Genomic DNA, 112,074 nt, shown 5'->3' with positions numbered 1-112,074 from the left:
ATGGCGTTGGTCCGCTGCGTCAGCGTGGTGCGCCAGCGGTCCAGGCTGTCCGCCTTCATCACCGCGCCGGGTTGGGTGAACGCAATGTCGGCCTGGACGTTGGCTTGGAAGCTGCCGTTGTGGTCGGCCACGACCAGGGTGTGCCCGCCCAGGCCGGGGCCGTCGCCGGCGCTGTGTTCGTAGTAGTAGAACAGGCCTTCCTCGCTCATCAGGCGCAGGGCGAAGGCGAGGTCGCTTTCCTGGTATTGGGTGGTCAGGCTGCGGCGCGGGTAGATGTCGCGCTCGGCGATGTCGAAGCGCCACGCCGGCATCAGCCGGCCCTGGCCCAAGTAGGAGGCGAAGACGGCGTCGAGGATGTCGCACACCGTCATGTCCTGGAAGATGCGGCTGTCCTGGTTCAACGCCAGGAAGGCGGTCCACGGTTCGATGGTCAGCGCGTAGCGCGCGAAGCCGCCGTTCGCCTCGGTCATTTCCACGGCCGTGATGTGGCCGTGGAACGGGCGCCGGGCGCCGGCGGCGCCGGTGAGCAGGTCGACGCGGGCGGGCTGGCCGATCAGCGACTTCAGGGGGATGCGGGCGTCGCTGGACAGCGCCGCGATCTTGAGCGAGTAGCCCTGGCTCAGGCCCTCCTCGCCGCGCAGACATTCGAGCAGCAGCTTGTCGGGGCCGAGCGGTGTCGTCAGTCGCAGCAGGCGGGTGCTTTGCGTGAAGCCGCCAAGCAAGGCTTGCAGGCTGGACGCCTGGGTCTGTGAATTGGACGACAGTGACATTTGGCAATACTCCCGTGGTGCGACGCGGCACTCTCTAATGCAAATTAATTAATATTTTGTGCAGTCGCATTACACCCCAGAAGGGAAACGGACACAAGAGTGATTCAATTGAAATGACAAGTAATTGCGTTGGAGAATTCTTTGCCGGACCATCGCGCAGATGTTCGGAGGGGCGGGGGCGGGGCGGTGTCGCGCCAGCGTGCGTGCCGGGGACGATGACAGTAAACCAGAGGAAAATAGCCAGGGTCAGGCCCTTCGCGCCAAGGCGACAAGGTCTGACCCCGGTACTTCGGGGAGGTGCGGTGTTGCGGAATTAACGCGGCAGGACGGACGAACCCATCAGGAATTCGTCGACCGCGCGGGCGCATTGGCGGCCTTCGCGGATGGCCCAGACGACCAGCGATTGGCCGCGGCGCATGTCGCCGGCGGCGAACACGTTCGGCGCCGAGGTTTTGTAGCAGCCTTCGCCGTCGGTCGTCGCCTTGGCGTTGCCGCGGGCGTCTTTTTCAACGCCGAAGGCGTCCAGCACTTGCTGCACCGGCGAGACGAAGCCCATCGCCAGCAAGACCAGGTCGGCCTTCATTTCGAATTCCGAGTTCGGCACTTCGACCATCTTGCCGTCTTTCCACTCGACGCGGCAGGCGACCAGCTTGTCGACCTTGCCGCCCTTGCCTTCGAAGCGCTTGGTGGCCACCGCCCAGTCGCGCTCGCAACCTTCTTCGTGCGACGACGAGGTGCGCAGCTTGGTCGGCCAGTACGGCCACACCATCGGCTTGTTTTCCTTTTCTGGCGGTTGCGGCATCAGTTCGAACTGGGCCACCGACGCGGCGCCGTGGCGGTTCGACGTGCCGACGCAGTCGGAACCGGTGTCGCCGCCGCCGATGACGACGACGTGCTTGCCGACGGCCTTGATCTGGTCCTTGACCTTGTCGCCGGCGTTGACCTTGTTCTGGTGCGGCAGGAAGTCCATCGCGAAATGGACGCCCTTCAGCTCGCGGCCCGGCACCGGCAGGTCGCGCGGCTGCTCGGCGCCGCCGGCGATGATGACGGCGTCGAAGTCTTTTTCCAGGTCTTCAGGGAAAATCGTTTCCTTGGCCCAGTTGTTGACGTTGGCCGGGAAGTCCTTGCCGACCAGTACGCTGGTGCGGAAGGTGACGCCTTCGGCTTCCATCTGCTTGACGCGCAGGTCGATGTGCGATTTTTCCATCTTGAAGTCGGGGATGCCGTAGCGCAGCAGGCCGCCGACGCGGTCGCTTTTCTCGAACACGGTGACGGCGTGGCCGGCGCGCGCCAGTTGCTGCGCCGCCGCCATACCGGCCGGGCCGGAGCCGACGATGGCGATTTTCTTGCCGGTGCTAAAGCCCGCCGGCTGCGGCGTAACCCAGCCGTGTTCCCAGCCCATGTCGATGATCTTGTGCTCGATCGACTTGATGCCGACCGGGTCTTCGTTGATGCCCAGCGTGCAGGCCGACTCGCACGGCGCAGGACAGATGCGGCCGGTGAATTCGGGGAAGTTGTTGGTCGAGTGCAGCACGTCGAGCGCTTCGCGGTAGTTGCCGCGGTACACCAGGTCGTTCCAGTCCGGGATGATGTTGTTGACCGGGCAACCGGTGGTGCAGAACGGGATGCCGCAGTCCATGCAGCGCGCGCCCTGTTTGGTCGCTTGCTCGTTGGACAGGTGCAGCACGAATTCCTGGTAGTTCTTGAGGCGCGTGACAGGCGGCAGATAGCCCTCTTCCTGACGCTTGAATTCCATAAAGCCGGTGATTTTTCCCACGATAAATCCTTTAGTATTTTTTTGCTGGCGGGGACGGGCCTGGCCCGCCCCCCGTATCGATGTGTGCGGCGCCCCTTAGGCGGCGATCGGCTGCACTTCCATCGCTGCGTTTTCGGCCATTTCAATCAGCGCGCGCTTGTATTCGCTCGGGAAGACCTTGACGAACTTGCTGCGCGCCTGGCCCCAGTCGTCCAGCAGGAAACGGGCGCGGGTGCTGCCGGTGTGCTTGAAGTGACGCTCGATCAGGCGCTTGAGGATCACTTCGTCGGCTTCCGGCTCGCCGTCGCGGTGCTGGCTGTGCCACGAGGCGCGGTCCAGTTGCTGTTCGCCGCTGCTCAGCACCGGTTCCAGCGCCACCATCGAGGTGTTGCAACGCTTCGAGAAGTCGCCCAGCGGGTCGTAGACGTAGGCGATGCCGCCCGACATGCCGGCCGCGAAGTTGCGTCCGGTCGCCCCCAGCACCACGACGGTGCCGCCGGTCATGTATTCGCAACCATGGTCGCCCAGGCCCTCGACCACCGTGGTGGCGCCCGAATTGCGCACCGCGAAACGTTCGCCGGCCACGCCGTTGAAGAAGGCTTCGCCGGCGATGGCGCCGTACAATACCGTGTTGCCGATGATAATGTTGTCCACGGCCCAGCCGCGGAACTCGGTGTTCGGCCGCACGATGATGCGCCCGCCCGACAAGCCCTTGCCGACGTAGTCGTTGCCTTCGCCGACCAGGTCGAGCGTGATGCCGTGCGCCAGGAAGGCGGCGGCCGACTGGCCCGCCGTGCCTTGCAGCTGGATGTGGATGGTGTCGTCCGGCAATCCGGCGTGGCCGTAGCGTTTCGCCACTTCGCCCGACAGCATCGTGCCGACGGTGCGGTTGACGTTGCGCACCGGCGAGATGAACGAGACGCGCTCGCCTTTTTCCAGCGCCGCCCGCGCTTGCGCGATCAGCTTGTGGTCGAGCGCCTTTTCCAGCGCGTGGTCTTGGTTCTCGACGTGGCGGGTGGCTTGCTCGCCGCTCACTTCCGGCTTGTGGAAGATGGCCGAGAAGTCCAGGCCGCGCGCCTTCCAGTGCGTGATCGCCTTCGACTTGTCGAGCAGGTCGACCCGGCCGATCAGTTCGTCGTAGGTACGGATACCCAGTTGCGCCATCAACTGGCGGGCCTCTTCGGCAACGAAGAAGAAGTAGTTGACGACGTATTCGGGCTTGCCGGAGAACTTGGCGCGCAGAACCGGGTCTTGCGTGGCGACGCCGACCGGGCAGGTGTTCAGATGGCATTTGCGCATCATGATGCAACCCTCGACCACTAGCGGCGCGGTCGCGAAACCGATCTCGTCGGCGCCCAGCAGGGCGGCGATGACGACGTCGCGGCCGGTTTTCATCTGGCCGTCGGCCTGCACGCGGATGCGGCTGCGCAAGCCGTTCAACACCAGCGTCTGTTGCGTTTCAGCCAGGCCGAGTTCCCACGGCGTACCGGCGTGCTTGACCGACGACAGCGGCGAGGCGCCGGTGCCGCCGTCGTGGCCGGCGACGACCACGTGGTCGGCCTTGGCCTTGGTGACGCCGGCGGCGACGGTGCCGATACCCACTTCCGACACCAGCTTGACCGAGATCGAGGCGCGCGGGTTGGCGTTCTTCAAGTCATGGATCAGCTGCGCCAGATCTTCGATCGAGTAGATGTCGTGGTGCGGCGGCGGCGAAATCAGGCCGACGCCCGGCACCGAGAAGCGCAGGCTGGCGATGTATTCGGACACTTTATGGCCCGGCAACTGGCCGCCTTCGCCCGGCTTGGCGCCCTGCGCCATCTTGATCTGGATTTGGTCGGCCGAGTTCAGGTAGGCCGCGGTCACGCCGAAACGGCCGGACGCCACCTGCTTGATGCGCGAACGCAGCGAATCGCCCGCCTGCAGCGGAATGTCGACCATGATCTGCTCGTTGCCGACCACCGACGCCATGGTTTCGCCCTGCTTGATCGGGATGCCCTTCAATTCCATCACGTAACGGTTGGGATCTTCGCCGCCCTCGCCGGTGTTCGACTTGCCGCCGATGCGGTTCATCGCCACGGCCAGCGTCGCGTGCGCCTCGGTGCTGATCGAGCCGAGCGACATGGCGCCGGTGGCGAAACGCTTGACGATTTCCTTCGCCGGTTCGACTTCGTCGAGCGGGATCGCCTTCGACGGGTCGAGCTTGAACTCGAACAGGCCGCGCAGCGTCAGGTGGCGACGGCTCTGGTCGTTGATGATTTGCGCATACTCCTTATAGCTGGAGAAATTGTTGCTGCGGGTCGAATGCTGCAATTTGGCGATCGCGTCCGGGGTCCACATGTGTTCTTCGCCGCGCACGCGGAAGGCGTATTCGCCGCCGGCGTCGAGGTTGTTCACCAGCAAAGGATCGTCGCCGAAGGCCAGCGCGTGCAGGCGCAACGCCTCTTCCGCCACTTCAAACACGCCGATGCCCTCGACGTTCGAGGCGGTGCCCTTGAAATACTTGTCGATCAGCGACTTGTTCAAGCCGATCGCTTCGAAGATTTGCGCGCCGCAATACGACATATAGGTCGAGATGCCCATTTTCGACATGACCTTCATCAGGCCCTTGCCGATTGCCTTCGTGTAGTTGTAGACGGCGGTTTCGCCGGACAACTCGCCCGGCAGGCCGGCGGCCATTTCCATCAGCGTTTCCATCGCCAGGTACGGATGCACGGCTTCGGCGCCGTAACCTGCCAGCAACGCGAAGTGGTGCGTTTCGCGCGCCGAACCGGTTTCCACCACCAAACCGGTGGAGGCGCGCAAGCCCTTGCTGACCAGGTGCTGATGCACCGTCGATGTCGCCAAAAGGGCGGGGATAGCGACCTTATCGGCGCAGATGCTGCGGTCCGAGACGATCAGGATGTTGTGGCCGGACTTGACGGCGTCGACCGCCTCGGCGCACAGCGAGGCCAGGCAGGCTTCGACGCCTTCCTTACCCCATGCCAGCGGATAGCAGATGTTCAGCTCATATGACTTGAACTTGCCGCCGGTATGCAGGCTGATGTTGCGCAGCCGCGCCATGTCGTCAAAACCCAGCACCGGCTGCGATACTTCCAGGCGCATCGGCGGATTGACGTTGTTGGTGTCGAGCAAGTTCGGCTTCGGACCGATGAAGGACACCAGCGACATCACCATCGCTTCGCGGATCGGGTCGATCGGCGGGTTGGTCACCTGCGCGAACAATTGCTTGAAGTAGTTGTAGAGCGGCTTGAGTTTGTTCGACATCACCGCCAGCGGCGAGTCGTTGCCCATCGAACCGGTCGCCTCTTCGCCGGCGACGGCCATGGGCGCCATCAAGAATTTCAAGTCTTCCTGGGTGTAGCCGAACGCCTGCTGGCGGTCGAGCAACGACGGCAGCGCTTTTTCGCCGGGCGCGGTGGCGTACTTGACGCGGTTGTGCGCCAGTTGGCTTTCGCTGAGCTTGATTTCGTTGAGCTTGATGCGTACCGAGTTGATCCAGGCCTTGTATGGCTTGGCGTTCGAATACATGTCCTTCAACTCTTTATCGTCAATGATGCGGCCCGCCTCCAGGTCGATCAGGAACATCTTGCCCGGTTGCAGACGCCATTTCTGGATGATCTTCGATTCCGGGATCGGCAGCACGCCCGATTCCGACGCCATCACCACCAGGTCGTCGTCGGTGACGATGTAGCGCGCGGGGCGCAGGCCGTTGCGGTCCAGCGTGCCGCCGATGTGGCGGCCGTCGGTGAAAGCCATCGCGGCCGGGCCGTCCCACGGCTCCATCATCGCCGCGTGGTATTCATAGAAGGCGCGGCGGTTGTCGTCCATCGTCGTGTGGTTTTCCCAGGCTTCCGGGATCATCATCATCATCGCCTGGGCAATCGGGTAGCCGGCCATCAACAGCAGTTCCAGCGCGTTGTCGAAGCAAGCCGTGTCGGACTGGCCCTCATAGATCAGCGGGAACAGCTTTTGCAGGTCGTCGCCCAGCACGGCCGACTTCATCACGCCTTCGCGCGCGCGCATCCAGTTGAAGTTGCCCTTGACGGTGTTGATCTCGCCGTTGTGGGCGATCAGGCGGTACGGGTGGGCCAGCGGCCATTCCGGGAAGGTGTTGGTCGAGAAACGTTGATGCACCAGCGCCAGCGCCGAGATGCAACGGGCGTCCTGCAAGTCCTTGTAGTACACGCCAACCTGGTCGGCCAGCAGCAGGCCCTTGTAAACAATGGTGCGCGCCGACATCGACGGCACGAAGAATTCTTTGCCATGCAGCAGTTTCAACGCCTGGATCGCGTGGCCCGACGATTTGCGGATCACATACAGTTTGCGCTCGAGCGCGTCGGTGACCATGATGTCCGGGCCGCGGCCGATGAAGATCTGGCGGATCACCGGCTCTTTGGCGCGCACGGTCGGCGACATCGGCATGTCGTAGTCGACCGGCACGTTGCGCCAGCCCAGCACAACCTGGCCTTCGATGCGCACGGCGCGCTCGATTTCCTGCTCGCAGGCGATGCGCGAAGCGTTTTCCTTCGGCAGGAACACCATGCCGACGCCATATTCACCCGGCGGCGGCAGCTCCACGCCTTGCGCGGCCATCTCGTCGCGGTAGTACTGGTCCGGAATCTGGATCAGGATGCCGGCGCCGTCGCCCATCAGCGCGTCCGCGCCGACCGCACCCCGGTGATCCAGGTTCTTCAAGATCAACAGACCCTGTTCAACGATGGAATGGGTTTTGTTGCCCTTGATATGGGCGACGAAACCGACGCCGCAGGCATCGTGTTCGTTGGAAGGATCGTATAAACCTTGAGCAATCATGAGTTTCTCCAGCACTTTTTGATATTGAAAATCTAGAGTAGTGCAATGCAGCAGAAAACTCAACTGGAATAATTAGGGTCGGAGTCGCATTAATTTTTCTGGCGTCGCTCAAAAAATTTAATGGGGACAGGGTCATAAAAATTTCAAAAAAAAACCGGAGTGGTCGACAATCCGGGTTTCTGGCACCGCGTGGAAATCAGTCGACGCTGGACTTCTCGACGACTTTGAATGGCCGGCCGCGTTTCGCCGGCAGCACCTGGCGCTTCAATTTACGCTCCAGCGCCTTCTTAAACTGCTCCGTCCCCAGCGGCCAGCCCCTCAAAACGGCTTTTTCGACGGTTTCGACCTCGTCGGCGGCCAGCGCCTGCTCCGTCAGCGCCAGGTAGGCGGCCTCGCGGTCGAACGGCGTGTTGCCCAGCGCCCAATACAAAGGGTGGTCGGTGATGATCGGATCGGGCCGTACACCGGCGTGGTGGGCATAGCTGGACCAGGCGTAATCGAGCGGGCGCGGCGCCAGGGCGGCGCTGACCGGGGCGAATTCCAGGTAACGGCTGCAAGTGAGGAAGAAGTTTTCCGGATCGATCACCGAGGTTTTGTAGCGTCCCTGCCACAGGGCGCCGCTGCGTTCGTATTTTTGGTTGAAGTAGGGCACGTAATAGCGGCCCAGCCACTGCATCATCTGGCCGAGGCCGCCCTCGTCGCTGGGCGAGACCAGCAAATGCAGCTGGTCGGGCATCAAAACGTAGGCGTGGACCGCGACTTTGAAGGTTTTGGCGGCCGTGCGCAGCCAGCCCAGAAAGGCCAGGTGGTCGGCGCTGTCGATGAAGATGGGCTGGCCGTTGTTGCCGCGCTGGATGACGTAATGCGGCTGGGACGGCAGGATAAGGCGGGGAAGACGGGCCATGTGCGGGAAAAATGAGCGGGAGATACCGCGATTTTACGCAAGAACCGCACTCCGTCCCCCAATTTATTTGCGATTCCGGAAAAACGGCGCGACTCCGCCCCCATTTAGCCGGAAGACGCCAAACCGGGGACAGACCACGATTTCCGCGAAACGTTTCGCGGAAATCGTGGTCTGTCCCCGAAGTCGCTACGACAGGTTGAAGCTGGTGGACAGGCTGTAGCCTTCGCCATAGGCGCTGCGCAGCGGCAAGTCTTGGCCGAGTCCGCTGCGCGCCTTCTTGCGCAGCCGGTACACCAGCATGTCGACGCGGCGGCCGGCGTCCGGGTCGTCGCCACCCATGCCGGCGACGATGACGTCGCGCGGCACCGGACGGGTGTTAATTGTCAGCAGGTGCAGAAAGTTGAACTCTTTTTCCGTCAGCGCAATGACCGAGCCCATCAGCTCAAGCTGGCGCGCGCTCACTTTCAGCGTCCATTTGCCCGGCACCGGCAACGGGTCCTGCGGCCCGACGCGGCGGTCCAGCGCCTCGATGTGGGCGGCCAGTTCGGGGAATTTGATCGGCTTGGTCAAATAGTGGTCGGCGCCCAGGCGCAGACCGAGGATGCGGCTGTCGAACGCCACCCTCCCGGTCAGCACCAGCACGCCGATCTGCGGATAGAGTTGGCGCATGCGCGGGATGACGTTGAAGCCGTCCTCGTCCGGCAGGCCGAGGTCGAGCACAACCACGCCAACATTTCCTTGGCTCAAAGCCGCCCACATGTCGCCAGCCGAGCTGGTGATATGTACTTCGTGTTCGAGCTCCAATAAAAACTCTGCCATATCTTCGGCATAGTCGAGATTGTCTTCGACGATCAATATTTTCGTCATTGCTGCGCCATTCTTCGGTTAGTGAGCAAACCGCCTCAACTCTGGTGAATCCCAGCCTCGGTTTGCGTCCAGGAATTATCACTGTTGCAATCGTGAGACGCAAGGTTTTTCCCGGTATCCGCCGGGATGGGCAGCCAAATGCGGAAAACGGCACCCCCTTCCGCGCGATTTTGCGCCGTAAGGTTGCCGCCGTGCACGTCAAGCATCGCCCGCGCCATGTACAGCCCCAAACCGGAACCCTTGTGCGCAGCGGCGTTTCTTCCGCGAAAACCCTTGTCGAACAGGCGACCCAGCTCGTCTTCAGGCACGCCGGGGCCGCGGTCGAGCACGCACAATTCGATGCCGCCTTCGGGCGCCGGCTGGCCGCTCAGTTCGATGGGGCTGCCGGCCGGCGTGTAGGCGCAGGCATTGTCGAGCAAAATTTGCAGGCACAGGCGCATGCCGTCGGGATCGCAGCGCAGATAGCCGGGCAGGCCGCTGGCGCGCAACGTCACCGGGTGCCGCGGCGAGTTGAACTGGGCGGCGGCGTCCTCCAGCAGCGCTTGCGGCGCGATGCCGTCGGCCTGGCGCTGGCGGCCGATGCTGGCCATGCGCTCCGGCGTCAGGTACTCGTCGATCAGCGCGAGCAGGCGGTCGACCGCGGTCTGGATCTTGCGGTAGCGCTTGCGGGTGGCGTCGTCGGCCGTGGCGCCCGTCGTTTCCAGGCGCTGGATGGCGCCGTCGATGGTCGCCAGCGGGGTGCGGAATTCATGCGACAGCATCGAGGCGAAACGTTTCTGCGCCTGTTCCTGGGCGCGCGCGGCACTGACGTCGCGCAGCACGCCGACCAGGGCGACGGCGCGCCCGCGCGCGTCGGCCACCAGGGTGGAGTGCAGTTCGACGGGCACGGCGTGGCCGTCCTGGTGCGTCAGCTCGACGCTGCGCAGCGAGGGCGGGGCGGCGGCGTCGCCGGCGGCGAAGCGTTGGATGCGTTCGGGCAGGTCGAGCGCCAATTGCGCCGCCAGCGTTTCCAGCCCGGCCTGGTCGTGGCCGAGCAGGCGCTGCGCCGCCGGACTAATATAGATCAGTTTGGCGCTGGCGCAGTCGATGATCCAGCCGGCGTCGACGCTGTGCTCGGCCAACTGGCGGAAGCGGGCCTCGCCGGCGCGCGCGCGCAGCAGCGCGGCGCGCAGCTGGAACAGGCGCCAAAGCAGCAGCGCCACGGCGCCGGCCAACAGAATCAGGTAGGGCATGTTTCGCTTTCGTTGCCGTTAAGTTAGCCAGGTTTGTAGTTGGCCTAAGCGAGACGCGTTGCTCCAGGCCACCGTTGTCGGCTTACGCCCGATGGGCTAACCCGACCTACGACGCGCCGCCGGGTCCGGCACCGCTAATCGGCCAGCGGGGCGAAGATCTGCTGCAGGTCTTCTTGCGTCAGCGCCATCTTCTGCGCTTCGCCCTCGGCCAGGATCGATTGCGCGAGTTCCGATTTTTTCTGTTGCAACAGCTGGATTTTTTCTTCCAGCGTGCCCTTGGCGATCAGCTTGTAGACGAACACCGGCTTGTCCTGGCCGATGCGCCAGGCGCGGTCGGTGGCCTGGTTCTCGGCCGCCGGGTTCCACCACGGGTCGTAATGGATCACGGTGTCGGCCGCGGTCAGGTTCAGGCCGACGCCGCCGGCCTTCAGGCTGATCAGGAATATCGGCACGGCGCCCTGCTGGAACGCCGCCACCTGGGCCGAACGGTCCTTGGTGTCGCCGGTCAGCAGCGCGTACGGGATGTCGCGCGCCTCCAATTCCTCCTCGATCAAGGCAAGCATACTGGTAAATTGCGAGAACACCAGGATCTTGCGGTTTTCGTCGAGCAAATCCTCGATCATCTGCATCAGGTCGATCAGCTTGGCCGAGCCGGCCGCCTGCTTTTTCGACGGCAAGGATTTCACCAGCCGCGGGTCGCAGCACACCTGGCGCAGCTTTAGCAGCGCCTCCAAAATCACGATCTGGCTGCGCGCCACGCCTTTCTTGTCGATTTCCTCGCGCACCTTCTGGTCCATCGCCAGGCGCACCGTTTCGTACAGGTCGCGCTGCGGCCCGGTCAACTCGACCTTGCGCACCATTTCCGTTTTCGGCGGCAACTCCTTGGCGACGTTGTCCTTGGTCCGGCGCAGCAGGAAGGGCTTGATGCGGCGGTTCAGCAACTGCCGCCGCAGCGGGTCGTCCTGGCGCTCGATCGGGTGGCGGAACTGGCTGTTGAAGCTTTTCTCGTCGCCCAGCAGGCCCGGCAGCAGGAAGTGGAATTGCGACCACAGCTCGCCCAGGTGGTTTTCCAGCGGCGTGCCGGACAGGCACAAGCGGTGCCGCGCCCGCAGCAGCCCGGCGCTTTGGGCCGCCTTCGAGCGGGTGTTCTTGATGTAGTGCGATTCGTCCAGGATGACCAGGTGGAAGTCGTGCTCGCGCAGCTTTTCCTCGTCGCGCGGCAACAGCGCGTAGGTCGTCAAGACCAGGTCGCAGCCGTCGATCTGGTCGAACTGCTGCAGGCGGTCCTTGCCCTGCAACAGCAACACGCGCAGGTCGGGCGCGAAGCGGGCAGCCTCGTCCTGCCAGTTGCCCATCAGGCTGGTCGGGGCGATCACCAGCGCCGGGCTGGTCAACCTTCCGGCCTCTTTTTCAATCAGGATGTGCGCCAGGGTTTGCACCGTCTTGCCCAGGCCCATGTCGTCGGCCAGGATGCCGGCCAGGTCGTAATTCCTCAGGAATTGCATCCAGGCCAGGCCGTCGGCCTGGTAGTCGCGCAGCGTGGCGCGCAGGCCGGCCGGCGCCGCCACTTTCTGCACCGAGCCGAACTGGCTGAGCTTGCGGCCCATCTCGCGCAGCTGCGCGCCGCCGCTCCAGCGCAGCTCCAGGCCGCGCGCCAGCTCGTCCAGGCGCGCCGCGTCCAGCGTCGACATGCGCACCGAGGTTTTGATCTTGTCGCTGAAATACAGCTCGCCCAGCGTGTTCAGGATGGGCTTGACGCGCGCCCACGGCAGCGCCACGCGGGTGCCGTCGGGCAAGGTGGCGAGCATCTGGTCGGCGTCGCCGTGCGCCTCCAGCGCCTTCGGGTTGAAATCGTTGGGCGCGCCGCGGATCAGTTGCACCAGCACCGGCAGCAGCGGCACGCGCTGGTGGTTGACGACGATGCCCAGCTCCAGCTCGAACCAGGCGTTGCCGCTGTCGGCCGGCTCGGCGATGTCGGCGTACCAGTCCTCGACGACGCTGACGTCGTAGCGGTACTTGGCGGTTTTTTCGACGATCCAGCCCTGCTGCTGCAAGGCGGCGATGCCGCCGTCGGCAAAGCGCAGCCATTCGGACTGGCCGGCCAGCAACAGCGCGCCCTTCAGCCCGCTCAGCGGCATCGCCGCCGGCCTGCCGAAGCCGCGCGCGCTCAAGGTCTCCAGCGCGGCCGCCTCCTGCGCGCTGTTGCGCTGGATGATTTCGGTGACGTTGCCGACCTGCCGCACCACGCGCTGCGACGGGTCGAACGAGACGCGCTCGCCGTCGTAGTCGTAGGACAGCACGGCGAAGTCGTGCCAGCGCGGCGCGCTGGCGTCGGCCAGTTGCGCGCTGTCGAGCACCAGCACCGGCCGCGCCGGCACGTCTTCGCGCAGGCGCTGCGGCAGCGGCTGCGGCAGCGGCATCAGGTGCTGCAAGCCGTGCGCCAGCAACAGTTGCGACACGCGCACCTTGTCGTTGCCGTTCAATAATGGGGCCTGCGCCACCAGCGCCTGCAATTCCGGCAGCGCGATGTCGGCGCCGCCCTGGTTCAGCGCCAGCACGCCGCACGACAGGTTGTCGATGTACCACGGCGGGTCGGTCGGCAGCATGTAGTCGATCTGGTCGGCGCCGTGGTGCTTGGCGCCCTCGGCCGCCTCGACTTGCCAGCCCAGGCGCATGTGCTTGCCCTCTTCGCGCCAGATTAGCGTGGCCTGGCGCAGCGGGCCGCCCTGCAGCGGATACACCAGGCCGTTGCCGACGTCGGCCCACGAATTGGACCAAAGCAATTTACCCTGCTCGGCCAGCATCTGCAGCAGCGCCGCGCCGATCTTGCCCTTCGGCTCGGTGGCGCTGCCGGTCTGCGAGGTTTGGCCGGTGCGCATGGCAACAAAAAAACGCACCAGGTCCTCGTCGGCCGGCAACAGGAAGCTCGGCGGCGCCGACAGCAGCGAAAACACTTCGCTGACCGGGGTCGCCGCGGCGACGTCGCCGTTCGGCCGCAGCCGCGCCTTGTACAGGCACAAGGCCACGTGGCGCCCGCCGCTGGTGGGCGCGAGCACGTAGATCAGGCGGTACTGGGCCAGTTTCGGGTCCGGCTCGACGGCGCTCAGGCTCGCTTTCGGGTGCGCGGCGGCGTCCACCCGCTGCAGCCAGGTGGCAACGGCATACGGCAGTTGCGGTGCCGGGGTGCCGGGCGTGGCGCGGGGTTCACTGATCTCGTCGCGGGTTAAATCCATGGTACGCATGTGTGTAAAAGTCTAAGCAGAATCGTTAACAGGCAATATTATCCGCGATACGCGCGCTCGTGGTTTATTCAATATCATCTCGCACCCCCATCTTGGCCCGGGCGGGGGCCGACGCACAGTCCATTTGCGCTGTCAAGACTGGCACAATCGCGCCGATTGCGTATCATTCAACGCTTGACCGCTTTGGAACTCGCCATGCTGCCCTCTATCGAACAACGTCTCGCCCTCGAACTCGTCGCCAAACCGGCGCAGGTCGCCGCCGCCATCGCCCTGCTCGACGAAGGCGCCACCGTGCCCTTCATCGCGCGCTACCGCAAGGAGGCCACCGGCGGCCTGGACGACATCCAGCTGCGCCTGCTCGAAGAGCGCCTGCGCTACCTGCGCGAGCTGGAGGAGCGCCGCGCCGCCATCGTCGCCTCGATCACCGAGCAAAACAAGATGACGCCGGAGTTGCTCGACGCCGTCATGCACGCCGAGGACAAGACCCGGCTGGAAGACTTGTACCTGCCGTACAAGCAAAAGCGCCGCACCAAGGCGCAGATCGCCATCGAGGCGGGCCTGGCGCCGCTGGCCGAGCTGCTGCTGGGCGACCCGCGGCACAACCCGGAACTGGAGGCGGCCAAGTACCTGCGCGAAGCGTTTACCACGGGCGACGGCAACAACGCCGGCGTCGCCGACACCAAGGCGGCGCTGGACGGCGCGCGCCAAATCCTGATGGAGCGCTTCGCCGAGGACGCCACCTTGTTGCAGGCGCTGCGCGAATACGTGCAAGAGCATGGCATAGTTGAGTCCAAAGTGGTGGAAGGCAAGCAGGACGAGGGCGAAAAATTCGCCGATTACTTCGATTATTCCGAAACCATCTCGACGGTGCCGTCGCACCGCGCGCTGGCCCTGCTGCGCGGACGGCGCGAGCAGATCCTCGACGTCACGCTGCGGCTCGACACCGAGGCCGAGAAACCCAAGTGGGACGCGCCGCACAACCCGTGCGAGGGCCGTATCGCCGCCCGCTTCGGCATCAAGAACCAGGGCCGCCCGGCCGACAAGTGGCTGGCCGACACGGCGCGCTGGACCTGGCGCGTGAAAAGCTTCATGCAGCTGGAAACCGAACTGATGGGCGCGCTGCGCGAACGCGCCGAACTCGACGCCATCAACGTCTTCGCGCTGAACCTGAAGGCGTTGCTGTTGGCCGCGCCGGCCGGCCAGCGCGCCACCATGGGCCTGGACCCGGGCCTGCGCACCGGCGTCAAGGTGGCCGTGGTCGACGCCACCGGCAAGGTGATGGACACGGCGGTGATCTACCCGCACCAGCCGAAAAACGACTGGGACGGGTCGCTGCACACGCTCGGCCGCCTGGCCGCCAAGCACAACGTGTCGCTCATTTCGATCGGCAACGGCACCGCCTCGCGCGAAACCGACAAGCTGGCGCAGGACCTGATCAAGCAGTTCCCGGAACAGAAAATGACCAAGATCGTCGTTTCCGAGGCGGGCGCGTCGGTGTACTCGGCGTCCGAATTCGCCTCGCGCGAGCTGCCCGACATGGACGTGTCGCTGCGCGGCGCCGTGTCGATCGCGCGCCGGCTGCAGGACCCGCTGGCCGAGCTGGTCAAGATCGACCCGAAATCGATCGGCGTCGGCCAGTACCAGCACGACGTCGGCCAGACCCAGTTGGCGCGCTCGCTCGACGCCGTCGTCGAGGACTGCGTCAACGCGGTCGGCGTCGACGTCAACACCGCCTCGGCGCCGCTGCTGGCGCGCGTCTCCGGCCTGTCCTCGAGCGTGGCGCAAAGCATCGTCAACTACCGCGACATGAAGGGCGCGTTCGCCTCGCGCGCGGCGCTCAAAGCGGTGCCGCGCCTGGGCGAGAAGACTTTCGAGCAGGCCGCCGGCTTCCTGCGCGTGATGGGCGGCGAGAACCCGCTGGACGCCTCGGCGGTCCACCCGGAATCGTATCCGCTGGTTGAAAAGATCCTGGCCGACATTAAAAAAGATATCAAGGCCGTCATCGGCGAGGCCGCGCTGCTAAAGACCCTGAACCCGGCCAAGTACGCCGACGAGAAATTCGGCGTGCCGACCATTACCGACATCCTGAAGGAACTGGAAAAGCCGGGGCGCGACCCGCGTCCCGAGTTCACCACCGCCACCTTCAAGGAAGGCGTCGAGGCAATCCGCGACCTGCGCCCGGACATGATCTTGGAAGGGGTCGTCACCAACGTCGCCGCCTTTGGCGCATTTGTCGACATCGGCGTGCATCAGGACGGATTGGTGCACATCTCGGCGCTGTCGAACACCTTCGTCAAGGACCCGCACACGGTGGTCAAAGCCGGCCAGGTGGTGCGCGTGAAGGTGCTGGAGGTGGACGAAAAGCGCAAACGCATCGCCCTGACCATGCGCCTGACCGATAGCGCGCCGCAGCCCGGCGCCAAGCCGGAACAGCGCGGCGACCGCAACGACCGCAAACACCTGGCCCAGCACCAGCAGCAAAGCGCCAAGGTGCCTGCGGAAGGCGGCAGCATGGCGGCGGCGTTCGCCAAGCTGCGCGGCTAAGGCGGGCGGGTCGGTGGCGCGGCCTTCTGCCCGGGCAAAGCGTTGTAGACGGCCCACGCTTCAACACCGGCGCCTCAAGGAAAGTCACAGACAAGGAGCCGGGGCCAGCCCCCCAGGGTCTGACCCCGGGGTGACGCCTTTGGTGTAAACGTCGTCCGGGCGCGCCTAATCCCAACCTTCAACGACTTTTTCTTATAAAATGTCGGCATCTTATTTATTTTCACCACACGAGGCAGCCATGAGCGACGTACAAACCTGGATCAAAGAAACCGTGACGGGCACGCCCGTCGTGCTGTTCATGAAGGGCACCGCCCAGTTCCCGCAATGCGGCTTTTCCGGCCGCGCGATCCAAATCCTGAAAGCCTGCGGCGTTGAAAACATCGCCACCGTGAACGTGCTGGACGATCCCGCAGTTCGCCAGGGCATCAAGGAATACTCGAACTGGCCAACCATCCCGCAGTTGTATATCCGCGGCGAGTTCATCGGCGGTTCCGACATCATGAACGAAATGTTCGAATCGGGCGAACTGAAGACCCTGATCGATGCCTGATAAGCCCAGGCGGCTGATCATCGCCATCACCGGCGCCACCGGCGCCGTGTATGGCGTGCGGCTGCTGCAACACCTCGGCGCCATCCCCGGCGTCGAGACGCATCTGATCCTCTCCGACGCCGCCGTGCTGACGCTGCACCAGGAAACTGGCTTGCAGCGCAAGCAAGTCGAAGCGCTGGCCCATGTCGTGCACAAGCTGCGCGACGTCGGCGCCTCGATCGCTAGCGGCTCGTTCCAATCCGACGGCATGGTCGTCGCCCCCTGCTCGATGAAAACCCTGGCCTCGGTGGCGCACGGCTTTTCCGACAACCTGATCGCGCGCGCCGCCGACGTGGTGCTCAAAGAGCGCCGCCGCTTGGTGCTGATGGTGCGCGAAACGCCGTTCAACCTGGCGCACCTGCGCAATATGACGGCCGTGAGCGAAATGGGCGGCGTTATTTTCCCGCCCCTGCCGAGCTTCTACCACTTGCCCAAAAGCATAGAGGAAATGGTCGACCACACGGTGGCGCGCGTTATTGATTTGTTTGGTATCGAGCACGGCCTGGCGCCGCGCTGGGCCGGTATGAAGGCCGTGGAATAAAACCAAGGGCAGAGGCTGGGGTCAGACCCCAAGGGTCCGACCCGGCGTTCTACGCTGGAGGTTAAAAAAGGCGAGCGACACTTTCACTGCGGGCAATTCAGTCCGCCTGTTTGATTGTCACGACCCACTTACCGCAGCTACCCGTTGCGCGTCAGCGCTTCTCGAATTGCACGCCGCTGGCATGCTTCAAATCCCTGGCCTCTTCCACCATGCGGCGGTAGGCGATGCGCTTGCGCATCACCTCCGCATGCTGGGCGGCGGTCATCGGGGGCACGGTCATCAAGTCTTTTAGCTGCGCGGTATTGCTGTAATTACTTTTCATAAGACGGCTCAAATGCTCGGCTCCGTAGTAAATGGCAAGGCTGGCGCCCCGGCTAAAACTCATGTGATTATGAGCCACTATTTGATTTCGCGTCATCCCTCTTGTGATTTTCATCATAACGACCGCAAAAAAGGCCGGCCGACCAAGCCATTGTGCATCAGATTCATGTCGTAGGCATGACATTTCGCAAAGTCCCCGCCAAGCCCACATGTGATCTCCGCAGGCCGCCTCCTACGGCCCCGGCTGTTCGAAAAACACGCCGTTTTTGTTACTTTTGGTAGTTCACACGCACCAGCATGCGAATAAATTCACGCGCTATTTGACGATGATGCTCGTCTAATCTTTGCAAATCAGCAATTAATTTTACGTCCGCCGACTCAAAGCGCGACAAGGCGCTCGAGGATTCGCCGCTCGGCGCAGTGCTTTCCGGGCCGCCGAAACGCAGCCATTCGGCCGGCACGCCCAGCCAGTGAGCGATCATGCGCAGCTTTTCCTGGGTCGGAATAGCCTCGCCAACCAGCCATTTACGGGCTGCGTGCACGGTTATCGGGCGTCCGTCGAAGCGGATGTTGAATTCCCGGGCCAATCTGGTCGGGCTATCCGGGGAGTAATGTGCGTTTTTGAGCGCCTGCTGGAGGCGCTGGCTAAAACTTTCGCGTTCGTTTGAAGAATTCATAGTTGCACTATTTCATGTTGCAACATGAAAGTCAGTCTCTTGAAGAGGCAATTTGATTGTGACATTGCAATATTTTTAAATTAACAATTACGCCCGCCGCGGGCGCTTTTTCGACAGATATCAAACCGAATAAAATACTGTGTATGTTGAATTTTATGAGCGATACGTCGAACGACTTCTCTTCATTGTGTCTTGGTATATTAAAAATTAGAGGATTAGCTCTATATTGTTCGGAAACGCATAACGTCATCCAAACCGGTTTCGGTGCGCACACGCCCATCCTCTCTCAACATGATGCTCGCGCAATTGCCCGACGCGGGCGCGCAAACCGCGGCGTGTTCGGGCGAATGGCCGACGCCTCCGATGACGCGCCAGTTATGGTCACGAATTACGACCAACAGTTCATCCTGCGTCCGAGTGTAGGCCGGCGGCAGCGCCGGCACAAGCGATGGATGGGGATTTTTTCGACCACGCGTCTGCCGGCGCCGCCGCAGCCGTCTTTCAGCAGCCGTACATTGATGTGGTCCAGCGCGCACCTCGCCGAAGGGATACGCCAATTGGGCTGCGAGTGGGTTCATCTGGATCTTTCAGGTTCACTTTTCGGACAGGCGCGCTACAATGCGATTGACGTTGACGTAAACGGAAGCTGATGTAAAGCGCTTTCTGACCATGCGACCTTGTCCGCCGAAGAACTCTAACAGCAAGCCCAAGAAGATGCCGACCTATACCATCACCGAACTGGCGCGTGAATTTGATATCACCGCGCGCGCGATCCGCTTTTATGAAGACCAGGGGCTGCTCAGCCCGACGCGCGAGGGCGCCGGAGGCCGCAATCGCGTCTACACCCCGCGCGACCGGACCCGCCTGAAGCTGACGCTGCGCGGCAAGCGCCTGGGACTGGCCTTGTCCGAGATTAAAAGCCTGGTTGACATGTACGAGTCGCCCAAGGACACCAGCGCCCAAATGAACCGCTTCCTCGGCGTGCTGGCGCAACACCGCGAAACGCTGGAACAGCAACGCGAGGATATCGAGATGGCGCTGGCGGAAATCACCGCCCACGAGGAGGAATGCAAGCGCTTGCTGGCCGGCGTGGCGGCGGGCGAGCAGACCGCGGCGGCTACTGCGCAGTAGTAATAAGCCGGCGCGACTAAAACCGGAAGCGTCATTCCGGGGCCGGACCCCGAGGGTCTACCGCCCCGCCGCGGCTTTTACTTTACGTTTACGTTAACGTCACATCAGCGTATCATTTACTCTTCTTTCCGCTAACTGTCTATTCGACGAGGACGACATGCTCCATCTCCCAGGCTTAACTTTTGACCATGGCGAAGACATCGCCGCGCTGCGCGAAGCGATTCAACAATTTGCCGCCGCCGAAATCGCGCCGCGCGCCGGCGAAATCGATCGCAGCGACCAGTTCCCGATGGATCTGTGGCGCAAGATGGGCGACCTGGGCGTGCTCGGCATTACCGTCGACGAGCAGTACGGCGGCAGCGGCATGGGCTACCTGGCGCATATCGTGGCAATGGAAGAGATTTCGCGGGCCTCGGCCTCGGTCGGCCTGTCCTACGGCGCGCACTCGAACCTGTGCGTCAACCAGATCAAGCGCAACGGCACCGACGAGCAAAAAGCCAAGTACCTGCCGAAACTGGTGACGGGCGAGCACATCGGCGCGCTGGCGATGTCCGAGCCGAACGCCGGCTCCGACGTGGTCAGCATGAAGCTGCGCGCCGACTGGAAGGGCGACCGCTGGGTGCTGAACGGCACCAAGATGTGGATCACCAACGGCCCCGACGCCGACGTGCTGGTGGTGTACGCGAAAAACGACTTGGAAGCCGGCCCGAAGGGCATGACGGCCTTTCTGATCGAAAAACATTTCAAGGGCTTCTCGATCGCGCAAAAGCTCGACAAGCTGGGCATGCGCGGCTCCCACACCGGCGAGCTGGTGTTCCAGGATTGCGAAGTGCCGGCCGAAAACGTGCTGGGCGGCCTGGGCAAGGGCGTCAACGTGCTGATGTCCGGCCTCGACTTCGAGCGCACCGTGCTGTCCGGCGGCCCGCTCGGCATCATGCAAGCCTGTATGGACCTGGTGGTGCCCTACGTGCACGAGCGCAAGCAGTTCGGCCAGCCGATCGGCGAATTCCAGTTGATGCAGGGTAAGCTCGCCGACATGTATTCGACCATGATGGCTTGCAAGGCCTACGTCTACGCGGTCGGCCAGGCGTGCGACCGCGCCAAGACGCCCGAAGCGGTGCGCCAGTTGCGCAAGGACGCCGCCGGCGCCATTCTGTATAGCGCTGAAAAGGCCACATGGATGGCCGGCGAGGCGATCCAGGCGCTGGGCGGCAACGGTTATATCAACGAGTACCCGGCCGGCCGGCTGTGGCGCGACGCCAAGCTGTATGAAATCGGCGCCGGCACCAGCGAAATCCGCCGCATGCTGATCGGCCGCGAGCTGTTCGCCGAAACCAAGTAAATTACCCACGTGCGCGCCGATTAGCTACCCTGATGAAAACTGGTTTTTATTGGCTGACCTAATCTACGATCGAGACGGACGATGACTCAAATTGCGTTCCCAAAACTGCTTTCCTCCCAGATCGCATTCGATATCGCGCGCACGATCCGTGACGGCTTCGACAAGCATTACCGCCTGTTTCGCCGCACCAGCCGCGACGCCAAGCGCCATTTCGAGCAGGGCGCATGGGCCGTGGCCCAGCAGGCGGCCCGCGAACGCATCGGCTTTTACGATAAGCGCGTGCAGGAATGCGTGCAGATGCTCGAAGATGAGTACGACGAGGAAGAGTTGACCGACGAAGTGTGGCGCGAGTTGAAGCTGCACTACATCGGCATGTTGTCCGACCATAAGCAGCCGGAGCTGGCGGAAACCTTCTTCAACTCGGTCTGCTGCAACATCCTGCACCGCACCTATTTCCACAACGACTTCATTTTCGTGCGCCCGGTGGTGTCGACCGAGTACATCGAGACCGAGGAGCTGTCGCCGACCTACCGCGTGTACTACCCGGGCAAGGACGGCTTGCGCTTTACGCTCAAGCGCATCGTCACCAACTTCCAGCTGGACTGCCAGTTTGCCAACCTGGAGCGCGACGCCGAGCTGGTCGAAACGCGCCTGAGGCAAATCTTCGGCGCCGACCGGATCGAGCCGAACCACCAGATCCAGGTGCTGTCGAGCTTGTTTTTCCGCAACAAGGGCGCGTATATCGTCGGCAAGGGCATCAATGGCAACCGCGAATACCCGTTCATCGTGCCTATCCTGCACAACCGCCACGGCGAACTGATCCTCGACACGGTGTTGTTCGACCAGGAACAGATCACGATCCTGTTCTCGTTTACGCGCGCCTATTTCCTGGTCGACATGGAAGTGCCGTCGGCCTACGTGCAGTTTCTGCGCAGCCTGCTGCCGCGCAAGCCGCGCAGCGAGATTTACACCATCCTCGGCCTGCAAAAGCAGGGCAAGACGCTGTTTTACCGCGACTACCTGCAACACCTGAAGCATTCGTCCGACCATTTCGAGATCGCCCCCGGCATCCGCGGCCTGGTCATGCTGGTGTTCGCGCTGCCGTCCTTCCCCTACGTGTTCAAGGTCATCAAGGACTTCTTCCCGGCGCCGAAGGAAACCACGCGCGCCCAGATCAAGGAAAAATACCTGCTGGTCAAGCACCACGACCGCGTCGGGCGCATGGCCGACACGCTGGAATACTCGAATGTGGCATTTCCGCGCGCGCGTTTTTCCGACGCCCTGCTGGCCGAGCTGAAACATTTCGCCCCTTCGCTGGTCGAGGAGGAGCGCGACCAGATCATCATCAAGCACCTGTATATCGAGCGGCGCATGGTGCCGCTCAACATGTGGCTGAGCAACGCCGACAAGGAGGGCGACGATGCGATGGTCGAGCACGCCCTGCTGGAGTACGGCAAGGCGATCAAGGAGTTGGTCGCGGCGAACATTTTCCCCGGCGACATGCTGTACAAGAACTTCGGCGTGACCCGCCACAAGCGCGTCGTGTTTTACGATTACGACGAGATCGAATACATCACCGACTGCAATTTCCGCGTGATTCCGGAGGCCCGCAACGAGGAGGAGGAAATGTCGGCCGAGCCCTGGTATGCGGTCGGCAAGCACGACGTGTTTCCCGAGCAGTTCGGGCGCTTTTTGCTGGGCAACCCGCGCATCCGCAAGTATTTTATGAAGCACCACGCCGACCTGCTGACCCAGGCCTTCTGGCAGGGACGCAAACAGCGCATCCTGGACGGCATCATCGAAGACGTCTTCCCGTATCCGCAAGAAATCCGTTTTTGCAATCAATCCACCCTCACCATCCCGGCGGTGTCAGAACCGCTTTATTCGGAGACTCACCATCATGAATGATCCTATCGTTATCGTCGGTGCGGCACGCACCCCAATGGGCGCCTTCCAGGGCGACTTCGCCGGCGTCACCGCCAGCGACCTGGGCGCCGTTGCCATCAAGGCCGCGGTGGAGCGCGCCGGCGTCGCGCCGGACGCGGTTGAACACGTTTTCTTCGGCAACTGCCTGATGGCGGGCCAGGGCCAGGCGCCGGCGCGCCAGGCGGCGATCAAGGCCGGCTTGCCGACCTCGGCCGGCGCCGTCACGCTGTCGAAGATGTGCGGCTCGGCCATGCAGGCGGCCATGTTCGCGCATGACGCCTTGCTCGCCGGCAGCGCCGACGTGATCGTCGCCGGCGGCATGGAATCGATGACCAACGCGCCGTATCTGGTGCCGAAGGCGCGCGGCGGCTTGCGCATCGGCCACGGCATGCTGTACGACCACATGATGATGGACGGCCTGGAAGACGCCTACGCCCGCGACGAGAAGGGCAACGCCCGCTCGATGGGCACCTTCGCCGAGGAGTGCGCGACCCAGTACAAGTTCACCCGCGAGTCGCAGGACGCATTCGCCATCGCCTCGGTGCAGCGCGCCCAGGCGGCGGCCAAGGACGGCAGCTTCGATTGGGAAATCGCGCCGGTGACCGTGTCCGGCCGCGGCGGCGACACCGTCATCGACAAGGACGAAGGCCCGCTGAAGGCGCGCCTGGAGAAAATCCCGACGCTGAAGGCGGCCTTTAAGAAGGACGGCACCATCACGGCGGCCTCGTCGTCGTCGATCAACGACGGCGCCGCGGCGCTGGTGCTGATGCGCGAATCGACCGCCAAGAAACTCGGCTGCACCGTGCTGGCGCGCATCCACGGCCACGCCACCCACGCCCAGGCGCCGAACCTGTTTACCACCGCGCCGGTCGGCGCGATCCAAAAGCTGTTCGCCAAGACCGGCTGGACCAGCGGCAGCGTCGACCTGTTCGAAGTCAACGAAGCCTTCGCGGCCGTGCCGATGGCGGCGATGCACGACCTCGACGTCCCGCACAGCAAGATCAACATCCACGGCGGCGCCTGCGCGCTGGGCCACCCGATCGGCGCGTCGGGCGCGCGCATCATCGTCACGCTGATCGGCGCGTTGAGGAAAACCGGCGGCAAGCGCGGCGTCGCCGCGCTGTGCATCGGCGGCGGCGAAGCGACCGCCATGGCGATCGAACTGGTATAAATTTTGCCAGCAACGCAACAAGTAGACCCGCGGTACTAAACCGGGGTCGGGCCTTCCCGCCTCGGCGCGCGGGGTCCGACCGCGGCTGTCGCCCTTGGTTTTAAGGTTCGCGACACCCCCCCATTTCCCGAGACACCATGATACTGACCGAAGAACACGACATGATCCGCGACGCGCTGCGCACCTTTTCACGCGAGCGCCTGGCGCCGAACGCGGCGCGCTGGGACAAGGAGCACTATTTTCCGAAAGAAGAGCTGAAGGAACTGGCCGCGCTGGGCGCCTTCGGCGTGGCCGTGCCGGAAGAACTCGGCGGCGCCGGCCTCGACTACGTGTCGCTGGCCCTGGTGCTGGAGGAAATCGCCGCCGGCGACGGCGGCACCTCGACCATCATCTCGGTCAACAACTGCCCGGTGTGCAGCATCGCCATGATGTACGCCAACGACGCGCAAAAAGAACAGTGGCTGCGCCCGCTGGCCCAGGGCGCGATGCTGGGCGCCTTCTGCCTGACCGAACCGCACACCGGCAGCGACGCCTCGGCGCTGCGCACCACCGCCGTGCGCGACGGCAATGAATACGTCATCAACGGCGTCAAGCAATTCATCACCAGCGGCAAGTACGCCGACGTCGCCATCGTCCTGGCCGTCACCGACAAGGCCGCCGGCAAGAAGGGCATCAGCGCCTTCTGGGTGCCGACCTCGGCGCCCGGCTACATCGTCGCCGGGCTGGAGCAGAAGATGGGCCAGCACTCGTCGGACACGGCGCAGATCCTGTTCGAGAACTGCCGCATCCCGGCCGAGAACCTGATCGGCGCAGAAGGGCAGGGCTACAAGATCGCGCTGTCCGGGCTGGAGGGCGGCCGCATCGGCATCGCCTCGCAGGCGGTCGGCATGGCGCGCGCGGCGTACGAGGCGGCGCTGAACTATGCGCGCGAGCGCGAAAGCTTCGGCAAGGCCATCTTCGAGCACCAGGCGGTGCAGTTCCGCCTGGCCGACATGGCGACGCAGATCGAAGCGGCGCGCCAGCTGATCCGCCACGCGGCGTCGATGAAAGACGCCGGCCTGCCATGCCTGAAGGAGGCGGCGATGGCCAAGTTGTTCGCCTCGGAAATGGCCGAGCGGGTGTGCTCGGACGCGATCCAGGTGCACGGCGGTTACGGCTACGTCAGCGATTTCCCGGTCGAGCGCATCTACCGCGACGTGCGCGTGTGCCAGATCTACGAGGGCACCAGCGACATCCAGAAGATCCTGATCGCCCGCGCGCTGTAGGCGCCACACCGGGGACAGGCGGGGACGCCGAGTCCACGATTTCCGGGAAATCTTTCTTGGAAATCGTGGTCCGTCCCCACACGAAAACGCGGACGAAAAAAAAGCCCGCCGAAGCGAGCCTTGTTCCAATGTATTACCAATGCTTTAATCGTGTCCCAGGCGCCCATGCTATCTGCGTGGTGCCCTGACGTGTAAATCGACCATCGTATTCGGAATTACAAATCCAAGCCGTTACAACCATCTACAACCCCAACATTACACATGCTGGTTCGCGGCGTAGGCCTCGGATACCGGGATCGTTTGCAAGCAAACCTCACCGATGAACAAAGTATAGCACAGCAATTTTTGCGGCGCAACAAACAATCTGCACTTATCTCACCGCCGTGTTCAACGCGTGCGGTTCCTTGGCCTGCTCGTCGCGGCCGACCCGCTCGTACTCGGCAATGACTTGCGCGCCGAACAGCAGCAGCGTGGCGCCGATTTCCAGGCTGAACATCACGACGATGGCCGTCGTCATCGAGCCGTACACCACGTTCACCTGCGACAAGGTGGAGAAATACCAGACCAGCACATGGCGCGCCACCTCCCACAGCAGGGCGGCGGTGACGCCGCCGATCAGCGCGTGCCAGACCGACAGCCGGCCGACGGGCATCACCAGGTAAATCGAACTGAGCACCAGAATTTCGCCGCCCAGGCCGAGCAGATACAGCAGCACGCCGGAAACGCCGGTCAGCGACCAGCTGTGGCCGAGAAACTGCAGACTTTCCTCGCCCATCACCTGCAGCGAGCCGGCCACCAGCGTCACCAGCAGGATGCCGACGCCCAGCGAGAGGATGTAACAATACGGCAGAATCGCCGACACCATGAAGTGGCGCCGCCGGATCGCCACGCGGTGCACGAAAATGACGCTCATCGCGTTTTCCAGCACGGTGAAGGCAAGCGAGCTGAAGAATAGCATCGACCCCAGCAACACCCAGCTGATGACGTCGCGGTGCGCCAGGAAATGCGCGACTTCGGCAACGATCGACGTCGACTGGCCCGGCACCAACCACTCCAGGTAGCGCCCGACGGTGTGCAGCAGTTCGTCCTGGTCGATCACGTGCGACAACGCGACCACGACCAGCATCAGCAGCGGCACGATCGACAGCAGGGAGTAATAGGCGACGGCGCCGGCCAGCAGCAGACCCTGGTTGGCGCGGAATCCCTTCACGGTTTGCACGGCGAACGCCAGAGGATGGTTGAGCACGTAAGCGCTGGCCCGGCGGTTGATCATTAACATGGCGCGTCCAATTGATTGCAGGGCTGATTTGCCACCGAAACCATTCTACAGGCCATTATTCGCAGACGCCCGCACGCGCGCGCCGCAGGGCAAGGCAGGCAGGCAAGCAAGCAAGCATTGTTCACTTGCCGGCCCTGGCCCGCAGCGCCGGGTCCACGTCCAGATAGCGCCAGGCGGTGAATTCGACCGGATGGCGCTTGTAATTTTTCAACCACGGCTGGCGCAGGTCGGCCGATACCGGGTGCGTTAGCACGACCCAGGGCGCGTAGGCGTGGATCAGTTGCGCCATGTCGCGGTACAGCGCGCGCCGGCGCGGCGAGTCGGGGAGTAGGCGCGCCTCCCGGTACAGCTTGTCATAGGCGGGCAACTTGAAGCGGGCGTAGTTGGCGCGGCCGCTGTTGGGGCCGTAAAGCAGTTGAAAAAAATTGTCGCCGTCGGGAAAATCGGCGACCCAGTTGGTCTCGTACATCTGCACATGGCCCAGGCGCGAGGCCTTGATGATTTCGCCCTTTTTGTCGCTTTTGAAGGCCACCTTCAGGCCGATCGCCGCCAGGTTGCGGCGCCACATCTCGTCGCGCAGGCGTCCGGCCGAGGCCGGCTCGGTATGCATCACCAGCGTCAGCGGCCTGCCGTCGGGCCGGGTGCGGAAACCGTCCGCCTGGAGCCGGTAACCGAAGCGTTCCAGCAGCGCGCGCGCCAGCGCCGGATCGTAAGTGGTCGGGCCGCGGTAGGTCGGGTCGTAACCCAGCACGTTCGGCGGCAGCGGCGACTGGGCCGCCATGGCCAGACCTTTTTTCAGCAGCGCGATGTCTTCGACGCCGTTGTAACTGAGGGCAATGGCGCGCCGCAGCGCCACCTTGTCCTTGGCGTAACCGCCGATCAGCGGATCGTCCATGTTCATCCACATGTAATAGGTCTGCAACACCGGGAAGCGCGACAGCGCGATGCCCCTGGCCGCCAGTTCCGGCTTCAGGGCGTCGCCCGCCAGCACCATGTCGGTGAGCGACTCCGGCACCTGCTCCAGGTAGTCGAACTGGCCCGACAAAAAGCCCAGCACGCGCGACTGGAATTCCTCGACGATGCGCACTTCGACCCGGTCCACCAGCGGCAGGCGCTTGCCTTCGAGCGCGCCGGCCAGCGCGCGGTCTTCCGGCGCCACGTCCGGCCCGGCGTGGAAGACGGTGTCGCGGAAGGTCGGATTGGCCAGCAGCACGATCTTGTCGCTGCGGCGCCATTCGCCAACCACGAAGGGGCCGCTGCCGACCGGGTGGTTGCCGGCTTGGCCGGGATAGGCCTCGATGACCTCGCGCGCGACCGCGCCGGTGGCCGGCATCGCCAGGTAGAACAGGAAATTCGGGTCCGGCGCCGTCAGGCGGATGCGCAAGGTGTAGCGGTCGAGCGCGCGCAGGCCGTCGACCACGCCGTCGTAGCTGAATTTGCCGGCCTTGAGGGCGGCGTCGCCGACGATCTTGTCCTCGAACAGGAACAGCCACGGCGACTTCAACACCGGGTCGTACAGCCGCTTCAGGCTGTATACATAGTCCTGCGCCGTGAGCTCGCGGCGGGCGCCCTTGAAGGCCGGGTCCGGCGTGAAGTAGCTGCCCGGCTTGACGCGCAGCACATAGGTGGTGCCGCCGTCCGCCACCTCGGGCATCGCCTGCAAGGTGTTTTCCCGCAGCTTCAGCGGCCGCGCCAGATAGTCGTAGCGCAGCATCGGGTCGAACAGGTTTTCCAGCAGGTTCAGGCTGGAAAGGTCGGACGCGACCGCCGGGTCGAGCCCGCTCTCGGCGCCGCTCAGGAACATGTGCAGGGTCTTCGCCGGCACGGCGGCCGGGGCGGCCTGGGCCGGGCCGCCGCAGGGTAGCAGGCAGGACAGCAACACCGCGCCGGCGGCGACGGCGGTTTGACAAAAACGAAGCATGAATCATCCCAGGTTGTGCGGGCGGGCGCAGGCCGGTTGCGGCCGGCCGTGCCGATTGTTCCTATTATGAACGACGCCGCGCCAACTGGATTTCCAGTGCCAAAATAAAGGCCGCGCTAACCGGAACCGGCGTCAGCCGGGCCGGCGCATCAGCAGCAGGCGCACGGCCAGCGCCAGGTAGACCGACGCCATCACCCAATTGGCGCGGCGCTGGAACAGCGGGCGCTCCAGCAGCAGCTTGCCGACCCGGCCGCACAGCAGCGCCAGCGCGCCGTCAAAAGCAAAGCCCATGGCGGCGATGATGGCGCCGTAAACCAGGAACTGCAGGGGCAACGGCGCCAGTTGGGGCGCGACGAACTGGGTCACGAACACCGCGACGAAGGCGACCACCTTCGGGTTCAGCAGATTGGTGACGAAGCCGCGGCGAAGGCTGAACCACGCCGACGGCGCGGCGCGGCGCTCGGCCAGCGCCAGGCTGGGCGCGCGCAAGCGCTGGTAGCAAAGGTAGGCCAGATAGGCCGCGCCGGCGCAGCGGAACAGGTCGAACAGCAGCGGATGGGCGCGCAGCACGGCGGCCACGCCCAGGCCGGCCAGCAGCGCGTGCAGCAGCGTCGCGCCGGCGATGCCGGCGGCGCCGCACACGGCCGAGGCGCGCCCCTCGGTCAACCCGGTGCTAATGGTCAGCACGGTATTCGGCCCCAGCGTCAAGAACAGTAGCGCGGTGGCGGCGAGAAAAGCCGGCAGGCTTGCGAAATCGATCATAATGTTGTCTTTTTGTCGGCAAGAGCACCATCGTGGGCGCGAATGTGTTATTTTGAAAGTTGAATTTTCTGATTAACACTATTAGGTTTGCTGATGCGCGAAATTAGCCTGGACCAATTACGGACCCTGGTAGCGGTGGCCGACCTCGGCCGTTTTTCCGCCGCCGCCCGCGCGCTGCACCTGGCGCAGCCGACCGTCAGCCTGCACATCAGCGAACTCGAGTGCCGTCTGGGCACGCCGCTGCTGATCCGCGGCGGCGCGCGCGTGACGCCCACCGCCGCCGGCAACGTGCTGCTGGAACGGGCCCGCCGCCTGCTGCGCGACGCCGCCGACGCCACCGACTGCGTGCGCCGCCAGGCCGAGGGCCGCGCCGGCCGCGTGCGCGTCGGCGCGCCCACCGGGGTGCTGGTGCACCTGCTGCCGGCCGTGCTGGCGGCGATGGCGCGCGACTACCCCGGCGTCGACGTCGACATCGCCATCGTCGGCTCGGCCGAGGCGATGCGGCGGATCGCCGACGGCAGCCTGGACCTGGGCTTCGTCGCCATGCCGCAGCGCCCGCTCGAAGAGGTCCAAGTGACGCACTGGCGCACCGACCCGATGATGGCCTTCGTACCGGCGGCCTGGTCTGCGCCCAAGCAGGTCACGCCGCAATGGCTGGCCGGGCGGCCGCTGATCTTCAACGACCCGTCCACCCATATGTACCGGCAAACCATGGAATGGTTCGCCGCCGGCGCCTGCGCGCCGCGCGCGCGCATGGAGCTGAACTACACCGAGGCGATGAAGAGCCTGGTCGCCGCCGGCTACGGCGCCGCCGTGCTGCCGCTGGAAGACCCCTCGCTGGACCACCCCGGCATGCACGTGCTGCCGCTCAAGCCCCGGCTCAAGCGCGACATCGGCCTGGCGCACCGGCCCCCGGCGGACATCGACGGCGCCACGCAGAACCTGCTGAAAACGCTGGCGCGCTTCCGCGTCGCGACGCGCGCCCGCGCCTGAGCGGCGCCCCCGGGCGCGCGCTAGTGGGCCGCGCCGGCCAGACTGGCCCTATACTTCCACCTGCAACATTGCGCATTGCCGCGTCTTTTTCCATTGAGGTCACTATGTCACGCCGCGCCGCCCTTGCCACCTTCACGCTGCTGGCCTGCAGCGCCGCCGTCCACGCCGAACTGCCCGAACCGGTGGCGCGGCTGCTGCGCGCGGCCAACATCCCCGACGAGGCGGTCGGCGCGGTCGTCCTGCGCGGCAACGCCAGCGTGCTGGCGCACGGCGCCGAGCGCAGCATGCAGCCGGCCTCGACGATGAAACTGGTCACCACCGTGGTCGGGCTGGAGCAACTCGGGCCGATCTTCCGCGGCCGCACCGAGCTGCGCACCGGCGCCGAGCTGGTCGACGGCGTGCTGCAGGGCGACCTGGTGCTGCGCGGCGGCGCCGACGCCGACTTCGACGCCGACGCCTTCGAGCACATGCTGCAAAAACTGCGCAACCAGGGCATCAAAAAAATCAGGGGCGACCTGCTGCTGGACCGGCAACTGTTCCGCCCGGCGCGGGCCGACCTGGCCACGCCGCAGTTCGACAAGACGCCGGAGTTCCGTTACAACGTCGTGCCGGACGCCTTGCTGCTCAACACCAACCTGCTGCACATCGACCTCAGCGCCACCGACAAGCAACTGAAATTGCTGATGATGCCGCCGCTGGAGGGCGTCAGCGTCAGCGCCGACATGAAGCTGGTCGACGCCAGTTGCGCCAAATGGGAGGACGGCTGGCGTACGCCGACCTACCTGCGCGGCGACGACGGCACGCTCAAGGTGGTGCTGCGCGGCACCTTCCCACGCAACTGCGCGACCTCGACCAGCGTCAGCGTGCTCGACCGCCAAGACTACGCCGACCGCCTGTTCCGCGCCACCTGGCGCCGCCTGGGCGGCAGCTTCGGCGGCGCCGTGCGCGAGGCCGCCACGCCGCTTGAGACGCGCCTGCTGACCGACCACGTGTCGCGCGCGCTGCCCGAGGTGCTGCGCGACATCAACAAAAACTCCGACAACACCCAGGCGCGCCTGCTCTACCTCAGCCTGGGCAGCCTGGAAACCGACGCCTACTTCGGCAGCCGGCCGCTGGCGGCGGCGCCGGCCCCGGGCGAAGATACCGCGACGCGGGCACGCCAAGCGGTGCGCGCATGGTTCCAGCGCCACAACATCGACGAGCGCGACCTGGTGATTGAAAATGGTTCCGGCCTGTCGCGTACCGAGCGCATCCGTCCATCCCAACTGGCGGCGCTGCTGCAGGTTGCCGGCCACAGCGCGTGGGCGCCGGAATTCCTGTCCAGCCTGCCGATCGTCGCGCTCGACGGCACCATGCGCCGGCGCCTGCGCAACAGTCCGGCGGCGGCGCGGGCGCGCATCAAAACCGGCGGCCTCGACAACGTGGTGGCGATCGCCGGCTACGTCCCCGACGCCAACAACGAGCAATGCGTGGTGGTCGCCTTCATCAACCACGAACTGGTCGGCAACGGCGCCGGCCGCGCCGCGCTCGACGCGCTGATCGACTGGGTCGCGTCGTCCGCCGCGCCAAGCGCCAACTGAACCGCAAACCATAGGTCGGGTTAGCGCAGCGTAAGCCAACGTCGCGCCGCCGGCGGCCCGACGTTCCAAATGAAGCGTTTAGGGGCGCCCACAGAATTCGGAAAAAATAGTACGTTAAGGAACTCCGGCCGCAACTGGCCACGGTCAATCGGCTTGCGCTGGCCAACGAGCTGCCCGACGCGATCATCACCGACACCGGTCTAAAAATCACGCCACAGGACACGGTGGAGCCGGAGTCGGCCCAGGTGCTGATCGACCAGGCCGGTAGTCTGCTGCCGCGCATCAAGATAACCGAACCGCTGATGGATGTGGACGAATGGACCGGGTTCACCCGCCACTTCGTGCACCTCAAAAGCGGTGCGCAGGTTCAGGACAAGACCTTGCTACTGTCGGCGATCCTGGCTGACGCGATCAACCTCGGTTTGACCAAGATGGCGGAGTCGTGCCCCGGCGCGAGCTACTCCAAGCTGTCGTGGCTGCAAGCCTGGCATATTCGGGATGAAACTTTTTCGGTCGCTCTGGCCGATCTGGTCAACGCCCAGACCGGCCATGCATTCGCCGGGAACTGGGGTTACGGCAGCACCTCGTCGTCGGATGGGCAGCGCTTCCGCGCCGGCGGCCGGGCTGAGAGCACCGGCCACGTCAATCCGAAGTACGGCGCCGAACCGGGAAAGGTGATCTACACGCACATCGCTGACAACTACGCCCCGTTCAGCACCAAGATGGTCAACGTCGGCGTGCGGGACTCGACCTATATACTTGATGGATTGCTGTATCACGAGTCGGGCCTGCGCATCGAGGAGCACTACACGGACACGGCCGGCTTCACGGACCACGTGTTCGCGCTGATGCACATGCTGGGATTTCGCTTCGCGCCACGCATCCGGGATCTGGGCGACACCAAGCTGTACATTCCCGGAGCAGTCGGAGAATACCCGAGATTGAAGGCCATGATCGACGGCACCCTGAACATCAAGCATGTGCGTGCCCATTGGGACGACATCCTAAGCCTGGCCTCGTCGATCAAGCACGGCACCGTGACGGCGTCGCTCATGCTACGCGAGCTCGGCAGCTATCCGCGCCAGAACGGCTTGGCGGTCGCGCTGCGCGAGCTGGGGCGCATCGAACGGTCGCTGTTCATCCTGGACTGGCTGCAAAGCGTTGAGCTGCGCCGACGCGTGCATGCGGGTTTGAACAAGGGCGAGGCGCGTAGCGCCTTGGCCAGAGCGGTATTCATCCGCCGGCTTGGCGAGATCCGGGACCGGAGCTGCGAGCAGCAGCGCTACCGCGCCATCGGACTGAAACTAGTGACGGCCGCGCAGGACAAGCACGTCACGTTCGGGATCGCGGCTGGTGCTTTCCGCAGTGGCGCATGCTACGATAGAGAACATGATGAGAACCCTATGACAGAACTGGACCGAGCTTTAACGTTTCATGTAGAAGGCCCACTAACCGACGCGCATACGCTGCCGGCGAGTGTGCTCGTCCAAATTCTAGAAAATGCTCAGCGCGCATTTGAACTTATCGGACTGCAGGTCGAAGGCAAGGCCGTGAAGGCGAGGGCCAGGCTTGCAAAGTCCAGTGCCGAAAAATTTCAGCTCATATGCCAGTTGCCCGTGCATGGGTGCTACGCGATGCCGGTTGTCGTCGGCGGTGCGTCCAATGATCTTTTCGCGCCTGAGCAAGCTGCCGCCGCAACGCAAATCTTCAAAGATTTGATGGTCGGCATTCAGAGCCGTGACCGCGAGGAAATGGCGAATATTCTCCCTGACGGTGGCATCAGAAAACGCGTGTTAGAGAGCATTAAAGGCATGCTGCCTCAGTTTGGGTCTGGATGGCGACTTGATTTGCACGACTCGACTGGCGTAAGCGTTGCCAGCGTAGGCGATTGGAGTGCGTCTTTCATTGATGAGCTTACAGTTCCGGCGGAGGAGTTGGCGGCTGCACAAACTGTGACAGGCGAGCTACGAAACATCGATTTCGCAGCGCGTAAGCTGACCATTCTCTATCCTGTAACACGTCGTGAGATGGATTGCTTTTACCCCGAGGAATTGGAAGATCTCTTGTTCAAGAATCGTCGCGATTTGCTCCAGGTGACTGGCATGATGATCCTTGACGATAGCGGAGTTCCCAAAGCTATTGATGACGTGACGGATATCCGGGAGGTAGACTTGTCGCCTTTTTCATTCAGCCGCCTGTCGCGTGACACGCTTGTGCTGACCGCAAAGCGGCCGCTGAAGTTTGTTCCTATGCTCGACGAGAGTAGCCAGTACATCTGCTTGCGCGACGACAGCCTTGGGATTGAAGTGTTTGCAGAGACGCGACAAAAAGTCGCCGTAGAACTGGATGAACAGATCGCAATGCTCTGGTCGGAATATGCACTCGCGGACGATGATTCCTTGGATGAAATTGCGCAAGGGCTGAAGCAGCGACTCTTGTTAACCTTCGACGGAGTGACACATGCCGCGTAAACGGGTTGATGTGGAAAAAGGTCTGCTGAACAAGGGTTTTCGTGGCCGCGAAGGCGATCACCACTACTACAATTACTTCAACACCCAGGGCAAGAAAACGGCAGTATTCACCAAGACTAGCCATAGCCACACTGAGATTTCGACAGGGCTGCTATCGCTCATGGCGAAGCAATGCAAGGTCCCAAAGCAAACCTTTGAACAGCTGGTCGACTGTCCCTTGTCACAACTTCAGTACGAAGGTCTTTTGATGGAAGGCGGGCATGTGAGCCCACTTTCTCCATGATCTAAGCCACCGACAACGACCCTTCACGACCCGCGCTACTTATTGTTTCGTTTCACAGTAGGCTGGACGGCTGGCGGCAGAACTACTGTCCCGGTCGCCGTGGGGCGGAAGCCCAGGCACTTTCCGCACTCATCCTCCGGCATGTACTGCTTGCAAAGGTTCAACAGGGTTGGATATCCCATCTGTCCCAGATAGGCGCGATAGACATCACAATGTTCGTCGCCAGTCTTGGGCGCGCTGGCGCTCGCTCGGCTGTCAGGCGCGGAGCAATCCGATTTCACAGAACGGTATTTCCGGTCAAGCGTACTCAATTCGCTGTTCAAATCTCCGTCGGTGGAGCGCAGCCTGCCCGCCTTCCCATCACAACGGTCACCGTCTGAATCGTAGCCTGAGCTCAACGAGTCCTTACATGATTTCCAAGCCCTGTGCTGGTCCTTTGCTTCGTCGGCCTTGTCGTTAGCGTCGCGCAAGACGCGCTTCATCCCGTCCAGACTGTCGGCGCAGCTTTCGCGGTCGGCCGCGCCGGATACCAGTGGAAAAATCAACACTAGAATTATAGGAAGTATTTTCACAAGTGCCTTCGTTGATGAAACACCAATCTTATACGGTGTAAGGCGCATCCTAGCAAGCGCAATCCGAGTCCCCCGAAATGATGGGGGAAAATCACGATGAGTGGAGCCGGAAGGCATATACTTTTCCTTCGGTTAGGTGCCATGGCTGGCAGTGGCCGCAACGCGACGGCTGTACAGGATAAAACCACCGTTCAGTAAGTCCCTCATGTCGCCAACGGTCAGCATCGACACATACAGACAACGCGGGTTGTCTCCGCAGCTGCAAACATTCACCTTGTATGTAGGCATCATTTTTCCTTTATGGGGGTTGTAAGCCGGAACCCCAGAAAATTCCGTCACCCAGCTCCAGCCCGGCCAAGAGCGCATCCAGGTCGATCATCTTGCCGCCCCTCTGGAAGGTGTAGTGAGCGTTGAGCAGGATGTGCCGCCAGGCTGCTGGCGATATCTGGGTGATCAGCGTCACGGCCTTGGTGTTGCTGCTTGCTTCGTAATTCGTTGTTGGCGGAGGCAGAGCCGAAACGTTGAAGAGGGAAGATTCCGGCCGCTTCGGACTGGCGGAAATCCTTAGCGTACTATTTTTTTTCGAATTCTGTGGGCACCCCGTTTACAGCTCCGCGACCTCACAACACGCGGGTATACGTTTGTCGCACCAGGGCGCGGTCGCCGCAGTCGAAATGCCACCACTCGCTGTTGATGCCGAGCCAGCCGGCCTGGAACATGGCCTCGCGCAGCAGCCGGCGGTTGGCGACGTGGGCGCCGCTAATGTCGCCGCGCGCCAGCAACGCGCCCTCCAGCGCCGGGTGGGAGCGCTCGCTCAAGTCGTCGAAGCCGGTGCCCATGTCGAGTTCCACGCCGTCGGCGCCGACGATGGTCACGTCCAGCGCCATGCCGAAGGAGTGGATCGAACCGCGCGCCGGTTCGGCGATATAGCCGAGCAAGTCGGTGCCTTGCAGCGCGTCCCATAATTGCTGCTGGACCCGCTGCGGCCGCAAGGCGTCCAGCACCAGCAGGCGGTGCCGCGGCAGCCGCGCGGCCAACCAGGCCACCGACCGTTCCAGCGCGGCGGCGGCGTCGCGGTGCAACCAGGCGCAGTCGAGCGGGGCGTACAGGTTGCGCCCGACGAAGTTGCCGGGTGTGGCGTAGCGCAGGTCGACCAGGATGCCGTCGACGTCGCTCAAGTGGCGAAATTGTGCGCTGTCCGGCACCGCTTCGCTCGCTAATGTAAGGGATGGCATGGGAATCCCCCCGCTTGCGGCGCAGCGCCGCGATGCGCCTACTTTACCGCAACCGGCGCCACCGCGCTCGCCGGCGCCGCCGGCGTGGTCAGCACGTCGAGCAGGGCGGCCGTTTCGGCGTCGGGTATGCCGGCGAACAAGGACGGCCGGTATTTCATCTGGAAGGCAACGATCACGTTGCGGGTCTCCTCGTCCAGTTCGCCCGTGCGCGGCACCGCGTAACCATGCTGGGCCAGCCGGGCCTGGAACCAGGCCGTGTCCGGCAACAGTTGCTCGTAAAGCGAGCGCTGGGTGGCGACCCGGCCGGCGTCCGGCCAGACGATCAGGCCGGCGGCGGCCAGCTGGTGCCAGGGGAACATCGGCCCCGGGTCTTGCTTGCGCTGCGGCGCGATTTCATTGTGGCCGAGGATATTTTCCGGCGGAATATTGTGGCGGGCGACGATTTGCTTGAGCAGCGGAATCAGTTGCTCCATCTGCGCCTGCGCGAACGGATACCAGATCCGGCCGTCCGGGCCGTCCGTGAAGCCCGGGTTGACGATCTCGATGCCGATCGAGCTGGTATTGAGCAGGGTGTAGTTTTTCCAGTTGCTGACGCCGGCGTGGTTGGCCTGGCGCGACTCGTCGACCAGGGTGTAGAACAGCGGCTTCGGCGAGTCGGTGAGCAGGTAGTGGCTGCTGACCGCTTGCTCCGTCAGGATCTTGATCGAGCGCGGCAGGTCGCTCACCGTATAGTGCAGGATAATAAACTTGACGCGGCTGCTCTGGCTGCGCGCCGTGTAGGTATGGTCGAAGTGCGGCGGCGGAATCGGCGCGAGCGGCGCCTCGGTGGTGGCGCAGCCGCCCAGCAGGGCAAGGAGCAAACTCAGGAGGATGGGTTTCATTGGTTGGACTTTACAATTTTGTGTGAATGAGTTCCGGCCCTAATGCCGTTCAGTGAGCGCGGTTTTCGTAGATACTATGAATGAAGGCGGGTCGGCAAAAGACGCAAATTAATCCTAAAGTGAAGGTTCGAAGAATCAACTTAGGAGAAAATCATGCAACCGACCCGCGCCAACGATTTTACGCCTGAAGTCGAAGTTTTTGCGGTGGCATTAGAGTTGTCGAGCAAGAGCTGGAAAATTGCCTTGCACGACGGAAAGAGAGAGAAGCCGGCGATTCAGACGGTTTCCGGCGAGACAGCGGCGGGGCGCCTCAACGAAACGGTGCAGGAGATTGAGAAGTTCAAGGCAAAGTGGGGCCTGGCCGCAGAGGTACGCACCGTCGTGCTGTACGAGGCTGGTCAGGATGGCTTCTGGATTGAACGCGCCCTCTCGAAGCTGGGCTACGAGGTGGTGATCTGCGACCCTGCCAGCATTCCCGTCGAGCGGCACAAACGGCGGGCCAAGACCGACCGGCTCGACGCGATCAAGCTGGTGCTGACATTGCGGGGCTGGTTGCGTGGCGAGTACGACCGGATGCACGTGATCCGTGTTCCGACGGTGGAGGCCGAGGCGCAGCGGCACGTGGTACGGGACCGCGGCGAGTTGCAAAAGGAAACGCAGCAGCACCGCGACCGGATCCGCAAGCTGCTGCGCACCGTCGGCTGCTGGGATGGCGTCGGCGGCGATGTGGGGGCGCGGCTGAACAAGCGGGAATTGTGTTGCTACGACGGCGATCCGCTGTCGGCGCAGCTGCAGCAGCGGCTGGAACAGGAGTGCAAACGTTTGGAGTTGGCGCAGCAACAACTGGCCGCGCTGGAAAAAGGGATGGCGGAGCAATTGCCGCCGGAGGTGCGCCAGCGCATTGCCGACCTGGAACGGTTGAAGGCGGTGGGGCCGGTGGGCGCGACGAGGTTGGTGCTGGAGCTGTTCTGGCGCAAATTCGAGAACCGCAGGCAGGTGGGCGCCTGCGTCGGTTTGGTGCCGCAGCCCTACGACAGCGGCGAGAGCCGGGTTGACCAGGGCATCAGCAAGCAGGGCAACCGGCGCGTGCGCGCGCTGTTGATCGAGATGTCTTGGTTCTGGCTGCGCTACCAACCCGACAGCGTGATGACGAAATGGTTCGCCCGGCGCACGCAGGGAGGCCAGAACAAGCGCGGCAAGCGCATCGCCATCGTCGCGGTGGCGCGCAAGCTGGTGGTCGCCCTGTGGCGCTACCTGGAGCATGGGATCGTCCCCGAAGGGGCGCAGTTGAAACGAGCGGCATAAGGGAGTAAGGCGGCACGTTCAGTACCAGCAGTTGGCATTACGTTGAACTACGCAGCAGCAAGGAGTAGGCAGGCCCGTAACCCGACCTGGTTGCCCATGGCAACCGACCCTAGTAGATGGGGCTTGCACGCATCAAGGTCACTAAGCGCAACGCGCATGCAGAATTAGGCTGGGGTAGCAAAACCAGCGGATAGAAGGTGGTGGGACGTGAAGTCTCACGCAATGATGACCGAGAGCTTCGAACTGGGCTGTACGAACGACGAAAGCAAAGCGCTGGCAATGAACGAAGGCCAAAACGAAACAGGTCGGCATGGCGCCAAGCCGCAATATGCGTCATGGCGCCATGGACCAGCATATTTCGGTATCGGCGGCGTCAAGGGTTCGCTTCGCCGGGCTTCGCCCGCCCTTGACCCCGCCGATACCGAAACAAGGGATAGGATAAATTTGCGAAAAACCAGTTGACTTGGAATTCATCATAGAAGGTCGGGTTAGCCGGCACGGCGTAACCCGACACGCGCCGCTGCGGACCATGTCGGATTACGCTTTGCTCATCCGACCTACGGCATGCGCCCCGGGCCTTGGCCTTCTTGCGCCGCCAAGCGCGCCGCGGCCCAGTGCGGCCGCACCACCCGTTGCTCCAGCGCGACCGTCTCCGGCAGCGCGGCGCGCATCGCCGCCGCAATCGCCGGGTGCAGCCCGGCCGCGCGCCCGGCCAGCACCACCGGGCGGGCGCCGTAGCGCGCCGTCAGCGCCAGCGCCAGCCGCGCCAGTTCCCGGCCGGCCTGCTGCAGGATCGCATACGCGGCCGGGTCGGTGTCGGCGGCCGCGGCGACCGCCAGCGCCAGCTTGCCAATCGCGCCGCGCTCCTGGGCGTAGATAAAGTTGCGCGACAAGGCCCAGTCGCTGCCGCCGATCTGCGCGAACAAGGCCTTGGCCAGCGCGCAATCCTGCCAACTGCCCGGGCATTCGTCCTCCCGGCGCCAGACCTGGCGCATGGCCTCGCGGGCGATCCAAAAGCCGCCGCCGCCATCGTCGAGCGTGACGCCGCGGCCGCCGGCCCGGTGCAGCGCGCCGTCGCCGTCGATCCAGGCGGCAATCGAACCGGTGCCAGCGTACACCAGATAACCCTGGCCCGGCTGGAAGCTGTCCAGATAGGCGATTTCAATATCGTTGCACAGCGTGACCGCCTGCGGGGCGATCGATAGCAACTCGGCCAGCCAGCCGGCCGGCAGCGCGGCGTCGCCGCCGAAGCCGGTCAGGCCGGCGCGCACCCGGCCGGGCCGGCCGGCCGCCAGCACCTCGGCGCACAAGCCGGCGAAGGCCGCGCGCAGCGACCGGCGGCCGCCTTCGCTGGCCAGCTGCAAGGCCGACAAGCCCGGCCATTGGCCTTCGGCGACGATGCGCCCGGACGCCGCCGCCAGCGCCCAGCGGGTTTGCGTGCCGCCGGCGTCGATGCCCAGGCCAAGCCCAGCCGGCGAATCGGCCTGCGTTGTCGTCACCGGCGCCCCTTACAGCTTGCCCGTGGCGGGCAGCACCGACACGCGCGGGCTTTCGTTGCCCAGGCGGTCGACCGCGCTCACCACCACCACGCTGGCCGGGCCGGCGGCGGCGTCGTCGGCCAGCACCCACTCGGCGCGCGCGCCCGGCACCACCGCGAAGCGCCATTCGGCGCCATAGCGCGACCAGAGCGCGTACTGCGCGACGGCCTTGCCGGAGCCGGCCGCCAATTTCAGGTGGTAGGCGCCGCCGTCGCGGCGCGCCACCACGGCGGGCGCGGCCGGTGCGTCGGCGCCCAGCCACGGCGTGCTCGGCACCAGCGCCGCGCTTTGATAGGCGTTCGCCTTCAACTGCTCGCTAATGCCCTTGCGGTTGTCCATCAGCGGCGCGATGCTGAAATGCACTTGCCCGCTCGCGCCGGGCCGCGTGCGCGTCACCGCGATCTGCTTGACGATTTCCTCCGGCGTGTAGGACTTGGCGGTATTGTCGATGCGGCTGGTGTACAACCCCGGCCAAACGTGGCGGCGGTGCGGATTTTGCGCCAGCCAATAGTCGAGCAGCACGTCGAACGCCTGCGCCTGCTGCGCCACCGGCCAGTACAGCTGCGGCGACAGGTAGTCGAGCCAGCCCTTGGCCAGCCACAACTCGGCGTCCGCGTACAGTTTGTCGTACTGGCTGAAACCGACGATGCCGGGCGGGCGCCGGTCGGGCCGGCCGATGCCGAACGGGCTGATGCCGAAACGCACCCAGCTTTTCTCGCGGTGGATGCCGGTGTACAGGGCCTCGATCAACTGGTTGACGTTCTCGCGGCGCCAGGAAGCGCGCTCCAGCTTGCCGCCGGCCAGCAAATAGCGCTGCCACGACGGCTGGTCGGGAAACTCCAGCTCGGTGCGCGCGGGGGCGGGCGCGCCTTCCAGCGCGGCCGTCTCGGCGCCGACGCCGGCGCCGGGCGCGTCGATCGGATACGGATAAAAATAATCGTCGATATGCACGCCGTCGATATCGTAGCGGCGCACCACGTCAAGCACCACGTCCTGGGTGCGCTGCGACGAGGCCGCCTCGCCCGGGTCCATCCACAGGAAGCGGCCGTATTGCTTGACCGCCTCCGGGTTGGTGCTGGCGAAGTGCTCGCGCGTCAACGGCGTCTTGGCCGTCGCGTGGCGCGCGCGGTAGGGGTTGAACCAGGCGTGCAACTCCAGCCCGCGCGCATGGGCCTGCTCGACCCAGTACTTCAGCGGATCGTACAGCGGCAGCGGCGCCCGGCCTTGCTGCCCGGTCAAAAATTCCGACCACGGCTCCAGCTTCGACGGGTAAATCGCGTCGGCGCTGGGGCGCACCTGCAGCACGATGGCGTTCAGGTTCAACCCCTTGGCGCGGTCGAGGATGGCGCGCGCCTCGCTCTGCTGTTTCTCCACCGACAAGTTGCTGCGGCTGGGCCAGTCGATATTGGCCACCGTCGACACCCAGGCGGCGCGGAATTCGCGCGGCGCCGGCGGCGGCGTGTCGCCCTTCGCCTGCGGCGACACCGGCACGGCGCCCGGCGTCAGGGGCACTTTGGTGGCGCAACTGCACAGCAGCGCCAGCAGCGTCAGCGCCGTCGCCGCGCGCAGCCGTTTGTTGATATTAACAAGCAAGGGAAGTCCTCGAATTCATTAGTTGCAGGCATTCTACTGTGCAGCGCGAAGATCCGGCGGCACGCTACTTCTTGCCGAAATGCGGGTCGATGCTGACCTTGGCGGCCATCACAAAGGCTGGAATGGTGGCGATGCACACGTAGATGAAAAAATGCTGGTAGCCCAGTTGCTGCTGGATCCAGCCGCTGACCATGCCCGGCAACATCATGCCAAGCGCCATGAAGCCGGTGCAAATGGCATAGTGGGCGGTCTTGTGGGGGCCGTCGGCCACCATGATCATGTACAACATGTAGGAGGCGAAGCCGAAACCGTAGCCGAACTGCTCGGCGGCGATACCGAAGGCGATCAGGTAGATATTGCTTGGCAGCGCGGTGGCCAGATAAACGAAGACCAGGTCGGGCACATGCACCGCCAGCACCATCGGCCACAGGCAGCGCTTCAGGCCGAAGCGCGAAATCGTATAACCGCCGAGCAAGCCGCCCAGCGTCAGCGCGATAATGCCGATGGTGCCGTAGACCAGGCCGACCTGCTCGGTGCTCAAGCCCAGTCCGCCCTTGTCGGCCGGGTCGAGCAGGAAGGGCACGGCCAGCTTGAGCAACTGCGCCTCGCCCAGGCGGAACAGCAGCAGGAAGCCGAGGATGACGGCGATGCCGTCGCGCTTGAAAAACGCGCGGAAGGTGGCGACGAACTCTTGCAGCAACTCGCCGCTGCGCGCCGCCGGCACGTCGGCGGCCGGCTTGGGCAGCATGACATGGTGGAACAGCGCCAGGCCGACGAACAGCCCGGCCAGCAGGAAGAACACCACCGACCAGGCCAGGCGCACGTCGCCGGTGGACTTGGCCAGGCTGCCGGCCAGATACACCAGGCCGCCCTGGCCGGCGATCATCGCCAGCCGGTAAAAGGTGCTGCGCACGCCGACGAAGGCGGCCTGCTGGTGCTCCTCCAGGCCAAGCATGTAGAAACCGTCGGCGGCGATGTCGTGGGTGGCGGAACTGAAGGCCATCAACCACAGTACGGCCAGGCTGATCTGGAAGTAATTGGGTAGCGGCAGCGTCAGCGCGACCAGCGCCAGCGACGCGCCGATCAGCAGTTGCAGCGCAACGATCCACAGGCGCTTGGTGCGGAACAGCTCGACGAAGGGCGACCACAGCGGCTTAATCACCCACGGCAGGTACAACCAACTGGTGTAGAGCGCGATATCGGTGTTGGAGACGCCGGTGTTCTTGTACATGACCACCGACAACAACATCACCACGACGTAGGGCAGGGCCTGGCCGAAATACAGCGTGGGAATCCAGGTCCACGGGCTATTCTGTTGCGCTTGTTTCATACATCCTTCGCGATGACGCCCGGCCGAAGAATGTCACGGGGCCAGCGCCGCCCTCACGCTGCCGCCCGCCCCGGACAACAATTGCTGCGCCCGGTCTGTCGTAACTTGTTTGGACAAGGCCACGATGGCGACCTTGACGTGAAAATGGCACTGCGCCAGCGCGGCCCGCGCGGCCGCCGCGTCGGCGCCGGTGGCGTGCATGGTCAGCGCAACGGCGCGCTGGACCAGCTTGGCGTTGGTCGGCTTCAAGTCTACCATCAAGTTTCCATAGACTTTGTTCAAACGCACCATCAGCGCGCTGGAAATCGTGTTCAGGGCGATTTTTTGCGCGGTGCCGGCCTTCAGGCGGGTGCTGCCGGAGATCACCTCGGCGCCGGTGTCGAGCGTGACGCCGACGTCGGCGCCCAGCGCCAGCGGCGCGCCGGGATTGTTGGCGATGCCCACGCTCAGGCAGCCGAGCGCGCGGGCGGCGTCGAGCGCGCCCAGCACGAACGGCGTCGAGCCGGACGCGGCCAGCAGCAACACCACGTCGTGCGGGCCGGCGCCGAGCGCGCGCAACTGCGCCTCGCCCTGGGCGCGGTCGTCCTCGGCGCCCTCGACCGCCTCGAACATCGCCTGCTTGCCGCCGGCCAGCAGGCCGAGCGCGCGCTCGCGCGGCCAGGAAAAGGTGGGGTGGAGTTCGACGCTGTCGAGCACGCCGAGGCGGCCGGAGGTGCCGGCGCCGACATAGATCAGGCGCCCGCCGGCGGCAATGCGCGGCAGCGCGGCGGCGACCGCGGCGGCGATGGCCGGGGCGGCGCGGCGCACCGCCTCGACCGCCTCGAACTGGTCGTCGACCAGCGCGGCGACGAGCTGCGCCACTGGATACAAATCCAGCTCGGCGTGTTCAAGACTGGGCGTTTCGGTTTTCAGCACGGCCGTCCACCTCGTTGGAAATAGTCAAAACCACCTGCCGGGTGTTACGGCGCGCGGCGCATTTCGGCGACGAAGTCGTAATGGTCGCTGCGGCAGTACGAATGCGTCAGTTCGACCGCCTCGCCGCTGCCCAGGTAGGCGACGCGGGTGATGAAGAGCACGGCCTGCCCCTCCGGCACGCCCAGTTGCTCGGCCAGCTTGGCCGAGGAGTTCATCGCGCGGATGTGCTGCAGCGCCCGCACCGGCGCCTTGTTGATGCTGCTCAAGTATTCGTACAGCGAGGCGCCGACCGCCTGCGGGTCCGCCACCACGCTGTAGGGCAACACGCTGACCTCGTAGGCCATGACGACGTCGTCGGCCAGGCGCAGCCGCTCCAGCCGCGCCACCTTGGTGTTGGTCGACAGCCCCAGGCTGAGTTGCTCGTCGGCGCTGGCGATGACGACTTCGCGTTTCAGCCAGCGCGAGCCGGGCCGGTAGCCGCGCTGCTGCAATTGCTCCGAAAAGCTCGACAGGTTCGACAGCGGTTGTTCGATGCGCGGCGCGATGTAGTTGCCCGAGCCGCGGCGGCGCACCACCAAGCCCTGGTCGACCAACTGGTCGATGGCCTTGCGCGCGGTCACGCGGGAAACGTCCAGCAATTCGGACAGCAGCCGTTCGGACGGCAGGGCCTGGTCGACCTGGTAGCGGCCGCTTTTGACGTCGTCGCTTAATTTCCGTGCAATTTGCATGTACAAAGGCGAATTGTCGTTTAAATCGACCTTGAGTTCAAAGCTGGTCTGGTTCATACACTTCTCCTTGTCCGCTAGTGTAATAGCGATGCAGAAATCGCGTAGCCCCCATCAGCGGGAAATGATCCACATCATACCTAACCGTAAGTCATCTGCGGCAAAAAACCCACAGTCGTTTGTCGAATTCGACATGCCGGGCGCCGCCCGGCGCCGCCTTTATGGCGGATAATTGCGCACGGCCACTCCCGCAACCACCACGCACACCATGAAACCACCCGCCACCTGCCCCTGCGGCGGCCCCTCCTACGCGGCCTGCTGCGGCCGTTACGTCGACGGCGCCGCCATCGCGCCGACGGCCGAGGCGCTGATGCGCTCGCGCTATACCGCCTACACCCTGCGCAACGAAGCCTACCTGCGCGCCACCTGGCACGCCAGCACCCGCCCGGCCGACGCCATCGTCAGCGACGATGAAACATTGCGCTGGCTGGGACTTGAGGTAAAATCCGCTTTACGTTTACGTCAACGTAAAGCAGAATCCGGTACCGATACAAATAGTGACAGCGTCGAATTCGTGGCCCGGTACAAAACCGGCGGCCGCGCCCACCGCCTGCACGAGGTCAGCCGCTTCCTGCGCGAACCCTCGGACGGCGGCATGCGCTGGTTCTATCTCGACGGCAGTTTCCCGGACTAGAGTAGTGAGAGACCAGAAAAAAGGACAAGCAATGCCGCACATCGAAAGCAAACTCAATCCGCGCAGCGACGACTTCAAAGCCAACGCGGCGGCCATGCAGGCCATCGTCGACGACCTGCGCGACAAGGTCGCCAAGATCGCCGAGGGCGGCGGCGCCGCCGCCAGCGCCAAGCACGTCGCGCGCGGCAAGCTGCTGCCGCGCGAGCGGGTGCAGATGCTGCTCGACCCCGGCACGCCCTTCCTCGAATTCTCGCAAATGGCCGCCTACGGCATGTACCGCGACGGCAACGGCGCCGACGCCGCGCCGGCGGCCGGCATCATCACCGGCATCGGCCGCATCGAAGGCCAGGAATGCGTGATCGTCTGCAACGACGCCACCGTCAAGGGCGGCACCTATTATCCGATGACGGTCAAGAAACACCTGCGCGCCCAGGAAATCGCCGACCAGAACCAGCTGCCCTGCGTCTACCTGGTCGACTCCGGCGGCGCCAACCTGCCGAACCAGGACGAGGTCTTCCCCGACCGCGACCATTTCGGCCGCATCTTCTTCAACCAGGCCAACCTGTCGGCCAAGGGCATCCCGCAAATCGCCGTGGTGATGGGTTCCTGCACCGCCGGCGGCGCCTACGTGCCGGCGATGAGCGACGAATCGATCATCGTCAAGGAGCAGGGCACGATTTTCCTCGGCGGCCCGCCGCTGGTCAAGGCGGCCACCGGCGAAGTCGTCACCGCCGAGGACCTGGGCGGCGGCGACGTCCACACCCGCCTGTCCGGCGTCGTCGACCACCTGGCGCAGAACGACCTGCACGCGCTGTCGCTGGCGCGCAGCATCGTCGCCAACCTGAACCGCGTCAAGCCGCAACAGGGCGCGCTGCGCCAAGCCAGCGAGCCGAACTACCCGTCGCGGGAGCTGTACGGCGTGATCCCGGTCGACACCCGCAAGCCCTTCGACGTGCGCGAGGTCATCGCCCGCATCGTCGACGCCAGCGACTTCGACGAATTCAAGGCGCGCTACGGCACCACGCTGATCTGCGGCTTCGCCCACATCTACGGCGTCAAGGTCGGCATCATCGCCAACAACGGCATCCTGTTCTCCGAGTCGGCGCTGAAGGGCACCCACTTCATCGAACTGTGCTGCCAGCGCAAGATCCCGCTGGTGTTCCTGCAAAACATCACCGGCTTCATGGTCGGGCGCAAATACGAAAACGAGGGCATCGCCCGCAACGGCGCCAAGATGGTCACCGCGGTGGCCACCGCCGCCGTGCCGAAGTTCACCGTCATCATCGGCGGCAGCTTCGGCGCCGGCAACTACGGCATGTGCGGGCGCGCCTTCTCGCCGCGCTTCCTGTGGATGTGGCCGAACGCGCGCATCTCGGTGATGGGCGGCGACCAGGCCGCGTCGGTGCTGGCCACGGTCAAGCGCGACGGCATCGAAGGCAAGGGCGGCGCCTGGTCGGCCGACGAGGAGGCCGCCTTCAAGCAGCCGATCAAGGAACAGTACGAGCAGCAGGGCCATCCCTACTACGCCACCGCGCGGCTGTGGGACGACGGCGTCATCGACCCGGCCGACACCCGCATGGTGCTGGGGCTGGGCCTGTCGGCCGCGCTCAACGCCGAGATCCCGGACACCAAGTTCGGCGTGTTCCGCATGTAAAGGATTGTCGCTCATCCGCCCTACGGAAGTTTAATTTAGCGGCATTTGGGCCAGACCCCGGAATGACGCCCCTGGTTTTAAATAGGACACCACCGCATGCAATTCCACACCCTCAAGCTGAGCATCGAAGACAAGGTCGCCACCGTCACGCTGGACCGGCCCGACGTGCGCAACGCCTTCAACGAACAGAGCATCGCCGAACTGACGCTGGCCTTCGACGGCCTGGGCCGCAACGACAGCGTGCGCGCCATCGTGCTGGCGGCCAACGGCCCGGCCTTTTGCGCCGGCGCCGACCTGAACTGGATGAAGAAGATGGCCGGCTACAGCCACGCCGAGAACCACGCCGACGCGCTGCAACTGGCGCGGATGCTGCGCACCATCTACCTGTGCCCGCAGCCGGTGGTGGCCAAGGTGCAGGGCGATTGCTACGCCGGCGGCATGGGCCTGGTGGCCGCTTGCGACATCGTCATCACGGCCGAAGAATCCAACTTTTGCCTAAGCGAAGTAAAATTGGGGTTGATACCGGCGACGATCTCGCCTTATGTCATCAAGGCGATGGGCGAAAACGCCGCGCGCCGCTACTTCCTGACCGCCGAGCGCTTTTCCGCGCGCGAGGCGCAGCGCATCGGCTTCGCACACGAAGTGGTGCCGACCGACATGCTCGACGCCAAGACGGCGGAGCTCGTCAAGGCGCTGGTCAGCAACAGCCCGAACGCGGTGCGGCAAGCCAAGGCGCTGGTACGCGACGTCGCCGGCAAGCCGGTCACGCAGGAGCTGCTGGCCGACACCGCCGAACGGATCGCGCACATCCGCGCCTCGGAGCAGGGCCGCGAAGGCGTGCAGTCCTTCCTCGAAAAGCGCAAGCCGAATTGGCTGAATTAGTTTGGAGCAGTTTTGGAATTAGATAAGCAATCAACCTGGGTCGAACGCAGCCTGCGCAGCGTCTGGCATCCGTGCACCCAAATGCAGCATCATGCGCAGGGCGACAAGCACGTGCCGCTGATCCCGGTCAGCCACGGCCGCGGCGCCTGGCTGTACGACCACGACGGCCGGCGCTACCTCGACGCGATCAGCTCGTGGTGGGTCAACCTGTTCGGCCACGCCAACCCGCGCATCAACGCGGCGCTGAAGGACCAGCTCGACCGGCTCGAACACGCGATGCTGGCCGGCTTCACCCACGAACCGGTGGTCCAGCTGTCGGAACGATTGTCCGACCTGACCGACAATGTTTTGGGGCACAGCTTCTACGCCTCCGACGGCGCCTCCGCCGTTGAAATCGCGCTGAAAATGAGCTTCCACGCCTGGCGCAACAGCGGCCAGGCCGACAAGCAGGAATTCGTCTGCCTGAAGGGCGGCTACCACGGCGAAACCATCGGCGCGCTGGCCGTCACCGACGTCGCCCTGTTCAAGGACGCCTACGGCCCGCTGCTGCGCGCCTCGCACGTGGCCGCCTCGCCGGACGCGCGCCAGGCCGCCGAGGGCGAAACCGCGCAGGACGTGGCGCGCCGCGCCGCGCAAGACGTCGAGCGCCTGTTCGTCGAGCGCGGCCGCCACATCGCCGCCATCATCGTCGAACCGCTGGTGCAGTGCGCCACCGGCATGGCGATGCACGACCCGCTGTACCTGACGCTGGTGCGCGAACTGTGCGACCGCCACCAGGTCCACCTGATCCTCGATGAAATCGCCGTCGGCTGCGGCCGCACCGGCACCTTCTTCGCCTGCGAGCAGGCCGGCGTCTGGCCCGACTTCCTGTGCCTGTCGAAGGGCATCAGCGGCGGCTACCTGCCGCTGTCGCTGGTGATGACGCGCGAAGAGATCTACCAGGCCTTCTACAGCAGCGACGTGCGCCGCGGCTTCCTGCACTCGCACTCCTACACCGGCAACCCGCTGGCCTGCCGCGCCGCGCTGGCGACGCTGGACATCTTCCGCGAGGACGACGTGCTGGCCGCCAACCGCGTGCGCGCCGACCGCCTGAGCGCCGCGCTGGCGCCGCTGCAACAGCACGCGCGCGTGCGCCACTTCCGCCAGCGCGGCATGATCTGGGCCTTCGACGCCGTCGACGCCGCGCCGGACTTTTCGCGCCGCTTCTTCGCCAGCGCGGTCGAGCACGAACTGCTGCTGCGCCCGATCGGCGCTACCGTCTACCTGATGCCGCCATACATCCTCGACGACGCCGAAATCGACGGCCTGGCGGCGCGCACCCTGGCCGTCTTCGAGCAAGTGATTGGGGCCTGACATGGAACTGATCGCCAAGCTGCAACAACAACTGCGCGGGCTCGACGAACGCGGCCTGATCCGCCGCCGCCGCGTCGTCGACACCCCGTGCGGCCCGCGCGTGACGGTTGACGGACGCGAACTGCTGGCCTTCTGCAGCAACGACTACCTCGGCCTGGCGGCGCACCCGCGCCTGGTCGCCGCGCTGCAAGAGGGCGCCCGGCGCTACGGCGTCGGCAGCGGCGCCTCGCACCTGATTAGCGGCCACAGCCGCGCCCACGCCGCGCTGGAGGAGCGCCTGGCCGAATTCGTCGGCGCCAACCTGGAATCACCGCGCGCGCTGTACTTGTGCACCGGCTACATGGCCAACCTGGCGGTGCTGACGGGCCTGAGCGGCGTCGACAAAAGCGCCGAAATCTTCTCCGAGTCGCTCAACCACGCCTCGCTGATCGACGGCGCGCGCCTGTCGCGCGTGGCCGTCAAAGTCTACCCGCACGCCGACCTGGCGGCGCTGGCCGCGCTGCTGGAGGCGAGCGCCTCCGCCACCAAGATCGTCGTCACCGACAGCGTCTTCAGCATGGACGGCAACCTGGCGCCGCTGCCGGCCCTGCTGGCCCTGTGCGAACGCCACGGCGCCTGGCTGGTCGTCGACGACGCGCACGGCTTCGGCACGCTGGGCGCCAACGGCCGCGGCGCGCTGGAACACTTCGACCTGCGCTCGCCCTACCTGGTCTACATGGGCACCCTGAGCAAGGCCGCCGGCGTCGGCGGCGCCTTCGTCGCGGCCCACGAGGCGGTGATCGACACGCTGATCCAGAAGGCCCGCCCCTACATCTACACCACGGCGGCGGCGCCGGCGCTGGCGCACGCGCTGCTGACCGGCATCGACCTGATCGCCGGCGACGAAGGCCGGCAGCGACGCGCCCAATTGCAGGCGCTGATCGCGCAAATCGGCGACGGCCTGCGCCTGAAACGCTGGACCCGGCTGGCCTCGCCGACGGCGATCCAGCCGCTGCTGATCGGCGCCAACGACGAAACCATGCGCGCCGGCGCCGCGCTGTACCAACAGGGTTTGTGGGTCGGCACGATCCGCCCGCCGACCGTACCGCCGGGCACCGCGCGCCTGCGCGTGACCCTCTCGGCCGGCCACACGCGCCAGGACGTGGCGCGCCTGGTCGGCGCCATCAACGAATTGGAAGGGAGCTGATATGAGCCTCAACGATCCCGTTCTCGCCATTGAGATCGAACCTGCGCCGGCGCCGGCGGCGGCGGCGGCGGGTATTCCGCACCGCTTCGCCTGCTTCGTCACCGGCACCGACACCGAAATCGGCAAGACGCTGACGTCGGCGGCGATGCTGCACGCGCTGGTGCAAACCGGCGTGCGCGCCTGCGGCATGAAGCCGGTGGCGGCCGGCGCCGAACTGCGCGACGGCGCCTGGCACAACGACGACGCCGACCGCCTGACCGAGGCCGGCAACGTCGGCATGCTGGCGACGCTGACCACGCCCTACCTGCTGCGGGAAGCGGCGGCGCCGCACATCGCCGCCGAACTCGAAGGCGTCAGCATCGAATCGGTGCCGATCCTGGCCGCCTACACCGAAATCGCCGCCGCCTGCGACGCCGTGGTGGTCGAGGGCGTCGGCGGCTTCCGCGTGCCGCTGTCGGCCGGCTTCGACACCGCCGACCTGGCGCAGCAGCTGGGCCTGCCGGTGGTGCTGGTGGTCGGCCTGCGCCTGGGTTGCATCAGCCACGCGCTGCTGACGGTCGAGGCGGTCGTCGCGCGCGGCCTGGTGCTGGCCGGCTGGGTCGCCAACGAACTGCAAGACGATATGAACTTCGCCGACGAGAACATCGAGGCGCTGGTCGAACGCATTCCGGCGCCGCTGCTGGGCCGGGTGCCGCGCCTGGCGCAGCCGACGGCCGCGGCCGCCGCCGAGTACCTGAATTTTTCATGCCTGCCGAACTGGCCGGGCAGCCACACCCCTACATTTGAACGTTGAAGGAAAAACCATGTCACAAACCCAGGCGCAAGCCACCAAATCCGTCGAACTGCACCGCCCGGTCGCCGCCATCACCCTGCCGGAGGCGGCCACCTGGCCGCTGGACGACGTGCTGGCGCTGTTCGACCTGCCGTTCAACGACCTGATGTTCCAGGCCCAGCAAAGCCACCGCCTGAACTTCCCGGACGGCGACGTCGAACTGGCCACGCTGCTGTCGATCAAAACCGGCGGCTGCGAGGAAGACTGCAGCTACTGCCCGCAGGCGGCGCGCTACGACACCGGCGTCGAAGCCAAGAAAATCCTCGACATCGACACCGTGCTCGACGCCGCGCGCCAGGCCCGCGCCAACGGCGCCACCCGCTTCTGCATGGGCGCGGCGTGGCGCAGCCCGAAGGAGCGCGACATGGAGAAGGTCGAACAGATGGTGCGTGAAGTCAAGGCCCTGGGCCTGGAAACCTGCGCCACCCTGGGCATGCTGGAAGAGGGCCAGGCCGACCGCCTGAAAAACGCCGGCCTGGACTACTACAACCACAACCTCGACACCGCGCCCGAGTTCTACGACAACGTCATCTCCACGCGCGAATACCAGGACCGCCTGGACACGCTGGGCCGGGTGCGCAGCGCCGGCCTGAAAGTGTGCTGCGGCGGCATCGTCGGCATGGGCGAAACGCGGCTGCAGCGCGCCGGCCTGATCGCCCAGCTGGCCAACCTGAACCCGTACCCGGAATCGGTGCCGGTCAACCACCTGGTGCAGGTCGAGGGCACGCCCCTGTACGGCATCGACGCGCTCGACCCGTTCGAATTCGTGCGCACCATCGCGGTGGCGCGCATCACCATGCCGAAGGCGCGCGTGCGCCTGTCGGCCGGGCGCCGCCAGATGGGCGAAGCGGTGCAATCGATGTGCTTCCTGGCCGGCGCCAACTCGATCTTCTACGGCGACAAGCTGCTCACCACCGACAACCCGGAAGCCGAAGACGACCGCGCGCTGCTCAACAAACTGGGCTTGAAAACCCGCGCCGCGACGCTCGATTCGGCGCCCAAGGAAAGCTGCGCCTGCTGATATCGGCGACGCATCGCGACGGCACTGGCGGCGCCTCGTAGGTCGGGTTAGCCCACCGGGCGTAACCCGACACGCGCCGCCAGCGCAATAGTATTACCGCAGCACCGTTCGCATACTAAAAAAATCCCTGCCGCCAGCTTGAGAAAGAGACCATGTTCACAAAAATCCTGATCGCCAACCGTGGCGAGATTGCATGCCGGGTGGCCGCTACCGCGCGCCGCATGGGCATGAAAACCGTCGCCGTGTACTCGGAGGCGGACGCCAACGCAAAACATGTCGCGGCGTGCGATGAGGCAGTTCTGATCGGACCGGCAGCGGCCAAGGAAAGCTATCTGCGCGGCGACAAGATCATCGCCGTCGCGCTGGCCACCGGCGCCCAGGCGATCCACCCCGGCTACGGCTTCCTGTCCGAGAACGCCGACTTCGCCGACGCCTGCGCCAAGGCCGGCCTGGTGTTCATCGGACCGCCGGCCTCGGCGATGCGCGCGATGGGCTCGAAATCGGCCGCCAAGTCGCTGATGGAAAAAGCCAAGGTGCCGCTGGTGCCGGGCTACCACGGCGAGGTCCAGGACGCCGACTTCCTGCACGCCCAGGCCGACAAAATCGGCTACCCGGTGCTGCTGAAGGCTTCCGCCGGCGGCGGCGGCAAGGGCATGCGCGTCATCGAGAACTCGGCCGATTTCAAGGCCGCGCTGGCGTCCTGCAAGCGCGAGGCCATCAGTTCCTTCGGCGACGACAAGGTGCTGGCCGAGAAATACCTGTCGCGCCCGCGGCACATTGAAATCCAGGTGTTCGCCGACATGCTGGGCAACTGCATCTACCTGTTCGAACGCGACTGCTCGGTGCAGCGGCGCCACCAGAAGGTGCTGGAAGAGGCGCCGGCGCCGAACATGCCGGCCGAGCGCCGCGCCGCCATGGGCGAGGCCGCCGTCGCCGCCGCCAAGGCGGTCGGCTACGTCGGCGCCGGCACCGTCGAATTTATCGCCAACCAGGACGGCTCGTTCTACTTCATGGAGATGAACACGCGCCTACAGGTCGAGCACCCGGTCACCGAAATGATCACCGGCACCGACCTGGTCGAATGGCAGTTGCGCGTCGCCTTCGGCGAAGCGCTGCCGAAGCGGCAGCACGAACTGGCCATCCACGGCCACGCGATCGAGGCGCGCATCTACGCCGAAAATCCGGAGAAAGGCTTCCTGCCGTCGATCGGCACGCTGCGCCACATGCACACGCCGGACGCCGTGGCGTTCGCGCTGGGCGGGGTACAAGGCAGCGGCGTGCCCGCCGCCGTGCGCATCGACTCCGGCGTGCGCCAGGGCGACGCCATTTCGCCGTTCTACGACCCGATGATCGCCAAGCTGATCGTCTGGGGCGCCGACCGCCGCGAGGCGCTGGCGCGCATGTCGCAGGCGCTGGCCGAATACCAGATCGTCGGCCTGGCCAGCAACATCGCCTTCCTCAAGCGCCTGGTCGAGGGCGCGGCGTTTTCCAACGCCGACCTCGACACCGGCCTGATCGAGCGCAACCAGGAGCAACTGTTCCCGGCGCCGCGGCCGGCGCCGCCGGGCGCGCTGGCGCTGGCGGCGGTGGCGCTGATCGTCGCCGAGAAGGAACAGGCGGAGGCGCAGTCGGCCAACCATCCGTCCGACCCGTGGGGCAACGCGCTGGGCTGGCGCCTGAACAGCGCCTTCCAGCGCCGGCTGTCGTTCACCGACGAGTACGCGCAGGCGACCGAGGCCAAGGCCTACCTGGGCGAGGTCGAATACCACAACGACGGCTGGCTGCTGAACCGCCAGCCGCTGACGCTGATGACGCGCGACGGCCTATACCTGAGCGTCAAACTGGGCGACAACGCGGTGCACGGCACGGTGCGCCGCGACGGCGAGCTGTTCCACGTGTTCACCGGCGGCGAGCACTACGCGCTGCACTACAACGACCCGATGGCGCACGCCGGCGAGGCCGAGGCAGAAGGCGGCCGCCTGACCGCGCCGATGCCCGGCAAGGTGGTGGCGGTGCTGGTTGGCGCCGGCCAGGAAGTCAAGAAGGGCGATCCCCTGGTCATCATGGAGGCGATGAAGATGGAACACACCATCGCCGCGCCGCACGACGGCCTGGTCGAGGAAATCCTCTACACGGTCGGCGACCAGGTTGCCGACGGCGCCCCGCTGCTGGCATTCAAAGCCGTTTAACGGGAGGCCAGGCTATGCATATTCTGATACACCGGGCCGACGGCGACACCGATCCATGGGTCGCCGACTTCGCCGAACTGCTGCCCGAGGCCGAGGTGGTGGTGTGGCGCGAGGGCGAGAAGGCGCGCCCCTGCGACTACGCGCTGGTGTGGTCGCCGCCGCAGGCGATCCTGCGCGAGCTGAGCGAAGTGAAGGCGATCTTCAACGCCGGCGCCGGCGTCGACGCCATCCTCAAGTTCGGCGAGGCGCTGCCGGCGCACGTGCCGGTGGTGCGCCTGGACGACGCCGGCATGGGCGTGCAGATGGCCGAATACGTGACGCACGCGGTGCTGCGCTACTTCCGCCGCTTCGACGAATACGAGGCGCAGGCCCGCGCCGGCCAGTGGCGCCCGCTGCCGACCCACCGCAAGGAGGACTTTTCCGTCGGCGTGCTCGGCGCGGGCGTGCTGGGCGGGCGCGTGCTGGAGGCGCTGGCGCCGTTCGGCTTCCCGCTGCGCGGCTGGAGCCGCACGCGGAAGCAGCTGGCCGGGGTCGAATGCTTCAGCGGCGCCGACGGCCTCGACGCCTTCCTGCGCGGCACCCGCGTGCTGGTGTGCATGCTGCCGCTGACGCCCGACACCCACAACCTGCTCGACCGCGCCAAGTTGTCGTCGCTGCTGCCGTCGGCCTACCTGATCAACGTCGCCCGCGGCGCCCACGTGGCCGAACCGGACCTGCTGACGCTGATCAAATCGGGCCGCATCGCCGGCGCCACGCTGGACGTGTTGCGCAACGAGCCGCTGCCGATGCAGCACCCGTTCTGGCAGGAGCCGCGCATCACGCTGACGCCGCACATCTCGGCGCTGACCGTGCGGCGCGACAGCGTCGCGCAAATCGCCGAAAAAATCCGCCGCCTCGAAGCCGGCCTGCCGGTCGCCGGCCTCGTCAACCGCCAACAAGGATACTGATATGTACGCCCAAGCCAGCCTGCCGCACCATGTGAAAATCGTCGAAGTGGGGCCGCGCGACGGCCTGCAAAACGAGAAGGACACCATCGCCGCCGCCGTCAAGGTCGAGTTGATCGACCGGCTCAGCCGGGCCGGCTTCGCCAACATCGAGGCGGCCTCGTTCGTGTCGCCGAAATGGGTGCCGCAAATGGCCACCAGCAGCGAGGTGATGGCCGCCATCGCGCGCCGCCCCGGCGTGGTCTACTCGGCGCTGACGCCCAACATGCAGGGCTTCGACGCCGCGCTGGCGGCCGGCGCCGGCGAAGTCGTCATCTTCGGCTCGGCCTCGGAGGCGTTCTCGCAAAAGAACATCAACTGCTCGATCGTCGAATCGATCGCCCGCTTCGAGGGCGTGGCCAAGGCGGCCAAGGAACACGGGGTGCGCCTGCGCGGCTCCATCAGCTGCGCCTTCGGCTGCCCCTACCAGGGCGAGGTGCCGCTGGACGCGGTGGCCGACGTGGTCGGGCGCATGCGCGACCTGGGCTGCGACGAGATCGACATCGCCGACACCATCGGCGTGGCGACGCCGCGCCAGACCCAGGCGGTGATGCTGCGCGCGGCGCGGGAATTCGACGTCAAGCGCCTGTCCGGCCACTTCCACGACACCTACGGCCAGGCGCTGGCGAACATCTACGCCAGCCTGGAAGTGGGTATCGCCATCTACCATTCGTCGGTGTCGGGCCTGGGCGGCTGCCCGTACGCCAAGGGGGCCACCGGCAACGTCGCCACCGAGGACGTGCTGTACCTGATGCGGGGGCTGGGCATCGACACCGGCATCGACCTCGACCTGGTGGTCGACGCCGGCCAGTTCATCTCGGCGCATCTGGGCCGCAAAGGCGCCAGCCGCGCCGGCAACGCCATCGCCGCCAAGCGCGCCGGCTAGTCAATCAAAGCGCCGGCAACGCTGAAAAAAACCAAAGGCGCCGAGCCGGGGTCGGACCTCCATGCCGTTCACTTAACGCGATTTTCGTCGGGTTAGCCGGAACGGCGTAACGCGACAACGTTGGCACACAGCAGCGCGTCTCGCTTCGGCCAACATCGTCGGATTACGCTACGCTAATCCGACCTACGACACGCCAACTTAACGCTGTTCTTTTTAAGCCGCGACAAACTCGCGCAAAAAAGCGATGAAGCGCTGCACTTTCGCCGGCACGTGCGGGGTGTGCGGATACACCGCGAACACGCCCTGCTCGGGCAGCGCGTAATTGGCCAGCACCTGCTCCAGACGGCCGGCGGCGACGTCGTCGGCCACCAGCCAGTGCGGCAGCAGCGTCACGCCGCAATGGCTTAGCGCGAAGCCGAGCATGGCGGCGGCGTTGTCGGCGACGATGCGCCCCTTGGCGTGCTGCGTCACCCATTCCCGTCCGTCCGGCCCGGTCCACGTCAAGCCGCCCTCGAAGCGCGCGTGGACGATGGCGTCGAGCCGGCCCAGCTGGTCCGGCGTGCGCGGCAGCGGCTGGCGCGCCAGGTAGGCCGGCGTCGCCACCGCGATGGTCCGATAGCGCGTCACCAGCGCGGCGCGGTAGCTGGAGTCGCCCAGGCGGCCCAGCCGCACCGCCACGTCGAACTGCTGGGCGATCAGGTCGGCCGGCTGCGGCGAGGCCGAAAAATCGACCTGCAAGGCGCTGTGCCCGGCGGCGAAGGCGGCCAGCGCCGGTACCACGAAGCGCGCGCCGTATTCCGCCGTCGACGTCACGCGCAAGGTGCCGCTCAGCGTCTGGTGGCTGCTGCGGGCGGCGTCGATGGCCGCCTCGGCCTGGCGCAACACCCGCACGCAGTCGGCGTAGAAGCGCTCGCCCGCCTCGGTCAGCGCCAGGCGCCGCGTGGTGCGGGCGATCAGCGACACGCCCAGTTCCGCCTCCAACTGCTTCAGGTGAAAGCTCAGCATTGCCTTGCTGGTGCCCAGGCGCTCGGCGGCCTTGGTGAAAGACGCCGTCTCGACGATGCCGATGAACGATTGCAGCCGGTTCAGGTTAACCATACAAAGGCCTCGCACTGTCAAATTTGATCGAACAGTGTATTACGATTGCCGCTATTTTTCTTTATAAAGCGGCCTTCTATAATCGGTCCATCGGAAACAGCGGAACCCGGAGAACGCCATGACCCGTCCCATCATCAACCTCGACGAACTGGAGCTGCAAGCGCTGCCGGCGGCCTACGCCGCCAGCGGCGCGGCGGCGCAACGTTACGCGCCGCGCATCGCCATGGTCGGCGCGCAGCTGGGCGCGCGCCAACTCGGCTACAACGTCATCAGCCTGGCGCCGGGCATGCGCGCCTTCCCCTTCCACAACCACCGCGTCAACGAGAAGATGTTCTTCGTGATTGCCGGCAGCGGGGAGCTGCGCATCGGCGAGCGCCGCTACCCGCTGCGCGCCGGCGACATCGTCGCCTGCCCGGCCGGCGGCGCCGAGACCGCGCACCAGCTCATCAACACCAGCGACGCCGAACTGCGCTACATGGCCGTGAGCACGCAGATGGCGCCGGAAATCGCCGAGTTCCCTGACTCTGGAAAATACAGCGTGATGGACGGGCAGGGCCGACGCATCATCGGCAAGCAGGGCGTCTCGCTCGACTACTGGGACGGCGAGTAAAAGCCAGCCGCGGACGGCTTGGCGTGCATCCGCTGGTATGGGGTTTACCCGCTGAGCTACCGTCCTCTCAAAAAGATGATGGATGAGCGCGGCGTATCGGTGGATCATTCGTCGATCAACCGGTGGGTAGCGCGCTTCCTGGCGTTCATCGAAAAGATGGCCCGCAGACACAAGCGTCAGGTCGGAGACGGGCGGGAAATCAGTCGCTCAGCAGCCAGCGCTGCCCAACGTAGTCGATCACCACGCAGCGACCCGCCAATGGGCGCAATCCAAGGACGCCGATCAGTGGCTCGGACAGTTGAAATTTGCGCACCTGGCAGTATGAAACCAAGGCCTGGCGCAGGTTTTTCCCGGCAACAGTCATGTGCCCGGCAACCACCGCCTCGTAGCAGGCGGACGATTCGACATCCTTGGCGTTGGTCGCATTGAATGCCCGGACTCGGTCGTTGACTTTGAGCGGCAATCCGCCCGACAGGGCTTCCCACTGCGTCGCGTTGAGTGCGGCCAGACCAAACCTGGCGGCCCCCGTGTCGAGCAACATTTGACCACGCAATCCATTATCAAGAACGACATCGACTAGCGGGTGCCCCCCCTCCGTGCCGGAACGCAAGTAGCGCATTGGCTGGGCGGCGGGATCTTTCCCCAAGTTTGACCCAGCCGCGAACGCGAACCGGTCGCCGCCGAGGTCCACCGTCAGGGTGCCATGGTCGAAGAAGGCGTTCCCTACAGTCGCAAGCACCCCGGCGCACGCCTGGCCCTGTAGTGGCCCCAAATTTGCCGCGTCGGCCTCAATCTCGCGCTCGACATCGCCCACCCGCAGTGTCACGCGGACCGGACGGGGCGGGGCCCCGGCGGGCCTCTGGCTGTGCCACAGGATGCTTATGCTGGCCCCGGTATCGAGCTGGACATGGCAGTTCCTTCCATTGACTGTCGCGCGCAGCAACAGCGCAACGCGCTCGCTGCCAAAGCCCAGCTCGTCACTGACGCCAACGTCGAAATCGTGCCACGCCGGTTCGATGGCTTGTGCGGAAGCGTTGGCCAATACCAGCATGGCCAGCAGTAAGAGAGCGTGCATCGACAGGGAGCTCGCATGGAAATTAGTCGAAACATGTTTGCTGCGAAGAATTATTATTATAGTTTATTATTTAATTTCGCCAGCGTCGACCGCGTGACTCCCTTCGCCTCGTTGACGACGACCCAGCTCGCCGCGTGATTGCAATGCGCGGACGGCTGCCAAGGTGTTCTTGCCGGCGCCGAACTCATGCGGATGATTCGCAAAGGTCGCTGTGCGATCGACGCCGCCGCCATGTCGTTCGCCGAGCAATTCTACGCATCGACGCGGCAGAACCGGGCAGGGCGGGCGTCGCGCCTGGCGATGTCGACGGCGAATAAAAAAAAGACCCAAAAGCCAGAAGCTGTTGAGTCTTTCTTTTTACTTCCAATTCTGGTCGGAGTACAAGGATTCGAACCTTGGACCCCCTGGTCCCAAACCAGGTGCGCTACCGGGCTGCGCTACACTCCGAAGACCAAGATAATACAGGCCATATCGAATTCGGTCAAGGGCTCCGCCCCAAGAATTGTTGGCGCAAAGCGGTTGCCGTTCATTGCGCGCGCGCCCGCGCCGCCAACCGCCGGCGCCGCCGGCTATTCCCCGGCGTCGGCCTTCATTTGCAGGGCGCGGTCGTACAGCGCGTTCTTCTTGCGCCCGGTGATTTGCGCGGCCAGCCCGGCCGCCTGCTTGACGCTGCATTCGGCCAGCAGGATCGCCAGGATGCGCTCGGCCTCGGCCTCTTCGGCGTCCTGCGCCTCGGTCGCGCCCTCCAGCAAGACCACGTATTCGCCTTTTTCGCGGTGCGGGTCGGCGCCGATCCAGGCCACGGCGTCGGCCAGCGGGCAGCGGTGGATTTCCTCGAACATCTTGGTCAGCTCGCGCGCGAACACCACCTGGCGGGTTGGCTCGAAGGCCGCCGCCAACGCGCCGGCGCACTCCAGGATGCGGTGCGGCGCCTCGTAGAACACCATCGTCGCGCTGACCGTGCGCAGGCTGTGCAGCACGTTTTCGCGCTGCTTGGCCTTGGCCGGCAGGAAGCCGACAAAGTAAAACTGGTCGTTCAGCAGGCCGCTGGCCGAAATCGCCGTGATGGCCGCCGAGGCGCCCGGCAGCGGCAGCACGCGCAGGCCGGCCGCGCGCACCGCGTCGACGATGCGCGCGCCCGGGTCGGAGACGGCCGGCGTGCCGGCGTCGGACACCAGCGCGATGCGCTCGCCCGCCAGCAGGCGCGCGATCAGCACTTCGGCCACTTCGCGCTCGTTGTGCTGGTGCGCCGCGATCAGCGGCTTGTTCAGGCCGAAGCGGGTCATCAGGTGCGCGGTGTTGCGGGTATCCTCGCAGGCGACCGCGTTGACCAGGCTTAAAACGTGCAGCGCGCGCAGGCTAATATCGGTGACATTGCCGATCGGGGTCGCCACTACGTACAATGTTGAGATAGGATAGGCTTGGAGTGCCGCCTCGGCAATGACGGGCAGGCTGGCGATGGAACTGGATTCTTGTACGGTCATGGGGGCTTGGATGCTTGCTAATAGTGTGAAGGTACTGCTGCTCAGTACGGCAATCGGAATGATAAGCGCGTGCAGCACGCCGTGCGACGCGCCCGGCCGATTGTGCGCGCCAATCTCGTCAATTACAAGCGCGCCGGCGCCCGCGCCGCCGGCTTCGGCGCCGCGGCCGGAACCGCAGCCGGCACCCGAGCCGGCGCCCGAGACCTTCAGCGTCGACAGCCCGGACCCGGGCGCCGCGCCCGACGCGCCGGCCACGCCGGCCTCGCCGGCGCCGGCCGCCGCCGCCCCGGGCGCGGCGCGCGGCGGCGCGCCGATCCGTATCGCGCTGTTGCTGCCACTGCGTTCGGAAACGCTGGGCCAGGCCGCCGAATCGCTGCGCGCCGGCTTCATGGCCGCCTACGAGCGCGACCGCGACGGCTTCGTCGTCAGCGTCATCGGCACCGGCGAGGCGCCCCAGGACGTGCTGGCCAGTTACGCCCAGGCCCAGGAGCAGCAGGACATCCTGGTCGGCCCGCTGGCGCGCTCGGCCGTCACGGCGGTGGCCGCCAGCGCGCTGGTGCGCAAGCCGACCATCGCGCTGAACTATCCGGAAGGGCGCGGCAGCGCCGGCGGCGCGACGCTGCCGCCGGCGATGCTGGCGATGGGCCTGTCGATCGAAGACGAGGCGCGCCAGGCCGCCGCCTGGGCCGCCAACGAGCAAGCGGCCGGCGCCGCGCTGATCCTGTCGGCCGGCGCGCCGTGGCAGAAGCGCATCGCCAGCGCCTTCGCCGCCCAGTGGCAACGCCAGGGGCGCAGCGCCGAGAGCGTCGACATGACGGCGCTCAACGGCTACCTCAGCGACTCCGAACTGGTGCAGCTGCGCGCGCGCGTGCAGGCCGCCCCGCCCGGGCTGCTGTTCGTGGCGATGGACGCCGACCAGGCGCGCCAGCTGCGCGTGGCGCTCGGCGCCGAGCTGCCGATGTACGGGACCTCTTCGCTGAACCCCGGCGCCGGCCGCGGCGAGCCGGGGCCGCAGATGGACGGCGTGCGCCTGCTCGACCTGCCCTGGCAGGTGCAGCGCGACCATCCGGCGGTGATGGTCTATCCGCAGCCGCTGGCCGTCGACGGGCGCCGCCCGAGCGCCGACATGGAGCGCCTGTACGCGCTCGGCATCGACGCCTTCCGGGTGGCGCGCGAAATCGCGCTGCAGCCGGCGGCGCGCTTCAAGCTCGACGGCGTCACCGGCAAGCTGACGGTCAGCTTCGGCCAGGGTCCGGCCAGCTTCGAGCGGGTCGAGCAGGCCGCCATGTACCAGCACGGCGTGCTGGCGCCGCTGCCGGCGCCGCTCCGCTAAGCGCCGGCGGCCATGCCGAACGGGCGCCCGACCGACAAGCAGCGCCAGGGCCGGCTCGGCGAGGACGCCGCGCTGGCGCACCTGCTGGCGCGCGGCCTGGTCCTGGTGCAGCGCAATTTCCGCTGCAAGGGCGGCGAAATCGACTTGATCATGCGCGAGCGCGGCGACCTGGTGTTCGTCGAGGTGCGCCAGCGCGCCGGCACCAGCCACGGCGGCGCCGCCGCCAGCGTCACGCCGGCCAAGCGCAAACGCCTGGTCCTGGCGGCCCAAGTCTACCTGCTGGGCCTGAAAACCCTGCCGCCGTGCCGCTTCGACGTGGTGGCCATCGACGCCGGCGCGCTGTCCTGGCTGCGCAACGCCATCGACACCTGACAGCGCCGAAGTGTAAGCATATTTAACCGTGCTTGCACGCCTCGGCGCGCGCCTGCACTATAATCGGCAGCTATGAATAATCAACGCATAATCTCGCACTTCCACGAAAGTGCCGAACTCAAAATCCAGTCCGCCACGGTATTGGCGCAACCGATCATGGCGGCGGTCGAACTGATGTTCGCCGCCCTCTCGAACGGCAATAAGATTCTGGCCTGCGGCAACGGCGGTTCCGCCGCCGACTGCCAGCACTTCGCCGCCGAGCTGGTGGGACGCTTCGAACGCGAACGCTTTCCGCTGCCGGCGCTGTCGCTGGCGACCGACACCTCGATCCTGACCGCCGTCGGCAACGACTACAGCTACCGCGAGATCTTCTCGAAGCAGGTGCAGGCCTTCGGCCAGGCCGGCGACATCCTGCTGGCCATTTCGACGTCGGGCAACTCGGCCAACGTGATGGCGGCGATCGAGGCGGCGTTGGAACGCGAAATGCGGGTGGTCGCAATGACCGGCAAGGGCGGCGGCGCCATCGGCAAGATGCTCACCGACGCCGACGTGCATATCTGCGTGCCGGCCGAACGCACCGCGCGCATCCAGGAAGTCCATTTAACCACCATTCACTGCATCTGCGACGGCATCGACGTCGCGTTGTTCGGAGGAGACGAGAATGATTAACAAGGACGCCGGCCCTGGCTGGTCGCGCATGCAACGCCCATTGGCGGCCGCACTGTTGTGCGGCGCGATGCTCACCACCCTGTCGGGCTGCGTCGAAATGATCATTGGCGGCGCCGTCATGAGCACCGTCGCCGCGTCGGACCGGCGCACCCTGGGCGCGCAGACCGAGGACAAGGCCATCGCCGTCAAGGGCGAAGTGCGCATCCCGAAAATCGTCGGCGAGGACGGCCACGTCAACATCGCCAGCTTCAACCGCCGCGTCCTGCTGACCGGCGAAGTGCCCAGCGAGGCGAGCAAGGCCGCCGTCGAGCGCGAAGTGCGCGCCATCGACGGTGTGCGCAACATCGCCAACGAGCTCCAGGTCGGTCCGGCCTCGACCTATACCTCGCGCTCCAGCGACACGCTGATCACCACCAAGGTCAAGGCCAGCCTGGTCGACATGAAAACCATCTCGGCCAACTCCTTTAAGATCGTCACGGAGCGCGGCACGGTCTACATGATGGGCCGCGTGACCCAGCGCGAAGGCGGCATCGGCGGCGACATCGCCCGCGGCGTGAGCGGCGTGCAGCAAGTGGTCAAGATGTTCGACTACATCACCGAAGACGAGCTGCGGCAGATGCGGCCCGACTCGGCCAGCGCGGAGAAGTAAGACCAGGGCGCCACCCGGAGACCGGCCGCGGCCCTAAGGCGGGCTTAGGCCGGCCGGGCTATCATTTCCATACTGGCCGCCCATCGGCTGCATACTTCGCCTGAAAACTCTATGTCCACCACCACCACCGCCTCCAAGTCCTGGCTCAAGCCGGCCATCGCCGTCGTCGCGCTCGCCGCAGCGGGCGTCGCCGCCTACGTCTCGCTGAACACCCGCGCCAGCGCGCCGGACGTGACCTTCATCGGCATCAAAGGCGAAAAAATCACGCCGCAAAGCCTGCAGGGCAAGGTGGTGATGGTGAATTTCTGGGCCACCTCGTGCACCACCTGCGTGGCCGAGATGCCGAAAATGGTTCAGACTTACAATAAATATAAGTCGCAGGGCCTGGAATTCGTCGCCGTCGCGATGAAATACGACCCGGCCAACTACGTCGTCAACTACGCCGAAACGCGCCAGTTGCCGTTCAAGGTCGCCATCGACGTCAGCGGCGACGCCGCCAAAGCGTACGGCGACGTCGCGCTGACGCCGACCACCTTCGTCATCGACAAGCACGGCAAGATCATCAAGCGCTACGTCGGCGAGCCCGATTTCGCCGCCTTGCACAAGCTGCTGGAAGAGGCGCTGCAAGGCTGATAGCGCCGGCGCCCCCTTAAATCCACAAGCGTAACCTTGGGGCCGCTAAGTTATGATTCCGTAGGTCGGCGACAATCCTCAACTGAACGGCATGAGAGCCTGACCCCGGCATTTAAAACCCCGCCTGCAACGACAAATACACACCGCGCTGGCGGGTCGGGTTGAACACCGTGATGTCGCCCAGAGCGGCGTACGCGGCCGTCACCGATACATGCTTGTTCGGGAAGTAGGCGACAAACGCGTCGTAATACGCCTTCTCCTCGTCCACGCCCAGGTTGTGCGGCTTGCGGCGGTACTCGACGCCGGCGGCCAGCTTGCGGTTGACCAGGTAGGCCGCCGACACCTCGACCATCGCCCGGTAGTTGTCGCCCTTGTCGCCGCCGAAGCCGAGAATGCCCATCTGGTTGGCCTTGGTCGCGCGCACGGTGCCGTTCAACAGCAAGCTCTGCTCGAACAGGATCTTGGTCGCCGCGACGTAATAGTCGACGCCGCGGTCGTCCTTCGCCCCCAATTGTTTAACATTGCTCACACCCAGCGCGCCCAGGCCGCCGACGCCTTTGTTACGTTTGTACATCAAACCCGCGGCGATCTGCGGCAACAGGCGGTCCTGGTCGTAAACCGCGTCGCCGGCCAGCTTGACCTTGACGCCGATGATGTCTTGCTCGATGCGCAAGGCGTCCAGCGGCGCCAGGCTGCCCCGGAACTGCTGCCGCGCCAGCGACAGCTCGACCCGGTCGGCCACGCCGGCCGCCACGCCATAGGTGTCGAGCGCGTAGTCCTGGGTGCGCACGCCGGTGTAGTGGGCGTTCGCGCCATAGCCGTCGCGGCTGCCGTAGCCGGTGATCAGCGCCCACGGGGTCAGGCCGCCGCCGCCGGCGCCCTCGAGCTGGGTAACGCCGCCGGTGGCGAGGAATTTTCCCATGTCGGGCCGTAATTGCGCCTGCGCGGCGCCGCCCGCGCACAACAACGCGCCCGCCAGCAGCGCCCGGCCGATTCCCGTCAAACGATGTGCTTGCCGCATAGTGTCCTTTGCCAAATAGTCGATCGTCATGCCAAAGAGCTTGACTGAAACGGCAAAATCTTTCCAGTAGCAATTGCAATATTTGCGCGATTACCCACACATGCGTGTTGCCGCCCGCGCCGAAGTTGGTATACGATCAAGTTTCGCGTCCACACCACGAAGGCCAGCAGTGTCCTCCACCGTCCCCCAGCTCGACCCGCAACAATTAAAAACCTGGTTGCTCGCCGTGGCGCAGCGCGACGGCGCCGCCTTCCGCTTGCTCTACGACGCAACATCGACGAAACTGTTTGGCTTCGCGCTGCGTATATTGAATAAGCAAGAGCTTGCTGAAGAAGCCTTGCAAGAGGGCTTCGTCGCCGTCTGGAACAACGCCGCCAGCTACCAAAGCCATCTGGCGGCGCCGATGACCTGGATGGCGACGATCGTGCGCAACAAGGCCTTCGATCTGCTGCGCCGTAGCGACGACACCGTTGAAATCGATGCCGACCAATTTGATAGCGAAGTCATGAACGCCCTACAAGATCCCCAAGCGACGCCCATCGAGGCCTTGCAAATCAGTGGCGACGCCAAGGCGCTGGCACATTGCATGTCGGCGCTGGAGGGCCTGCACCGGCAGGTGATCGCGCTGGCATATTTCCACGATTTGTCGCATAGTGAAGTGGCGCAACAAATGTCCCTGCCAATCGGCACCGTCAAGACCTGGATCCGCCGCGGCCTGGAGCGCCTGCGCACCTGCCTGGCGAAACGGGAGACCAGATGAATATCCGCGGCAACGAGCCATTGCGGCAAAAACTGGCGGCCGAGTACGTGCTGGGCACGCTCAAGGGCGGCGCGCGCCGTCGTTTCGAAGGCTGGATGCGCCAGGACGCCGACCTGCGCAACCTCACCGTCGAGTGGCAGCAGCGCATCGCCCCCATGGCCGAGTTCGCCACGCCGGTGGCGCCGCCGCGCCAGGTCTGGCGCGCCATTGAACAACGCCTGGGCTTGCGCGCCGCGCCGGCCTGGCAGTTCTGGCGCAGCGAGTCGCTGAGGTTCTGGCGCTCGTTGGGAGTGGCCTCGAGCGCCGTCGCGGCGCTGCTGGTGGTGGCGCTGGTGACGACGACGCTGAACGCGCCCGAGATCAACTACATTGCCACGCTGAACGACGAGCAAGCCCGCACCGCGCTGGTGCTCACCGCCGACAGCCGCCACGGCGCGCTGGACGTGCGCATGCTGGGCGGCGCCGCCGTGGCCGACGACAAGGCGCTGCAATTGTGGGCGGTGCCGAAGAGCGGCAATCCGCGTTCGCTGGGCTTGCTGGCGGCCAAGGGCGGCGTCAGGCTGGCGCTGTCCGAGCGCGCCATCGGCGCCGACGTCGCGCTGCTGGCGGTCAGCCTGGAGCCAAGGGGCGGCTCGCCGGACCCGAACGGACCGAGCGGACCGATCCTGTACAAGGGCAATTGGGTGCGGTTGTAGCCTGGCCGGCGGCTTGCTTGCAACCGCAGGCAAAGCCCCCGCCATGCGCATCGTGCGTCAGCGCGGCGCCGCCGCGCCTGATATTTTTTTGATAGCGTATACCGAGCTTCTTCATATACTCCTCCAAAGGCATGAGTCCCACCGCGGCACGTTTACGGTCGACATTGGCTTCGTCTTCGATGGGTACGGGTTGGCCATCCCGCACCTGAGTCCCGTAAATTTGCGGCTGGCCAGCACCGACACGCACTCGGTCCTCCAACATGGCCAACTCGCTTGCCGGGGCGTCGTTCTTGCTCACCGCGTCGCGGAAGAGGGGCAAATATTTCTGCTGAGTTTCCAGATCAGCGTGCTGCAAGACCAAAAACGCACTCTGGCTTCCTTTGATACCGGCGAATCTGGCGCCTGGCCAGCCATATTGCCCGACAATTTCCGCCAGACGACGCAGGTTGGCTAAATCGAGTTGGGTTTGCAGCGCCCATGAAGCGGCGTCCAAAGACTGCGTGCCACGGTAACGTTGGTCGGTTTCGTCCATGGCCTCCAGATCCGCGACGGCCTTGAGCTTTCCGGCGTCAAGCACCTCCTTGCTCAGGACCAGTTCATCCCCGATGAAATCCAGACCCGCAGCGCTGCCACCGGCCGGCGTGAAATGGATCAGCGCGTTGCCGCGGAGCCGTAACACTCCAGTCTTCTCGTTGTCGTCAACCTGGTTGGCGTGAATGGTATACACGCCCTTCATTCCGATTGGAAACTGAACGCGGGAGATCTCTTTTCCAGAAGAAATTACCACAATGCTGGTCCGGGTCTGCGACGCCTCTTCCGCCCAAGACGGACCCGCGGGCAGGCAAAGGAGCAGGCTCAGCGTCCAACCAGGTTTGTTCATGTTTGTTGCCATTTCAGCGCCGCCTACTTCGTGACGATGGCGCGCTGCATCGGCGCCAGTTTGGCGATCAGCTTGTTTTGCACGCTGTTGGGCACGCCGTGGCGCTCCATCGCCAGTTGCAAGTCCTCGGTGACGGCGTTGAATTGGGCGTTGGTGATCTTTAAATCAACGTGCGACGACTCCATGTCGCGGTCCTTGTACTTGCCGGTGTACTTACACGGGCCGCCGCTGAATTCGCAAAACTGCTCGGCCAGGCGCCCGGCCAGCTGCTCCATGTCGAAATCGACAAAGCTTTCCTTGACCCGTACGTCCTGCTGAACCAAGGCCAGGAAACTGGCGACGATCTTGTCGATGCCCTCCTTGCCGCCCAGGCCGCGGTACGTCGAGTCTTCGCTGTACGGCGTCTGCGCCATGCCCAGCGAGGACGCCAGCAGCAGGCCGGCGGCGGCCCAGGTGCTCCATTTTTTCATCATCTTCATCTCCCGGATGGATACTGCCGACGACGGCTTAGCGCGGATACAAAATCATTTGCGTGCAACGGAACAGCGCGATGGTCTTGCCGCTGGCCTGCTCCGTCACCACCGCGTCCCACACCTGCGTGGTACGGCCGCCGTGCGCCAGCGTGGCGGTGCACAGCACCATGCCCTCGCGCGCCGTGCCAAGGTGGTTCGACTTCAATTCAATCGTCGTGAAGTTGGCCGCGCCCTCGGGCAGGTTGGCCACGCAACCGTAGCCGCAGGCCGTGTCCGCCAAGCTTACCACGCTGCCGGCGTGCAGGAAACCGTTGGGCGCAAGCAGGTGCGGCGCCACGACAAACTGGGCGCTCAGGGAGCGCTCGCCGATGTCGGTGACGACGATGCCCATATGCGCCGGCAGCGTACCGACGCCGAACTCGTTGAAATAGGCGGGGGTGGGAATAGGTCTGGTCATGTTCTTTTTCGTGTAGTGGTCGCGTCGGGCCGACGCAGCTTCGCCCAAGCCCGATGATAGCAATTTTTCGGAGATGTCCCCGGCGCCGGCAAAAAAGCCAGGCGCGGCCGTCAGCCGGCCAGCGGGTCGAGCCGCGTCACCAGCAACTGGTCGATGCGGTTGCTATCGATGTCGACCACTTCGAACTTGTAGCCGGCGTATTGCACGCAGTCGGTGCGCTTGGGGATCTTGCGCAGCGAGTACATGATGAAGCCGGCGATGGTTTCGTAGTTCTGGTCGTCCGGGAAGTGGCCGATGCCAAGCGCGTATTGCACGTCCTGCACCGGGGTCAGGCCGTCGATCAGCCAGGAGTCGGCGTCGCGCTTGACGATCTGCTCCTCGGCCGACTGGCTCACCATATTGCCCATCAAGGTACTGAGCACGTCGCTCAGCGTGATCACGCCGACCACCAGCGCGTATTCGTTGAGGATGACGGCGAAATTGTCGCGCTTGCTCTTGAAGCGGCTCAACACCTCCCACAGCGTCAGCGTGTCCGGCACCACCAGCGCGGTACGGATGGTCAGCTCGCTGATGGCCAGCGAGCGCTGGTTGAGCAGGCGCAGCAGGATGTCCTTCGAGTTGACGCAGCCGACCATTTCATCGATGCCGCCGTTGCAGACCAAAAAGGTCGAATGCGGGTGCTCGGTGATTTTTTGCTTGATGACGTCGATGCCGTCGTGCAGCGAGAAGTAGACGATACTGTCGCGCTGCGTCATCGACGCGGTGACGGTGCGGGTCTCAAGTTCGAAAACGTTTTCGATCACGTGGTGTTCGCGCGTGTGCAGCACGCCGGCCTGGGCGCCGGCGTCGATCATGGCGACCACGTCGGCCGAGGTGATGTCGTCGTTGCGCACGGTCGACACCTTGCAGATGCGGAAAAACAGATTGGCCAAGCCGTTGAACAGCAGCACGGCGGGCTTGAACACGCGGATGCAAACGAGCATCGGCCCGATCACCACCAGCGCCACCCGCTCCGGCGCGGTCATCGCCAGGCGCTTCGGGATCAGGTCGGCGAGCAGGATGAACATCGAGGTGACGAACAGGAACGAGAGCAGGAAGCTGGCCGTCTCGACGCCGGCGCCGCCGTCGTAGAACTGGCGGATGAATTGCGCGATGTAGGGCGGAAAGGAGGCCTCGCCCAAGATACCGCCGAGTATCGCCACCGCGTTCAGGCAAATCTGCACGACGGTGAAGAAATGCCCCGGCTGGGCCTGCAAGGCCAGCACCTTCTCGGCCTGGCGCACGCCTTCGGCGGCCAGCAGTTGCAGCTTCAGTTTGCGCGCCACCGCCAGCGAAATCTCGGCGCTGGAGAAGAAGGCGCTACAGCCGATCAAGGCCCCGAGGATGGAAATATTGTTTACAAAAGTCATGCTGTTTCCCGGTGGCCGTCGATTCTCGACATGAATTATAGGCTTGAATAGGGGCAATAACCGTTTCCTTGGCCGGCGCGCGGCGCGGCCGGCTTATTTGCGGCGGCGTTTCCACCAGACCAGCGTGCCGGTGACGAAAAAGCCCAGCGGCAGCAGGCCGAACAGGCTGATGAAGACGCGGCCGGCCGTGCCGAACGCCTGGCCGCTGTGCAAGGGGAACTGCCAGCCGAGGAAGCGCTCGCCGCCCGGCGCGCGCAACGGGTCGCGCACGCGTAGCGGCTTGCCGCTGACGGCGTCGAGCGTGATGCGGGTGGCGCCGTCGCCCTGCGCCACCTCGTTCGGCTGGCGCACCCGGATTTCATACGGCAGCGCCGGTTTCGCCGGCAGCGCGATACGCGACACCCGCCCGCCCGGATACAGCGCCTGCGCCAGCGCCATCGCCGCGCCGGGCGGGATGTGCGGGCCGGCGCTGGTGTTGCCCAGCTTGCCGGTCGGCCCCAGCTCGGCCACCATGTCGACCACCGGCACCACCACCTGCGGCAGGTTCATGTAGACGCCCGAAAAGGCCAGCACCAGCAGCACCGGCGCGGCGAAAAAGCCGCTGGCCTTGTGCGAGGAATAGAACAGGCGCGGCCAGGAGCCGTTGAAGGAAATGCGCAGCGCGCGCCGCAGCGCCGGCCAGTTCGGCCGCGGCCACCACAGCACCAGCCCGGTGAGCGCCAGCACCAGCATGACCACGCCGGCGGCGCCGACCAGCGTTTTGCCGATCTCGCCCGACAGCAGGTAGCGGTGCAGATGGAACAGGGTCGGCATCAAGAGCGGGCGCGACAGGCCGTAGCGGCCCCACTCGCGCTCGCCCTTGATCTCCAGCGTATACGGGTCGAGCATCACCTGGCGCGTCAGCGCCTGGGCGGTGGCCGCGGCGTCGGCCGGCAGCGGCCGGCGGTAGGAGGCGACGTAGACGTCGTGCGGGTGCGACGGCGGGTTCAGCTGCGCCGGCTTGCCGTAGGCCGGATTGGCGCTGAGGTGGTCGACCACTTCCTGCACTTTTTGCGGCGTCACCAGGAACGGCGCGCCGGGATGGTTCGGCGTCGCCTGCAGCAATGTCGGGTTGAGCAGCGCGTCCAGTTCCGGCAGCCAGGCGATAAGCGAACCGGTCAGGCCGAGCATGACGAAGACGATGCCGCAGGACAGGCCGAGGTACAGGTGCAACTTGCCGATGACAAGCTGGCTCAGGCGTTTAGGCATGACGGGCTTTTTAATGGAATGATATGGACGCCGGCCAAGCGGCGGTCTACATGGGCGCGCGAAGTCCGCCAGAATAACACCAATGAGTATCGTTATCGATATTGCGGCGACGGCGACGGCGATGTGCGTAGGTCGGATTACGCCCGATGGGCTGATCCGACCTACGACACGCTAACTTTCCGTTGGCGTTCGCCAGCCCTGGCTTGGCCGAAACCGGGGCGAAAAAAAACCGCGCGGCGCTGGCCGGGCGGTTTTTTTTGCGGCGCGCGCGGGGCGCGTCAGGCGTTCAGCGCCGATTCGACGCCGGCGCCGTGCGCCTGCTCGTCGGCGTGGTAGGAGCTGCGCACCATCGCGCCCACGGCGGCGTGGACAAAGCCCATCTTGTACGCTTCCGCCTCGAACATCTTGAACACGTCAGGGTGCACGTAGCGGCGCACCGGCAAGTGGTCGCCCGACGGCGACAGGTACTGGCCGATGGTCAGCATGTCGACGTTGTAGGTGCGCAGGTCGCGCATCACCTGCAGGATTTCCTCGTCGGTCTCGCCCAGGCCGACCATGATGCCGGACTTGGTCACGGCGTTCGGGTACAGCGCCTTGAAGTCGCGCAGCAGTTCCAGCGAGTGGGTGTAGTCCGAACCCGGGCGCGCTTCCTTGTACAGGCGCGGCACGGTTTCCAGGTTGTGGTTCAACACGTCCGGCAGGCCGTCCTTGAACAGCGCCAGCGCCTTGGCCAGGCGGCCGCGGAAGTCCGGCACCAGCACTTCGATGCGGGTGTTCGGCGACAGCGCGCGGGTTTGCTGGATGCACTCGACGAAGTGGCCGGCGCCGCCGTCGCGCAGGTCGTCGCGGTCGACCGAGGTGATGACGACGTAGTTCAGGCGCAGCTTGGCGATGGTCTTTGACAGGTTGGCCGGCTCGTCAACGTCGAGCGGGTCCGGGCGGCCGTGGCCGACGTCGCAGAACGGGCAGCGGCGGGTGCACTTGTCGCCCATGATCATGAAGGTCGCGGTGCCCTTGCCGAAGCATTCGCCGATGTTCGGGCAGCTGGCTTCCTCGCACACGGTGACGAGCTTGTTCTCGCGCAGGATTTCCTTGATCTCGTAGAAGCGGGTCGAGGCCGAGGCGGCCTTGACGCGGATCCAGTCCGGCTTTTTCAGGCGCTCGACCTGCTGGATCGGGATGATCTTGATCGGGATGCGCGCGGTCTTGCTGGCGCCTTTTTGCTTTTCGCTCGGGTTGTAGGCGGGAGCGACGCTCGGGGTGGTCTCAGAAGTCATTGGCTGCATGCCCTAGGGCTTAGTTACGTTATTCGGTTGCTGCTGCGGGGCGCTCGGCGCCGTCCACATCGAGTAAAGCGGTCAGTTCGCGCGCCAGCGCCAGTTGCACCTCGGCCAGCGTCGCGGTCGAACCCATGCTGCGCATGTCCACCGTTTCCAGCCCGCTGTAGCCGCACGGGTTAATCCACGAAAACGGCGCCAGGTCCATCGCCACGTTCAACGACACGCCATGGTAGGTGCAGCCGTTGCCGCGCACTTTCAGGCCCAGCGCGGCGATCTTGGCGCCCTTGCGGGGGCCGCCGGCGACGTAGATGCCGGGCGCGCCATCGATGCGCTCGCCAGCCAGATTATACGCCGCCAGCACGTTGATGATGGCTTGCTCGATTTTGTGGACGAATTGGCGCGCGTACAGTTTGCCGCCGGGCTTGTTACGGCGCAGGTCCATCAGCAGGTAGATCACCACCTGGCCGGGGCCGTGGAAGGTGACTTCGCCGCCGCGGTCGGTCTGCACCACCGGGATCGCGTGCTCGGGAATGCCGGCGCCGGCCAGCAGGTGGTTGCGGTCGGCCGCCAGGCCCAGCGTGAACACCGGCGCGTGCTCGACGATCCATAGTTCGTCGGGCGTGTCGGTGCCGCGGGCGTCGGTGAAGGCGCGCATCGCGGCGAAGGTGGCTTCGTAGTCGGCTTGGCCGAGGTGGCGGATCAGCGCCGGTTCGGCTGGGGTGGTGGACATGGGCGGGTCAGTTTGTTGGACCCCGCCATTATAAGGCAGGCCGGGGTTTCGTTCCCGGCGGCCCCTGGTGGCCTTACGTTAGCGTGTCGTAGGTCGGATTAGCGTAATCCGACCATGTTGGCCGCGGCGAGACGCGCTGCGCCATGAGGGCAGTAAAACCACAGGCAAAGGGCTGGGGGCCTCAGCGCGGTTGCAGCCACTGCTGCACGGCGTCGCGCCGCCATTGGCCGGCGGCGTAGTCGCACAGCTTGGCCGGCACCGGGTCGCCGTTGAGGATCAGGCGGTTGAGCATCAGCGCCAGGTCGGTGTCGGCGATGCTCCAGGCGCCGAACAGGTGGGCGCCGTCGACCAGGCTGTCGGCAATGCGGATCAGTTTGTCGGCGGCGGCCTGGCCGTCCGGCGACAGCGGCGTGTCGACCGGGCCGACGAAGACCACGCGGGTGCTGCGCTCGGCGCGCAGCGCCAGCAGGTCGCTGCGCAACCAGGCCTGGATCTGCCGCGCGCGGGCGCGCTGGCGCGGCTCGGCCGGCAGCAGCGCCGCGTAGTCGGGCGCCGGGAACACCTCGTCGAGGTATTCGACGATGGCGCTGGACTCGCTCAGCACGAAGCCGTCGTGCTGCAACGCCGGCACGCGCGCCGTCAACGCCAGGTCGCGGTACGGCGCCAGCTTTTCCTGGCCGATGTCGAGGTCGACCGTCTCCAGCGTGAACGCCAGCTTTTTCTCGGTCAGCCCGACAAACACCGACATTGCGTACGGGCTGTGGAAATGGCGGTCGGTGTACAGTTTCAGGGCGTGCGCAGACATCGTGGCTCCGGTCGGTGGATGGGGTAGGCCAACCATCTTAAGCCCGGCCCGGCGCGCCGCGTAACGTTATATATTCGACTTGTTTGTGAATTCCATTCACAAACAATTACATGACGATCTTGACCATCGGGTGCGCCGACAGCGCCGTGTAGAGCGCGTCGAGCTGTTCGCGGCTGGTGGCGCGCACCATCACAGTCAGGCCGGTGTAGTTGCCCTTGGGCGAGGGGCGCGCTTCCAGGCGCCCGGCGTGGAAGGTCGGGTCGAAGCCGAGCACGACTTCGGTAATGGTCGGCGCGAAGTCGATATGGGTCGGACCCATCACCTTGATCGGAAAGTCGCTTGGGTACTCGATCAGGGATTCGCTGCGGGGGATCGTTTCCATATGTATTCCAGTCAAAGTAGTAAAAAAAACCAGGCGGGGACGGCGCCGTGTTGCGCCACCCCCGCCTGGTATTGTAGCGAAAAACCGCCGGCCGGCCCCCGCCTTCATGGCGGGGGCCGGCCGCGGCCTTTACGCGGCGCTCTTGGCCGACAGGCGCTTCAGGCGTTCCAGCGTCGACTCGCCGGCCGTGTCGGCCTGGCTGACCGACTTGCGGATGGCCTCGATTTCGGCCGCCTGGTCGATCGGGCGCTGGCCGATGTCGGCGACGATGCGCATGCCGGCCGCCTCGTTGCTAACGGTCTGGGCGCGCCGCGTCAGCGCTTCCAGCGCGCTCGAGTTGCCTTGCAGGCCGGACAGGCCGGCCAACTGGCTCTGGCGCTCGCTGCGGATCGCCTGCAAGTCCTTTTGCGCCTTGGCGGTGGCCAGCGCCTGCAACGCCTTCTTGGCGGCGGCGTCGAAGTCGGACAGCTGTTTCGACAGCGCGTCGACGATCTTTTGCAACTCGTCCATGTATTGCTGGGCGTCCGCCTCTTCCTGCACTTCCTGCGGCAGGCGCGCCTTGTTCGACTCCAGCTCGTCGCAGAACAGGTTGATGGTCGCCTCCGAGATCTTGCCGGCGGCCAGGCGCTCGCCCAGCGTGTCGGTGGCCTTCTCGTCGGTGGCGATCAGATTGCGCAGCTTGACCACGTCGGCGTGCTCCTTCTCGAACGAGGCGCGCGCCGCCGCCAGCTTTTGCGCGGTCGAGCGCAGCGTGTCGGCCAGGCGGTCGCGGTCGGCTTCGGTCGCCGTCTCGGGATCGAAATTGGCGATCGCCTCGGAGACGCGGTCGCCCAGCACGCCGAAGTGTTTGGAAATCAGGCGCGCGGTCAAACCCCAGCCATTCGAATTGCTCATTTGTATTCCTCTCGTAGAATTTGAAAACACCACATATTGGCCGTCCGCCTTATTGGATGACGAGCCGCTCCTGCTCAACCGGTATGCCAATGACGAAGTCGACGTGGATACCGCGTTGTGACGCATCGCCGTTGACGCTGGCGATTATTTCCGTTGTGATCAATAAATACTCCAGCCCGCCGCCCTGCAGCTCGCGCACGTAGGGCATGAAGTACATCTCCTGCTTCAAGCCGCGGGCGCCGGCGGCGTCGTCCAGGCGCACCTCGGTGCCGGTGAACGGCGCGACGAACTCGGCCGCCGGGTCGCCGGCGTCGCGCCGGTAGTCGAGGCGGTCGCTGTCGCCGAACACCAGGTCCAGTTCGGCCTCGTCCAGGCCGATGTCGCCGAGCTGCTCGCGCCACAGCGTGTAACTGGGGTCGCCCAGGCCGTGGCCGGACCCGCCGGTGTAGGCGTCCTGGTCCTCGGCCGTCTCCGGCACCACCCGCGCCAGCTGGGTGCAATACATCAGCTCGGCGATCTCGCCCTGGGCGTTGCGGAACACTTGCAGGAACTTCTCCTTGGCGTCGATGTCGCCCGTGGCCAGGTAATAGCGGTACAAGCCGCCCGCCATGTTCAGCTTGATCTGCGACACCGCCAGCACCCGCGTATCGCTCGGGCTAGGCAAGGTGATCAGTGAACCGTTGCTGTTGGCGCGGATGAACGGCGACTGCTGCAACTTGACCACGCTGCCGATGCGCGCGCCCAGCGGCAAGCCCTCGTCCTCGCGCCGCGCCTGGGTGTCGACGCCGCGCTTGGAGGCGACGCCGCGCATGTATTCAAATGCATCTTTCCAACCCATCTCATTCCCTTTCAAAGGAGTAGTTCGCGCCGCTGCGCGCGCCGGCGCGCTTGAAGCGCTTGACGCCGAAGTAAATCAACCAGCCCAAGCCGCCCAGCAGCGCCAGCCAGGCGAAGGTGCGCAGCACGGTCGCGCCGAACGACGGCGCCGCCGCCGCCGCCGGCAGGCCGGCGGCGCTGCCGATGCTGCCGGCGCCGGCGGCCGCGCCGAGGTTGGCGTTGCCTTGGTTGACGCCCTGGTTGACGCCTTGCTTGCCCGCGCCATTGCCCGACGGGTAGCCGCCGTTGCCGGCGCTGGCGCCGGTCGAGCGGCCCAGCATGAATCCCGTCAACACGTTGCCCCAGCTAACATTGCTCTGCGGCATAGAAGTCCGCCCCGATTGCTGCTCATACGAGGGCTGGTTCGGCCGCTCGTAAGGCTGTTGCTGGTTCGCCTGCTGCCGGTTCGCCTGCTGCACCGGGTCCAGCGGCGGCGGCGCGGCCGCAGCGGCGGCGGCGGCACGGCGCGCGTCGAGCGTCTTTAAGGCGTTGGCGTTGGCGCTTTTTTGCTCCAGCTCCCTCGACAACGCCGAATCCGACTTGCCCGGGGCCGGCGCGTCGCCGCCGCGGGCGCTGCCAAACGAGCCGAAGCCGCCGCCCGGCCGTTTCGGCGCGGCATCGTCGCCATACGATGGCGCCGGACGCGGCGCGGCCGCCGGCTGGCGCGAGCCGAACGTGCCGAACGACGGCTTCTCGCCGCTCGGGGCCGGACGCGCCTCGTAGCTTCTGGCCGGCGCCTTCTTTTGCGACGAAAAACCGCTCTTGTACGACGACGAGGTGCCAGACGACTTTTTGGCCGGACGAGAATCGGACAGGGCATGCGCCCCCAGAGGCAGCAGCAGGGCCGCAAGCAGTGCGATCTTGAATGACTTCATCGTTGTCTCTTATGCTATAAACTCGGTTGAAAAGGAGCATAGCAGCCTAAATGGCGTTATGCATCGGTAATAAAAGGCTCACTTCACCATGACACGAAAATATCTGGACATGAATCAACACGACGCGCTCTACAAGGTGGCGCGCGGCTATCCCGGCGGGGTCGATGCGTTGGCGCAATGCATGGGCATATCCGTCAACGTCCTGCGCAACAAACTGGCGCCGACCATCGCATCGCATTATCCATCGTTTGAAGAAGTCTCAGCAATCATCGAACATTGCCAGCGCGCCGGCGTCGACGACGCGATGTTGCCGCTGCACGCGCTGCTGGTGCGCCACGGCATGGCGGCCTTCGTCGTGCCGCGGCCGGAGCAGGTGCGCAGCGACGACCTGTCGCAAACCGTGTGCCTGGTGATGAGCCAGGTGGGATCGGTGGCGGCGGCCGTCTCGACCGCGCTGATGGACGGCCGCGTGACACTGGCCGAAGCCGACCTGATCGAGCGCGAATTCCACGGCGCCCTCGCCGCGCTGGGCGAATGGCGCGCCCGCATCCGCCTGCGCACCGACGCCGCCTGAGCAATGCCTCCGGCCCCAAGGCCGGGGCGGACCTTCTCGCCTTGGCGCGAGGGGTCTGAGCCCAGGGTTACGTCCTTGGTTTTAGTTTTTTTCAACGCCGAAGCCGCTGTCGACGCCAGTCGGGTTACGCCCGTTGGGCTAACCCGACCCACAACATCGGCGTATCACGGCTTGATGCCGCTCCTGCGGTCGTTCATGCGTTCACGCGCGGCGGCGGCCGGCACCGCCGCTGATGCCGGCGCCGCCAGCAACGCCCGCCAGAGCGCGCGGTAGACCGGCCTGCCGGCCAGCGCCAGCGGCGCCATGCCGGCCAGGCCGTCGAGCAGCCAGTTCCAGATGCGTTCGGTGTCGTGGTGCGGATACGCGCCGGCGGCGACGATGCCGTTCGGGCCGCGCCGCTCGGCCAGCACGGCGCCGTCGTCGTCGAGCAGGGTCAGCTTGACGTTGGTCTGGCCGATGTCGAGCACCGCCGTGGCGTTGATAATTTTCTTCATTCTTCTTCAGTCCAGGTGGAACATCGGCAGCAGCGGCGACGTCAGCGGCGCCTGCCCGGCGTCGGTGGCCATCAGGTCGGCCATGTGGGTCCACCAGCGGCGCATCAGCGCATGCCGCGGCAGCGCGTCCATGGTATGGGTGGCGCTGCCGAGCTGGGGCGCCGGCACCGGCGGCACCCGCTTCGCCGGCGTCGGCGAGCCGCGCGGCGCGCTCGAGAAAATCGAGGACTGCGGCGTGATCCACCAACTGACGCGGGCGCGCCGACGGTGTCGCCGCACTTCCCCTGGGACAAGGTCAGCGACACCGCCGCGCTGCGCGACATCGCCGGCGGCTACGGCCTCAGTTTCGACGCCGTCAATTCGAACACCTTCCAGGACCAGGCCGGCCAAGTCCATTCGTACAAGCACGGCAGCCTGACCGCGAGGAAAAGGGCCGCCAGCGGCCGCCGAAAGCGGGCGCCAGCGGCAGCGGCATCGTTTAAGGCGTCGCGCCGCGCCCGTCATCCACACCAAGGGCGTGAAACTGGGGTCGGACCCCTCGCGCCAAGGCGAGAAGGCCTGACCCCGGCTCGTTGCCTTCGGCCGGGTTTCGGCGTTCGCGGCCCGCGTCGACTACAACCACACGTCGTTGACGGCGGTGCGCTCGCCCACCGCCTCCTCCCCCGTGTTGAGTACGCCGCGCGGCTCGATCAGCAGCAGTTTGACTTCCCGCCCGGCCGACGGTTTGTGTTCGACACCCTTCGGTACCACCACCATCTCGCCCTGCGACACGATCACGTGGCCGTCGCGATAGTCGATGCGCAACTCCCCCTCCAACACGATAAAGGTCTCGTCGGTCGCGGCGTGGCTATGCCAGACGAAGTCGCCCTGCAAGCGCGCGATCTTGAACTGGTAGTCGTTCATTTCGGCGATGACCTTGGGCGTCCACTGCTCCTTGAACAGGCTAAATTTCTGCGCGAAGTTAGTACTTTGATGGTGATCGATATTCATCTGGCCGCTCCTGTGGCTGGTTCGTAAGCGTCCAGAATAAGCGGGGCCGCGCGGCGCGTCTTGTACGTTTGTGCGGACCTTAGCGCGTCCGGGGCGCCGCGCTGGCGCGCATTGCCAGCCAGCGCGCCGGCGACATGCCGTAGGTCTTGCCGAAGTGGCGCGTCATATGGCTTTGATCGCTGAAGCCGGCGCGCAGCGCCGCCTCGGCCAGCGACAGTCCCTGCAACAGCAGCGCGCGCACCAGGTCGAGGCGGCGCATGGTCAGATAACGGTAAGGGGAGGTGCCGAACAGCAGCCGGAAGTCGCGCGACAGGCTCCAGCGGTCGCGCCCGCTTTCCCGTTCCAGCTGGTCCAGCGTGACGCTGCGTTCCAGCGCGCCATGGATGAACCCGCGCGCGCGCTCGGCCGCCAGATAATCGATAGTGTGCCGCTGTGGCGGCGCGCCGGCCGCCGCGCTCAAGGCCCGCGCCAGGTCGAACAGCGCATCGTCTTCCTGCAGCGGGTCGAGGGCGCCGTCCAGGCTAGTCAGCAAGGCGGCGGTGGCCGCGCCCAGGCGCGGATCGGCGCACAGGCCGCCCTGGATGAAGGGCAGCGGCTTGCCGCCCAGCACCTGCTGGATCAGCGCCGGCTCGACATACAGCATGCGGTACTGGAAGCCGTCCGCCGTGCCGGCCTCGCCGTCGTGCACCTCGTCGGGGTGCAGCACCATGGTGCCGCCGGGAACGCTGTTGCACTGCCCGCCCCGGTAGCGGAAGCTTTGCACCCCCGCCAGCGTCTTGCCGATCGCGTAGGTGTCGTGGCGGTGCGCAGCGTAGCCGTGGCCGGCAAAGAAGGCCTCGATGCGCTCCAGTTTACCGCCGGGCGGGGCGTGCTGGATCCAGTCGCCGCCCTGGTTGGCCATGGCCATGGCGCGTCAGGCGTGGGCGCCGCCGCGCTTGACGAAGAACAGCGCGGTGCCGACGGCCATCAGCATGCCGCCGAAGAAGCGGTTTTGCTTTTTTACCGCGCCGGCGTCGCGGAAATAACGCTGCATCGACGCGGCCAGGTAGGCGTAGCTGTGCATCACCACCAGGTCGATGCTGCACATGGTCACGCCGAGTATCAGCAGTTGCGGCAGCAGCGGGGCGGCGCCGTCGATGAATTGCGGCAGCACCGCGACCATGAAGATGATGCCTTTCGGGTTCGTGGCGTTGGTCAGGAAGCCGGTCAGCAGGCGTTTTTGCAACGACGGCAGTTCGCTGCGCGCCCCGGCCGCGGCGACGCCGCCCACCTGCACCTTGGCGCGCCACTGGCTCAGGCCGAGGTAGATCAGGTACAGCGCGCCGACCGTCTTGACGACGTTGAACGCCAGCTCGGAGGCCAGCAGCAGCGAACCGACGCCGGCGCCGGCAATGATCAGGATGACGATCAGGCCGACCTGCAGGCCGGCGATGGTGGCGCTGGTTTTCTTGACGCCGTACGACAGGCCGTGCGACATCGACAACACGGCGCCGGAGCCCGGCGAGACGGCGATGATGCAGGCGGCGATGACAAATCCGATCCAGGTGGCAAAGCTCATGCGCGTTCCATCATAAAAATAGAGGGGGAGCAACAATTCTACACGTAGCGCGGCGGCCCCGCTGGCCGCGCCCCCGGCGCGTGCGTAAGTGCAGCGCTCCTTGCCGCTCTGAGGTAAGATTCCGCCTATATTTCTCAATGCACAAGAGCCCCATGACAATTCCCGCCCGCACGTCCGCCTCCGCCCATCCCGCCGCATGGGGAGGGCGCTGAGATGGCCAGCAGCCTGCTAGCCCTGCTCGACGACATCGCCAGCATCCTCGATGACGTCGCCCTGATGAGCAAGGTCGCCGCCAAGAAAACCGCCGGCGTGCTGGGCGACGACTTGGCGCTGAACGCGCAGCAGGTGTCGGGCGTGCGCGCCGAGCGCGAACTGCCGGTGGTGTGGGCGGTCGGCGTCGGCTCGATGAAGAACAAGGCGATCCTGGTGCCGTCGGCGCTGGCCATCAGCGCGCTGGCGCCGTGGGCCATCACGCCGCTGCTGATGCTCGGCGGGGTTTACCTGTGCTTCGAGGGCTTCGAGAAGATCGCCCACAAGCTGATGCACAGCGAGGCCGAGGACGCCCGGCACCACGCCGTGCTGACGCAGGCCCTGGTCGACCCGAGCATCGACCTGGTGGCGCTGGAGAAGGACAAGATCAAGGGCGCCATCCGCACCGACTTCATCCTGTCGGCCGAGATCATCGTCATTGCGCTGGGCACCGTCGCCGAGGCGCCGTTCGGCCAGCAGGTGGCGGTGGTGGCCGGCATCGCCGTCGCCATGACGTTCGGCGTGTACGGCCTGGTGGCCGGCATCGTCAAACTCGACGACGCCGGCCTGTACCTGAGCCAGCGCCCCGGCGCCGGCCGCCAACTGGTGCGCGGCTTCGGCCGCCTGCTGCTGGCCGCCGCGCCGCAACTGATGAAGGCCTTGTCGGTGATCGGCACGGTCGCCATGTTCATGGTGGGCGGCGGCATCCTGACCCACGGCCTGCCCGGCGCGCACCAGGTGATCCACCACGCCGCCCAGGCCGCCGGTACGCTGGCGCTGGTCGGCCCGACGCTGGAGGCGGCGACGCCGACCGTGCTCGACGCCTTGGCCGGGGTCGCCGCCGGCGCGCTGGCGCTGCTGGGCGTGGGCGCGGTGACGCGGGCGTGGCGCGCGGTCAAAGGCCAGCCGTAAGGGCCGGCGCGGGAACGCCGTTTTGGCGGCTTCCGCGTGGAACTCGTTAAGCCCCAAGACGTAACCCCGGGGAACCTCCGGCCGCGGGCGCCATCCAACCATCACCATGGCGGCAACGGTGCCGCCGGTTTTTATTGGGTGCGCGGACATGCCGATGAGTGACCTTCAACGACGTTTGCAACTGGCGCTGGACGCGGCGCGTATGGCCATCTGGGATTCCCGCATCGTCAACGGCAGGGTGGCCGACGGCACCGTCAGCTGGTCGGCGCAGGGCGCCGCGCTGCTGGGCCTGAAAGCCGAACCGCTCACCCATGCGTTCAACGACTTCCTGGCGTTCGTCCATCCGGAAGACCGCGAACGCGTCACCGCCGTGCTGCAGGACGGCGTCGACCGCCGCACCGGCTACGAACTGGAATATCGCGTGCAGGCGCCGGACCAGTCGGTACGCTGGCTGGCGGCCAAGGCGCGGGTGTTTTGCGACGCCGCCGGCGCGCCCGAGCGCACGCTGGGCATCATCTGGGACGTCACCGAGCGCATGCTCAAGGAGCTGCGCGCGGCCGAGCGCAAGGACCTCGCCGAGGTCACGCTGGGCTCGATCGGCGACGGCGTCATCACCACCGACGCCGACGGCAAGACGCGCTACCTGAACCGGGTCGCCGAACAATTGACCGGCTGGACCACGGCGCTGGCGCGCGGCCTCGACATCGGCGCCACGCTGACGCTGGTCGACGAGGCCAGCGGCGAGCCGATCGAGCACGTGGCGCTGAAATGCCTGCGCCAGCGCCAAGCCATCGGCGTGTCCTCGCACAGCATGCTGGTCACGCGCGACGGGCGGCGCATCGCCGTCGAGGACTCGGCCGCGCCGATCTGGTCGCGCGACGGCGCTATCCTCGGCGCGGTGGTGGTGTTCCGCGACGTCAGCCACGAACGCAAGCTGAGCCAGCAACTGTCGTGGCAAGCGACGCACGACGCCTTGACCGGGCTGATCAACCGGCGCGAGTTCGAGAACCAGGTCGCCGCCGCGCTGCACGCGTCGAAGCAGGACGGCCACGTGCACGCGCTGCTGTACATGGACCTGGACCAGTTCAAGATCATCAACGACACCTGCGGCCACGGCGCCGGCGACGTGCTGCTGCAACTTCTGGCGAAAATGCTGCAGGGGCCAATGCGCGACAGCGACATCCTGGCGCGCCTGGGCGGCGACGAGCTCGGCGTGCTGCTGCCGCACTGTCCGCCCGACCACGCGCATCTGATCGCCGAGCAGATCCGCCAGTCGATCAAGGACTTCCGCTTTACCTGGGACGAGCGCAGCTTCGAGCTGGGCGTGAGCATCGGCCTGGTCGAGGTCAACGAGCACAGCAAGTCGATGACGGAGCTGCTGATCGCCGCCGACCAGGCTTGCTACCTGGCCAAGGAGCAGGGCCGCAACCGCATCCACGTGTACCGCGAGTCGGACCTGATGCTGGCGCGGCGCCAGGGCGAGATGCAGTGGGTGGCGCGCCTGAACGAGGCGTTCGAGCAGCAGCACTTCCGCCTCTACGCGATGCCGATCGTGCACTTGCACACGCACGCCGAAAGCCACGACGAGGTGCTGATCCGCATCCTCAACGCCAAGGGCGACCTGATCCTGCCGGGCGCCTTCATCCCGGCCGCCGAGCGCTACGACCTGATGGTGTCGATCGACCGCTGGGTCATCCGCGCGGTTTGCCACCACATCAAGAGCGTGCGCGACAGCCTGACGCCGCTGGAGGCGTTCGAGGAAAGCCACCGGCGCAGCCCGGCGCTGTACTCGGTCAACCTGTCGGGGGTGTCGCTGGGCGACGCCAAGTTGCAGGAGTACATCACCGAGCAGTTCGTCGAGCACGAGGTGGCGCCCGAGCAGATTTGCTTTGAAATCACCGAAACGGCGGTCATCGCCAACCTGCCGAAGGCGCAGGTGTTCATGGGCCGGATGAAAACGCTGGGCTGCCGCTTCTCGCTCGACGACTTCGGCAGCGGATTTTCCTCGTTCGGCTACCTGAAGGCGCTGCCGGTCGACTACCTGAAGATCGACGGCATCTTCGTGCGCGACATCGCCAACAACGCCATCAACCGCGCGATGGTGAAGGCGATCAACGAGGTCGGCCACGTAATGGGCTTGAAGACGGTGGCCGAATACGTCGAGGACGAGGCCACGCTGGAGGTGGTGCGCGAACTGGGCGTCGACTACGCCCAGGGTTACGCGGTCGGCCGGCTGCGCCCGCTGACGCCGGGGCTGGATTAAGCGCGTTGCCGGCGTTGAAAATCACGCCAAGGCAAAGAGCTGGGGTTAGACCCTACTGCCGTTCACTTAACGCGATTGCCGTCGGGTTAGCGCCGGCGGCCGCTCCGATGAGCAAAAAGCGATGTCTTTCCGACCATCCTCATTCTGCCCAATATTGGGGTTTTTGATCTATATCAATAAATTTGCCGACACGACTCCGTACACTTGGTCATCTCTTGCAATTGCGCAAGAGTTACCACACCCATTTGTTCCGGAGAGTCGTGATGCGCCAAAACCTGCTAATTAGCCAACAAGAAGTCCATGTGATGGACGACCAGGCCATCGTCTCCAAAACCGATTTGAACGGCGACATCACCTATGTGAACCCGTATTTTTGCCAGATCAGCGGCTACCTGGAAGCCGAACTGATCGGCGAGCCGCAAAATATCCTGCGCCATCCCGACATGCCGGTCGAGGCCTTCGCCGACCTGTGGGCCTCGCTCAAGGCCGGCACGCCGTGGACCGGACTGGTAAAGAACCGCTGCAAGAACGGCGCCTTCTACTGGGTGCGCGCGAACATCACGCCGATCATGGACCAGGGCAAGACGGTCGGCTATATGTCGGTGCGCGTCAAGCCCGAGCGCGCCGAGGTCGCCGCCGCGCAGCGTAGTTACGCCGCCTTCAAACAGGGCAAGGCGCAGGGCTTGCGCATCAAGAACGGCCAGCTCGTGCACACCGGCCTGATACACCTGGTGGCCAACCTGGGCCACATGTCGCTGGCGATGCGCATCTGGCTGTGCACCAGCGTCGTCAACACGCTGCAACTGGGCGTGTGCGCCGCGGTGTTGTTCTCGACCGGCTCGCCGGCGAGCAACTACGGCATCTTCGGCGCCACCCTGTTGGGCTTCCTGGTCAACGTCTTCCTGTGGTACACGCTGCGCGTGTCGGTGCTGCGCCCCCTCAACAAGGCCGTCGGCGGCGCCCGCGCCATCGCCGCCGGCGACCTGTCGGGCAGCTTCGACACCGGCAGCACCGACGAGGTCGGCCAACTGCTGCGCGCGCTGCAACAAATGAACAGCAACCTGATCGCCACCATCCGCGACGTGCGCGTCAACGTCGAAACGATGGCGGTGGCGACCCGGCAGATCGCCGCCGGCAACGTCGACCTGTCCGGGCGCACCGAGTCGCAAGCCGCCAGCCTGGAGGAGACCGCCTCCAGCGTCGAGCAGTTCTCGGCCACCGTCAAGCAAAACGCCGACAATTCGATCGAGGCCAACGCGCTGGCCGTGGCCGCCTCCAAGGTCGCCGTCGAGGGCGGCGAGATCGTCGCCGACGTCATCACGACGATGGGCGACATCAACGCCTCGTCGCGCAAAATCGTCGACATCATCAGCCTGATCGAGGGTATCGCCTTCCAGACCAACATCCTGGCGCTGAACGCCGCCGTCGAGGCGGCACGGGCCGGCGAGCAGGGCCGCGGTTTCGCGGTGGTCGCCGGCGAGGTGCGCAACCTGGCCCAGCGCTCGGCGACGGCGGCCAAGGACATCAAAAACCTGATCGAAATTTCGGTTGGCAAGGTTAGCGCCGGCATGGTGCAAGTGAACCGGGCCGGCTCGACCATGGAGCAGGTGGTTAGCTCGGTGCAACAGGTGACGACGATCATGCAAAGCATTTCGCTGGCCTCGCGCGAGCAGAGCGTCGGCGTCGACCAGGTCAACCAAGCGATCGCCCACATGGACCAGGTGACGCAGCAAAACGCCGCGCTGGTGGAGGAGGCCGCAGCCGCCGCGACCAGCCTGGCCGAGGAGGCCGGCCACCTGACGCAGGCGGTCAGCCTGTTCAAGTTCGGCAAGTTGCCGCAGCCGCAGCCAAGGCAGCGCCCGGCCCGCGCCGCCCCGGCCAAGCCGGCGCCGCGGGGCCTCAAGCGCCTGGCGGCCTGAACCGCACCCCGACCCGCTTTTCGAGAATCGATTTTATGTCCCCATCCCACAGCATCGCCGCGCCCGGCGCGAGCATCGAATTCGACGCCGGCGTCATCGGCAAACTGAGCCAGTCGGGGCCGCGCTACACGTCCTACCCGACGGCCGACCGCTTTTCGGCCGACTTCGGCTACGGCAATTTCCTCGAGGCGCTGGCCGCGCTGCGCCTGCGCGGCGGCCGCCGGCCGCTGTCGCTGTACGTCCACATCCCGTTTTGCGACACGGTTTGCTATTACTGCGCCTGCAACAAGATCGTCACCAAGGACCGCGCCAAGGCCGCCACCTACCTGAGCTACCTGAAACAGGAAATCACCATGCAGGGCAAGCTGTTCGCCGGCATGCACCAGATCGAGCAACTGCATTTCGGCGGCGGCACGCCGACCTACCTGAGCGACCGCCAGATGCAGGATTTGATGGCCCACCTGCGCCACCATTTCGAGTTCGCGCCTGACGACGCCGGCGAGTATTCGATCGAAATCGACCCGCGCACGGTCAGCCGCGAGCGCGTGCAGTCGCTGCGCGCGCAGGGCTTTAACCGCATCAGCCTGGGCGTGCAGGATTTCGACGCCGCGGTGCAGAAGGCGGTCAACCGCATCCAGCCCGAAGCCGAAACGGTGGCCATCATCGCCGCCGCGCGCGAGGCCGGCTTCCGCTCGGTCAGCATCGACCTGATCTACGGCCTGCCCAAGCAGAGCCTGGCCAGCATGGAGCAAACCCTGGCCAAGGTGATCAAGGCCGACCCGGACCGCATCGCGCTGTACCACTACGCCCACATGCCGCACCTGTTCAAGCCGCAACGGCGCATCCTCGACGCCGACATGCCCGACAGCGCCACCAAGCTGGCCATGCTGGGGCAGTGCATCGCCCGCCTGACGGCGGCCGGCTACGTCTACATCGGCATGGACCACTTCGCCAAGCCGGGCGACGACCTGGCCGTGGCGCAGCGCCAGGGCCGGCTGCACCGCAACTTCCAGGGCTATTCGACGCGCGCCGAGGCCGACCTGATCGCCTGCGGCGTGTCGGCCATCAGCTCGGTGGGCGCGGTCTACAGCCAGAACGAGAAAACCCTCGACGCCTATTACGAAAAGCTCGACGAGGGCCGCCTGCCGATCGCCCGCGGCATCAAGCTCGACACCGACGACCTGCTGCGCCGCATCATCATCCAGATGCTGATGTGCAATTTCGAGCTGTCCATCGCCTCGGTCGAGCAGGGCTACCCGATCGTCTTCAAGACTTATTTCGCGGCCGAGCTGGCCAAGCTGGCCGAGTTCGAGGCGGACGGCCTGCTGACCATCGACGCCGAGTGGCTGAGCGTGACGCCGAAAGGGCGCCTGCTGATCCGCAATATCTGCATGGTGTTCGACCGCTACCTGAGCGCCGCCAAAGAGAACGCGCCGCAACCGCTGCGCTACTCGAAGACCGTCTGACGGCGCCGGCATGAGCGCGCTCAACCTGCTACCGGTGTTCATGGTGGGCCTGGCCGGCAGCGTCCATTGCATCGGCATGTGCGGCGGCATCGTCGGCGCGCTGTCGGCCGTCTCCAGCCCGCGGCCGCGGCCGGTGGTCGCCATCGCCGTCGCCGCCACCGGTGCGCGCTTGCACGACGGCGCGCCGCTGCGCGTGGCCGCCTACAACGCCGGGCGCATCGCCAGTTACATGGCGGCCGGCGCGCTGGCCGGCGGCTTGGCCGGCGGCGCCGCCCACCTGCTGCGCCTGGCCGGGCTGCAACTGGCGTTCTACTGGATGGCCAACCTGATGCTGGTCGCGCTGGGCCTGTACCTGATGGACGCCTGGCGCGGCCTGGCGCGGCTGGAGGCGGCCGGCAACCTGGTGTGGCGCCGCGTGCAACCGCTGTTGAAGCCGCTGCTGCCGATGGATAGCGCGCTGAAGGCGCTGGCGCTGGGCGGCCTGTGGGGCTGGCTGCCCTGCGGCATGGTCTACAGCGTGCTGCTGACGGCCATGCTGAGCGGCTCGGCGCTGCAGGGCGCCCTGGTGATGCTGGCCTTCGGCCTGGGTACCTTGCCGACGCTGCTGGCGCTGGGCCTGGTCGGCGCGCGCCTGCGCGCCGCCGTGCGGCGCCGCGGCGTGCGCCTGGCCGGCGGCCTGCTGGTGCTGGCCTTCGGCCTGCTGGGCCTGGCGCGCGCGGTCAACGGCGTCTCGCTGGGCTGGCTCGACGTGCTGTGCCTGACGGGCCACCCATGAGCGCGCAACCGGCCATGGCCGGCGCGCCGGCCGACCTCGGCGCCGGCTGCTTCCACTGCGGCCTGCCGCTGCCGGCCGGCGCCGACTGGCCGGTCGACATCGACGGCGCCGCGCGCGCCATGTGCTGCCCCGGCTGCGCGGCGGTGGCGCGCAGCATCGTCGAGATTGGCCAAGCCGCGTACTACCGCGACCGCTCGGCGTTCGCCGCCAGCGCCGCCGGCAGCGAGCTGGTGCCGCCCGAGCTGCAACTGTACGACAACGCCGACGTCCGCTTCGCGCTCGACGAGGCCAGTTGCGAAACGACGCTGGCGGTCGAGGGCATCCGCTGCGCCGCCTGCGTCTGGCTGGTCGAACGGCGCCTGACGCGCCTGCCCGGCGTGCAGGCGGCCAAGCTGAACGTCGCCACCGAGCGCCTGTACGTGCGCTGGAGCAAGGACACCTGCCGTCCCGGCGACATCCTGGCGGCGCTGCGCCAGGTCGGCTACGCGGCCTACCCGTACGACGCGGCGCGCCACGGCGAGCAGTTGCGCGGCGCCGTCAAGACGCTGGGCCGGCAACTATTCGTCGCCGGCCTGTCGATGATGCAAGTGATGATGTACGCGGTGCCGGCCTACCTGGCCGACGACGGCACCATGGACGACAACATCGCCGGCCTGATGCGCTGGGCCAGTCTGCTGCTGACGCTGCCGGCGATCTGCTACTCGGCGCAACCGTTTTTCAAGGGCGCCTGGGCCAGCCTGCGCGCGCGCGCGCCCGGCATGGACGTGCCGGTGGCGCTGGGCATCGTCGCCGCCTTCGCCGGCAGCGCGGTGGCGACTTGGCGCGGCCATGGCGAGGTGTATTTCGACTCGGCCACGATGTTCATCTTCCTGCTGCTGTGCAGCCGCTACATGGAACTGCTGGCGCGGCGCAAGGCCGCCTCGGCGCTGGAGCGGCTGCAGCACGCGCTGCCGGCCTGCGCCGCGCGGCTCGACGGCTATCCCGGCAGCCGCGCCGCCACGGTGGTGGCGGCCGCCGCGCTGGCCGCCGGCGACGTCATCCTGGTCAAGCCGGGCGAGGCGATCGCCGCCGACGCCATCATTATCGAAGGCAACACCGCGATCGACATGGCGCTGCTGACCGGCGAGAGCGCGGCCCAGCGCAAGGGGCCGGGCGAGGCGGTGCCGGGCGGCGCCATCAACGCCAGCGCGGCGGTGCTGCTGCGCGTCAGCCGGCCGGCGCGCGAGAGCACGCTGTCCGACCTGATCAAACTGGTCGAACGGGCCGGCCTGGGCAAGCCGCGGATCGCCCAGTGGGCCGACCGCGTCGCCTCCTGGTTCGTGGTCGCGCTGCTGCTGTTCGCGCTGGCCAGCTTCGGCTTCTGGTATTGGTATGAACCGGCGCGCGCCTGGCCGGTCGCCATCGCCGTGCTGGTGGTGTCGTGCCCGTGCGCGCTGTCGCTGGCGACGCCGTCGGCGCTGGCCGCGGCCACCGACCGGTTGCTGCGGCGCGGCGTGCTGATCGTCCGGCCGCACGTGCTCGAAACGCTGCACCGCGCCACCCACGTGGTGTTCGACAAGACCGGTACGCTGACCCTGGGCAAGCCGGTGGTGCGCCGGCTCGAACCGCTGGGCGCGATGGCGCGCGAGCTCTGCCTACGGGTCGGCGCCGCGCTGGAGGCGGGCAGCGCCCATCCGCTGGCGCGCGCCATCGTCGAGGCCGCCGACGCCGAGGCGGCCGGTGTGCCGCAATCACACGCCGAGGCCGTCGAGGAAATACCCGGGCAGGGCTTGCAAGGCACGCTGGACGGGCGCCGCTACCGGCTCGGCAACGCCGCCTTTGTTGCCGGGCTGGCCGGCGAGGGCGGCGCGAACGATGACACCGATACCGCCGGCATGACGCCGGTGTACCTGGGCGCCGAGGGCGAATGGCTGGCGCGTTTCCTGCTGAGCGACGCGCTGCGCGCCGACGCCAGCGCGGTGGTCGACTATTTCCGCGCCGCCGGCAAGAGCGTGCTCCTGCTCAGCGGCGACCAACAGGCGCTGACCCAGGCCGTCGCCGCCGGGCTGGGCATCGACGTCGCCAGGGGCGAATGCCTGCCCGACGAAAAGCTGCGCGTGGTGCAGCAATTGCAAGCCGGCGGCGCGGTGGTGGCGATGGTCGGCGACGGCATCAACGACGCCGCCGTGCTGAGCGCCGCCGACGTTTCATTCGCGATGGGTTCGGGCGCCGCGCTGGCCCAGGCGCACGCCGACACGGTGCTGCTGTCGGGCCGGTTGTCGTCGGTGGCCGAGACGGCGCGCGCCGCCGCCGCGACCATGGCGGTGATCCGCCAAAACTTGGCCTGGGCCACGCTGTACAATCTGCTGGCGATCCCGGCCGCCGCGCTGGGCTATCTGAACCCCTGGCTGTCGGGGCTGGGCATGGCGCTCAGCTCGGCCGTCGTCATTGCCAACGCGCTGCGCTTGCGCCGGAACTGAGCATGGAAGCCCTCTACCTCCTGATCCCCGTCAGCATCGCCACCGTGTTCGTTGCGCTGTGGGTGTTTTTCAAGGCCTCCGACGGCGGCCAGTTCGACGACCTGGTCGGCCCCGGCCTGCGCGTGCTGCAGGACGACGACAGCGGCGCCGCCGCCAACGCACAGGAAGCGCTAAACACGCGGGAATAGCAAGAAACGCCGCGCCAGTGAGCGCCGCGCCAGACGTTTGCGCTCGCGTTTGCGGTAAACCCGCCGCGCTTACCCGGCCTGCGCCCGGAACACCTGATCCAGCGTGGCAGCGTCCACAAAGTCCTCGGACCACACCAGCAGTTCGGCCCAGGTAGCTTGTTCAAGGCGCTGTTGCACAGGATCGGGCAAGGCGCCGAAGCGCCGCCGCAACTGCTGCGTCAGCGCCTCGCGCAATCCCTCCTGCCGTCCTTCCTGCCGTCCCTCCCGCAGTCCTTCCCGCAGCCCTCGCTTGAGGCCGCGCTCCAGGCCGATACGCTCAAAGGATGAAATATAAGGCATAGCCCGACTCCTTTCGAATTTCTCGATGCGGCGCCATAACTCGTGCTCCAGTGGTTGAGGCAGGCGCATTAACCAGTCGATCACCACGGTCAGGTCAATGATAATCCTCCTGTCCCGATTTTGCAGCAGGAGCCGTTCGAGTATGAACCACTTCGCGGCGGCGCGGCGGACGTCGTCGCCCTTGGTTTCGCGGGTGGCGAGGTAGGCCGCCGTCACCAGCGCGAACGGGTTCGGGTCGTCCAGCAACTGTTCGGCGCGTCCGGCGAAATCGTCCAGTTTAACAACGGGAAATTGAATCCCCACCGTGCAGCCGAGCAACTGGTAGCCGAAGCTGTCGGGTTTCCAGCCGGCGTTGCCGTCGGCCAGCAGCGCCATGCTGGCGACGGGCCGGCGGTAGCGGTCGAAAATGCGGTAGTTGTAGGTAAACATGCGCTCGGCGAAACGGCTGTCGCGCCGCCCCTGCACTTCCAAATGCACCAGCACCCACTGCGGCGCCCCGCGCTTCAGGGTGACCTCGACCAGTTTGTCGGCCAGGCGCTTCCCCAGTTCGGCGTCGTGCGCCACCTGCGCCAATTCCTGCTCGAGGAAGCGCTGCGGGCGCGACCAGTCGATCTCGGCGTGGGCGCGGGGAAAATAGAAGGCCATGAAGTCCGCAAAATACCGGGTCACGGCGTCCTTCCAGGGCGTGTCGTAGTCGTCGTTCGGCGTGCTCATGAGCTAGTGTAGCGAAGCGCGGCGGCGGCGCCACCGCCGCGCGCAAACACCGGCGACATGCACCGGCCGGCCCCAACGCCCCGCGTATCGGGGTCGTGGTAGCGCGCCCCCGCGTTAGTGCCTATCTGCAATTGATCTGGTGAATTTTGATCCACATCAAAGTTTTTTGATGGTCGAACCCGTACTCTTTGATGCACTACATCATCAAAGCAATCCCGGGAGAGCACGAGTGGACCATTCACTGAACTACAACTACAAGATCGTCAAGCAATTCGCGATCGCCACCGTAGTCTGGGGCATCGTCGGCATGCTGGTTGGCGTCATCATCGCCGCCCAACTGGCATGGCCGGCGCTGAACCTCGACATACCCTGGCTGACCTACGGCCGGCTGCGGCCGCTGCACACCAACGCGGTGATTTTCGCCTTCGGCATCTGCGGCCTGTTCGCCACCTCGTACTACGTGGTGCAGCGCACCTGCCAGGTGCGGCTGTTCTCCGACAAGCTGGCCGCGTTCACCTTCTGGGGCTGGCAGGCGGTGATCCTGTCGGCCGTGGTCACCCTGCCGATGGGCTTCACCCGCGGCAAGGAATACGCCGAACTGGAATGGCCGATCGCCATCCTCATCGCCGTGGTCTGGATCGCCTACGCGGTGGTGTTCTTCGGCACCCTGCTCAAGCGCAAGGTGGCCCACATCTACGTCGCCAACTGGTTCTTCGGCGCCTACATCATCGCCGTCACGCTGCTGCACGTGGTCAACGCCGCGGCGATGCCGGCGTCGCTGTGGAAATCCTACTCGGCCTACTCGGGCGTGCAGGACGCGATGATACAGTGGTGGTACGGCCACAACGCGGTCGGCTTCATCCTCACCGCCGGCTACCTCGGCATGGTTTACTACTTCATCCCGAAACAGGCCGAGCGCCCGGTGTATTCGTACCGCCTGTCGATCGTCCACTTCTGGGCGCTGATCTTCACCTACATGTGGGCCGGCCCGCACCATCTGCACTACACCGCCTTGCCCGACTGGACCCAGTCGATCGGCATGGTGTTTTCGCTGATCCTGCTGGCGCCGTCGTGGGGCGGCATGATCAACGGCATGATGACCTTGTCGGGCGCCTGGCACAAGCTGCGCACCGACCCGATCCTGAAGTTCCTGATCGTCTCGCTGTCGTTCTACGGCATCGCCACCTTCGAGGGGCCGATGATGTCGATCAAGACCATCAACTCGCTGTCGCACTACACCGACTGGGGCATCGCCCACGTCCACGGCGGCGCCCTGGGCTGGGTCGGTTTCATCACGATGGGCTCGATCTACTACCTGCTGCCGCGCCTGGCCGGCCGGACCAGGATGTACAGCACCCGCCTGATCGACATGCACTTCTGGGTCGCCACCATCGGCATCGTGCTGTACATCGCGGCGATGTGGATCGCCGGCGTGATGCAGGGCCTGATGTGGCGCGCGGTCAACCCCGACGGCACCCTGACCTACACCTTCGTCGAGGGGGTCAAGGCGACCTATCCGTACTACGTGGTGCGCTTCGGCGGCGGCTTGCTGTACCTGAGCGGCATGCTGTTGATGGGCTACAACACCTACATGACCCTGCGCGGCCGCCAATCGGTGACGGCGCGCATTCCCGCGCTGGCCGCGGCCCACGCCTGATTCGGAGTGAGCGATGAAATTTTCACATGAATGGATTGAGAAGAACCCCTGGCTGCTGATCGCGCTGGTGACGCTGGTGGTCAGCGTCGGCGGCCTGGTCGAGATCGTCCCGCTGTTCTTCCAAAAGTCGACCACCGAGCCGATCGCCGGCCTCAAGCCGTACACGCCGCTGCGCCTGGCCGGGCGCGACATCTACGTGCGCGAGGGCTGCTACAACTGCCACTCGCAGATGATCCGGCCGTTCCGCGCCGAAACCGAACGCTACGGCCACTACTCGGTCGCCGGCGAGTTCGTCTACGACCGGCCGTTCCAGTGGGGTTCGAAACGCACCGGCCCCGACCTGGCGCGGGTGGGCGGGCGCTACAGCGACGAATGGCACAAGACCCATTTGAACAAGCCGCGCGACCTGGTGCCCGAGTCGAACATGCCGAACTATCCATGGCTGGCGAAAACCGCGCTGGTGCCGGCCGAGATCGCGCCGAAGATGCGCGCGCTGAAACGCCTGGGCGACCCGTACAGCGAGGCCGAGATCGCCGCCGCGCCGGCCGCGCTGGTGGACAAGACCGAAGAAGACGCCCTGATCGCCTATCTGCAGGGCCTGGGCACATTAATCAAGACAAGGAACTAGCATGGCAATCGAGAACCTCTTTGACAGCGCCAGCAGCGTCATGACGGTGGTTTCCTTCACCACCTTCCTGGGCATCCTGTGGTGGACCTTCGTGACCCGGCGCAGCAGCGACTTCGACAGCGCCGCGCAACTGCCGTTCGCCGACGACGCCGCCGACATCGTCGTGGGGGAGGGCGGCCATGTCTGACTTCACCAGCGGTTTCTGGAACATCTACATCGTCGTGCTGTCGCTGCTGGGCATCTTCGGCTGCGGCGTGCTGCTGTACTCGCAGTCGACCCACAAGGTCGGCGCGCTGAAGGACCACGACGGCCCGGTCGGTACCACCGGCCACATCTGGGACGAGGACTTGACCGAGCTGAACACGCCGATGCCGCGCTGGTGGATGTGGTTGTTCTACATCACCATCGTGTTCGCGCTGGCCTACCTGTTCCTGTACCCGGGCCTGGGCACCTACGCCGGCAAGCTGGGCTGGAAGTCCAGCGGCCAGTACCAGGGCGAGCTGGACAAGGCCGACGCCGACTACGGCCCCCTGTTCAAGCAATTCCTCGGACAGGACCTGAAGACGGTGGCGGCCAACCCGACCGCGCACGCCGTCGGCGAGCGGCTGTTCCTGACCTACTGCGCGCAATGCCACGGCTCGGACGCGCGCGGCAACAAGGGCTTTCCGAACCTGACCGACAAGGATTGGTTGTACGGCGGCACGCCGGAGATCATCAAGACCACCATCCTGCACGGGCGCAACGGCCAGATGCCGCCGATGGGCGCGGCGCTGGGCAGCGACAAGGACGTGGAAAACGTCGCCCACTACGTGCTGAGCCTGTCCGGCTCGACCGCCGACCCGATCAAGGTGGTGTTCGGCAAAAACAAGTTCGGCGCCTGCATGGCCTGCCACAACGCCGGCGGCACCGGCAACCAGGCGCTGGGCGCGCCCAACCTGAGCGACAAGATCTGGCTGTACGGCGGCAGCGCCGACACCGTCATGGAAACCATCCGCAAGGGCCGCAGCAACGCCATGCCGGCGTTCGACGACTTCCTCGGCGAGGCCAAGGTACATGTGCTGGCCTCGTACGTGTGGAGCCTGTCGAACCCGCAACCTTGATAGGCGAGCAGCCATGAGCGATCCCGCCCCCCAAGTGATCAAGATGTACGCGGCCCGCGAGGAGATTTATCCGCGCGAGGCGAAGGGCCGCTACGCCAGCCTGCGCTGGGTCTGCGTCTGGCTGACCCAGCTGATGTTCTACGGCTTGCCGTGGCTCAGCTGGAATGGCCGCCAGGCCCTGCTGTTCGACCTCGGCACGCGCAAGTTCTATATCCTCGGCGTGGTGCTGTGGCCGCAGGACTTCATCTACCTGGCGGCGCTGCTGATCATCTGCGCCTACCTGCTGTTCCTGGTGACGGCGATCGCCGGGCGGGTCTGGTGCGGCTTCGCCTGCCCGCAAACGGTGTACACCGAAATCTTCCTGTGGATCGAGCGCCGCATCGAGGGCACGCGCAGCGCCCGCATGCTGCTCGACAAGCAGGGACCGTCGCTGCGCAAGGCGGCCAAGAAAACCGCCAAGCACCTGGCCTGGGGCGCGGTGGCGCTGTGGACCGGCTTCACCTTCGTCGGCTATTTCACGCCCATCCACACGCTGGCGCACGAGGTGGCCACGCTCAGCTTCGGGCCGTGGGAATGGTTCTGGGTGCTGTTCTACGCGCTGGCCACCTACGGCAACGCCGGCTGGCTGCGCGAGCAGGTCTGCAAATACATGTGCCCGTACGCCCGCTTCCAGAGCGCGATGTTCGACCAGGACACGCTGATCATCACCTACGACGTCAAGCGCGGCGAGCCGCGCGGCGCGCTCAACAAAAAGGCCGCGCCGGTCGTCGCCGCCAAGACGGGCGACTGTATCGACTGCACCCTGTGCGTGCAGGTGTGCCCGACCGGCATCGACATCCGCCAGGGCCTGCAGTACGAATGCATCGGCTGCGCCGCCTGCGTCGACGCCTGCAACACGGTGATGGACAAGATCGACCGCCCGCGCGGCCTGATCCGCTACAGCACCGACCACGCGCTGGCCAACAATTTCAGCGTCGAGCAGATCCGCCAGCGCGCGCTGCGCCCGCGCGTGCTGATCTACACGGCGATCCTGGCCGTCATCACCGCCGCCGTGGTCGGCTCGCTGGCGCTGCGCACGCCGCTCAAGCTGGACGTGATCCGCGACCGCGGCGCGATGGGGCGCGAAGTCGAGGACGGCATGGTCGAAAACGTCTACCGCCTGCAGATCATGAACACCGCGGAGACGCCGCACCGCTACAAGGTGAAGGTGTCGGGCCTGCCGAGCCTGGCGCTGGTCACGCCCGACGAGGTCAGCGTCGGCGCCACCGAAACGCTGGCGCTGCCGGTGCGCCTGCGCGCCGCCCACGGCGCCGGCGCCAAGGGTTCCAACCAGATCGCCATCGAGTTGACGGCGCTCGACGACCCAAGCCTGCACGTGATGGAAAAAGCGGTGTTCTTTGTGCCGCGCTAAGCAATAAAGGAGAAACCATGTCGAACGTATTGCCATTGCGCCCCCTGGCGCCCGCCGAACGCCCCTGGTACACGCACCGCTGGCCGTGGTTGCTGATGCTCGGCCCCTTCATCGTCATAGTGGCCGGCAGCTACACCGGCTACCTGGCGTTTTCGCGCCAGGACGCGCTGGTGGTGGGCGACTACTACAAGAAGGGCAAGGCGATCAACCAGGACTTGCGGCGCGACCGCGCGGCCAGCGCGCTGGGGCTGACGGCGGCGCTGCGCTACGACGCCGCCAACGCCGTGCTGGTGGGCAAGATCGACAGCCACGGCCGGCCCTACAGCGCGCCGCTGCTGCTGCACCTGGCCCACGCGACGCAACCGGAGAAGGACATCAAACTGGCGGTCCAGCCCGACGCGCAAGGCAACTTCAGCGCGCCGCTGGCGCTGTTCGAGCGCAGCCGCTGGCAAGTGCTGGCGGAAAACGCCCGGCGCGACTGGCGCCTGGACGGCAGTTGGACCTGGCCGACGCAGCGCGCCGTGGCGCTGCGCAGCGACTGATGGGATTGCCGCAGGTCGGTTAGCCCAGCTCCGTTACACGGCGTGGGCCAGCCGACCGGCGTCGCCGGCGGCTTAGGCGCAAGCCTCCGGCGTACCGGCGGTAATCGCCTTCAGCATGGCCGGATTGAGGATTTCAATTTCGCGGTTGCTGACGCGCAGCCAGCCTTCCTTCTTAAACTTCGACAACAGCCGGCTAATGCTCTCGATGGTCAGCCCCAGGTAGTTGCCGATTTCCTCGCGCGACATGCGCAGCTGGAACGTGACGCTCGAATAGCCGCGCGCCTCGTAGCGCGAGCCCAGGTTGACGATGAAGGCGGCGAAGCGCTGGGTCGCCTGCATATTACCCAGCAACAGCATGACGCTTTGCTCGCGCGTGATCTCCTGGCTCATCATGCGGTGGAAATGGCGCAGCAGCGTCGGCATCTCGCCGAGCAGCTGTTCAAGGCTGGAAAACGGAATTTCGCACACCTCGCTGTCTTCCAGCGCCACCGCGTTGCAATGGTGGCGGTCGGCGCTGATCGCGTCCATGCCGAGCAGCTCGCCGGCCATCTGGAAGCCGGTGATCTGCTCCTCGCCGCCGGCGTTGATCTGGTAGGTCTTGAAATGGCCGAGGCGGATCGCGTACAGGTTGACGAACGGGTCGCCGATGCGGAACAGCGTGGCGCCGCGCGGCACCTTGCGGCGCCGGCCGATGATCTGGTCGAGCCGGTCCATATCGCCCATGTCCAGGCCCATCGGCAGGCACAACTGGTGCATGCTGCAGGTGGAGCAGCGCGCGCGCAACACCTCCACGGGAACGCGGGGCAGGGTCAGGGCGGGCAATTCTGTGAGCATAGCGGGATATACCTATTCGGAGGCTGTCATGGAGTTTATCGCATCCCGACGTTACCAAGTGGCAATAGCCCACTAAACGACCCGGGTTGGTCGATTTAATTATATGGCAACTACGCCGGGGCGGCCGCTCCCGACGCCAGGCGCCCGCCTCAGCCCACCAGATACTCGCGCGCCAGCAGCCGGGCGCGGTGCAGCCGGCTCTTGGCGGCGGCCGCCGTCAGGCCGAGCAGGGCGGCGATTTCGGCGATGCTCAACTCGGCGAAATCGCGCAACAGGATCATGTGCAGATAATCGGCCGGCAGCGATTCGAGCGCGTTCACCAGGTCCAGCCGCAGGCCGGCCGTGTCCTGCGCGGCCAGCCAGCGTTCGGCGCGCTCGTCGTCGTAGGGAGCGTGGCGCAGCGCCAGACGGGCCAGCTTGCGGCACTCGTGCCGCACCACCTTGAACAACCAGCCGGAGAACGCCGCCAGCAGGCGCACCGAGCCGAGCCGGCGCGACAGCACCAACAAGGCCTCCTGGACTGCGTCGTCGACGTCGCTGACCAGGCAGGAGCGCCGGGCGTAGCGGCGGATGTCGGGCTGGCACAGCCGCAGCAACTGCGCCAGCGCGGCGGGATCGCCGCCGTGGGCGGCGTCCAGCACCGGCCGGTGTTGCTCAGCGAGCGTCATCGGCGCGGCCGGCGCGGTCCAGGCGGCGCCCGAGCAGCGCGCACATCGGACAGAAACCGAACAGCCCGGAGGCGACGAGGCCGGCGCCGCCGAGCGCGAGGCCGACGCCGGCCGCGCCGCCGAGCGCGAGCACGCCGAAGGCGATCGCCAGCAGGCCGGCGACGGCGCGCAAGAGCCGCTCCCAACCCGGTACATTTTTCATATAGAACATATTTTTTCCTTTCGACGGTGGCGAGGACATCCCTCGGCTACTAAGAGGCGGGCCGCGGCGGTTTCGATTCGCCGAAAGAAAAATATACTGGCGCCGCGCCATTCTACCCGCTGGCGCGGCGCCCGGCATCGCGAGCCGCGGGCCGATCCGCGGCAGCGCCTTCGGCGGGGCGGTCGGCCGGCGGCGGTGGCGCCGGTGGTCCTGGCGGCCGCCGCGCGGCAGGGTAGTGCTTGCTAAGTATCCTTATTGATAGCACAATTCCCGGGCGGCCTGAATGCCCGCGCGGGCGTCCATAAAGGAAAGCAATGAAGCCACTCGGGATCAAAGCGAAAGTCGCCCTGGCAACGAGCCTGACGTCGATTCTCATGATCGCGCTGGTCACCGTGGCCCAGATGCAGCGCATGCGCGAGGATTTCACCGGGGTCTTGCTGGCGCAGCAGAACGCGCTGGTGCGCAGTACCGCGACCGAACTCGACGACAAGTTGCAGATCCTCCTCGACGTCGTCGGCGCCAGCGCCAGACAGCAGCCGCCAGAGCTGATGGATTCGCCGGAGAAGCTCAGGGCCCACTACGCGACGCGGGCGGTGCTGACGCTGTTCGACGACGTGCTGGTGCTCGACGCCCGCGGCCGCCTGATCGCCGACGTGCCGGCGGTGCCGGGACGGGCCGGCACGGACGCCTCCGACCGGGCCTTTTTCAAGACCGTGCTGCGCACGCGCCGGCCGATGATCGCCGAGCCGGTGCTCGGCAAGACCAGCAAGCAACCCATCGTGCAATTCGTCGCCCCGGTGCTGGACGCGCGCGGCGAAGTGGTCGGCATGCTGATCGGCGTGCTGCGCCTGTACAAGGACAACGTGCTGGGCCGGCTGCGCAGCGCCAAGGTCGGCAAGAGCGGCTATTACTTCGCCATCACGCGCGGCGCGGTGCCGCTGTACGTGCTACACCCGGACGCCAGCCGGCTGCTGCAGCCGCGCGCGGCCAACGCCAACGCGCTCACCACGCGCGCGCTGAAGGAGGACGGGGCGGACTCGGCGGTCAGCAGCAACGGCCAGGGCGTGGCGGTGATCTACAGTTTCAAGACGCTGAAGTCGGCCGACTGGACGCTGGGCGCCGCGTTGCCGCTGCGCGACGCCTTCGAGCCGCTCGACGGCGCCTTGTACCGGCTGGCGGCGTGGAGCGCCTTCGCCTCGCTGCTGGCGGCCGCCGCGCTCGGCTGGCTGACGCTGCGCCTGCTGTCGCCGCTGGTGCGGCTGCGCGACGCCATCCGCGGCCTGCGCGCCGACGCCAGCCAGTTCGTGCCGATCGGCGTGGCCAAGCACGACGAAATCGGCGAGCTGACGATGGCCTTCAACGAGTTGATGAGCGCGCGGCAGGCGGCCGACGCGCGCCTGCAAAGCCTGATCGAATTCGCGCCGAACGCGATGGTCGTCGTCGGCGCCGACGGCCGCGTCGAAACATTCAACCGCCAGGCCGAGCGCTATTTCGGCTACCGCCGCGACGAGATCGTCGGCCAGGCGGTGGAAACGTTGATGCCGGCGCGCTACCGGGCCCGCCACGCCAACGCCCGCAAGGGCTTCCTCGACACCCGCCTGAGCGCCGAGCCGCGCGTGATGGGGCGCGGCCAGGCGCTGTTCGGCCTGCGCCGGGACGGCAGCGAATTCCCGCTCGAGGTCAGCCTGAGCGCGGTGCAAACCGACCAGGGCACCAAGGTGCTGGCGGTGATCGCCGAAATCGCCGAGCGGCTGCGCCTGCAGGTCGAGGTGCAGGCCCGCGCCGCCGAACTGGTGGACGAGCGCGACCGCGCCGAGGCGGCGAACCGGGCGAAAAGCGATTTCGTCGCCAACATGAGCCATGAAATCCGCACCCCGCTGAACGCCGTGCTGGGCATGGCCTACCTGCTGGGCAACACCGCGCTGACCGCCGAGCAGCGCAAATACCTGACCATGGTGCGGGTCTCGGGGCAGTCGCTGCTGGGGATCCTCAACGACGTGCTCGACTATTCGAAGATCGAGGCGCGGCGCATGGAACTGGCGCCGGTCGAGTTCGACCTCGACGAGGTGATGAACACGCTGGCGACGACGATGACGATGAACGCCGGCGACAAGGAGCTGGAACTGGCGATCGGCGTCGACGCCGACGTGCCGCGGCGCCTGCGCGGCGACGCGCTGCGGCTTCAGCAAATCCTGGTCAACCTGGCCGGCAACGCCATCAAGTTCACGCCGCTGGGCGAGGTGCTGGTCGGGGTCAGCCTGGAGCGGCGCGACGCGGCCGGCGCGCGGCTGCGCTTCGAGGTGCGCGACACCGGCATCGGCATGAGCGCGGCGCAGCAGGCGCAATTGTTCACCGCCTTTTCGCAGGGCGACGAGAGCATCACGCGGCGCTTCGGCGGCACCGGGCTGGGGTTGACGATCAGCAAGCACCTGATCCGCTTGATGGGCGGCGAAATCGCCTTCGACAGCGCCGAGGGCGGCGGCAGCAACTTCTGGTTCAGCCTGCCGTTCGAGGTGCTGCGCGAGCAGGAGGGCGCGCGCCGCAAGCCGGCGCTGGGCCAGTTGCGCCTGCTGGTGGCGGACGACAACCGCACCAGCCGCGAACTGATCGGCAAGCTGATCCACGCCTGGGGCTGGGAGGTCGACGAGGTCGACTCCGGCGCGGCCGCGCTGGCGCTGTACCGGCGCCGCCAGGCCGAGCGCGCGCCGTACGACGTCGTGCTGGCCGACTGGCACATGCCGGAGATGGACGGCCTGGCCACGGCGAAGGCGATCCGCCAGGCCGCGTCCGGCCAGAAGCAGCCGATCGTGGTGATGGTCAACGCCTTCGCCCGCAACCGCCTGGAGGAAATCTCCAGCGCCGCCGAGGCCGACGTGGTGCTGATGAAGCCGATCACCGGCTCGAGCCTGTTCGACGCGCTGCACCAGGCGCTGACGACGCCGGACGGCGGCGACGAGCAGATGATCTTGAACCGCAACCTGGGCCAGCACCTGCGCGGCGTGCACTTCCTGCTGGTCGAGGACAACCTGCTGAACCAGGCGGTGGCGCGCGGCATCCTCGAGCACATGGGCGCGACGCTGGACGTGGTCGGCGACGGTTTGCAGGCGGTCGAGCGGCTGCGCGCCGAGGCGCAGCGCTACCACATCGTGCTGATGGACATGCAAATGCCGGTGATGGACGGCTTCAGCGCGACCCACCTGATCCGCACCGAACTGCGCCTGACGCTGCCGGTGATCGCCATGACGGCGGGGGTGCTGGCGTCGGAGCGCGAACGCTGCATCAGCGCCGGCATCAGCGACTTCATCGCCAAGCCGGTGGTGGTCGAGGAAATGCTGGAGGTGATCGACCGCAACTTGCCGGGCCGGGCGGCGGCCGCGCCGGCCGTGGCCGCCATCGCCGCGCCGGCGCCGGCGCCGGCGCCGGACGAACAGGTATTCTCGATGGCGCCGTTGATGCGCGTGCTGGGACGCGACGCCAAGGGCCGCGGCATCCTGCGCAAGATGGTGGCTGAAGCGCTGGGCAACGGCATGGCGCCGCTGCGGCAGGCCGAACTGGCGGTGCGCGAAGGCCGTTGCGACGACGCCGCGCGCACGCTGCACAGCCTGCGCGGCGCGGTCGGCACGCTCGGCACGAAGCGCTTGATCAGCGCCTCGCTGGAAGCCGAACGGGCCATCGCCGGGCAGCGCCACGCCGAGGTCGCGGCCCTGCTGGCGCTGGCCGGCGCCGAACTGGAGTTGGTGCTGGCGCACGCCAGAGCCTGGCTCGACGGCTTGCCGGAGTAGCGCCGGCCGTCACACCCTCAGGGTTTGCCCCCCGGCTACCGCCCTTGGTTTTCAGCATTTCCGCGCCGAAGCCGCCTAACTTACAGGCCCCAAGACTGGCCCGGATGTTTCACGTGGAACGTTGGCCCCAGGTGTTTTCGTAGACCAGCTCGCCGATCGCGCGGCGCGTGTCCCAGCCCTCGGTTTCCAGCATCGGCGCCGGGTAAAACTCGGCGACCGGGCCGATGCACAGGATCGCGATCGGTTTGCTGCCTTCGGGCATGTGGCACAGCGCCCGCAGTTGCGCCGGATCGAACAGCGACACCCACCCCAGGCCGATGCCCTCGGCGCGCGCGGCCAGCCACATGTTTTGAATCGCGCAGGAGGCCGACGCCAGGTCCATCTCCGGCATCGTGCGGCGGCCGAACACGTATTGCTCGCGCTGGTCGGTCAGGCCGACCACCAGCAGTTCGGCGCACGACAGGATGCCCTCGACCTTGAGCTTCATGAAGTCCTCGGCGCGCTGCCCCAGCGCCTCGGCGGTGAGGATGCGCTCGGCCTCGACGTGGGCGTGGATGCGCTCGCGCAAGGCGCGCTCGCCGACGCGCAGGAAGCGCCACGGTTGCATGAAGCCGACGCTGGGCGCCATGTGGGCCGCGCCGATCAGGCGCTCCAACTGGCCGGGCGCCAGCGCCTCGGCGCTGAAGTGGCGCATATCGCGGCGCTCGCGGATGGCGCGGTAGACTGCGGCGATTTCTGCTGGCGTGAATTGGTTCGGCGTCATGCTGGGCCTTGTGGCGTGGGGACGGGACGAATTCTAGTGCATCGGCGCCGCCCCCCTATCTTTGCCACGAAAATAAAAACCCCCGTCGCTCGGCAGCGCGACGGGGGTTGGGTACTACCGGGCGCGGCCTGGCCGCGGCCCGACCGCGGCGCTTAGCCGGCGGCTTTGACTTTCAAGTCGTTTTTGACTTCCTTGACGCCGGCGACCGAGGCCACCAGTTGGACGACGCGGTCGCCGGCTTCGGCGCTAGGCACGTCGCCTTGCAGCATGACGACGCCTTTTTTGGCGCTGACGCTGATCGGCAGGCCGGCCAGTTGCGCGTCCGCGCTCAGGGCCGCTTTGGCCGAGGCGGTGATGGCTTCATCGGTCACTGCTGCGTTGGCGGCGAGCAGGGTCGCCTTCGCAGGAGCGGCTTGTTCCGCGTCCGCTGCGTAGGAAGCTGTGATCGATGCGCCCGACAGCAGGACGACGGCAACGAAGTTGTTCAGCAGTTTCGATTTTTGCATGGTCATGGTAAATCCTCTCATATGTGGTTGAAGCAACACTGTTTGAAGCGTCACACCAGGACATATAGCAATCGCCGTGCCAGCAATTAAAACCGCATATAAATCAATGACTTACTATTTCACCCCGGCGACGGCCGCCGCCGCGGCGGGTTTTTCGCCGCTTTTTGTCGCCTAGCAGCGACAACATTTCAACCCGTATCGCCAAGTCGTTGATTTTACAGCGCTTATTTCTGTCGTTCGTCGGCGACAAGCTCGGTGTCCGCCCTGAACAGGCTGGGCGTGAGTTCGTATTTTTGCAGCAGGCGGTAAAACTCGGTGCGGTTGCGGTCGGCCAGGCGCGCGGCGTCGGCGACGTTGCCGTCGGTCAGGCGCAGCAGTTGTACCAGGTAGTCGCGCTCGAAGCGCTGCTTGGCCTCGTTGTAGCTGAGCGCCTCCAGCGACGGCACCCGCAGCGCGCGCTGCACCAGCGACAAGGGCACCAGCGGCGCCGTCGCCAGCGCGCACACCTGCTCGACGACGTTGAACAACTGCCGCACGTTGCCCGGCCACGGCGCGCCCACCAGCGCCGTCAGCGCGTCGGGCGCGAAGCCGTTCAGCGGCTTCTGGTACTTGCCGGCCAGCGTATGCAGGAAATGCTTGGCCAGCAGGGCGATGTCCTCGCGCCGCTCGGCCAGCGTCGGCAGCGACAGCGTCACCACGTTCAGGCGGTAATACAAGTCCTCGCGGAACTGGCCCTCCCGCATCGCCACGTCGAGGTCGCGGTGGGTCGCCGACAGCAGCCGCACGTCGACCGGCTTGACCTCGTTGGCGCCGACCTGGCGCACCGCGCGCTCTTGCAGCACGCGCAGCAGCTTGACCTGCAGCGGCAGCGGCATGTCGCCGATTTCGTCGAGGAACAGGGTGCCGCCGTCGGCCGCCTGGAACAGGCCGTCGCGGTTGGCCACGGCGCCGGTGAAGGCGCCCTTGACGTGGCCGAACAATTCCGACTCCAGCAACTGCTCGGGGATGGCGCCGCAGTTGACGGCGATGAAGGGCGCCTTGGCGCGGTGGCTGGCGTTGTGCAGCGCGCGCGCCAGCAATTCCTTGCCGGTGCCGCTGGCGCCGCGGATCAGGATGCTGGCGTCGGAGGCGGCCACCAGCTTGGCCTCGGCCAACAGTTCGGCCATCTGCGCGCTGCGGCTGATCAGACCGGCGCGCCAGTTGTCGTCGCTGGCCGCCGGCGCCGCCAGGTTGGGGTTCAGGTTGACGGCGTAGGCCACCTTGTCGAGCAGCAGCTTGCCGTCGAAGGGCTTGGTCAGGTAGGCGAACGCGCCGCGCGCGGTGGCCTCGACCGCGTCGGGGATGGTGCCGTGCGCGGTCAGCAAGATCACCGGCAGCGCCGCGTGCTGGCGGCGGATGTCGTCGAACAGCGCCAGGCCGTCGCGGCCGGGCAGGCGCACGTCGGTGATGACCAGGTTGGGCAGCTCGACCGCCAGCCGGGCCAGCGCCGCCTCGGCGCTGGCCACGGCCGTCACGCGGTAGTTGCCGGCGTTCAGGCGGATCGTCAGCAGGCGCAATAAATCGGGGTCGTCGTCGACCAGCAAGATGTGCGCTTGTTGGGCCGGTTGGGCCATGGCGGCGCTCATTTCGGCACCGACGCGGCCGGGCGGACCGACATCGTGCGCTCGATGTTTTTCAGCGCCTCGAGCTTCTCGTTGAGCTGCTCGTTGCGGCGCTGGGCTTCGCGCACCTGCTGGTTCAGCTTGTCGGCCGCCTCGTCCTGGCGGCGCGCGTCGGCGTAGCCGGCGGCGAGGAACTGGGCCAGCGGCTTGAGGCGCTGCTCGTCCGGCGCGGCCGCCTGGGCCACGCCGTCGAGCAGCGCCTGGGCGCGGCCCAGGTCGCCGGCGCCGCGCAGCGCCGCCAGCAGCATGGCGCGGCGCACGGTGGCCTTGGCGGACGCGTCCTGCCTATTCAGCTCGACCAGGGCGCGCCCCAGCTCGGCCTGCGGCAACGCGCGCAGGCCGGCCTGGAAGGCCAGCAGTTCGTTGACGGCGCCGTCGGGCGCGGGGGCGGCGGCGACCGGCGGCGGCGGGCAGGCCGCCACCGGGGCCGGCGGCGCCGGCTTGACGGCGCAGGCCGCCAACAGCAGCGCGCAGGCGCAACTGAAAATTTTATGCATCATAGGGGAGTTCGATCCGAAAATGGGCGCCCGTCGGGCTGGGGAGAAGTGTGACCGTGCCGTGGTGCGCGGCAATGTATTCGCGCACGATGGACAGGCCGATGCCGTTGCCGTTGCGCGCGCCGGCAGCCTGGCGCGCGCCCTGGTAAAAGGGTTCGAAGATGCGTTCGGCGTCTTCCGGCGCCACGCCCGGGCCGTCGTCGCTGCAGTCAATGCGCAGGCCGTGCGCGGCGGCGCCGACGGTAAACACGATGACCCCGCCGTCGGGGCTGAAACGCACCGCGTTCGACAACACGTTGGCCAGCGCGGCGGCCAGCTTGTCGCGGTCGGCCAGCGCGCCGACCGGCGCGCCGCGCACCTCCACGCTCAGGTGCCGGGCCTGGCATTGCAGGCGCTGCTCGTCGACCACCGCGTGCAGCAGTTGCAACAGGTCGACGTTGACGCGCTGCAGGTGCTGGGCGTCGAAGGCGGCGGTGTTATAGCGCAGCAAATCCTCGATTTGCGTTTGCAGCGAGGCGGTGTTCTGGCGCAGGATGCCGGCGATTTCGCGCTGGCCGGACGTCAGCGGCCCCGCCACCTCGTCCTCCAGCAGGGCGACGCCCTCGCGCAGCGCCGCCAGCGGCGTCTTCAGCTCGTGCGAGATATGCCGCAGGAAGCGTTCCTTGTCGGCGTCCAGGTCGGCCAGGCGCTGGCGCAGCCAGTCCAGTTGCTGGCCGAGGCGGCGCGTGTCGGCCGGGCCGCCGACGGTAATCGGCTGGTCCAGGCGGTTTTCGCCGAGGCGCTCGATGGCGCTTTCGATGCGCCGCAGCGGGCGCGACAGCAGGAAGCCGAAGCACATCGCCAGCGCCGCCGCCAACAGCACGGCGCCGGCCACCAGCGCCGCCAGCAGGCCGCGCTGGCGCTCCAGTTCGCTGAGCAGGGCGTCGCCGCGGCGGCCGATTTCACGCTTGCTCTCGCGCGCCAGGCTGTCGTTGATCACCGGCAGGCGTTCAAACACCTTGTATAGCGCCGGGTGGCCGCCGCGGTTGCGCCGCTTGGCCGTTTTCAGCACGGCCCACGCGGCCTCGCCCTGGGCGCGCCATTCGGCCTGCAAGGCCGGCGCCAGGCCGGGCATGGCGCCGGCCAGCGCCAGCAGCGCGGCGTCGGCCTCCTGCCAGGCGGCGAAATAGCGGTCGCGGAACACGCCGTCGTCGAGCACCAGGAATTGGCGCGCGCTGCGCTCCATCGCCAGGGTGCGCTCCGACAGGCGTTGCGACTGCTCGGTCAGCATCACGGCCTGGGCCGCGCTTTCGCGTCCCAGCCGGGCCAGCCGCTCCAGCGTCAGCAGGGCCTGCAGCGAGGTCGCGGTCAGCACGCCGGCGATCAGGATGAAGGCGGCGAACAGCAGCTGACGAAATGAAAGTTTAGACAAAATACCAACCTAGTTGCATGCGCAACCGCGAGCTTACAACAATACCAAGCATCGGCGCTTTCGATTGGCGCCGCCGCGCCCGTCACGGCTCCATATAGATCAGTTCCCACATGTGGCCGTCGAGGTCCTGGAAGCCGTGGCCGTACATGAAGCCGTGGTCCTGCGCTTGCTTGAAGGTGGTGGCGCCGGCGGCGACGGCCTTGGCGACCGTGGCGTCGATGGCGGCGCGGCTTTCCGACGACAGGCAGATCAACACCTCGGTGCTGGTGCTGGTGTCGCAGATTTTCTTCGGCGTGAAGGTGAGGAATTTTTCCTCGGTCAGCAGCATGACAAAGATGTCGTCGCTGACGATCATGCAGGTCGCCGTCTCGTCGGTGAACTGCGGATTGAACGTGAAACCGAGCGCGGAGAAAAATTCGACCGAGCGGCCGAGGTGCCGGACCGGCAGGTTGACGAAAATTTTGCTTGCCATGAGGAGTCCTGTTTGAAGGTTCGATGGAGGCTGCGGCGACAGGCTGTCGCCGAATAAATTCTATCCCATCAACAAGGCAAAAAAGACATTTTTTTGCGCCGGTGTAGCGCGACGGGCCGCGCCATCGTACCGATGGCGGGCGACGTGGCGCTCGCGCGGCTGCCGGATCAGCGGCCGTAGTGCGCGGTCAGGCTGGCCGTGCCGAGCGCGTTGGCGTTGATCATATAGCCGATCAAGGCGGCGCTGGCGCCGGCCGGCACGTCGAGTTTGGCCACCTTCAAGGCGTGCACGGTAAAGATGTAGCGGTGCGGCTTGTCGCCGGCCGGCGGGCAGGCGCCGCCGAACGCGCTGGTGCCGTAATCATTGCGGCCCTGCAAGGCGCCGGCCGGCAGCGCGGCGCCGTTGGCGTCGCCCGCGCCGGCGGCCAAGCCGGCCAGCGTCGGCGCCAGGTTCACCACTTGCCAGTGCCACCAGCCCGAGCCGGTCGGCGCGTCCGGGTCGTAGACGGTCACGGCCAGGCTGCGGGCGCCGGCCGGCACGCCCTGCCATTGCAAGGCCGGCGACAGGTTTTTGCCGCTGCAGCCGAAGCCCTTGAACACTTGCTCTTCGCGCAGGACGGCGCCCAGGTCCGGGCTGCTGAGGGTGAAGTCGGCGGCGTTTGCCCACAGCGGGCAGGCCAGGGTGATCGCCAGGAGGGCGGTGTTGAGACGGAACGACATGGGGATTCTCCAATCAGTGTGAGTGGCCAGTATGGCCGCCCGGCCCCGCCCCGATTAGCCCGCGCGCGCCAGCTTCTGTGCGCAAACGTCCACACCTGCGCCGTCGCGATTGCCTACGCCACCCTGGCCGCTTCCGGCGGACGCAACTGTTTCGGTGGAAACCCGAAGCGCCGGCGGAACGCGGCCGAGAACCGGCTGTGCGACTGGTAGCCGCAACGCAAGGCGATGTCGCCGACCGCCAGCGGCGTGCTCTGTAGCAAGGCCAGCGCCGTTTCCAGCCGCGCCTCGCGCAGGATGCCGGCGAAACTGGCGTCGCAGGCGTGCAGGCGCCGCCGCAGGGTGCTGGCGCTGGTGTGGAACGCTTCGGCCAGCAGCGCCAGCGTCCAGTCCGCGTGCGGACGCTGGCCGACCATGCGCCTGACCCGCTCGTCCCAACCCGGCGCGCCCGGCGGCGGATAGGCGACGCCGGCCTCGGCCAGCAACAACAGTACTTCCAGCAGGCGGTGCGTCTGCAGCAGGCCGGCGCGGGCCTCGAAGGCCCGCTGCGCGCTGTCGCGCAACTCCGCCGTCATGTCCAGCCCGGTGAACGGCGCTTGCCGCGTCGCCGGGAACTGGGCGCCGTACAGCGCGTGGAACTGTTCGATCAGCGCCGGCGAAAATTGCAGGATCAACGCGCGGTAGTGGCCGCCCGGCGCGGGCTCGTTGACCACGTCCCACTGGGTGCCTTGGGCAAGCAGGAAGGCCTGGCCGGCGCCATAGTGCTGGTGGACGTGCCGGCCGATCAAGGTCTTGCGGCCGGACTGGACCCAGCCGAACATCGGCTCGCGTATGGTCATGCGCGCCACCCGGTGGGCGGCGCGGGTGGCGATCAGACAAGCGGTGGTGGTGGCGGTGGCGGCGATGGCGGTCAATGGAGGTTTCCTACTGAGGCAAACTGGCAAAGGGGAATTTTCTCACGGACGACGCCGCTTAGCCAAATCCCGGTCTAGCCCGGTATCCGGTTGGCGCACCCTTGGCCGGCCATGAAACAGGCCAGGTTGTCGAAGGTGATGCCGGCGATTTCGCGCAACGCCTCGATGGTGAAGAAACCCTGGTGGCCGGTAACGAGCACGTTCGGAAACGTCATCAGGCGCTGGAACACGTCGTCGTCGATGATGTCCGACGAGTGGTCGTGGAAAAACAGGCTGCTTTCCTGCTCGTAGACGTCGATCGCCAGCGCGCCGAGCTGGCGCGACTTGAGCGCGGCGATCACCGCGCCGGTGTCGACCAGCGCGCCGCGCGAGGTGTTGACCAGCATCGCGCCCGGCTTCATCAAGGGTAGCGTGGCGCGGCCGATCAGGTGCCGGGTAGCCTCGGTGAGCGGGCAGTGCAGCGAAACGACGTCGGACTGCGCCAGCAGCGCGGGCAGCTCGACCATCGTCCCCAGCGCGTCGAACCGCGGCGACGGATACGGGTCGTGCCCGAGCACGCGGCAGCCGAAGCCCTTGAAAATGCGCGCCGCCGCCAGGCCGATCTTGCCGGTGCCGACAATGCCGACGGTTTTGCCGTGCAGCGTCATGCCGAGCAAGCCGTCCAGCGCGAAATTACCCTCGCGCACGCGGGCGTAGGCGCGGTGCGTGTGGCGGTTCAGCGTGAGCACCAGCGCCAGCGCGTGCTCGGCCACCGCCTCCGGCGAGTAGGCCGGCACGCGCGCGGCGAACATGCCGAGCCGGGCGGCGGCGGCCGCGTCGAGGTTGTTGTAGCCGGCGCAGCGCAGCAACAGCGCGCGCGTGCCGAGCCGGTGCAGCGCCTCCAGCACCGGCGCGTCCAGGCAATCGTTGACGAACACGCAGACCGCCTGGCAACCCTGCGCCAGCACCGCCGTCTCCAGCGCCAGCGGCGCCGTGTGGTACAGCAATTCGATCGCGGCGCCGTTCGGCTGGCGCCGCAAGGCTTCGTCGAAGAAGCGGCGGTCATAGGGCTGGGTACTGAATACGGCGATTTTCATGCGCTGACTCCTGGAGCGAATGGCGTGGCGGGTTGACGCGCGACAGGGCGGGCGTCCTGCCACTGAATACAGTCGGCACATTATTGCCGACATCGCCCCCGAGCGCGTGCGGCGTTCGCCTGTTTTCCAGGCGGTAACGAATGAAGTAGTGCGCCGAAACGTGCGCGCGGCAAGGCTGGTATTTTTTATAATACACGCCTATCCTGAAGTCCCTTTCACGTCACCCAGAAGGAGAATGCCATGTCATACGTAGATGGTTTCATTGTTCCCGTACCCAAGTCGAATGTGGAGGCCTACCGCAAGATGTCCGAGGTCTGCGGCAAGATCTGGCGCGAACATGGCGCCTTGCGCTTCCGCGAGTGCATGGCGGACGACGTCAAGCCCGGCAAGCTGACCTCGTTCCCGCAGAGCGTGGATCTGCGCGAAGGCGAAGTGGTGTTTTTTTCGTGGATCGAATACGCATCGCGCGCCAAGCGCGACGAAATCAACGACAAGGTGATGAAGGATCCGCGCATGGCCGACATGATGAAGCCGGAGGCGATGCCGTTTGACGGCAAGCGCATGATTTACGGCGGCTTTGAGTCGATGGTCGACCTGTAAAGCGGCGGCGCCCGCAACTTGGTACAGCCGGGTGCGCGCGCGTCCTTGCGGCGCGGCGCGCTCGACTTCGTCACTGATGGCCGAGAATGTTGACGAGCCTGCCGAAAGGGTCGCGCACATAGAAGCGGCGCACGCCCCAGGGTTCGTCAACCGGCCCGTATTCAATCGGGAAGCCGGCGTTGCGCATGCATTCGAGTGCGGTGTCGACGTCATCGACTTCGATCGACAGATCCGGCACCGGCGTGCCCGCGCCGCCTTCCGAGGCAAAGCTGATCTGCACGCTCATCTGCTCGACCGGCGAGCCGTAGGTTTGAATCCAGCCATGGTCCATCAACAGGTCCAGGCCAAGCACGTCCTGATAGAAGGCTTTCGCGCGGCCGGGGTTTTGCGTACTGATATTGGCAAGCACTCGTTTGACTTTTATCGTCCTCATCGCCTTTTCCCGATTTTTACGATGGTATATCGAGCCGTACACTGAGCAATATCGGCTCGCCCAGACACGGGACGCCACGGTTGCGCGGCACGTTCCTTATAATATGCAACAAAACTAACTTGCGCCAGCAAATGCCCAACATCTCCACCGATCTGCCAAACATCCTGTCGAGCGTGCGTTGCGACGGCGATTTTTATAGCGCCGGCACCAGCGAAATTGCGCCGCCCAATCTCAGCGTTGACGGCGTCGGCCTGATTTCGCTGCCGTTCCAGCAAGCCCAGCTTGAACAATTGATCGCGGTCGCTAATCGCGCGCCCTTCGGCCTGGGCGCGCAAACCCTGGTCGACACCAGCGTGCGCAAGACTTGGCAGATCGACGCGTCGCAGCTGCATTTCGGCGGGCGCCACTGGCAGCGTTCGCTCGACGCCATCGTCGCGCAA

Annotated in this window: 104 protein-coding genes, 1 tRNA gene and 3 pseudogenes (1 of these 108 cut by a window edge); 51 read left to right on the top strand and 57 right to left on the bottom strand. The window is 66.0% G+C overall.

The features are described from left to right. The 7 genes from JANGC3_RS29690 to JANGC3_RS0120150 all read right to left on the bottom strand — a co-directional run. The coding region (locus JANGC3_RS29690; protein WP_035787850.1) for a type VI secretion system Vgr family protein at positions 1-770 on the bottom strand (770 nt) is incomplete at its 3' end. Between the two features lie 313 nt (positions 771-1,083). Beyond that, entirely contained in the window at positions 1,084-2,547 is a 1,464-nt protein-coding gene (locus JANGC3_RS0120175) for a glutamate synthase subunit beta (protein ID WP_026133244.1), read from the bottom strand. 75 nt (positions 2,548-2,622) lie between these two features. Next, on the bottom strand, positions 2,623-7,338 hold the full coding sequence (locus JANGC3_RS0120170) for a glutamate synthase-related protein (protein WP_017878303.1): 4,716 nt from the start codon (positions 7,336-7,338) through the stop codon (positions 2,623-2,625). Between the two features lie 196 nt (positions 7,339-7,534). Next, complete coding sequence (locus JANGC3_RS0120165; protein ID WP_017878302.1) at positions 7,535-8,242, bottom strand: transposase; 708 nt, start codon at positions 8,240-8,242, stop codon at positions 7,535-7,537. Between the two features lie 186 nt (positions 8,243-8,428). After that, positions 8,429-9,109 carry a response regulator transcription factor gene (locus JANGC3_RS0120160; protein WP_017878301.1) on the bottom strand — a complete coding sequence of 227 codons (681 nt, stop codon included), beginning with the start codon at positions 9,107-9,109 and terminating at the stop codon, positions 8,429-8,431. Between the two features lie 35 nt (positions 9,110-9,144). Beyond that, positions 9,145-10,341: a PAS domain-containing sensor histidine kinase gene (locus JANGC3_RS0120155; protein WP_017878300.1), complete on the bottom strand. Its 1,197-nt coding sequence runs from the start codon at positions 10,339-10,341 to the stop codon at positions 9,145-9,147. A 134-nt stretch (positions 10,342-10,475) separates the two neighbouring features. After that, complete coding sequence (locus JANGC3_RS0120150) at positions 10,476-13,574, bottom strand: DEAD/DEAH box helicase (RefSeq protein ID WP_017878299.1); 3,099 nt, start codon at positions 13,572-13,574, stop codon at positions 10,476-10,478. Positions 13,575-13,778: 204 nt separating this feature from the next. Between JANGC3_RS0120150 and JANGC3_RS0120145 the strand changes: the two genes are divergently transcribed. From JANGC3_RS0120145 to JANGC3_RS0120135, 3 genes are all read left to right on the top strand, one after another. Further along, positions 13,779-16,127: a Tex family protein gene (locus tag JANGC3_RS0120145; RefSeq protein WP_026133243.1), complete on the top strand. Its 2,349-nt coding sequence runs from the start codon at positions 13,779-13,781 to the stop codon at positions 16,125-16,127. Positions 16,128-16,365: 238 nt separating this feature from the next. Continuing rightward, positions 16,366-16,677 carry a Grx4 family monothiol glutaredoxin gene (gene grxD, locus JANGC3_RS0120140; protein ID WP_017878297.1) on the top strand — a complete coding sequence of 104 codons (312 nt, stop codon included), beginning with the start codon at positions 16,366-16,368 and terminating at the stop codon, positions 16,675-16,677. Then, the gene (locus JANGC3_RS0120135; protein ID WP_017878296.1) at positions 16,670-17,257 is read left to right on the top strand and encodes a UbiX family flavin prenyltransferase; all 588 of its coding nucleotides are present in this window, start codon (positions 16,670-16,672) and stop codon (positions 17,255-17,257) included. Before grxD ends, JANGC3_RS0120135 begins: the two co-directional genes overlap by 8 nt. 151 nt (positions 17,258-17,408) lie before the next feature. Here the strand turns inward: JANGC3_RS0120135 and JANGC3_RS32890 are convergent, their stop codons facing one another. Together JANGC3_RS32890 and JANGC3_RS29685 are read right to left on the bottom strand one after the other, a co-directional pair. Further along, positions 17,409-17,696 carry a hypothetical protein gene (locus tag JANGC3_RS32890; RefSeq protein WP_157406776.1) on the bottom strand — a complete coding sequence of 96 codons (288 nt, stop codon included), beginning with the start codon at positions 17,694-17,696 and terminating at the stop codon, positions 17,409-17,411. Positions 17,697-17,847: 151 nt separating this feature from the next. Next, entirely contained in the window at positions 17,848-18,255 is a 408-nt protein-coding gene (locus JANGC3_RS29685) for a hypothetical protein (RefSeq protein ID WP_026133242.1), read from the bottom strand. Between the two features lie 143 nt (positions 18,256-18,398). Between JANGC3_RS29685 and JANGC3_RS32885 the strand changes: the two genes are divergently transcribed. The 6 genes from JANGC3_RS32885 to JANGC3_RS0120100 all read left to right on the top strand — a co-directional run bounded on the left by JANGC3_RS32885 (position 18,399) and on the right by JANGC3_RS0120100 (position 25,090). Then, entirely contained in the window at positions 18,399-18,905 is a 507-nt protein-coding gene (locus JANGC3_RS32885; protein WP_157406774.1) for a hypothetical protein, read from the top strand. A 64-nt stretch (positions 18,906-18,969) separates the two neighbouring features. After that, positions 18,970-19,386, top strand: a complete 417-nt coding sequence (locus JANGC3_RS0120120) for a MerR family transcriptional regulator (RefSeq protein WP_017878293.1) — start codon at positions 18,970-18,972, stop codon at positions 19,384-19,386. A gap of 157 nt (positions 19,387-19,543) precedes the next feature. Next, positions 19,544-20,728, top strand: a complete 1,185-nt coding sequence (locus JANGC3_RS0120115) for an isovaleryl-CoA dehydrogenase (protein WP_017878292.1) — start codon at positions 19,544-19,546, stop codon at positions 20,726-20,728. Positions 20,729-20,809: 81 nt separating this feature from the next. Continuing rightward, positions 20,810-22,636, top strand: coding sequence for a bifunctional isocitrate dehydrogenase kinase/phosphatase (gene aceK, locus JANGC3_RS0120110; RefSeq protein WP_017878291.1), 1,827 nt, complete (start codon positions 20,810-20,812; stop codon positions 22,634-22,636). Then, complete coding sequence (locus JANGC3_RS0120105; RefSeq protein WP_026133241.1) at positions 22,629-23,825, top strand: acetyl-CoA C-acyltransferase; 1,197 nt, start codon at positions 22,629-22,631, stop codon at positions 23,823-23,825. Before aceK ends, JANGC3_RS0120105 begins: the two co-directional genes overlap by 8 nt. Before the next feature lie 137 nt (positions 23,826-23,962). Beyond that, positions 23,963-25,090: an acyl-CoA dehydrogenase family protein gene (locus JANGC3_RS0120100; protein ID WP_017878289.1), complete on the top strand. Its 1,128-nt coding sequence runs from the start codon at positions 23,963-23,965 to the stop codon at positions 25,088-25,090. Between the two features lie 370 nt (positions 25,091-25,460). Here JANGC3_RS0120100 and JANGC3_RS29680 read toward each other — a convergent pair whose 3' ends face one another. The 3 genes from JANGC3_RS29680 to JANGC3_RS0120085 all read right to left on the bottom strand — a co-directional run bounded on the left by JANGC3_RS29680 (position 25,461) and on the right by JANGC3_RS0120085 (position 29,052). Next, positions 25,461-26,363, bottom strand: coding sequence for a YhjD/YihY/BrkB family envelope integrity protein (locus JANGC3_RS29680; RefSeq protein ID WP_017878288.1), 903 nt, complete (start codon positions 26,361-26,363; stop codon positions 25,461-25,463). Between the two features lie 127 nt (positions 26,364-26,490). Next, positions 26,491-28,290, bottom strand: coding sequence for an ABC transporter substrate-binding protein (locus tag JANGC3_RS0120090; RefSeq protein ID WP_026133240.1), 1,800 nt, complete (start codon positions 28,288-28,290; stop codon positions 26,491-26,493). Between the two features lie 132 nt (positions 28,291-28,422). Further along, positions 28,423-29,052 (bottom strand): LysE family translocator, encoded by a 630-nt coding sequence (locus JANGC3_RS0120085; RefSeq protein ID WP_017878286.1) that lies wholly within the window; start codon positions 29,050-29,052, stop codon positions 28,423-28,425. Between the two features lie 93 nt (positions 29,053-29,145). Between JANGC3_RS0120085 and JANGC3_RS0120080 the strand changes: the two genes are divergently transcribed. The 4 genes and pseudogenes from JANGC3_RS0120080 (at position 29,146) to JANGC3_RS31805 (ending at position 34,379) form a co-directional block, all read left to right on the top strand. Beyond that, positions 29,146-30,045, top strand: a complete 900-nt coding sequence (locus tag JANGC3_RS0120080) for a LysR family transcriptional regulator (protein ID WP_026133239.1) — start codon at positions 29,146-29,148, stop codon at positions 30,043-30,045. A gap of 104 nt (positions 30,046-30,149) precedes the next feature. Continuing rightward, entirely contained in the window at positions 30,150-31,625 is a 1,476-nt protein-coding gene (dacB, locus tag JANGC3_RS0120075) for a D-alanyl-D-alanine carboxypeptidase/D-alanyl-D-alanine endopeptidase (RefSeq protein ID WP_017878284.1), read from the top strand. Positions 31,626-31,747: 122 nt separating this feature from the next. Next, positions 31,748-32,944 (top strand): annotated as a pseudogene (locus tag JANGC3_RS29675) (Tn3 family transposase); the annotation flags it as partial. A 1,141-nt stretch (positions 32,945-34,085) separates the two neighbouring features. Next, positions 34,086-34,379, top strand: a complete 294-nt coding sequence (locus tag JANGC3_RS31805; protein WP_081611920.1) for a hypothetical protein — start codon at positions 34,086-34,088, stop codon at positions 34,377-34,379. Positions 34,380-34,414: 35 nt separating this feature from the next. Here JANGC3_RS31805 and JANGC3_RS32880 read toward each other — a convergent pair whose 3' ends face one another. The 4 genes and pseudogenes from JANGC3_RS32880 to JANGC3_RS29665 all read right to left on the bottom strand — a co-directional run bounded on the left by JANGC3_RS32880 (position 34,415) and on the right by JANGC3_RS29665 (position 37,067). Beyond that, on the bottom strand, positions 34,415-34,924 hold the full coding sequence (locus JANGC3_RS32880; protein ID WP_157406772.1) for a hypothetical protein: 510 nt from the start codon (positions 34,922-34,924) through the stop codon (positions 34,415-34,417). Between the two features lie 325 nt (positions 34,925-35,249). Then, a pseudogene (locus JANGC3_RS31800) lies at positions 35,250-35,447 on the bottom strand (hypothetical protein); the annotation flags it as partial. Positions 35,448-35,571: 124 nt separating this feature from the next. Further along, positions 35,572-36,186, bottom strand: coding sequence for a M15 family metallopeptidase (locus JANGC3_RS0120060; protein ID WP_035787847.1), 615 nt, complete (start codon positions 36,184-36,186; stop codon positions 35,572-35,574). A 38-nt stretch (positions 36,187-36,224) separates the two neighbouring features. Next, complete coding sequence (locus tag JANGC3_RS29665) at positions 36,225-37,067, bottom strand: N-acetylmuramoyl-L-alanine amidase (protein WP_017878280.1); 843 nt, start codon at positions 37,065-37,067, stop codon at positions 36,225-36,227. 153 nt (positions 37,068-37,220) lie between these two features. Here JANGC3_RS29665 and JANGC3_RS0120050 point away from each other — a divergent pair, with 153 nt between their 5' ends. Together JANGC3_RS0120050 and JANGC3_RS32875 are read left to right on the top strand one after the other, a co-directional pair. Further along, the gene (locus JANGC3_RS0120050; RefSeq protein WP_017878279.1) at positions 37,221-38,372 is read left to right on the top strand and encodes an IS110 family transposase; all 1,152 of its coding nucleotides are present in this window, start codon (positions 37,221-37,223) and stop codon (positions 38,370-38,372) included. A gap of 222 nt (positions 38,373-38,594) precedes the next feature. Further along, positions 38,595-38,834, top strand: coding sequence for a hypothetical protein (locus JANGC3_RS32875; protein WP_157406410.1), 240 nt, complete (start codon positions 38,595-38,597; stop codon positions 38,832-38,834). A 95-nt stretch (positions 38,835-38,929) separates the two neighbouring features. On the opposite strand, the gene JANGC3_RS29660 is transcribed toward JANGC3_RS32875, so the two are convergent. The 5 genes from JANGC3_RS29660 to JANGC3_RS0120025 form a co-directional block, all read right to left on the bottom strand. After that, positions 38,930-39,871 (bottom strand): BadF/BadG/BcrA/BcrD ATPase family protein, encoded by a 942-nt coding sequence (locus tag JANGC3_RS29660; protein ID WP_017878278.1) that lies wholly within the window; start codon positions 39,869-39,871, stop codon positions 38,930-38,932. A 9-nt stretch (positions 39,872-39,880) separates the two neighbouring features. Next, positions 39,881-41,503, bottom strand: coding sequence for a glycoside hydrolase family 10 protein (locus JANGC3_RS0120040; protein ID WP_017878277.1), 1,623 nt, complete (start codon positions 41,501-41,503; stop codon positions 39,881-39,883). A gap of 64 nt (positions 41,504-41,567) precedes the next feature. After that, entirely contained in the window at positions 41,568-42,833 is a 1,266-nt protein-coding gene (locus JANGC3_RS0120035; RefSeq protein ID WP_017878276.1) for an MFS transporter, read from the bottom strand. Between the two features lie 33 nt (positions 42,834-42,866). Beyond that, positions 42,867-43,748 carry an N-acetylmuramic acid 6-phosphate etherase gene (locus JANGC3_RS0120030; RefSeq protein WP_017878275.1) on the bottom strand — a complete coding sequence of 294 codons (882 nt, stop codon included), beginning with the start codon at positions 43,746-43,748 and terminating at the stop codon, positions 42,867-42,869. 44 nt (positions 43,749-43,792) lie between these two features. Continuing rightward, a complete protein-coding gene (locus JANGC3_RS0120025; protein WP_017878274.1) occupies positions 43,793-44,533 on the bottom strand; it encodes a GntR family transcriptional regulator in 741 nt (246 codons plus the stop codon). 208 nt (positions 44,534-44,741) lie between these two features. Here JANGC3_RS0120025 and JANGC3_RS0120020 point away from each other — a divergent pair, with 208 nt between their 5' ends. From JANGC3_RS0120020 to JANGC3_RS0119975, 10 genes are all read left to right on the top strand, one after another. Then, complete coding sequence (locus JANGC3_RS0120020) at positions 44,742-45,167, top strand: YchJ family protein (protein ID WP_017878273.1); 426 nt, start codon at positions 44,742-44,744, stop codon at positions 45,165-45,167. Between the two features lie 31 nt (positions 45,168-45,198). Next, positions 45,199-46,821 (top strand): carboxyl transferase domain-containing protein, encoded by a 1,623-nt coding sequence (locus JANGC3_RS0120015; RefSeq protein WP_017878272.1) that lies wholly within the window; start codon positions 45,199-45,201, stop codon positions 46,819-46,821. Between the two features lie 96 nt (positions 46,822-46,917). Then, positions 46,918-47,703, top strand: coding sequence for an enoyl-CoA hydratase/isomerase family protein (locus tag JANGC3_RS0120010; RefSeq protein ID WP_017878271.1), 786 nt, complete (start codon positions 46,918-46,920; stop codon positions 47,701-47,703). Positions 47,704-47,715: 12 nt separating this feature from the next. Beyond that, positions 47,716-49,056 carry an adenosylmethionine--8-amino-7-oxononanoate transaminase gene (gene bioA / locus JANGC3_RS0120005; protein ID WP_017878270.1) on the top strand — a complete coding sequence of 447 codons (1,341 nt, stop codon included), beginning with the start codon at positions 47,716-47,718 and terminating at the stop codon, positions 49,054-49,056. 1 nt (position 49,057) lies between these two features. Then, positions 49,058-50,242, top strand: a complete 1,185-nt coding sequence (bioF, locus tag JANGC3_RS0120000; protein ID WP_017878269.1) for an 8-amino-7-oxononanoate synthase — start codon at positions 49,058-49,060, stop codon at positions 50,240-50,242. Position 50,243: 1 nt separating this feature from the next. Beyond that, positions 50,244-51,035, top strand: coding sequence for a dethiobiotin synthase (gene bioD / locus JANGC3_RS0119995; protein WP_017878268.1), 792 nt, complete (start codon positions 50,244-50,246; stop codon positions 51,033-51,035). Between the two features lie 10 nt (positions 51,036-51,045). After that, positions 51,046-52,095 carry a biotin synthase BioB gene (bioB, locus tag JANGC3_RS0119990; protein WP_017878267.1) on the top strand — a complete coding sequence of 350 codons (1,050 nt, stop codon included), beginning with the start codon at positions 51,046-51,048 and terminating at the stop codon, positions 52,093-52,095. Positions 52,096-52,247: 152 nt separating this feature from the next. Next, complete coding sequence (locus JANGC3_RS0119985; RefSeq protein WP_017878266.1) at positions 52,248-54,284, top strand: acetyl/propionyl/methylcrotonyl-CoA carboxylase subunit alpha; 2,037 nt, start codon at positions 52,248-52,250, stop codon at positions 54,282-54,284. Between the two features lie 14 nt (positions 54,285-54,298). Next, the gene (locus tag JANGC3_RS0119980; RefSeq protein ID WP_017878265.1) at positions 54,299-55,231 is read left to right on the top strand and encodes a 2-hydroxyacid dehydrogenase; all 933 of its coding nucleotides are present in this window, start codon (positions 54,299-54,301) and stop codon (positions 55,229-55,231) included. 1 nt (position 55,232) lies between these two features. Beyond that, positions 55,233-56,153 carry a hydroxymethylglutaryl-CoA lyase gene (locus tag JANGC3_RS0119975; protein ID WP_017878264.1) on the top strand — a complete coding sequence of 307 codons (921 nt, stop codon included), beginning with the start codon at positions 55,233-55,235 and terminating at the stop codon, positions 56,151-56,153. Positions 56,154-56,366: 213 nt separating this feature from the next. On the opposite strand, the gene JANGC3_RS0119970 is transcribed toward JANGC3_RS0119975, so the two are convergent. After that, positions 56,367-57,251, bottom strand: a complete 885-nt coding sequence (locus tag JANGC3_RS0119970) for a LysR family transcriptional regulator (RefSeq protein ID WP_017878263.1) — start codon at positions 57,249-57,251, stop codon at positions 56,367-56,369. Between the two features lie 118 nt (positions 57,252-57,369). Between JANGC3_RS0119970 and JANGC3_RS0119965 the strand changes: the two genes are divergently transcribed. Further along, the gene (locus JANGC3_RS0119965) at positions 57,370-57,861 is read left to right on the top strand and encodes a cupin domain-containing protein (protein ID WP_017878262.1); all 492 of its coding nucleotides are present in this window, start codon (positions 57,370-57,372) and stop codon (positions 57,859-57,861) included. Between the two features lie 18 nt (positions 57,862-57,879). Continuing rightward, positions 57,880-57,994, top strand: a pseudogene (locus JANGC3_RS33910) (IS6 family transposase); the annotation flags it as partial. Positions 57,995-58,060: 66 nt separating this feature from the next. Here JANGC3_RS33910 and JANGC3_RS32870 read toward each other — a convergent pair. From JANGC3_RS32870 to rsmI, 3 genes are all read right to left on the bottom strand, one after another. Then, complete coding sequence (locus JANGC3_RS32870) at positions 58,061-58,936, bottom strand: hypothetical protein (protein WP_017878261.1); 876 nt, start codon at positions 58,934-58,936, stop codon at positions 58,061-58,063. Positions 58,937-59,306: 370 nt separating this feature from the next. Next, positions 59,307-59,383, bottom strand: a tRNA-Pro gene (locus JANGC3_RS0119950). Positions 59,384-59,505: 122 nt separating this feature from the next. Then, positions 59,506-60,420 carry a 16S rRNA (cytidine(1402)-2'-O)-methyltransferase gene (gene rsmI / locus JANGC3_RS0119945; protein WP_026133237.1) on the bottom strand — a complete coding sequence of 305 codons (915 nt, stop codon included), beginning with the start codon at positions 60,418-60,420 and terminating at the stop codon, positions 59,506-59,508. Between the two features lie 58 nt (positions 60,421-60,478). Here rsmI and JANGC3_RS0119940 point away from each other — a divergent pair, with 58 nt between their 5' ends. From JANGC3_RS0119940 to JANGC3_RS0119920, 5 genes are all read left to right on the top strand, one after another. Next, positions 60,479-61,753 (top strand): penicillin-binding protein activator, encoded by a 1,275-nt coding sequence (locus JANGC3_RS0119940; RefSeq protein WP_157406770.1) that lies wholly within the window; start codon positions 60,479-60,481, stop codon positions 61,751-61,753. A 12-nt stretch (positions 61,754-61,765) separates the two neighbouring features. Further along, complete coding sequence (locus tag JANGC3_RS0119935) at positions 61,766-62,125, top strand: YraN family protein (RefSeq protein ID WP_017878258.1); 360 nt, start codon at positions 61,766-61,768, stop codon at positions 62,123-62,125. A 72-nt stretch (positions 62,126-62,197) separates the two neighbouring features. Further along, positions 62,198-62,794, top strand: coding sequence for a phosphoheptose isomerase (locus tag JANGC3_RS0119930; protein ID WP_017878257.1), 597 nt, complete (start codon positions 62,198-62,200; stop codon positions 62,792-62,794). After that, entirely contained in the window at positions 62,787-63,443 is a 657-nt protein-coding gene (locus JANGC3_RS0119925) for a BON domain-containing protein (RefSeq protein ID WP_017878256.1), read from the top strand. Before JANGC3_RS0119930 ends, JANGC3_RS0119925 begins: the two co-directional genes overlap by 8 nt. Positions 63,444-63,554: 111 nt before the next feature. Continuing rightward, positions 63,555-64,076 (top strand): TlpA family protein disulfide reductase, encoded by a 522-nt coding sequence (locus JANGC3_RS0119920; protein WP_017878255.1) that lies wholly within the window; start codon positions 63,555-63,557, stop codon positions 64,074-64,076. A 112-nt stretch (positions 64,077-64,188) separates the two neighbouring features. Here the strand turns inward: JANGC3_RS0119920 and JANGC3_RS0119915 are convergent, their stop codons facing one another. Then, complete coding sequence (locus tag JANGC3_RS0119915; protein ID WP_051068397.1) at positions 64,189-65,097, bottom strand: DUF3034 family protein; 909 nt, start codon at positions 65,095-65,097, stop codon at positions 64,189-64,191. 217 nt (positions 65,098-65,314) lie between these two features. Between JANGC3_RS0119915 and JANGC3_RS0119910 the strand changes: the two genes are divergently transcribed. Together JANGC3_RS0119910 and JANGC3_RS0119905 are read left to right on the top strand one after the other, a co-directional pair. Continuing rightward, positions 65,315-65,857: a sigma-70 family RNA polymerase sigma factor gene (locus tag JANGC3_RS0119910; RefSeq protein WP_017878253.1), complete on the top strand. Its 543-nt coding sequence runs from the start codon at positions 65,315-65,317 to the stop codon at positions 65,855-65,857. Next, positions 65,854-66,552: an anti-sigma factor gene (locus tag JANGC3_RS0119905; protein ID WP_017878252.1), complete on the top strand. Its 699-nt coding sequence runs from the start codon at positions 65,854-65,856 to the stop codon at positions 66,550-66,552. Before JANGC3_RS0119910 ends, JANGC3_RS0119905 begins: the two co-directional genes overlap by 4 nt. On the opposite strand, the gene JANGC3_RS32865 is transcribed toward JANGC3_RS0119905, so the two are convergent. From JANGC3_RS32865 to JANGC3_RS30910, 12 genes are all read right to left on the bottom strand, one after another. Continuing rightward, positions 66,467-67,432 (bottom strand): DUF6624 domain-containing protein, encoded by a 966-nt coding sequence (locus JANGC3_RS32865; RefSeq protein ID WP_157406768.1) that lies wholly within the window; start codon positions 67,430-67,432, stop codon positions 66,467-66,469. The two genes, JANGC3_RS0119905 and JANGC3_RS32865, sit on opposite strands and share 86 nt — an antisense overlap. 23 nt (positions 67,433-67,455) lie before the next feature. After that, the gene (locus JANGC3_RS0119890) at positions 67,456-67,905 is read right to left on the bottom strand and encodes a group I truncated hemoglobin (protein ID WP_035788857.1); all 450 of its coding nucleotides are present in this window, start codon (positions 67,903-67,905) and stop codon (positions 67,456-67,458) included. A gap of 34 nt (positions 67,906-67,939) precedes the next feature. Then, positions 67,940-68,362, bottom strand: a complete 423-nt coding sequence (locus JANGC3_RS0119885; protein WP_026133234.1) for a PaaI family thioesterase — start codon at positions 68,360-68,362, stop codon at positions 67,940-67,942. Positions 68,363-68,472: 110 nt separating this feature from the next. After that, positions 68,473-69,771, bottom strand: a complete 1,299-nt coding sequence (locus tag JANGC3_RS0119880) for a hemolysin family protein (protein WP_035787843.1) — start codon at positions 69,769-69,771, stop codon at positions 68,473-68,475. 93 nt (positions 69,772-69,864) lie between these two features. Continuing rightward, the gene (locus JANGC3_RS29655) at positions 69,865-71,019 is read right to left on the bottom strand and encodes a PepSY-associated TM helix domain-containing protein (protein WP_017878246.1); all 1,155 of its coding nucleotides are present in this window, start codon (positions 71,017-71,019) and stop codon (positions 69,865-69,867) included. Between the two features lie 278 nt (positions 71,020-71,297). After that, positions 71,298-72,296 (bottom strand): lipoyl synthase, encoded by a 999-nt coding sequence (lipA, locus tag JANGC3_RS0119870; RefSeq protein WP_017878245.1) that lies wholly within the window; start codon positions 72,294-72,296, stop codon positions 71,298-71,300. A 28-nt stretch (positions 72,297-72,324) separates the two neighbouring features. Then, positions 72,325-73,029, bottom strand: a complete 705-nt coding sequence (gene lipB / locus JANGC3_RS29650) for a lipoyl(octanoyl) transferase LipB (RefSeq protein WP_017878244.1) — start codon at positions 73,027-73,029, stop codon at positions 72,325-72,327. Between the two features lie 181 nt (positions 73,030-73,210). Then, entirely contained in the window at positions 73,211-73,834 is a 624-nt protein-coding gene (yfcF, locus tag JANGC3_RS0119860) for a glutathione transferase (protein WP_017878243.1), read from the bottom strand. 106 nt (positions 73,835-73,940) lie between these two features. Further along, complete coding sequence (locus tag JANGC3_RS0119855; RefSeq protein WP_017878242.1) at positions 73,941-74,216, bottom strand: DUF493 family protein; 276 nt, start codon at positions 74,214-74,216, stop codon at positions 73,941-73,943. A 129-nt stretch (positions 74,217-74,345) separates the two neighbouring features. Continuing rightward, positions 74,346-75,110, bottom strand: a complete 765-nt coding sequence (locus JANGC3_RS0119850; RefSeq protein WP_017878241.1) for a hypothetical protein — start codon at positions 75,108-75,110, stop codon at positions 74,346-74,348. Between the two features lie 49 nt (positions 75,111-75,159). Further along, positions 75,160-75,948 carry a DUF2491 family protein gene (locus tag JANGC3_RS0119845; protein WP_026133232.1) on the bottom strand — a complete coding sequence of 263 codons (789 nt, stop codon included), beginning with the start codon at positions 75,946-75,948 and terminating at the stop codon, positions 75,160-75,162. Position 75,949: 1 nt separating this feature from the next. Further along, positions 75,950-76,861 (bottom strand): hypothetical protein, encoded by a 912-nt coding sequence (locus tag JANGC3_RS30910; protein WP_026133231.1) that lies wholly within the window; start codon positions 76,859-76,861, stop codon positions 75,950-75,952. Between the two features lie 109 nt (positions 76,862-76,970). On the opposite strand from JANGC3_RS30910, the gene JANGC3_RS0119835 reads away from it, so the two are divergent. Then, a complete protein-coding gene (locus JANGC3_RS0119835) occupies positions 76,971-77,435 on the top strand; it encodes a phage regulatory CII family protein (protein WP_017878239.1) in 465 nt (154 codons plus the stop codon). A gap of 164 nt (positions 77,436-77,599) precedes the next feature. On the opposite strand, the gene JANGC3_RS33340 is transcribed toward JANGC3_RS0119835, so the two are convergent. The 5 genes from JANGC3_RS33340 to JANGC3_RS0119810 all read right to left on the bottom strand — a co-directional run bounded on the left by JANGC3_RS33340 (position 77,600) and on the right by JANGC3_RS0119810 (position 80,477). Continuing rightward, positions 77,600-77,929, bottom strand: a complete 330-nt coding sequence (locus JANGC3_RS33340) for a hypothetical protein (RefSeq protein ID WP_017878238.1) — start codon at positions 77,927-77,929, stop codon at positions 77,600-77,602. Between the two features lie 6 nt (positions 77,930-77,935). Continuing rightward, positions 77,936-78,208, bottom strand: a complete 273-nt coding sequence (locus JANGC3_RS33335) for a hypothetical protein (protein ID WP_017878237.1) — start codon at positions 78,206-78,208, stop codon at positions 77,936-77,938. Between the two features lie 333 nt (positions 78,209-78,541). Further along, positions 78,542-78,919 (bottom strand): cupin domain-containing protein, encoded by a 378-nt coding sequence (locus JANGC3_RS0119820; RefSeq protein WP_017878236.1) that lies wholly within the window; start codon positions 78,917-78,919, stop codon positions 78,542-78,544. A gap of 79 nt (positions 78,920-78,998) precedes the next feature. Then, positions 78,999-79,826, bottom strand: a complete 828-nt coding sequence (locus JANGC3_RS0119815; RefSeq protein ID WP_017878235.1) for an AraC family transcriptional regulator — start codon at positions 79,824-79,826, stop codon at positions 78,999-79,001. Between the two features lie 6 nt (positions 79,827-79,832). Then, complete coding sequence (locus JANGC3_RS0119810; RefSeq protein WP_017878234.1) at positions 79,833-80,477, bottom strand: LysE family transporter; 645 nt, start codon at positions 80,475-80,477, stop codon at positions 79,833-79,835. Positions 80,478-80,690: 213 nt separating this feature from the next. On the opposite strand from JANGC3_RS0119810, the gene JANGC3_RS0119805 reads away from it, so the two are divergent. The 7 genes from JANGC3_RS0119805 to ccoS all read left to right on the top strand — a co-directional run bounded on the left by JANGC3_RS0119805 (position 80,691) and on the right by ccoS (position 90,708). Next, positions 80,691-81,638, top strand: coding sequence for a DUF808 domain-containing protein (locus JANGC3_RS0119805; RefSeq protein WP_017878233.1), 948 nt, complete (start codon positions 80,691-80,693; stop codon positions 81,636-81,638). 154 nt (positions 81,639-81,792) lie between these two features. After that, complete coding sequence (locus JANGC3_RS0119800; protein ID WP_035788853.1) at positions 81,793-83,901, top strand: EAL domain-containing protein; 2,109 nt, start codon at positions 81,793-81,795, stop codon at positions 83,899-83,901. Positions 83,902-84,164: 263 nt separating this feature from the next. Beyond that, positions 84,165-85,820: a methyl-accepting chemotaxis protein gene (locus JANGC3_RS0119795; RefSeq protein ID WP_017878231.1), complete on the top strand. Its 1,656-nt coding sequence runs from the start codon at positions 84,165-84,167 to the stop codon at positions 85,818-85,820. A 35-nt stretch (positions 85,821-85,855) separates the two neighbouring features. Next, positions 85,856-87,286, top strand: coding sequence for an oxygen-independent coproporphyrinogen III oxidase (gene hemN, locus JANGC3_RS0119790; protein ID WP_017878230.1), 1,431 nt, complete (start codon positions 85,856-85,858; stop codon positions 87,284-87,286). Between the two features lie 10 nt (positions 87,287-87,296). Continuing rightward, positions 87,297-88,061, top strand: coding sequence for a sulfite exporter TauE/SafE family protein (locus JANGC3_RS0119785; RefSeq protein WP_017878229.1), 765 nt, complete (start codon positions 87,297-87,299; stop codon positions 88,059-88,061). Beyond that, on the top strand, positions 88,058-90,520 hold the full coding sequence (locus JANGC3_RS0119780; RefSeq protein ID WP_017878228.1) for a heavy metal translocating P-type ATPase: 2,463 nt from the start codon (positions 88,058-88,060) through the stop codon (positions 90,518-90,520). The genes JANGC3_RS0119785 and JANGC3_RS0119780 overlap by 4 nt, the downstream gene beginning before the upstream one ends. 2 nt (positions 90,521-90,522) lie before the next feature. Next, positions 90,523-90,708, top strand: a complete 186-nt coding sequence (gene ccoS / locus JANGC3_RS29630; RefSeq protein WP_017878227.1) for a cbb3-type cytochrome oxidase assembly protein CcoS — start codon at positions 90,523-90,525, stop codon at positions 90,706-90,708. 69 nt (positions 90,709-90,777) lie between these two features. Here the strand turns inward: ccoS and JANGC3_RS0119770 are convergent, their stop codons facing one another. Further along, positions 90,778-91,761 (bottom strand): DUF4351 domain-containing protein, encoded by a 984-nt coding sequence (locus tag JANGC3_RS0119770; protein WP_017878226.1) that lies wholly within the window; start codon positions 91,759-91,761, stop codon positions 90,778-90,780. A gap of 229 nt (positions 91,762-91,990) precedes the next feature. Between JANGC3_RS0119770 and ccoN the strand changes: the two genes are divergently transcribed. From ccoN to JANGC3_RS0119740, 6 genes are read left to right on the top strand one after another with little or no spacing between them, the layout of a single operon-like run. Beyond that, a complete protein-coding gene (gene ccoN / locus JANGC3_RS0119765; protein ID WP_017878225.1) occupies positions 91,991-93,418 on the top strand; it encodes a cytochrome-c oxidase, cbb3-type subunit I in 1,428 nt (475 codons plus the stop codon). Positions 93,419-93,431: 13 nt separating this feature from the next. Continuing rightward, complete coding sequence (gene ccoO, locus JANGC3_RS0119760) at positions 93,432-94,046, top strand: cytochrome-c oxidase, cbb3-type subunit II (RefSeq protein WP_017878224.1); 615 nt, start codon at positions 93,432-93,434, stop codon at positions 94,044-94,046. Between the two features lies 1 nt (position 94,047). After that, positions 94,048-94,233 (top strand): cbb3-type cytochrome oxidase subunit 3, encoded by a 186-nt coding sequence (locus tag JANGC3_RS0119755; protein ID WP_017878223.1) that lies wholly within the window; start codon positions 94,048-94,050, stop codon positions 94,231-94,233. Next, positions 94,226-95,146 carry a cytochrome-c oxidase, cbb3-type subunit III gene (gene ccoP / locus JANGC3_RS0119750; RefSeq protein ID WP_017878222.1) on the top strand — a complete coding sequence of 307 codons (921 nt, stop codon included), beginning with the start codon at positions 94,226-94,228 and terminating at the stop codon, positions 95,144-95,146. The genes JANGC3_RS0119755 and ccoP overlap by 8 nt, the downstream gene beginning before the upstream one ends. A 13-nt stretch (positions 95,147-95,159) precedes the next feature. Next, positions 95,160-96,557, top strand: coding sequence for a cytochrome c oxidase accessory protein CcoG (gene ccoG, locus JANGC3_RS0119745; protein WP_017878221.1), 1,398 nt, complete (start codon positions 95,160-95,162; stop codon positions 96,555-96,557). A gap of 17 nt (positions 96,558-96,574) precedes the next feature. Continuing rightward, positions 96,575-97,099 (top strand): FixH family protein, encoded by a 525-nt coding sequence (locus JANGC3_RS0119740; protein ID WP_017878220.1) that lies wholly within the window; start codon positions 96,575-96,577, stop codon positions 97,097-97,099. A 72-nt stretch (positions 97,100-97,171) separates the two neighbouring features. Here the strand turns inward: JANGC3_RS0119740 and fnr are convergent, their stop codons facing one another. From fnr to JANGC3_RS0119725, 3 genes are all read right to left on the bottom strand, one after another. Next, positions 97,172-97,933, bottom strand: coding sequence for a fumarate/nitrate reduction transcriptional regulator Fnr (gene fnr / locus JANGC3_RS0119735; protein WP_026133228.1), 762 nt, complete (start codon positions 97,931-97,933; stop codon positions 97,172-97,174). 149 nt (positions 97,934-98,082) lie between these two features. Next, a complete protein-coding gene (locus JANGC3_RS0119730) occupies positions 98,083-98,601 on the bottom strand; it encodes an RNA polymerase sigma factor (RefSeq protein ID WP_026133227.1) in 519 nt (172 codons plus the stop codon). Next, positions 98,588-98,812, bottom strand: coding sequence for a YgaP family membrane protein (locus tag JANGC3_RS0119725; RefSeq protein ID WP_026133226.1), 225 nt, complete (start codon positions 98,810-98,812; stop codon positions 98,588-98,590). Before JANGC3_RS0119725 ends, JANGC3_RS0119730 begins: the two co-directional genes overlap by 14 nt. A gap of 305 nt (positions 98,813-99,117) precedes the next feature. On the opposite strand from JANGC3_RS0119725, the gene JANGC3_RS0119720 reads away from it, so the two are divergent. Next, a complete protein-coding gene (locus JANGC3_RS0119720; protein ID WP_017878216.1) occupies positions 99,118-102,585 on the top strand; it encodes a response regulator in 3,468 nt (1,155 codons plus the stop codon). A 109-nt stretch (positions 102,586-102,694) separates the two neighbouring features. Here the strand turns inward: JANGC3_RS0119720 and bluB are convergent, their stop codons facing one another. From bluB to JANGC3_RS0119675, 9 genes are all read right to left on the bottom strand, one after another. After that, entirely contained in the window at positions 102,695-103,348 is a 654-nt protein-coding gene (bluB, locus tag JANGC3_RS0119715; RefSeq protein ID WP_017878215.1) for a 5,6-dimethylbenzimidazole synthase, read from the bottom strand. A 152-nt stretch (positions 103,349-103,500) separates the two neighbouring features. After that, complete coding sequence (locus JANGC3_RS0119710; protein ID WP_017878214.1) at positions 103,501-103,860, bottom strand: BON domain-containing protein; 360 nt, start codon at positions 103,858-103,860, stop codon at positions 103,501-103,503. Between the two features lie 218 nt (positions 103,861-104,078). Then, on the bottom strand, positions 104,079-105,467 hold the full coding sequence (locus JANGC3_RS0119705; RefSeq protein ID WP_026133224.1) for a sigma 54-interacting transcriptional regulator: 1,389 nt from the start codon (positions 105,465-105,467) through the stop codon (positions 104,079-104,081). Positions 105,468-105,475: 8 nt separating this feature from the next. After that, on the bottom strand, positions 105,476-106,015 hold the full coding sequence (locus tag JANGC3_RS0119700) for a hypothetical protein (protein WP_017878212.1): 540 nt from the start codon (positions 106,013-106,015) through the stop codon (positions 105,476-105,478). Beyond that, complete coding sequence (locus JANGC3_RS0119695) at positions 106,005-107,423, bottom strand: sensor histidine kinase (protein WP_017878211.1); 1,419 nt, start codon at positions 107,421-107,423, stop codon at positions 106,005-106,007. The genes JANGC3_RS0119700 and JANGC3_RS0119695 overlap by 11 nt, the downstream gene beginning before the upstream one ends. Positions 107,424-107,505: 82 nt before the next feature. After that, positions 107,506-107,895 (bottom strand): VOC family protein, encoded by a 390-nt coding sequence (locus JANGC3_RS0119690; RefSeq protein WP_017878210.1) that lies wholly within the window; start codon positions 107,893-107,895, stop codon positions 107,506-107,508. A gap of 167 nt (positions 107,896-108,062) precedes the next feature. Then, complete coding sequence (locus JANGC3_RS0119685; RefSeq protein WP_017878209.1) at positions 108,063-108,614, bottom strand: YbhB/YbcL family Raf kinase inhibitor-like protein; 552 nt, start codon at positions 108,612-108,614, stop codon at positions 108,063-108,065. Between the two features lie 113 nt (positions 108,615-108,727). Beyond that, a complete protein-coding gene (locus JANGC3_RS0119680; protein WP_017878208.1) occupies positions 108,728-109,525 on the bottom strand; it encodes a helix-turn-helix transcriptional regulator in 798 nt (265 codons plus the stop codon). A gap of 74 nt (positions 109,526-109,599) precedes the next feature. After that, positions 109,600-110,601, bottom strand: a complete 1,002-nt coding sequence (locus tag JANGC3_RS0119675) for a 2-hydroxyacid dehydrogenase (RefSeq protein WP_017878207.1) — start codon at positions 110,599-110,601, stop codon at positions 109,600-109,602. 240 nt (positions 110,602-110,841) lie between these two features. Between JANGC3_RS0119675 and JANGC3_RS0119670 the strand changes: the two genes are divergently transcribed. Next, the gene (locus JANGC3_RS0119670) at positions 110,842-111,201 is read left to right on the top strand and encodes a DUF1428 domain-containing protein (protein ID WP_026133221.1); all 360 of its coding nucleotides are present in this window, start codon (positions 110,842-110,844) and stop codon (positions 111,199-111,201) included. 70 nt (positions 111,202-111,271) lie between these two features. Here the strand turns inward: JANGC3_RS0119670 and JANGC3_RS0119665 are convergent, their stop codons facing one another. Continuing rightward, a complete protein-coding gene (locus tag JANGC3_RS0119665) occupies positions 111,272-111,625 on the bottom strand; it encodes a VOC family protein (protein ID WP_026133220.1) in 354 nt (117 codons plus the stop codon). A gap of 140 nt (positions 111,626-111,765) precedes the next feature. Here JANGC3_RS0119665 and JANGC3_RS0119660 point away from each other — a divergent pair, with 140 nt between their 5' ends. After that, positions 111,766-112,074 carry the 5' end (the start) of a 2OG-Fe(II) oxygenase gene (locus JANGC3_RS0119660; protein ID WP_026133219.1) on the top strand. 1,956 nt of this gene lie beyond the right edge of the window, so the window shows 309 of its 2,265 coding nt (coding positions 1-309); it begins with the start codon at positions 111,766-111,768; its stop codon lies beyond the right edge, outside the window.

This window comes from Janthinobacterium sp. CG3, from assembly GCF_000344615.1.
GTDB lineage: Bacteria > Pseudomonadota > Gammaproteobacteria > Burkholderiales > Burkholderiaceae_D > Janthinobacterium.
Note: the sequence above shows the minus strand (reverse complement) of the source record. Positions and strands in the feature narration are given on the sequence as shown.

Coding starts and splice junctions, on each gene's coding strand:
- JANGC3_RS0120170 (WP_017878303.1), bottom strand. CDS start 7,338: ATGATTGCTCAAGGTTTATACGATCCTTCCAACGAACACGATGCCTGC.
- JANGC3_RS0120165 (WP_017878302.1), bottom strand. CDS start 8,242: ATGGCCCGTCTTCCCCGCCTTATCCTGCCGTCCCAGCCGCATTACGTC.
- JANGC3_RS0120160 (WP_017878301.1), bottom strand. CDS start 9,109: ATGACGAAAATATTGATCGTCGAAGACAATCTCGACTATGCCGAAGAT.
- JANGC3_RS0120155 (WP_017878300.1), bottom strand. CDS start 10,341: ATGCCCTACCTGATTCTGTTGGCCGGCGCCGTGGCGCTGCTGCTTTGG.
- JANGC3_RS0120150 (WP_017878299.1), bottom strand. CDS start 13,574: ATGGATTTAACCCGCGACGAGATCAGTGAACCCCGCGCCACGCCCGGC.
- JANGC3_RS0120145 (WP_026133243.1), top strand. CDS start 13,779: ATGCTGCCCTCTATCGAACAACGTCTCGCCCTCGAACTCGTCGCCAAA.
- grxD (WP_017878297.1), top strand. CDS start 16,366: ATGAGCGACGTACAAACCTGGATCAAAGAAACCGTGACGGGCACGCCC.
- JANGC3_RS0120135 (WP_017878296.1), top strand. CDS start 16,670: ATGCCTGATAAGCCCAGGCGGCTGATCATCGCCATCACCGGCGCCACC.
- JANGC3_RS32890 (WP_157406776.1), bottom strand. CDS start 17,696: ATGATGAAAATCACAAGAGGGATGACGCGAAATCAAATAGTGGCTCAT.
- JANGC3_RS29685 (WP_026133242.1), bottom strand. CDS start 18,255: ATGAATTCTTCAAACGAACGCGAAAGTTTTAGCCAGCGCCTCCAGCAG.
- JANGC3_RS32885 (WP_157406774.1), top strand. CDS start 18,399: ATGTTGAATTTTATGAGCGATACGTCGAACGACTTCTCTTCATTGTGT.
- JANGC3_RS0120120 (WP_017878293.1), top strand. CDS start 18,970: ATGCCGACCTATACCATCACCGAACTGGCGCGTGAATTTGATATCACC.
- JANGC3_RS0120115 (WP_017878292.1), top strand. CDS start 19,544: ATGCTCCATCTCCCAGGCTTAACTTTTGACCATGGCGAAGACATCGCC.
- aceK (WP_017878291.1), top strand. CDS start 20,810: ATGACTCAAATTGCGTTCCCAAAACTGCTTTCCTCCCAGATCGCATTC.
- JANGC3_RS0120105 (WP_026133241.1), top strand. CDS start 22,629: ATGAATGATCCTATCGTTATCGTCGGTGCGGCACGCACCCCAATGGGC.
- JANGC3_RS0120100 (WP_017878289.1), top strand. CDS start 23,963: ATGATACTGACCGAAGAACACGACATGATCCGCGACGCGCTGCGCACC.
- JANGC3_RS29680 (WP_017878288.1), bottom strand. CDS start 26,363: ATGATCAACCGCCGGGCCAGCGCTTACGTGCTCAACCATCCTCTGGCG.
- JANGC3_RS0120090 (WP_026133240.1), bottom strand. CDS start 28,290: ATGCTTCGTTTTTGTCAAACCGCCGTCGCCGCCGGCGCGGTGTTGCTG.
- JANGC3_RS0120085 (WP_017878286.1), bottom strand. CDS start 29,052: ATGATCGATTTCGCAAGCCTGCCGGCTTTTCTCGCCGCCACCGCGCTA.
- JANGC3_RS0120080 (WP_026133239.1), top strand. CDS start 29,146: ATGCGCGAAATTAGCCTGGACCAATTACGGACCCTGGTAGCGGTGGCC.
- dacB (WP_017878284.1), top strand. CDS start 30,150: ATGTCACGCCGCGCCGCCCTTGCCACCTTCACGCTGCTGGCCTGCAGC.
- JANGC3_RS31805 (WP_081611920.1), top strand. CDS start 34,086: ATGCCGCGTAAACGGGTTGATGTGGAAAAAGGTCTGCTGAACAAGGGT.
- JANGC3_RS0120060 (WP_035787847.1), bottom strand. CDS start 36,186: ATGCCATCCCTTACATTAGCGAGCGAAGCGGTGCCGGACAGCGCACAA.
- JANGC3_RS29665 (WP_017878280.1), bottom strand. CDS start 37,067: ATGAAACCCATCCTCCTGAGTTTGCTCCTTGCCCTGCTGGGCGGCTGC.
- JANGC3_RS0120050 (WP_017878279.1), top strand. CDS start 37,221: ATGCAACCGACCCGCGCCAACGATTTTACGCCTGAAGTCGAAGTTTTT.
- JANGC3_RS32875 (WP_157406410.1), top strand. CDS start 38,595: ATGATGACCGAGAGCTTCGAACTGGGCTGTACGAACGACGAAAGCAAA.
- JANGC3_RS0120035 (WP_017878276.1), bottom strand. CDS start 42,833: ATGAAACAAGCGCAACAGAATAGCCCGTGGACCTGGATTCCCACGCTG.
- JANGC3_RS0120025 (WP_017878274.1), bottom strand. CDS start 44,533: ATGAACCAGACCAGCTTTGAACTCAAGGTCGATTTAAACGACAATTCG.
- JANGC3_RS0120020 (WP_017878273.1), top strand. CDS start 44,742: ATGAAACCACCCGCCACCTGCCCCTGCGGCGGCCCCTCCTACGCGGCC.
- JANGC3_RS0120015 (WP_017878272.1), top strand. CDS start 45,199: ATGCCGCACATCGAAAGCAAACTCAATCCGCGCAGCGACGACTTCAAA.
- JANGC3_RS0120010 (WP_017878271.1), top strand. CDS start 46,918: ATGCAATTCCACACCCTCAAGCTGAGCATCGAAGACAAGGTCGCCACC.
- bioF (WP_017878269.1), top strand. CDS start 49,058: ATGGAACTGATCGCCAAGCTGCAACAACAACTGCGCGGGCTCGACGAA.
- bioD (WP_017878268.1), top strand. CDS start 50,244: ATGAGCCTCAACGATCCCGTTCTCGCCATTGAGATCGAACCTGCGCCG.
- bioB (WP_017878267.1), top strand. CDS start 51,046: ATGTCACAAACCCAGGCGCAAGCCACCAAATCCGTCGAACTGCACCGC.
- JANGC3_RS0119985 (WP_017878266.1), top strand. CDS start 52,248: ATGTTCACAAAAATCCTGATCGCCAACCGTGGCGAGATTGCATGCCGG.
- JANGC3_RS0119980 (WP_017878265.1), top strand. CDS start 54,299: ATGCATATTCTGATACACCGGGCCGACGGCGACACCGATCCATGGGTC.
- JANGC3_RS0119975 (WP_017878264.1), top strand. CDS start 55,233: ATGTACGCCCAAGCCAGCCTGCCGCACCATGTGAAAATCGTCGAAGTG.
- JANGC3_RS0119970 (WP_017878263.1), bottom strand. CDS start 57,251: ATGGTTAACCTGAACCGGCTGCAATCGTTCATCGGCATCGTCGAGACG.
- JANGC3_RS0119965 (WP_017878262.1), top strand. CDS start 57,370: ATGACCCGTCCCATCATCAACCTCGACGAACTGGAGCTGCAAGCGCTG.
- JANGC3_RS32870 (WP_017878261.1), bottom strand. CDS start 58,936: ATGCACGCTCTCTTACTGCTGGCCATGCTGGTATTGGCCAACGCTTCC.
- rsmI (WP_026133237.1), bottom strand. CDS start 60,420: ATGACCGTACAAGAATCCAGTTCCATCGCCAGCCTGCCCGTCATTGCC.
- JANGC3_RS0119940 (WP_157406770.1), top strand. CDS start 60,479: ATGATAAGCGCGTGCAGCACGCCGTGCGACGCGCCCGGCCGATTGTGC.
- JANGC3_RS0119935 (WP_017878258.1), top strand. CDS start 61,766: ATGCCGAACGGGCGCCCGACCGACAAGCAGCGCCAGGGCCGGCTCGGC.
- JANGC3_RS0119930 (WP_017878257.1), top strand. CDS start 62,198: ATGAATAATCAACGCATAATCTCGCACTTCCACGAAAGTGCCGAACTC.
- JANGC3_RS0119925 (WP_017878256.1), top strand. CDS start 62,787: ATGATTAACAAGGACGCCGGCCCTGGCTGGTCGCGCATGCAACGCCCA.
- JANGC3_RS0119920 (WP_017878255.1), top strand. CDS start 63,555: ATGTCCACCACCACCACCGCCTCCAAGTCCTGGCTCAAGCCGGCCATC.
- JANGC3_RS0119915 (WP_051068397.1), bottom strand. CDS start 65,097: ATGCGGCAAGCACATCGTTTGACGGGAATCGGCCGGGCGCTGCTGGCG.
- JANGC3_RS0119905 (WP_017878252.1), top strand. CDS start 65,854: ATGAATATCCGCGGCAACGAGCCATTGCGGCAAAAACTGGCGGCCGAG.
- JANGC3_RS32865 (WP_157406768.1), bottom strand. CDS start 67,432: ATGAACAAACCTGGTTGGACGCTGAGCCTGCTCCTTTGCCTGCCCGCG.
- JANGC3_RS0119890 (WP_035788857.1), bottom strand. CDS start 67,905: ATGATGAAAAAATGGAGCACCTGGGCCGCCGCCGGCCTGCTGCTGGCG.
- JANGC3_RS0119885 (WP_026133234.1), bottom strand. CDS start 68,362: ATGACCAGACCTATTCCCACCCCCGCCTATTTCAACGAGTTCGGCGTC.
- JANGC3_RS0119880 (WP_035787843.1), bottom strand. CDS start 69,771: ATGACTTTTGTAAACAATATTTCCATCCTCGGGGCCTTGATCGGCTGT.
- JANGC3_RS29655 (WP_017878246.1), bottom strand. CDS start 71,019: ATGCCTAAACGCCTGAGCCAGCTTGTCATCGGCAAGTTGCACCTGTAC.
- lipA (WP_017878245.1), bottom strand. CDS start 72,296: ATGACTTCTGAGACCACCCCGAGCGTCGCTCCCGCCTACAACCCGAGC.
- lipB (WP_017878244.1), bottom strand. CDS start 73,029: ATGTCCACCACCCCAGCCGAACCGGCGCTGATCCGCCACCTCGGCCAA.
- yfcF (WP_017878243.1), bottom strand. CDS start 73,834: ATGTCTGCGCACGCCCTGAAACTGTACACCGACCGCCATTTCCACAGC.
- JANGC3_RS0119855 (WP_017878242.1), bottom strand. CDS start 74,216: ATGGAAACGATCCCCCGCAGCGAATCCCTGATCGAGTACCCAAGCGAC.
- JANGC3_RS0119850 (WP_017878241.1), bottom strand. CDS start 75,110: ATGAGCAATTCGAATGGCTGGGGTTTGACCGCGCGCCTGATTTCCAAA.
- JANGC3_RS0119845 (WP_026133232.1), bottom strand. CDS start 75,948: ATGGGTTGGAAAGATGCATTTGAATACATGCGCGGCGTCGCCTCCAAG.
- JANGC3_RS30910 (WP_026133231.1), bottom strand. CDS start 76,861: ATGAAGTCATTCAAGATCGCACTGCTTGCGGCCCTGCTGCTGCCTCTG.
- JANGC3_RS0119835 (WP_017878239.1), top strand. CDS start 76,971: ATGAATCAACACGACGCGCTCTACAAGGTGGCGCGCGGCTATCCCGGC.
- JANGC3_RS33340 (WP_017878238.1), bottom strand. CDS start 77,929: ATGAAGAAAATTATCAACGCCACGGCGGTGCTCGACATCGGCCAGACC.
- JANGC3_RS0119820 (WP_017878236.1), bottom strand. CDS start 78,919: ATGAATATCGATCACCATCAAAGTACTAACTTCGCGCAGAAATTTAGC.
- JANGC3_RS0119815 (WP_017878235.1), bottom strand. CDS start 79,826: ATGGCCATGGCCAACCAGGGCGGCGACTGGATCCAGCACGCCCCGCCC.
- JANGC3_RS0119810 (WP_017878234.1), bottom strand. CDS start 80,477: ATGAGCTTTGCCACCTGGATCGGATTTGTCATCGCCGCCTGCATCATC.
- JANGC3_RS0119805 (WP_017878233.1), top strand. CDS start 80,691: ATGGCCAGCAGCCTGCTAGCCCTGCTCGACGACATCGCCAGCATCCTC.
- JANGC3_RS0119800 (WP_035788853.1), top strand. CDS start 81,793: ATGAGTGACCTTCAACGACGTTTGCAACTGGCGCTGGACGCGGCGCGT.
- JANGC3_RS0119795 (WP_017878231.1), top strand. CDS start 84,165: ATGCGCCAAAACCTGCTAATTAGCCAACAAGAAGTCCATGTGATGGAC.
- hemN (WP_017878230.1), top strand. CDS start 85,856: ATGTCCCCATCCCACAGCATCGCCGCGCCCGGCGCGAGCATCGAATTC.
- JANGC3_RS0119785 (WP_017878229.1), top strand. CDS start 87,297: ATGAGCGCGCTCAACCTGCTACCGGTGTTCATGGTGGGCCTGGCCGGC.
- JANGC3_RS0119780 (WP_017878228.1), top strand. CDS start 88,058: ATGAGCGCGCAACCGGCCATGGCCGGCGCGCCGGCCGACCTCGGCGCC.
- ccoS (WP_017878227.1), top strand. CDS start 90,523: ATGGAAGCCCTCTACCTCCTGATCCCCGTCAGCATCGCCACCGTGTTC.
- JANGC3_RS0119770 (WP_017878226.1), bottom strand. CDS start 91,761: ATGAGCACGCCGAACGACGACTACGACACGCCCTGGAAGGACGCCGTG.
- ccoO (WP_017878224.1), top strand. CDS start 93,432: ATGAAATTTTCACATGAATGGATTGAGAAGAACCCCTGGCTGCTGATC.
- JANGC3_RS0119755 (WP_017878223.1), top strand. CDS start 94,048: ATGGCAATCGAGAACCTCTTTGACAGCGCCAGCAGCGTCATGACGGTG.
- ccoP (WP_017878222.1), top strand. CDS start 94,226: ATGTCTGACTTCACCAGCGGTTTCTGGAACATCTACATCGTCGTGCTG.
- ccoG (WP_017878221.1), top strand. CDS start 95,160: ATGAGCGATCCCGCCCCCCAAGTGATCAAGATGTACGCGGCCCGCGAG.
- JANGC3_RS0119740 (WP_017878220.1), top strand. CDS start 96,575: ATGTCGAACGTATTGCCATTGCGCCCCCTGGCGCCCGCCGAACGCCCC.
- fnr (WP_026133228.1), bottom strand. CDS start 97,933: ATGCTCACAGAATTGCCCGCCCTGACCCTGCCCCGCGTTCCCGTGGAG.
- JANGC3_RS0119730 (WP_026133227.1), bottom strand. CDS start 98,601: ATGACGCTCGCTGAGCAACACCGGCCGGTGCTGGACGCCGCCCACGGC.
- JANGC3_RS0119725 (WP_026133226.1), bottom strand. CDS start 98,812: ATGTTCTATATGAAAAATGTACCGGGTTGGGAGCGGCTCTTGCGCGCC.
- JANGC3_RS0119720 (WP_017878216.1), top strand. CDS start 99,118: ATGAAGCCACTCGGGATCAAAGCGAAAGTCGCCCTGGCAACGAGCCTG.
- bluB (WP_017878215.1), bottom strand. CDS start 103,348: ATGACGCCGAACCAATTCACGCCAGCAGAAATCGCCGCAGTCTACCGC.
- JANGC3_RS0119710 (WP_017878214.1), bottom strand. CDS start 103,860: ATGACCATGCAAAAATCGAAACTGCTGAACAACTTCGTTGCCGTCGTC.
- JANGC3_RS0119705 (WP_026133224.1), bottom strand. CDS start 105,467: ATGGCCCAACCGGCCCAACAAGCGCACATCTTGCTGGTCGACGACGAC.
- JANGC3_RS0119700 (WP_017878212.1), bottom strand. CDS start 106,015: ATGATGCATAAAATTTTCAGTTGCGCCTGCGCGCTGCTGTTGGCGGCC.
- JANGC3_RS0119690 (WP_017878210.1), bottom strand. CDS start 107,895: ATGGCAAGCAAAATTTTCGTCAACCTGCCGGTCCGGCACCTCGGCCGC.
- JANGC3_RS0119685 (WP_017878209.1), bottom strand. CDS start 108,614: ATGTCGTTCCGTCTCAACACCGCCCTCCTGGCGATCACCCTGGCCTGC.
- JANGC3_RS0119675 (WP_017878207.1), bottom strand. CDS start 110,601: ATGAAAATCGCCGTATTCAGTACCCAGCCCTATGACCGCCGCTTCTTC.
- JANGC3_RS0119670 (WP_026133221.1), top strand. CDS start 110,842: ATGTCATACGTAGATGGTTTCATTGTTCCCGTACCCAAGTCGAATGTG.